Annotated in this window: 106 protein-coding genes, 1 tRNA gene and 1 pseudogene (1 of these 108 only partly in view); 29 read left to right on the top strand and 79 right to left on the bottom strand. The window is 59.5% G+C overall.

The window, feature by feature from the left end; genetic code table 11:
* The 5 genes from AC1D2R_RS07380 to AC1D2R_RS07360 form a co-directional block, all read right to left on the bottom strand.
* Positions 1-828: the start of a 3'-5' exonuclease gene (locus AC1D2R_RS07380; RefSeq protein WP_477966283.1), read on the bottom strand. The gene continues 1,758 nt to the left of window position 1, outside the view; 828 of the gene's 2,586 nt are visible here — the first part of the coding sequence; it begins with the start codon at positions 826-828; the stop codon falls past the left edge of the window.
* A gap of 127 nt (positions 829-955) precedes the next feature.
* Positions 956-1,720: a hypothetical protein gene (locus AC1D2R_RS07375; RefSeq protein WP_477966281.1), complete on the bottom strand. Its 765-nt coding sequence runs from the start codon at positions 1,718-1,720 to the stop codon at positions 956-958.
* A 1-nt stretch (position 1,721) separates the two neighbouring features.
* Positions 1,722-2,492, bottom strand: a complete 771-nt coding sequence (locus AC1D2R_RS07370; RefSeq protein ID WP_477966279.1) for a hypothetical protein — start codon at positions 2,490-2,492, stop codon at positions 1,722-1,724.
* Positions 2,492-4,306: a hypothetical protein gene (locus tag AC1D2R_RS07365; RefSeq protein ID WP_477966277.1), complete on the bottom strand. Its 1,815-nt coding sequence runs from the start codon at positions 4,304-4,306 to the stop codon at positions 2,492-2,494. The genes AC1D2R_RS07370 and AC1D2R_RS07365 overlap by 1 nt, the downstream gene beginning before the upstream one ends.
* A gap of 1 nt (position 4,307) precedes the next feature.
* Positions 4,308-4,538 (bottom strand): hypothetical protein, encoded by a 231-nt coding sequence (locus AC1D2R_RS07360; RefSeq protein ID WP_192372605.1) that lies wholly within the window; start codon positions 4,536-4,538, stop codon positions 4,308-4,310.
* Between the two features lie 738 nt (positions 4,539-5,276).
* Here AC1D2R_RS07360 and AC1D2R_RS07355 point away from each other — a divergent pair.
* The 4 genes from AC1D2R_RS07355 (at position 5,277) to AC1D2R_RS07340 (ending at position 9,364) form a co-directional block, all read left to right on the top strand.
* A complete protein-coding gene (locus tag AC1D2R_RS07355) occupies positions 5,277-6,251 on the top strand; it encodes a plasmid recombination protein (protein ID WP_477966275.1) in 975 nt (324 codons plus the stop codon).
* Complete coding sequence (locus AC1D2R_RS07350; RefSeq protein ID WP_477966273.1) at positions 6,248-6,928, top strand: hypothetical protein; 681 nt, start codon at positions 6,248-6,250, stop codon at positions 6,926-6,928. The genes AC1D2R_RS07355 and AC1D2R_RS07350 overlap by 4 nt, the downstream gene beginning before the upstream one ends.
* Positions 6,925-8,886, top strand: coding sequence for a DotA/TraY family protein (locus tag AC1D2R_RS07345; protein WP_477966271.1), 1,962 nt, complete (start codon positions 6,925-6,927; stop codon positions 8,884-8,886). Before AC1D2R_RS07350 ends, AC1D2R_RS07345 begins: the two co-directional genes overlap by 4 nt.
* Positions 8,887-9,055: 169 nt before the next feature.
* Positions 9,056-9,364 (top strand): hypothetical protein, encoded by a 309-nt coding sequence (locus tag AC1D2R_RS07340; protein WP_477966269.1) that lies wholly within the window; start codon positions 9,056-9,058, stop codon positions 9,362-9,364.
* A gap of 303 nt (positions 9,365-9,667) precedes the next feature.
* On the opposite strand, the gene AC1D2R_RS07335 is transcribed toward AC1D2R_RS07340, so the two are convergent.
* The 14 genes from AC1D2R_RS07335 to AC1D2R_RS07270 form a co-directional block, all read right to left on the bottom strand.
* Entirely contained in the window at positions 9,668-11,002 is a 1,335-nt protein-coding gene (locus tag AC1D2R_RS07335) for a DNA cytosine methyltransferase (RefSeq protein ID WP_477966267.1), read from the bottom strand.
* A 126-nt stretch (positions 11,003-11,128) separates the two neighbouring features.
* Positions 11,129-11,362 (bottom strand): hypothetical protein, encoded by a 234-nt coding sequence (locus AC1D2R_RS07330; protein ID WP_477966265.1) that lies wholly within the window; start codon positions 11,360-11,362, stop codon positions 11,129-11,131.
* Positions 11,359-11,673, bottom strand: a complete 315-nt coding sequence (locus AC1D2R_RS07325) for a hypothetical protein (protein ID WP_477966263.1) — start codon at positions 11,671-11,673, stop codon at positions 11,359-11,361. The genes AC1D2R_RS07330 and AC1D2R_RS07325 overlap by 4 nt, the downstream gene beginning before the upstream one ends.
* Positions 11,670-11,900, bottom strand: a complete 231-nt coding sequence (locus tag AC1D2R_RS07320) for a hypothetical protein (RefSeq protein ID WP_477966261.1) — start codon at positions 11,898-11,900, stop codon at positions 11,670-11,672. Before AC1D2R_RS07320 ends, AC1D2R_RS07325 begins: the two co-directional genes overlap by 4 nt.
* A complete protein-coding gene (locus tag AC1D2R_RS07315) occupies positions 11,897-12,124 on the bottom strand; it encodes a hypothetical protein (RefSeq protein ID WP_477966259.1) in 228 nt (75 codons plus the stop codon). Before AC1D2R_RS07315 ends, AC1D2R_RS07320 begins: the two co-directional genes overlap by 4 nt.
* Entirely contained in the window at positions 12,117-12,311 is a 195-nt protein-coding gene (locus AC1D2R_RS07310; protein WP_477966258.1) for a hypothetical protein, read from the bottom strand. The genes AC1D2R_RS07315 and AC1D2R_RS07310 overlap by 8 nt, the downstream gene beginning before the upstream one ends.
* Positions 12,312-12,419: 108 nt before the next feature.
* Entirely contained in the window at positions 12,420-12,671 is a 252-nt protein-coding gene (locus AC1D2R_RS07305; protein ID WP_477966256.1) for a hypothetical protein, read from the bottom strand.
* A gap of 279 nt (positions 12,672-12,950) precedes the next feature.
* The gene (locus tag AC1D2R_RS07300; RefSeq protein ID WP_477966254.1) at positions 12,951-13,079 is read right to left on the bottom strand and encodes a hypothetical protein; all 129 of its coding nucleotides are present in this window, start codon (positions 13,077-13,079) and stop codon (positions 12,951-12,953) included.
* Between the two features lie 32 nt (positions 13,080-13,111).
* Positions 13,112-13,351, bottom strand: a complete 240-nt coding sequence (locus AC1D2R_RS07295; RefSeq protein WP_477966252.1) for a hypothetical protein — start codon at positions 13,349-13,351, stop codon at positions 13,112-13,114.
* A gap of 433 nt (positions 13,352-13,784) precedes the next feature.
* On the bottom strand, positions 13,785-15,026 hold the full coding sequence (locus AC1D2R_RS07290) for a type II restriction endonuclease (protein ID WP_477966250.1): 1,242 nt from the start codon (positions 15,024-15,026) through the stop codon (positions 13,785-13,787).
* Positions 15,013-15,480, bottom strand: a complete 468-nt coding sequence (locus AC1D2R_RS07285) for a very short patch repair endonuclease (protein WP_477966248.1) — start codon at positions 15,478-15,480, stop codon at positions 15,013-15,015. The genes AC1D2R_RS07290 and AC1D2R_RS07285 overlap by 14 nt, the downstream gene beginning before the upstream one ends.
* On the bottom strand, positions 15,480-16,718 hold the full coding sequence (dcm, locus tag AC1D2R_RS07280) for a DNA (cytosine-5-)-methyltransferase (protein ID WP_477966246.1): 1,239 nt from the start codon (positions 16,716-16,718) through the stop codon (positions 15,480-15,482). The genes AC1D2R_RS07285 and dcm overlap by 1 nt, the downstream gene beginning before the upstream one ends.
* Before the next feature lie 82 nt (positions 16,719-16,800).
* Entirely contained in the window at positions 16,801-17,760 is a 960-nt protein-coding gene (locus tag AC1D2R_RS07275) for a hypothetical protein (RefSeq protein ID WP_477966244.1), read from the bottom strand.
* Between the two features lie 15 nt (positions 17,761-17,775).
* Entirely contained in the window at positions 17,776-19,032 is a 1,257-nt protein-coding gene (locus AC1D2R_RS07270) for a hypothetical protein (protein ID WP_477966242.1), read from the bottom strand.
* 1,263 nt (positions 19,033-20,295) lie between these two features.
* On the opposite strand from AC1D2R_RS07270, the gene kdpF reads away from it, so the two are divergent.
* The 8 genes from kdpF (at position 20,296) to pepT (ending at position 29,833) form a co-directional block, all read left to right on the top strand.
* On the top strand, positions 20,296-20,385 hold the full coding sequence (gene kdpF / locus AC1D2R_RS07265) for a K(+)-transporting ATPase subunit F (protein WP_477966240.1): 90 nt from the start codon (positions 20,296-20,298) through the stop codon (positions 20,383-20,385).
* A gap of 35 nt (positions 20,386-20,420) precedes the next feature.
* Positions 20,421-22,124, top strand: a complete 1,704-nt coding sequence (gene kdpA, locus AC1D2R_RS07260) for a potassium-transporting ATPase subunit KdpA (protein WP_477966238.1) — start codon at positions 20,421-20,423, stop codon at positions 22,122-22,124.
* A gap of 9 nt (positions 22,125-22,133) precedes the next feature.
* The gene (locus AC1D2R_RS07255; protein WP_477966236.1) at positions 22,134-22,289 is read left to right on the top strand and encodes a hypothetical protein; all 156 of its coding nucleotides are present in this window, start codon (positions 22,134-22,136) and stop codon (positions 22,287-22,289) included.
* Positions 22,290-22,337: 48 nt separating this feature from the next.
* Entirely contained in the window at positions 22,338-24,425 is a 2,088-nt protein-coding gene (kdpB, locus tag AC1D2R_RS07250; RefSeq protein WP_477966234.1) for a potassium-transporting ATPase subunit KdpB, read from the top strand.
* A 12-nt stretch (positions 24,426-24,437) separates the two neighbouring features.
* Positions 24,438-25,007 (top strand): potassium-transporting ATPase subunit KdpC, encoded by a 570-nt coding sequence (kdpC, locus tag AC1D2R_RS07245; RefSeq protein ID WP_477966232.1) that lies wholly within the window; start codon positions 24,438-24,440, stop codon positions 25,005-25,007.
* A gap of 107 nt (positions 25,008-25,114) precedes the next feature.
* Positions 25,115-27,826, top strand: a complete 2,712-nt coding sequence (locus AC1D2R_RS07240; protein WP_477966230.1) for a DUF4118 domain-containing protein — start codon at positions 25,115-25,117, stop codon at positions 27,824-27,826.
* On the top strand, positions 27,823-28,524 hold the full coding sequence (locus AC1D2R_RS07235) for a response regulator (RefSeq protein ID WP_477966228.1): 702 nt from the start codon (positions 27,823-27,825) through the stop codon (positions 28,522-28,524). Before AC1D2R_RS07240 ends, AC1D2R_RS07235 begins: the two co-directional genes overlap by 4 nt.
* A gap of 76 nt (positions 28,525-28,600) precedes the next feature.
* On the top strand, positions 28,601-29,833 hold the full coding sequence (gene pepT, locus AC1D2R_RS07230) for a peptidase T (RefSeq protein ID WP_477966221.1): 1,233 nt from the start codon (positions 28,601-28,603) through the stop codon (positions 29,831-29,833).
* Positions 29,834-29,887: 54 nt separating this feature from the next.
* On the opposite strand, the gene abc-f is transcribed toward pepT, so the two are convergent.
* Complete coding sequence (abc-f, locus tag AC1D2R_RS07225) at positions 29,888-31,510, bottom strand: ribosomal protection-like ABC-F family protein (RefSeq protein ID WP_477966219.1); 1,623 nt, start codon at positions 31,508-31,510, stop codon at positions 29,888-29,890.
* Between the two features lie 215 nt (positions 31,511-31,725).
* On the opposite strand from abc-f, the gene AC1D2R_RS07220 reads away from it, so the two are divergent.
* Positions 31,726-33,789 carry an ATP-dependent helicase gene (locus AC1D2R_RS07220; RefSeq protein ID WP_477966217.1) on the top strand — a complete coding sequence of 688 codons (2,064 nt, stop codon included), beginning with the start codon at positions 31,726-31,728 and terminating at the stop codon, positions 33,787-33,789.
* Positions 33,790-33,897: 108 nt separating this feature from the next.
* Here AC1D2R_RS07220 and AC1D2R_RS07215 read toward each other — a convergent pair whose 3' ends face one another.
* Genes AC1D2R_RS07215 through AC1D2R_RS07205 form a run of 3 tightly spaced genes read right to left on the bottom strand, consistent with a single transcriptional unit; the run spans position 33,898 to position 35,890 of the window.
* Positions 33,898-34,695: an anti-sigma factor family protein gene (locus tag AC1D2R_RS07215; protein WP_477966215.1), complete on the bottom strand. Its 798-nt coding sequence runs from the start codon at positions 34,693-34,695 to the stop codon at positions 33,898-33,900.
* Positions 34,692-35,297 carry an RNA polymerase sigma factor gene (locus AC1D2R_RS07210; protein ID WP_477966213.1) on the bottom strand — a complete coding sequence of 202 codons (606 nt, stop codon included), beginning with the start codon at positions 35,295-35,297 and terminating at the stop codon, positions 34,692-34,694. Before AC1D2R_RS07210 ends, AC1D2R_RS07215 begins: the two co-directional genes overlap by 4 nt.
* 47 nt (positions 35,298-35,344) lie before the next feature.
* On the bottom strand, positions 35,345-35,890 hold the full coding sequence (locus AC1D2R_RS07205; RefSeq protein ID WP_477966211.1) for a tetratricopeptide repeat protein: 546 nt from the start codon (positions 35,888-35,890) through the stop codon (positions 35,345-35,347).
* A 166-nt stretch (positions 35,891-36,056) separates the two neighbouring features.
* Between AC1D2R_RS07205 and AC1D2R_RS07200 the strand changes: the two genes are divergently transcribed.
* The 3 genes from AC1D2R_RS07200 to AC1D2R_RS07190 all read left to right on the top strand — a co-directional run bounded on the left by AC1D2R_RS07200 (position 36,057) and on the right by AC1D2R_RS07190 (position 38,936).
* Positions 36,057-37,112, top strand: a complete 1,056-nt coding sequence (locus AC1D2R_RS07200; RefSeq protein WP_477966209.1) for a type III polyketide synthase — start codon at positions 36,057-36,059, stop codon at positions 37,110-37,112.
* Complete coding sequence (locus AC1D2R_RS07195) at positions 37,109-37,612, top strand: isoprenylcysteine carboxyl methyltransferase family protein (RefSeq protein ID WP_477966753.1); 504 nt, start codon at positions 37,109-37,111, stop codon at positions 37,610-37,612. The genes AC1D2R_RS07200 and AC1D2R_RS07195 overlap by 4 nt, the downstream gene beginning before the upstream one ends.
* 76 nt (positions 37,613-37,688) lie before the next feature.
* Positions 37,689-38,936 carry an NAD(P)/FAD-dependent oxidoreductase gene (locus AC1D2R_RS07190; RefSeq protein ID WP_477966207.1) on the top strand — a complete coding sequence of 416 codons (1,248 nt, stop codon included), beginning with the start codon at positions 37,689-37,691 and terminating at the stop codon, positions 38,934-38,936.
* 26 nt (positions 38,937-38,962) lie between these two features.
* Here the strand turns inward: AC1D2R_RS07190 and AC1D2R_RS07185 are convergent, their stop codons facing one another.
* The 8 genes from AC1D2R_RS07185 to AC1D2R_RS07150 all read right to left on the bottom strand — a co-directional run bounded on the left by AC1D2R_RS07185 (position 38,963) and on the right by AC1D2R_RS07150 (position 47,317).
* Positions 38,963-39,496, bottom strand: coding sequence for a gluconokinase (locus tag AC1D2R_RS07185; protein ID WP_477966205.1), 534 nt, complete (start codon positions 39,494-39,496; stop codon positions 38,963-38,965).
* Between the two features lie 58 nt (positions 39,497-39,554).
* Positions 39,555-40,391: a dipeptide ABC transporter ATP-binding protein gene (locus AC1D2R_RS07180; RefSeq protein ID WP_477966203.1), complete on the bottom strand. Its 837-nt coding sequence runs from the start codon at positions 40,389-40,391 to the stop codon at positions 39,555-39,557.
* The gene (locus AC1D2R_RS07175; protein WP_477966201.1) at positions 40,388-41,242 is read right to left on the bottom strand and encodes an ABC transporter ATP-binding protein; all 855 of its coding nucleotides are present in this window, start codon (positions 41,240-41,242) and stop codon (positions 40,388-40,390) included. The genes AC1D2R_RS07180 and AC1D2R_RS07175 overlap by 4 nt, the downstream gene beginning before the upstream one ends.
* A 1-nt stretch (position 41,243) precedes the next feature.
* Entirely contained in the window at positions 41,244-42,131 is an 888-nt protein-coding gene (locus tag AC1D2R_RS07170) for an ABC transporter permease subunit (protein WP_477966199.1), read from the bottom strand.
* A gap of 9 nt (positions 42,132-42,140) precedes the next feature.
* On the bottom strand, positions 42,141-43,145 hold the full coding sequence (locus AC1D2R_RS07165; RefSeq protein ID WP_477966197.1) for an ABC transporter permease subunit: 1,005 nt from the start codon (positions 43,143-43,145) through the stop codon (positions 42,141-42,143).
* 89 nt (positions 43,146-43,234) lie between these two features.
* Positions 43,235-44,830: an ABC transporter substrate-binding protein gene (locus AC1D2R_RS07160; protein WP_477966195.1), complete on the bottom strand. Its 1,596-nt coding sequence runs from the start codon at positions 44,828-44,830 to the stop codon at positions 43,235-43,237.
* Positions 44,831-45,169: 339 nt separating this feature from the next.
* Positions 45,170-45,652: an iron-responsive transcriptional regulator RirA gene (gene rirA / locus AC1D2R_RS07155; protein ID WP_057466515.1), complete on the bottom strand. Its 483-nt coding sequence runs from the start codon at positions 45,650-45,652 to the stop codon at positions 45,170-45,172.
* Positions 45,653-45,820: 168 nt separating this feature from the next.
* Entirely contained in the window at positions 45,821-47,317 is a 1,497-nt protein-coding gene (locus AC1D2R_RS07150) for a CoA-acylating methylmalonate-semialdehyde dehydrogenase (protein WP_477966193.1), read from the bottom strand.
* Between the two features lie 111 nt (positions 47,318-47,428).
* On the opposite strand from AC1D2R_RS07150, the gene AC1D2R_RS07145 reads away from it, so the two are divergent.
* Positions 47,429-48,310, top strand: coding sequence for a LysR family transcriptional regulator (locus AC1D2R_RS07145; protein ID WP_477966191.1), 882 nt, complete (start codon positions 47,429-47,431; stop codon positions 48,308-48,310).
* Here the strand turns inward: AC1D2R_RS07145 and AC1D2R_RS07140 are convergent.
* From AC1D2R_RS07140 to AC1D2R_RS07130, 3 genes are all read right to left on the bottom strand, one after another.
* Positions 48,307-48,468: a hypothetical protein gene (locus tag AC1D2R_RS07140; RefSeq protein ID WP_477966189.1), complete on the bottom strand. Its 162-nt coding sequence runs from the start codon at positions 48,466-48,468 to the stop codon at positions 48,307-48,309. The genes AC1D2R_RS07145 and AC1D2R_RS07140 overlap by 4 nt on opposite strands.
* Positions 48,469-48,521: 53 nt before the next feature.
* Positions 48,522-48,983, bottom strand: a complete 462-nt coding sequence (locus AC1D2R_RS07135; protein WP_477966187.1) for a DUF4174 domain-containing protein — start codon at positions 48,981-48,983, stop codon at positions 48,522-48,524.
* 192 nt (positions 48,984-49,175) lie between these two features.
* Positions 49,176-49,421 (bottom strand): helix-turn-helix domain-containing protein, encoded by a 246-nt coding sequence (locus AC1D2R_RS07130; RefSeq protein WP_477966185.1) that lies wholly within the window; start codon positions 49,419-49,421, stop codon positions 49,176-49,178.
* 384 nt (positions 49,422-49,805) lie between these two features.
* Here AC1D2R_RS07130 and AC1D2R_RS07125 point away from each other — a divergent pair, with 384 nt between their 5' ends.
* Positions 49,806-50,693, top strand: a complete 888-nt coding sequence (locus AC1D2R_RS07125; protein WP_477966183.1) for a universal stress protein — start codon at positions 49,806-49,808, stop codon at positions 50,691-50,693.
* 233 nt (positions 50,694-50,926) lie between these two features.
* On the opposite strand, the gene AC1D2R_RS07120 is transcribed toward AC1D2R_RS07125, so the two are convergent.
* Together AC1D2R_RS07120 and AC1D2R_RS07115 are read right to left on the bottom strand one after the other, a co-directional pair.
* A tRNA-His gene (locus tag AC1D2R_RS07120) sits at positions 50,927-51,003 on the bottom strand.
* Positions 51,004-51,130: 127 nt separating this feature from the next.
* Positions 51,131-51,601, bottom strand: a complete 471-nt coding sequence (locus tag AC1D2R_RS07115) for a phasin (protein ID WP_477966181.1) — start codon at positions 51,599-51,601, stop codon at positions 51,131-51,133.
* Positions 51,602-51,789: 188 nt separating this feature from the next.
* Between AC1D2R_RS07115 and AC1D2R_RS07110 the strand changes: the two genes are divergently transcribed.
* Positions 51,790-55,497: an ATP-binding protein gene (locus tag AC1D2R_RS07110; protein ID WP_477966179.1), complete on the top strand. Its 3,708-nt coding sequence runs from the start codon at positions 51,790-51,792 to the stop codon at positions 55,495-55,497.
* 223 nt (positions 55,498-55,720) lie between these two features.
* Here the strand turns inward: AC1D2R_RS07110 and AC1D2R_RS07105 are convergent, their stop codons facing one another.
* Positions 55,721-57,673 carry an acetoacetate--CoA ligase gene (locus AC1D2R_RS07105; RefSeq protein ID WP_477966177.1) on the bottom strand — a complete coding sequence of 651 codons (1,953 nt, stop codon included), beginning with the start codon at positions 57,671-57,673 and terminating at the stop codon, positions 55,721-55,723.
* A 158-nt stretch (positions 57,674-57,831) separates the two neighbouring features.
* Between AC1D2R_RS07105 and AC1D2R_RS07100 the strand changes: the two genes are divergently transcribed.
* Positions 57,832-59,712 (top strand): AsmA family protein, encoded by a 1,881-nt coding sequence (locus AC1D2R_RS07100; protein WP_477966175.1) that lies wholly within the window; start codon positions 57,832-57,834, stop codon positions 59,710-59,712.
* Here AC1D2R_RS07100 and AC1D2R_RS07095 read toward each other — a convergent pair whose 3' ends face one another.
* From AC1D2R_RS07095 to AC1D2R_RS07075, 5 genes are all read right to left on the bottom strand, one after another.
* A complete protein-coding gene (locus tag AC1D2R_RS07095; RefSeq protein WP_477966173.1) occupies positions 59,713-60,531 on the bottom strand; it encodes an ABC transporter permease in 819 nt (272 codons plus the stop codon). It lies immediately after the preceding gene.
* 3 nt (positions 60,532-60,534) lie between these two features.
* Positions 60,535-61,446 carry an ABC transporter permease subunit gene (locus AC1D2R_RS07090; RefSeq protein WP_477966172.1) on the bottom strand — a complete coding sequence of 304 codons (912 nt, stop codon included), beginning with the start codon at positions 61,444-61,446 and terminating at the stop codon, positions 60,535-60,537.
* A 3-nt stretch (positions 61,447-61,449) separates the two neighbouring features.
* The gene (locus AC1D2R_RS07085; protein ID WP_477966170.1) at positions 61,450-62,592 is read right to left on the bottom strand and encodes an ABC transporter ATP-binding protein; all 1,143 of its coding nucleotides are present in this window, start codon (positions 62,590-62,592) and stop codon (positions 61,450-61,452) included.
* A gap of 86 nt (positions 62,593-62,678) precedes the next feature.
* Positions 62,679-63,776, bottom strand: a complete 1,098-nt coding sequence (locus tag AC1D2R_RS07080; RefSeq protein ID WP_477966168.1) for a polyamine ABC transporter substrate-binding protein — start codon at positions 63,774-63,776, stop codon at positions 62,679-62,681.
* 127 nt (positions 63,777-63,903) lie between these two features.
* Positions 63,904-65,316, bottom strand: coding sequence for a helix-turn-helix domain-containing protein (locus AC1D2R_RS07075; protein WP_477966166.1), 1,413 nt, complete (start codon positions 65,314-65,316; stop codon positions 63,904-63,906).
* A gap of 194 nt (positions 65,317-65,510) precedes the next feature.
* Between AC1D2R_RS07075 and aceA the strand changes: the two genes are divergently transcribed.
* Both aceA and AC1D2R_RS07065 read left to right on the top strand, forming a co-directional pair.
* Positions 65,511-66,800, top strand: coding sequence for an isocitrate lyase (gene aceA, locus AC1D2R_RS07070; RefSeq protein WP_477966164.1), 1,290 nt, complete (start codon positions 65,511-65,513; stop codon positions 66,798-66,800).
* 22 nt (positions 66,801-66,822) lie between these two features.
* On the top strand, positions 66,823-67,059 hold the full coding sequence (locus AC1D2R_RS07065) for an SMc00767 family acetate metabolism repressor (RefSeq protein WP_477966162.1): 237 nt from the start codon (positions 66,823-66,825) through the stop codon (positions 67,057-67,059).
* A 39-nt stretch (positions 67,060-67,098) separates the two neighbouring features.
* On the opposite strand, the gene AC1D2R_RS07060 is transcribed toward AC1D2R_RS07065, so the two are convergent.
* From AC1D2R_RS07060 to AC1D2R_RS07050, 3 genes and pseudogenes are all read right to left on the bottom strand, one after another.
* The gene (locus tag AC1D2R_RS07060) at positions 67,099-67,968 is read right to left on the bottom strand and encodes a LysR family transcriptional regulator (protein WP_477966160.1); all 870 of its coding nucleotides are present in this window, start codon (positions 67,966-67,968) and stop codon (positions 67,099-67,101) included.
* Positions 67,969-68,268: 300 nt separating this feature from the next.
* Positions 68,269-69,357 (bottom strand): annotated as a pseudogene (locus tag AC1D2R_RS07055) (methyl-accepting chemotaxis protein); the annotation flags it as partial.
* A gap of 163 nt (positions 69,358-69,520) precedes the next feature.
* On the bottom strand, positions 69,521-72,049 hold the full coding sequence (locus AC1D2R_RS07050; protein WP_477966158.1) for a methyl-accepting chemotaxis protein: 2,529 nt from the start codon (positions 72,047-72,049) through the stop codon (positions 69,521-69,523).
* A gap of 212 nt (positions 72,050-72,261) precedes the next feature.
* Between AC1D2R_RS07050 and AC1D2R_RS07045 the strand changes: the two genes are divergently transcribed.
* Entirely contained in the window at positions 72,262-72,591 is a 330-nt protein-coding gene (locus tag AC1D2R_RS07045; RefSeq protein ID WP_477966789.1) for a hypothetical protein, read from the top strand.
* A gap of 55 nt (positions 72,592-72,646) precedes the next feature.
* Here AC1D2R_RS07045 and AC1D2R_RS07040 read toward each other — a convergent pair whose 3' ends face one another.
* Positions 72,647-73,867 carry a BaiN/RdsA family NAD(P)/FAD-dependent oxidoreductase gene (locus tag AC1D2R_RS07040; RefSeq protein ID WP_477966156.1) on the bottom strand — a complete coding sequence of 407 codons (1,221 nt, stop codon included), beginning with the start codon at positions 73,865-73,867 and terminating at the stop codon, positions 72,647-72,649.
* Positions 73,868-73,953: 86 nt separating this feature from the next.
* Here AC1D2R_RS07040 and AC1D2R_RS07035 point away from each other — a divergent pair, with 86 nt between their 5' ends.
* The 5 genes from AC1D2R_RS07035 to edd all read left to right on the top strand — a co-directional run bounded on the left by AC1D2R_RS07035 (position 73,954) and on the right by edd (position 80,902).
* The gene (locus AC1D2R_RS07035) at positions 73,954-75,390 is read left to right on the top strand and encodes a glutamine synthetase family protein (protein WP_477966154.1); all 1,437 of its coding nucleotides are present in this window, start codon (positions 73,954-73,956) and stop codon (positions 75,388-75,390) included.
* Between the two features lie 9 nt (positions 75,391-75,399).
* The gene (locus tag AC1D2R_RS07030; RefSeq protein WP_477966152.1) at positions 75,400-76,698 is read left to right on the top strand and encodes an NAD(P)/FAD-dependent oxidoreductase; all 1,299 of its coding nucleotides are present in this window, start codon (positions 75,400-75,402) and stop codon (positions 76,696-76,698) included.
* A 133-nt stretch (positions 76,699-76,831) separates the two neighbouring features.
* Positions 76,832-78,307, top strand: a complete 1,476-nt coding sequence (zwf, locus tag AC1D2R_RS07025) for a glucose-6-phosphate dehydrogenase (RefSeq protein WP_477966150.1) — start codon at positions 76,832-76,834, stop codon at positions 78,305-78,307.
* 14 nt (positions 78,308-78,321) lie between these two features.
* A complete protein-coding gene (gene pgl / locus AC1D2R_RS07020) occupies positions 78,322-79,020 on the top strand; it encodes a 6-phosphogluconolactonase (protein WP_477966148.1) in 699 nt (232 codons plus the stop codon).
* Between the two features lie 61 nt (positions 79,021-79,081).
* Positions 79,082-80,902, top strand: a complete 1,821-nt coding sequence (gene edd, locus AC1D2R_RS07015) for a phosphogluconate dehydratase (protein WP_477966146.1) — start codon at positions 79,082-79,084, stop codon at positions 80,900-80,902.
* Positions 80,903-80,974: 72 nt separating this feature from the next.
* On the opposite strand, the gene AC1D2R_RS07010 is transcribed toward edd, so the two are convergent.
* From AC1D2R_RS07010 to AC1D2R_RS06985, 6 genes are all read right to left on the bottom strand, one after another.
* A complete protein-coding gene (locus AC1D2R_RS07010) occupies positions 80,975-81,328 on the bottom strand; it encodes a hypothetical protein (RefSeq protein ID WP_477966144.1) in 354 nt (117 codons plus the stop codon).
* Positions 81,329-81,500: 172 nt separating this feature from the next.
* Positions 81,501-82,592 carry an ABC transporter ATP-binding protein gene (locus AC1D2R_RS07005; protein WP_477966142.1) on the bottom strand — a complete coding sequence of 364 codons (1,092 nt, stop codon included), beginning with the start codon at positions 82,590-82,592 and terminating at the stop codon, positions 81,501-81,503.
* A gap of 20 nt (positions 82,593-82,612) precedes the next feature.
* Entirely contained in the window at positions 82,613-84,265 is a 1,653-nt protein-coding gene (bglA, locus tag AC1D2R_RS07000; RefSeq protein ID WP_477966140.1) for a beta-galactosidase BglA, read from the bottom strand.
* Between the two features lie 30 nt (positions 84,266-84,295).
* Positions 84,296-85,459 carry a carbohydrate ABC transporter permease gene (locus tag AC1D2R_RS06995; protein ID WP_477966138.1) on the bottom strand — a complete coding sequence of 388 codons (1,164 nt, stop codon included), beginning with the start codon at positions 85,457-85,459 and terminating at the stop codon, positions 84,296-84,298.
* A gap of 1 nt (position 85,460) precedes the next feature.
* Complete coding sequence (locus AC1D2R_RS06990) at positions 85,461-86,474, bottom strand: carbohydrate ABC transporter permease (RefSeq protein ID WP_477966136.1); 1,014 nt, start codon at positions 86,472-86,474, stop codon at positions 85,461-85,463.
* 165 nt (positions 86,475-86,639) lie between these two features.
* Positions 86,640-88,001 carry an ABC transporter substrate-binding protein gene (locus AC1D2R_RS06985; protein WP_477966134.1) on the bottom strand — a complete coding sequence of 454 codons (1,362 nt, stop codon included), beginning with the start codon at positions 87,999-88,001 and terminating at the stop codon, positions 86,640-86,642.
* A 280-nt stretch (positions 88,002-88,281) separates the two neighbouring features.
* Between AC1D2R_RS06985 and AC1D2R_RS06980 the strand changes: the two genes are divergently transcribed.
* Positions 88,282-89,328 (top strand): LacI family DNA-binding transcriptional regulator, encoded by a 1,047-nt coding sequence (locus tag AC1D2R_RS06980; RefSeq protein WP_477966132.1) that lies wholly within the window; start codon positions 88,282-88,284, stop codon positions 89,326-89,328.
* On the opposite strand, the gene folD is transcribed toward AC1D2R_RS06980, so the two are convergent.
* From folD to AC1D2R_RS06845, 27 genes are all read right to left on the bottom strand, one after another.
* A complete protein-coding gene (gene folD, locus AC1D2R_RS06975) occupies positions 89,307-90,206 on the bottom strand; it encodes a bifunctional methylenetetrahydrofolate dehydrogenase/methenyltetrahydrofolate cyclohydrolase FolD (protein WP_477966130.1) in 900 nt (299 codons plus the stop codon). The genes AC1D2R_RS06980 and folD overlap by 22 nt on opposite strands.
* A 122-nt stretch (positions 90,207-90,328) precedes the next feature.
* Complete coding sequence (locus AC1D2R_RS06970) at positions 90,329-92,038, bottom strand: GumC domain-containing protein (RefSeq protein ID WP_477966128.1); 1,710 nt, start codon at positions 92,036-92,038, stop codon at positions 90,329-90,331.
* Positions 92,039-92,140: 102 nt separating this feature from the next.
* Entirely contained in the window at positions 92,141-92,932 is a 792-nt protein-coding gene (locus AC1D2R_RS06965; protein ID WP_477966126.1) for a WecB/TagA/CpsF family glycosyltransferase, read from the bottom strand.
* Between the two features lie 245 nt (positions 92,933-93,177).
* Entirely contained in the window at positions 93,178-93,708 is a 531-nt protein-coding gene (locus AC1D2R_RS06960) for a hypothetical protein (protein WP_477966124.1), read from the bottom strand.
* On the bottom strand, positions 93,708-94,073 hold the full coding sequence (locus AC1D2R_RS06955) for a hypothetical protein (protein ID WP_477966122.1): 366 nt from the start codon (positions 94,071-94,073) through the stop codon (positions 93,708-93,710). The genes AC1D2R_RS06960 and AC1D2R_RS06955 overlap by 1 nt, the downstream gene beginning before the upstream one ends.
* Before the next feature lie 17 nt (positions 94,074-94,090).
* Positions 94,091-94,657 (bottom strand): rod-binding protein, encoded by a 567-nt coding sequence (locus tag AC1D2R_RS06950; RefSeq protein WP_477966120.1) that lies wholly within the window; start codon positions 94,655-94,657, stop codon positions 94,091-94,093.
* A gap of 32 nt (positions 94,658-94,689) precedes the next feature.
* Positions 94,690-95,103 carry a hypothetical protein gene (locus tag AC1D2R_RS06945; RefSeq protein ID WP_477966118.1) on the bottom strand — a complete coding sequence of 138 codons (414 nt, stop codon included), beginning with the start codon at positions 95,101-95,103 and terminating at the stop codon, positions 94,690-94,692.
* A 3-nt stretch (positions 95,104-95,106) separates the two neighbouring features.
* Positions 95,107-95,859: a flagellar biosynthetic protein FliR gene (gene fliR, locus AC1D2R_RS06940; RefSeq protein WP_477966116.1), complete on the bottom strand. Its 753-nt coding sequence runs from the start codon at positions 95,857-95,859 to the stop codon at positions 95,107-95,109.
* Complete coding sequence (gene flhA / locus AC1D2R_RS06935; RefSeq protein ID WP_477966114.1) at positions 95,856-97,943, bottom strand: flagellar biosynthesis protein FlhA; 2,088 nt, start codon at positions 97,941-97,943, stop codon at positions 95,856-95,858. The genes fliR and flhA overlap by 4 nt, the downstream gene beginning before the upstream one ends.
* Positions 97,944-98,031: 88 nt before the next feature.
* Positions 98,032-98,298 (bottom strand): flagellar biosynthesis protein FliQ, encoded by a 267-nt coding sequence (gene fliQ / locus AC1D2R_RS06930; RefSeq protein WP_018898452.1) that lies wholly within the window; start codon positions 98,296-98,298, stop codon positions 98,032-98,034.
* Positions 98,299-98,368: 70 nt separating this feature from the next.
* A complete protein-coding gene (gene flgD / locus AC1D2R_RS06925) occupies positions 98,369-98,794 on the bottom strand; it encodes a flagellar hook assembly protein FlgD (protein WP_477966112.1) in 426 nt (141 codons plus the stop codon).
* Complete coding sequence (flbT, locus tag AC1D2R_RS06920) at positions 98,785-99,234, bottom strand: flagellar biosynthesis repressor FlbT (RefSeq protein ID WP_477966110.1); 450 nt, start codon at positions 99,232-99,234, stop codon at positions 98,785-98,787. The genes flgD and flbT overlap by 10 nt, the downstream gene beginning before the upstream one ends.
* The gene (gene flaF / locus AC1D2R_RS06915; protein WP_037060921.1) at positions 99,231-99,578 is read right to left on the bottom strand and encodes a flagellar biosynthesis regulator FlaF; all 348 of its coding nucleotides are present in this window, start codon (positions 99,576-99,578) and stop codon (positions 99,231-99,233) included. Before flaF ends, flbT begins: the two co-directional genes overlap by 4 nt.
* A 36-nt stretch (positions 99,579-99,614) precedes the next feature.
* The gene (locus AC1D2R_RS06910) at positions 99,615-100,727 is read right to left on the bottom strand and encodes a flagellar hook-associated family protein (RefSeq protein ID WP_477966108.1); all 1,113 of its coding nucleotides are present in this window, start codon (positions 100,725-100,727) and stop codon (positions 99,615-99,617) included.
* A 3-nt stretch (positions 100,728-100,730) separates the two neighbouring features.
* Complete coding sequence (flgK, locus tag AC1D2R_RS06905; protein WP_477966106.1) at positions 100,731-102,197, bottom strand: flagellar hook-associated protein FlgK; 1,467 nt, start codon at positions 102,195-102,197, stop codon at positions 100,731-100,733.
* 19 nt (positions 102,198-102,216) lie between these two features.
* Positions 102,217-103,506: a flagellar hook protein FlgE gene (locus tag AC1D2R_RS06900; protein ID WP_477966104.1), complete on the bottom strand. Its 1,290-nt coding sequence runs from the start codon at positions 103,504-103,506 to the stop codon at positions 102,217-102,219.
* Positions 103,507-103,636: 130 nt separating this feature from the next.
* On the bottom strand, positions 103,637-104,308 hold the full coding sequence (rem, locus tag AC1D2R_RS06895) for a transcriptional activator Rem (protein ID WP_477966102.1): 672 nt from the start codon (positions 104,306-104,308) through the stop codon (positions 103,637-103,639).
* Positions 104,309-104,590: 282 nt separating this feature from the next.
* Positions 104,591-105,175, bottom strand: coding sequence for a lytic transglycosylase domain-containing protein (locus AC1D2R_RS06890; RefSeq protein WP_477966100.1), 585 nt, complete (start codon positions 105,173-105,175; stop codon positions 104,591-104,593).
* Positions 105,096-106,484, bottom strand: coding sequence for a flagellar hook-length control protein FliK (gene fliK, locus AC1D2R_RS06885; RefSeq protein ID WP_477966098.1), 1,389 nt, complete (start codon positions 106,482-106,484; stop codon positions 105,096-105,098). The genes AC1D2R_RS06890 and fliK overlap by 80 nt, the downstream gene beginning before the upstream one ends.
* 1 nt (position 106,485) lies before the next feature.
* Positions 106,486-107,793 (bottom strand): chemotaxis protein MotC, encoded by a 1,308-nt coding sequence (motC, locus tag AC1D2R_RS06880; RefSeq protein WP_477966096.1) that lies wholly within the window; start codon positions 107,791-107,793, stop codon positions 106,486-106,488.
* 2 nt (positions 107,794-107,795) lie between these two features.
* Complete coding sequence (locus AC1D2R_RS06875; protein WP_477966094.1) at positions 107,796-109,034, bottom strand: MotB family protein; 1,239 nt, start codon at positions 109,032-109,034, stop codon at positions 107,796-107,798.
* Positions 109,031-109,654: a hypothetical protein gene (locus AC1D2R_RS06870; RefSeq protein WP_477966092.1), complete on the bottom strand. Its 624-nt coding sequence runs from the start codon at positions 109,652-109,654 to the stop codon at positions 109,031-109,033. Before AC1D2R_RS06870 ends, AC1D2R_RS06875 begins: the two co-directional genes overlap by 4 nt.
* A gap of 161 nt (positions 109,655-109,815) precedes the next feature.
* Complete coding sequence (locus AC1D2R_RS06865) at positions 109,816-110,781, bottom strand: flagellin N-terminal helical domain-containing protein (RefSeq protein ID WP_477966090.1); 966 nt, start codon at positions 110,779-110,781, stop codon at positions 109,816-109,818.
* A gap of 269 nt (positions 110,782-111,050) precedes the next feature.
* A complete protein-coding gene (locus AC1D2R_RS06860) occupies positions 111,051-111,959 on the bottom strand; it encodes a flagellin N-terminal helical domain-containing protein (protein ID WP_477966088.1) in 909 nt (302 codons plus the stop codon).
* Between the two features lie 235 nt (positions 111,960-112,194).
* On the bottom strand, positions 112,195-113,091 hold the full coding sequence (locus tag AC1D2R_RS06855; RefSeq protein WP_477966086.1) for a flagellin N-terminal helical domain-containing protein: 897 nt from the start codon (positions 113,089-113,091) through the stop codon (positions 112,195-112,197).
* Between the two features lie 282 nt (positions 113,092-113,373).
* The gene (locus AC1D2R_RS06850) at positions 113,374-114,270 is read right to left on the bottom strand and encodes a flagellin N-terminal helical domain-containing protein (protein ID WP_477966084.1); all 897 of its coding nucleotides are present in this window, start codon (positions 114,268-114,270) and stop codon (positions 113,374-113,376) included.
* Between the two features lie 279 nt (positions 114,271-114,549).
* A partial coding sequence (locus AC1D2R_RS06845; RefSeq protein WP_477966082.1) for a flagellin occupies positions 114,550-115,083 on the bottom strand: 534 nt, incomplete at its 5' end.

Below are 115,083 nucleotides of genomic sequence, written 5' to 3'. Positions count from 1 at the left end.
GTACAAAAACCATTCCTGCCAGCTGGAACGTTTTTCGAACGCACCAAGCCAACTTTCATATTCAGCAGACCCGAGGCGTAGGCGGCGTATATCTTCACCATCCTCCACTTCAAGCATTTCGACGTCACTGACATCCTCGAGCAGCCCGATACGACCCATACTAAGGTCGACGTGCGCCTGCGCACCGTCGTAGTTTCCTGCTAGAAGCAAGTTGAATACTGAATGTATCAACTCTGTTTTCTCAACTGGTATGTCTGGCAGAAGTGCTTCGAGTTCATAGGTTGTGGAGCGCGCATCCAAAGCTTCCAGCTTTCTGGCAATACTACGGCTGAGCCCGTCCAGAACATGATCCATAGCTTCGGTATCGAGCCGCTCGACAAGCGGCTTGTCGTGGTGTTCAGCGCGAATCTGGTTCGCGTGAATAACGTCTCCACCAAGGCCAGGCACGAGAACAGCTCGAAGGTCCTTGACCGCCGGCTTCATTCCCTTTTGATTATTTAGCCATCTGTCGACATCTTCGTGGTCGCCTACAAAAAGGAACAGGCATGTTTTTTCGGTCTGTTGAGTAACAAGACGCCATCCATCGCCTAGATCATACTTTACAGCGTTTTCAATACGGGTTTCGCCATGATTGGTAACAGGAAGGCCCAAGAAGGGATTTGCCTCGCGCAGACTACCTAGAACAGCTCTGACTTTAAGAGCCTTTTTTTGCGGTTGGCCGCCGCTAAGGAAAGTTCGGCTAAGTGACTCGTCAAATCTCTTCGTCGTGAAATAGGTAATATTTCCAGGAATGCCTATTCCATTGGCAATGTTTGATGCAATATTCACGAGTCCTCCCACCCAAGATGAATGCTTCAATACGGTCTTGAACAAAGTCCACTGGCGACAAGAAATATTCTTTTCAACCTTAGCCAATCCTCTCAGAAAAGGGGATTCGCTTGAAAACTTTGTTGCGTTATTCAGCGGCGGCCGCCAGCGTCGGCGTTGGGGTTGCCGTCAAGGCCTTCTTCCATTTCCCGAACTCTTTGGGAAGAATGGCTATAAACTGATCCGGCGACATAACCTCGGGGTCGAAAGTCAGATCAAGCTGGCGTACAACTTTTCCGAATCGAAGAGCGGCACCTGGTCCAGCTCCGGCTACACCCTTTCTTGGTCTTTGGCTCAAGGGGTCGAGATAGAGCTTGTTTGCAGCACGTATAATCGGCTTGCTGCCCAGAACACGTTGCCGGCCTCCAAATTGTTCAAGGATTTCGCCGTGAACGCTCAAGGGATGAGAGACTTCCCGGGGTCGGATGAGCATGAACTTCGCGTCATCACCGTGATCGCGAACAAGCTGCCACGGTGTCCTGACGAGGTGGCGATAGTAGGTCTGGAAGTTGCCCGTCAGGACATATCGATACTGCTTGTCAAGTTTCCTGACTCCTGCTGTATTTGGTGGGCAAAGGAGATCGAACCACAAAAGTGCCAAGGATGACCAAAGATTTACGTCGCCAGAAATTGTCCGACCATTGAGGCTCTTGAGCAATTCAACGAGATACCATCCAAAATCCAAGCGGTCGCTGAAATTGGTTCGCTTAGGCGGGACCACGATCAGAATTTTGTCAGAAGTCTCTGGGCCGTCTAGCAAAGCCACTGGCGCAGCGCCTGTCGCTCCATCGTCGAGCCACTGCTGAAACGCGGACAAGCCTTGGTCATTGAGCCTCCGAAGTTCCCAACTCATGCTATACCTCCCCTGCTTTCGCCCTTACTTTCTCCAGGAAAGTTGCACGCGATGAAAAAACCTTAACCGCCTCATCAATCCACTCCGCGCGCTCGTCCTTATCGAGTTCGAACGGACTATCCTCGATACCAAGTTCTTCCTCGCAGAACTTCAACCAGTCCCTCTTCCAATCTGTCTCGTCGTCCTCATCTGGCGGAGTTAGCAAAACGAGTTTTTCGAGAACAATGCGAAAGGCCGCCGGCATTAGCAATCCTCGGACGAGCGGATCGTTGATGATTCTGTCCTCTATTCCGGTTGCCCTGTAATTGAGGACCAAGGCGGGCGGCTCGTTTTCGTCTACTGAGACCCGCCATAACTCCGAGCCCAGATCGTGATAACGAATGGTCAGCAAGCTTCGGCGGCCGTCCCCGTCATCCTTGCTCTTTGGTCGGACGTGCGACGCCAAGGCAGCAAGGAGACCAACAACTCCGTGCGTGTCTACGACCTTCACCCGAAACTGAACATTACCGCCTACATCGATATCGTCGATTATCATCAGCGGTGGGACCGAAAGGTTGCCTACGGTCCCGCATCCGAAGCGCATCAGCGACGAACCGCGATAAGCTTCGATCGCAACCTCAGCGGTCTCGGGGAAACCGAGTCCATCAAGCTTCAGTTCTGCCGTCGCACGTGGGGCCGCGCCTGGCGGGGTATCTAGCAGGCGGATATCAATCGCCTCGTGACTTATTCGCTTGCGGTTGGTGAAGTTGATACGTCGTTTTGTTGTGGCCATTACGCAGCCCTCGCATCGACAACAATGTCGCGGTTGGCATCGAAGCCAAGCCCACTTATGACGAAATCAGGCCCAGTAACGGAAGCCACAAGACTACATGGGCCTTGCGCGACCCAGGTCGCACCCTTCGCATTTATTGCAATGTCACTTTTGGTGAGATCGAAATCGTATTTGCTATGCGCAGTAAACGGATTGCCGACCATTGTATCGTAGGCGACCCTGATTTTGATCTTTTTGGGAAAATTCCATTTTGCGGCACCAGGGCCGGCGATGATCTCAAATCCGCCCGAACAGGGTTTAATCGCAATCGCCTTCTCCCGCGGCACCACATTAACGACAGGCTTGTTAGTACGTTTTCTTGGCCCTGTTGAAGCCCTTGATGCATCGACAAGCGAAAACAGATCAATCAGCGCGTTCTGATCCTCGCGCGCGACCTGCTCTGCAATAAGCGCATGCAGCTCCCTAAGAGAGTAGCGTATTTGCTTTACGACCCCGGTCGAATGCCACCTGTCCGCAAGCTTTTCGGCACTCGCAATCCAGTTAGTGTGCGCTGGATTTTCTGCATCCCCGAGGAACTCGGCGACACCTTTATCTGCAGCGACCATTGCGCCATATGCGTGGATGCCACTAAAATAGCGAACTTCTCCTGGCACCGTGATTGAGCCCCGCGCGAACAGGGCGAACGGCTTCTGCCCCTCTGGAACGGCCTGCAGAAAAAGGTCGATGTAGCTCGAAACATCGGCGGCATTCCGGGGCCTCAGACGCACCGGCACCCTAACCTGGACAAGCTTTCCATCACGGTACGCCGCTTTCATCGCTTCCAGCTGGTTTGCCTGAAACATCTTTTCGGAAACGCCCCCTACTTCGAGGGACGTCGAGGCAGTTGTTGCCGGCACCCCCGCCAATTGCTTGCTAACCGCCTCGACGAAGGAAAGGGCGATTGAATGGCCCTGATGACTTTTCTCGTTCTCCGCGGCAACTTTGTGAAAATTCTTCTTATCAATCAGGATCGCGCCAACCTCTATCGTCAGTTTGCCGGCGAGGATCGGAAAGTAGTAGTTTCGGAGCACCGCCTCGATGAGGGTGGCCTCTGTGATGTTGGATTTCACGTACGGGATGACGATCGACAACCCAGGCTCGAGCTGGCGCTTAACACCCGTGAGCTTTCGAAAAGCGTCAATTTCCAATGCATCCGAAACTGGAAGTTGGATACCACCTGCCCCCCGGTGCTCGAACCAAAAGCCATGGGCAGGATGGCGACTTCCTGAACTCTCGTGATTGAGAAGAACCGCTTGCCCCATCAGCAGTGGTGCCGTGTCTCCTGCTCGGGCAGTCATCCCGAAGAAACTTCGCAACTCGGAACATGATGAATACACGAGCTTGCCTAAACCCCAGCGCCCTCCCGAAGCACCGCCCTTTCCAGAGCGGCCGTGCCTGCGCCAGAAGTTCCTGAAGTTGTCGTTGTCGAGCTTGCCAGTCTCTCCGGTTAGCCCTTTCGTACCAAAGTCCTCAATTAGGAGAATTCTCGCAGCGTCGGACGACAACGGCTCCAGCCTGACCCCACATACTTGGAGATGCGGACGGAGGCTATCAAAGCGCCCACGAAGGTCCGCACTTGCGTTCGTATCAAGCCGATGGACCGAAAAGGAAACCTTCACTGGCGCTGATCCAGAGGCTGCATCAGTTGAGTTTTGGATTACTTCTCTAACCAGAGCCTCAGCCAAGCCGACCTCATCGTTATTGAACTGATCGCGTTGCGTTGGGTCCTGCTCGACAAGCGTTGCCGGAACTTCTTCGAACTGCCACTTCCCCATACTAATCCTCCCCTAGCGTAAATTCCGTCTCGCGCCCGCCGGCCTCGTCGCCGAACCGTCCCCGCGCACCTTCGATTTCTTTCTGCAGGGCCCGAAAAATCTTCTTTACGTCCTGCTCGCTGAATACGTAGGCGCTTCTGTTGGAAAGATTTCCTATCAGCCGAATGTCCTTGATTGCTCGGTTAACCCTCGCTTCAGCAAGTTCAATAAATTTTTGGCGTCTGTCGCGCATGCATTCTCACATATTTGATTTCTTGCGCACTAAGTATTCATTTTTTGCATCATTGTCAACATATGCTCGTCAATTCTCGTACATTTCAGAAATGTACGAGAATTATGCTCGCAAGGGCCAGAACCAGGTCGATTTTCACTGTCTGAGTATGGGGCTCAAATTGGGAGATGACCCAATGCAATGCACGACTGGCTGGGGCCAGAGAGCTCTGTGCCGCCACTGAACGACTTCACCTCGGATAATTGGTGTCGGAGACAGACTGTTGAAAGAAGGCCCAGCCTCTAAGAGTGCAAGCCAACAAACGTGCCGTCATGTATTTGTACGTGACGCAACACACTGGCGAATTGTGTCGCTACCTACGCTAAACTTCACAACCCAACGCATTCACCAGCCGCGACCGTGGCCCACGCCTGGAGTGCCAAGGTTGGCACCCCCGTGACTAGCGCAGCTAGTGGTAGTCGGTCACTACAACTTATTGCTTTCTACCACTACTTTCACGTTTTCCCTTCCCCCGGGCCACGCCGGCGCGCATGATGCTGGTATTCGCCAGAGTATCCGCCGATGGGTGGCTTTCAATTTGTTCATCTTGAATCGTGGAGTCGCAAGGCTGACGACAAAGGACGATCCACTTCTTTCATTTTCGATGAAGCCCGTCGCAAACCGATAGCCTCGGTCCATGTTCCCGACCCCAAGCCGCCGACCGTCATATACGGCGTCGGGATCGAGGACGTCCGCCAGATGCACGATGCCGCCGCGGCCGTCGCGATGACGATGATAAAGGGCAGGCCCCGGAAAATCCGGCTCGACCAGAAAACGCTGCATACTGTCGTCGCCTCGCATCCCTACACCGTGGAGGAGGTCCGCTCAAACAAGGCAAAGGCGGCGGAAGTCTGGCACTGGGAACGGCGCACCATCGCGTGGCTGCGCGACCATTATGGCCCAGCGCTCAAATCCGTAATCCGTCATGTCGACGAAAAGCAGTGGCATATCCATGCCTACGTCCTTCCATCTGCCGATCCCGAACTGAGGGCAATGGCCTTCCATCCTGGCACGATGGGCAAGCGCGCCGTGAAGGCAGGCGGGCGTCGTCCCGGAGAAGATGGCAAGGGGCTGAACAAGCGGGCCGACCATGCCTACAAATCCGCCATGCGGGAATGGCAGGACTTGTATCACGAAACGGTCGCCGCGCCCTGCGGTCTGACGCGCCTTGGTCCTGCCCGTCGCCGCCTAACGCGAGAGGAATGGAAAGCCGAACAGGCACAGGCGGCCGCCCTAAAGAACGCCGTCGAGAGGGCGGCGGCCGTGGAGGCCCACGGGCAAGTCTTCATCAATCGCACAAAAGCCGAGGCGGCCGCGATCAAGGCCGACGCCTCGAAAGTCCAGGCAACGGCTGCGCGCCTGCAGGGTGTCGGCGGGGCTATCCGGGCGGTGGTCGATGGCATTCAGGAATCCCATGTCCGCGATCAAATCCGCCGCGAGTTCGCCCGCGACCTCGATGCCGCGACCGCGGCGGCAAAGGCTGCGCGTGCCGATGCCGCCAAAGAACGCGTGGCACGTCATGACAGCGAGCGAACTGCATCGGATGCCCGCCATGCGGTGCGCCAGTCGGCGGCACGGCTGGCCGATGCCAGGCAGGAAATCCGGCGTCTTTCCGACGCATTGGCGGCCGCGCTGGACGAGCCGACACCGAAGCCCGGAGGAATGACGCCATGACGACCACGGGTGAAGAAATCTTCCAGGCGCAGGCCCGTTTGATGTTGAGCGATATCAGCATGCAGCACCTCGATCCCGCGCATGGTGCGGCCGTCGATATTATCCGGTGGTGCCTTGCCGGCCGCAGACGGCCGACACATCACCGTCAGGTTTTCCTAGAACAGGAGAGCCCGGCTCTCCTGGCGTATCTGGAAAAGCTGGCGGTATCGGGAGATGCCGCGGGCTGGCGGACGCTTGAAGAGCGTATCCGTCTGCGGGCGGAAGTTCTCCGGGAGACCGGGCTACAGCCCTGTGCGAGGCCTTGGTACGCCGCGATCTGGCATACCTTGCCGGAACTGGCGACGATCGGTCAGACGATCCTCGATCGGCAGGCGGATAAGGATGCCCTGGCTCTCGAAGTCGCGCCCACTGTTGCCGAGACCAATGGAGGAGCCAGTGGCGGCGACGGGGACAAGGGAAGCTCTGGCAAAGCCGGATCGGCCGGAACGACAGCTAAGCCGCGTCCGATATCTCGTCTCGCCCTGCCTGCCGCTCCCGTCATCCTGACCGATGCCGAGAAAAAGGTGCTCGATCCCGATGACGCCGGGACCGACGAGACTAAAAAGGATGCCACGCCGGAAGGCACGGACGTGACGGATGGCCCTAGCGGGCCGAAAGGTCCAAGAGGCAGGAAATGATCGATCTTCTCGCAGAACCCTTGTTGACAAATCTGGCGTGGCAATGGGTGTCTGCCGTCCTTCCGCCAGACGGCTCGTCGCCGTGGGGACGAACGCTTCAGGTTTTCACCAGCGTCCTGTTCTTTCTGGCCGGTCTCGGCCTCTCGTATGGTGTCGTCTCGGGGATCGTGTCGAGCGCGTACACGGGAAAGGTCCTTGGGGATCGGTGGCATCAAATCTGGACACCGCTTCGGATCGTGCTTGGTCTTGGCCTGCTGTGTCCTATGCCGGCGACCGGGTTTTCGTCGGTGCATTACATCCTTCGTGATGTCGTCGCCCGCGGCGGCATCAACCTGGCCGACTCGGCGTGGAATACTTTTGTCGGCGTCGTCGCGGGCGATGGGGTGCCAATCGTTCCCGTGTCAGAAAACGGATCGACGGTTGCCATGGCGATCCTCCGACATGAAATCTGCGCCGCCGTATACAACAGGGCGGGGTCCATGTGGGGCTGGGAAATCCCGTTGCCTGATGCCTCGGGCAAGGTCGCGGACCTCGGGGTCGCAGGCTATGACAAACAGGTAGTGTGGTCTTATGGATCGACGTGCGGACGGTTTTCGTACACGGTGCCCGACGGTCGCGCAGCTTTCGCGAATGCACGCCGCAAGGCGGTTTCCGCGATGGTGACGGCGTTCCGGGCTGAGGCGATCCGCTACGCGCGGCTCGCGGCGGAGACCTCTGGAATTTCATCGGCAGATGGAATGACGAATGCCGTTTCCGCGAAACTCCTGTCACCGACACTTGTGCAGGACCTCCGAGCGGCTGGGGCGAAATTCGACATCGTAATTGCGGATGCCGCGAAGGCGGAAGCCGCGACAATGGACACGGCCTCGCGGTCAGAGCTTGTTGAAGCCGCGAAAAATCAGGGCTTCCTTGCCGCGGGCATGTACTGGCGCGGACTTGCGCAAATCTCCGAGCTTACGACATCACTCACGAATGAGCGGCTGGACGATACTGCGCCGCGTGTGGACGGCGATTTCGGACAGGCCATTGACCAGGCCTTCTCCGCGCTCGCGCTCCAAGTATTGAGCGAAGCGGAGAGGGTGAACCTAACCGCGAACGACTTTTCCAGCGCGGGCGACGAGTCGGCGGACTTTCTCACGAAACTGCTCGCGCCGGTCGCCCGCTCGATGGCCGAGTGGGCGGCGACGTCTGGCGCGGATGACGAGGCCGATGCGATGTCGGGTCTGATCTCCTCGGGCCATGCAATGATCGCCACAGCGTGGACGGTGATCGGAATCGGTGCGGGTGCCGCCGCGTTTGCTGGTAGCGCGATCACAAAACTATTCGGTGCGGCCGGAGTTGACTGGCTCCTCGACTGGACGAAATGGGTCGTCGGCGCATTGATGATCCTCGGCAGCCTGCGCGCCTATGTCATACCGATGATGCCTTTCGTCTTCATGTTCATGGCAGGGATGGCGACCTTGGCGGCGATCATGGAAGCGATGATTGCCTTACCCCTGTGGTGCATGCGGTGGATGCGCATGGAAAATGGCGGGGATTTTGGGGGCGAGTCCGTCAGGATGGGTCTGCTCCTGACGATAAACATCGCGCTCCGCCCGGTGCTCGCAGTCCTCGCGCTCTGCGCTGCGTATCCTGTCTTCGACGCCACTCTCGGCACCCTCGACAAGCTTTGGCCCACGGCATTTCTCGGCCAGACCGGCGGGCACGTCGTCGGACTGATGGGCTTCATCGTCATGACCGCCATGCACATGTATCTCGTCTGGTTCACCTGCATGAAAGGCTTCGGACAAATCTGGTCGCTTCCGGATCGCGTTCTCGCCTGGACCGGACAACCGGGATCGGGTGGCGAGTCAAGCATGGCGTCGGCTGCCATGGGCGGAATGCTCGCTGTCGCCGGCAGAGGCGGGATGCCAAAGTTGACGAGAGGGATGACCCTGAAGGGAAGGACGCGAAAATGAAGAAACTGATTTTGTGGGTGGCCGGCGGACTGACGCTGGCGACCATATGCGGGCTGGCGGGGCTGGCGCACCTGTCCGCCACGGTCGTCACCCTGACGGTGTTCTGCTCCGTGCCGCCGCTTCTGGTGATAGCCTTGGACAACTGGCCGAAGGCTAGGAGGGGGCGGACATGCAGACGGGCACCACCCTTGTCCTCTCAGCGTCGCTGTGGGCTGGATCGGCTGCGGCAGAAAGCGTGATGCTGCCCGTCACCGATGTCTCGGCGAATGCCGGACAAGACCAGCGGCTGTGGTCCTATTACACGGCAGCCGGCTGGTCGCAGTCGGTGGAAGTTATGCAGTCTTGGATGCGGGTGCGTCGCGACAGCCGCCGGGGATATGACCCGCTCGACCTGTGGGGCGTGCCGAGATCGGGCACCTACACCGTGAGCATCCGGTACACGCGCGCCGATGTGCCGTCGTCTGCAGCGACGGCCTGAGGTTCCGATGACGCCAGACGATTTTGACACCGATTTCCCGATAGGGCGTCGGCAGCCGTCACGTACGTTACCAGACGCGAAGCCTCGTCCTCTGACGGACCCTGCCGACCATGCCCCGGCGCAACCGATGCCATAACTGACAGGAATCTGGATTTTCTTCCCCGTTGTATCGATACCAGCGATCCCGATCCGGCAGGTGTCAGACATCCGTCAACGTCCACAAACGCATTGTACGGGCTTCCCTGCGCCTCGATTCCTGCCGTTGCGGGTCGAAATGGATGGATATGCCTGGTTATCCTCGTTTCATGCGGCCTCTGCCAGTTCGGCGGCATCCGCGACGACGGCCACCGACGCTGCTGCTGTCCGCCTCTTCGCTCGTGATGACTTCGATTCCAGGAATTCGACATGAAGACGAAGCGCTTGGCGGAGATCGGATCGGGTCCCTTTCGGCAGCGTGTCGAAACCGGCTGCGGTTTCAAGGGCAACGATCTCCATGGCGATGTCGGCGAATGTCCGCCCTCCGAGTAGACGCCGCGCTCGGCCGACACAGGCCTTGACGTTGCGGGCCGATGCCCGCCTACGTCCACCACGGGAGAGCCAGTCAAGGAAACGGCCTTCGATAGCGGGGAAGGAACGTCCATGGTGTCGGGCCAGAATGACTTCGCCGATCGCCTTGGCAACGGGCGCTGGAACCGCGTTGGCAATCATCTGGAGTACGTCGCGCTGCGTGCTCGCAATCCACCGCCAGTCTGCTGAAAAGCCTTGTATCCGCGATGCCTGTTCTCTCGTGAGGGCGGCTGTTGAGGCGGCAGGTGTCGGGTCATCGGGATGTGGAGCGCTCAGGTACTTGGGACCAGGCCGCTCCCACGACGTTCTTGTCACGGTCGGAAACGGCTCGTCGATCGAACGGACGCCACGACCACCCCGCACCGGGCGTGAGTACACGAAGCCGTTTTCGATAAGAGCTGCATCGGCGACATGTGGTCTGAAGGTTTCGGGGATCGGGTTTATAGATCGCTCCCGGATCGTCGGCGCTGGTTCATTTGTGGACCAGACAGAGCGGCGTGCTTCCGACGTCGCGGGGAAATACATAGCGCTCGGCACGGTAGCACCGAACAAATCCCTCAGTGTCATCGGCTGCGGAGATGCCGCACCTGCGATTGCTGATTGGAGGAATCCGTCTCGCTCGCCTAAGCGTCCGATGCAGAAAAATCGCCGCCTGGACTGCGGAACGCGATAAAAACTGGCCGTGACCTTGGACTCTGACAGTCCGTAGCCGGCCCGCTTCAGCATCGCGCGGGCTTCCGCCCAAGCTTCCGATTTTTCTGCTTGGAGGACGTTTTCCATCAGGAACCATTCGGGGCGTGCAGTCGTCACGGTGATGGCAAAGGCAATCGTCATGCTGGCATTCTCGCCCTCTTCGCGGCGGCCGGCCAGACTGTAATCCTGACACGGGGGACCGCCACAGATCAGGTCCGGTGCAAGTCGGGAAATTTCTGGAACAATGGAAAGAAGATTCTTGAGGTCCGCGACTTCGGCATGTGGGCCGATGTTATGGCGGTAGTTTTCCACCGCCACTGGCCAGGCATCATATGCCTTGACGATCGTGAATCCTGCATCGATCAGACCGCGGGACATGCCGCCCGCACCGCAAAACAACTCAACTGCCCGCACTGAAACACCAGCCTCAAAATGTCACGTACTTGTACGTGACGGAAATGGCATGCCAGGGGTTACAAAAGTGCGAATAGACGACCTGCCATTTCAGCGCGCGCTTTTACGGTGCTCTATCGAGCGGATCAATTCCCAAGCGCGGCCAAGGTGAATTTGGACTTGGATGAGTTCTCTGGAAACTGCGTACCCGTCGGCGGTCCCGAGATCATCGAAACCGTCCGCAGCAGCATAGATATCGTCCCGAAGCTGACGGTATTTGTCGAAATTTAGTGGAAACTTTTCCGTGGGGATGTCTGAAAATCGCGTCATGGGTTCCTCGATCATGACGTCACAGCTTCCATGCTTTCATGCCACAGTCGGTGGATATGCGATGCCCAGGAATAGACCATCTTTTCCGTGCTGGTGGAGGCAGCGCCTTTCGAGGCCTCAACAATTGCCGCGACCGCCAATGCGACCGTGAAATCTGTCAGGCCGCTTTCTTTGATTGCAGCCGCAGCCTTATCGCAGTCTTTCTGAGCGGCGATCGCATATCCTTGGGGCTGATACCAAGGTTCGCCCGTCTCGATTTCGTCGCGGGCCATTGACAGATGGACGATGACCATCATGTCCGAGAGCTGCAGGAAGCTTACTTTCATGCGTTTGTCCTCCCAAGTATCACCGTGCCCTGCGATGCGATCTCCCCATTGAGAGAATGCCAGGCCTCAAGGAATTCGATGAAATCATCGCCATTCCCGGACACCACCTCGACAGTTTCGCCATCGTTCATCTGGACGAGAGTTGGCCCTTGGTCCGAAATCTTTATTCCGAAGCTTGTCCCGGCCAGAAGTGTTTCAAGCTTCTGGAGCTTTTCCTGCCTGCTCATGCGCGCGTTCCTTCACTTTTCGTATTCTCGCCTTCATGCGCGTCTGTGGTCAGGATCGTCAGGATGTCGCCCATGACCCCATCAATCCGGGTCTTCGGCATGCCGATCCGCGACAACTCGCCCCGAAGGGAGTTCATTCCGAGGATGACATCGACGACGCCCATCAAGCCGGCAATGTGTGTTGCTTGGTCGTCATCGAGTTGTGGTGTCAAATCTTTAGTCATGCCTGTTTTCCTTCAGGTTTGATGGTGTTCTGGACGAGGCGGTGATCACGTCACGGATCGTCGTTTCACGCAGGGCAACGTGGATTTTCAGTGCCGCAAGAGTTCCGGCAGGTAGGTCCACCGTCAGCCGTTCGGTACGGCTTCGCCGCTCCCGCGGAAGCGAGTTATTCATTGTTTCCATTGTCATTTCAGGGTTCCTGTGAGAACGTGTCTTTGTGCGCCCTCACATCCAAAGTGTTGGAGCGATTGAACGGCAGCACAAGCGAAAAATTATCGGCTGATGACGATTTTCTGGTCAGCCGTAAACTCGCCACTCCCGCCGCGCCCAGTTCCTTGCGAAGTGTTCGCATTTTGCCATGCCTTCAAAGACATCATCGCAAATGCCGTTTGCGATCACGCGTCCGTTGAGCCGGACGAACCAGCACACGGTTTCTGCAAGTTTGGGAAGTTCTCCAGTATACAGCTTATATCGGCCGCCCAGGATCGACATTGTGCACGCTGCCCAATCCTCACTTTCTGAAATCTTCCAGCGCTTTGGTATGGTCATATCTGTATGCTCCTCACTCTATACAAAGTTGTATTAATTTCCTCGTCGGGCGGTCGGCGCTCGTCTGCCTCACACCGTTGAACCTCATATAGGAAGATGACGGATCGAAATCAACATATTGATTTTGTTATATAAATTTCAAGAACTCGATCTTTCGATTTTACCTGGCGAGTTCTTGAATTTATCACCTGACGAGGTCTTGAATTTCGACATCGAGTTCTTGAATTTAATCTTTGGTTGTAGTGCGCAGAGCGCGCCATATCTGTAGGACGGCTACGGTCAACGGAAAGACGACCAGAGAAGAAGGCTTCTCGTCTCGACAAGCTGAGGCGCTTTGATGCTGGCGCTGTAGAGGGCCGAAAACGTCAGAAGGGCGATGGGGAGGGTGAGAATTCGCAGGAGAACCATGTCAGTTCCTTTCGGTGTGGGGATGTGGGTTTTCAGATATGCGCAAGGCGTCGGAATGCGCGGATACCGTCACGCTGGATTTCCCGCGTCATTTCGGCTGCGGCACCGGGCAGACGTGACCGACGGACCAGACGTCGAGCGGAGGTGCCCTTGTCCTGCTTGTAAATCGAGGCGAGGTAGCAGACGAGGCGACCGCTGGGATCACGATCGTTAACTTCTTCAATGAGGAGATTGAACGACAGCCCGTGAATGACTGTGATGGTGATCGCCATTGCGAGCCCTCAATTTAATTGTTTTCATTGAGGTATTTATACCATTTTCCGGAACCAGAGCCCAGGACCCTACGCGGAAAGGTTGAGTTGTGCCGGAGACGTTGTTAACGGGATTGTCTGGATTTTAATGATCTTCCTGACCTTCGGTTGTTCCCTGTTCGATGCGCCGCAGGCCGCTTTGAACCCGCGCGTAGCGCGGCCTAGATGACGTTCCCCGTCCCGATACCTCAATCACGCCAGCGCTCGCGACGGCGATCACCCGCAGGGCCGAAACGAAGAGGAGGACGGTACCGCCGTTGACAGAGTGAGAACGGCGGTAGGCTTGCCGCTGAGGGTGGGGAAACGGTTTCGGAAGACCTTGTGGGTCATCCGAAGGCAAAACGATGCTGTACGTGCTTCCCTGCCAGTGCGCCTGCGTATTTGCGCTTCTTGCCTACCTGTTGGTGTCACAGTGCAGTCGGACGTCGCTGATGAACGCCTCGAAAGTGATGAGGTGCGGACGGACGGTTTCCGGATATGAATCATGTAGGCCGGCAGGGACAACCAATCTTACCCCTGCCTCGGTCATTTCGTGAAACTGGCTCTGGGACACACCTTCCTGAAGCGTCAGCAAATGCTTTGTCTGGATGCGGTCGGCTTCGTTGATGATCTGACGCCACCGATCCTTACACGTCGTTTTCGCGGCAAGCATCCGCAGCCTACTCGCGGGAAAAGCACGGTCTTCATATGCCTCGACGTTCGGAAAAAGGAAATCAGGCCGCTTGTTACCTTCAATAATTGGGTTGTGGGCGAAGTTCGAACCGGGCAATAGCCCGTCTTCCTCGAAGATCGCCCCGACATGATACTCAAGCGACTTGCCAGCCCTCGATTTTCGGCTTTGCAGAATGGTGTTGGCAAGGCCAAGAAATCCGTCGATCGTATGGAAGCCCTCGCTGATCTTGGGCATCCATGTCGCCTGTTCGACACTTTTGAAAATCTCGAATTCGCATCCGCGGCGTCGCAGAAGGCGGACATCGGCATTCGTCCCCGTCGCCGGCCTGAGCGATATCGTCTTCCGGATTATCTCGCGGCCTGTCGGAAACGTCACCAGCCATTCCGGAGGCATTTCGGCCGGGCCCAACCAGCAGGATGTCCGCGCTGCAGGCGAGAATGTGAACAGGTCCGCCTGCGGCTCCGATATTCCTGGACGCCATATGACAGGAATCTTGGGCTCGACGGGGCCGAGACGTTCCTCGATCAGGTCGGCCTGGGTGCCGTCATCACACAGCCAGACATGGCACGATGCCTCGGCAGCCTCTGTCTCGGGCGCGAAAGCGAAAACAGCCAGCGCGCCGGTACTGTCTGCATCAAGAAGTGCGGAGTGACCACCGCCGAAGTTCGTTAGTCTGGTCTCGTTCCGCGTCTTTCCATGAAGCTTGTTATTGTACCAGACCGCCCTGATAGTCCGCAGATCGGGATGAGAGTCGACATAGAGCTCGAAGCGGGCATCCGGGTTCAACTCGTCAGGGCGATTGAGGCTGGGGATGATTTCGAAGAGGAAATCCTTCGGGATGTAGGGGCCGGCCTGATGCGAACCGTTCGCCAGCGTGTCGTTGCCCGACAGGCGCTTGGCGTACCAGATGAAACCCGGTCGACCGAACTCGTCCATCCAGTCTGTCAGGTCACCGACTGCCATCCGTCACTCCCTCTATTGTCGCGGAATCCTTGCCTGATTCGAGCCAGTCCGCCACCCCGTCGATAACTTCGACGATCGGCAACCTCGCCCTACCCTTCAGGGCGCATTCCCATACCGTCAGGTGACGCCATCCCAAGTCGTGAAGTTTTCGCCTCACCTCGATATCCCGTTCGCGGTTGCGCCCGATCTTCTCCGTCCAGAAATCCACCCGTGTGGACGGCAACCTGAACAGGTGGCAGGCGTGTCCATGCCAGAAGCAGCCGTCCACGAACACGACGGCTCGTAGCCGCGGGAATACCAAATCGGGCTTGCCCGGCAGCCGCTTGTCGTGGAGACGATAGCGCCATCCCCTCGCGAACAACGCCTTGCGGATCAGGATTTCCGGTTTCGTATCCTTTCCCCGGATGCCCGACATCATCAGGCTGCGCTTGTCAGGAGTGACGATATCAGCCATCAGGCCCGCTTTCTGACGACCTCTTCGCGGGCATCGAGAATGTAGGGTTTCATGAGCTGCGCAACGGCCTCCACGGCGGGAACAGCGACGGAGTTACCGAACTGGCGGTATGCCTGCGTGTCCGACACGGGGATTATGAAGTCGCTTTGTCCCGGAAGATCAAAGCCCATGAGCCGCGCGCACTCCCGTGGCGTTAGCCGGCGCGGGTTCCGCCCGTCGCCACGGGAAATCAGGATTTCCGATCCGTCCTTGTGGTAGCGGGCCGACAGGGTACGGGCGACGCCTTCCGGGCCGAACAGACCGAAACCAAAGCCGTTGCCCTTAGCCTTGTGCTTTTCGGCGTAGGCCTGGAGGTAGGCCCACAGCTTGTCGCTCAATGTGTACTTGTCTGACACCCGGCCGATATTGCCATCCGTGAACGGCTTCTCCGGGGCTTCCTCTCCGTTCTCCGGATGCAGGATGGTCTTGAGGGTCGGCCCCTTCATAACGTCGGGTACAACAAGGTCCTCGAAATCGAAACCGCATTCGTCCCTAAAGCCGACAATGAAAATACGTTCGCGGTGTTGCGGCAAAAAGGACTTGGCATCCAGTATCCTGCACTGGATCGTATAGCCAAGTTCGTTTTCCAGCACGTTCCGGATAACCTTGAAGGTCTGCCCCTTGTCGTGGTTGACCAGGTTCTTCACGTTTTCGAGCAGGAACGCCTTGGGACGATGGTACGCGAGGATGCGTTGGATGTCGAAGAACAGCGTTCCCTGCGTCTCGCAGGCGAAGCCGTGGGGCCGGTTCAAGGCGTTCTTCTTGGAGACGCCTGCGATCGAGAACGGCTGACAGGGGAAACCAGCCAAAAGAACATCGTGAGGCGGGATGTCTTCCTCGCGCAGCTTCGTGATGTCCGGAAAGATGTTGTGGTCATCCTCCGGGTAATTTGCCCGATACGTTTCCTGCGAATGTTTGTCGCGCTCGCAGGTAAAAATGCACTTTCCCCCTATGGCATCGAAACCACGACGAAGCCCGCCGATCCCCGCGAACAGATCAATGAAAGTAAAGGAATGTTCGGAGGCAGGCTCGGCGCACCGCTCGTTTCGAACGGTTTCCAGGGAGTCCATGACTATCTTGCGGGGAATGTTCTTCCCCGATTCCCAGCGGTAGACCTGACGTTCGGTATAGCCCAGTCGTTCGGCCGTTTCGGGGATACCCAGCCCGGTTTTCTGACGAAGGGCGGAAAAATCACTCATGAATCACCTCGGCATTCTCTGGGAATCTTTCTGACATTACGGCAGGAAGCTATCCATAGAACATAACAAGAACAAAAAGATGTCAACTTGATTTTTTACGGGAGTGCTTCTGGGGGCTCCTAACCAGTTTCGGCGGCGGGTCGAGCTGCAAGCTGGAACGACCGACTACCCGTCGCATATCGTCGCCAAATTGCGTCAGGGGTCGGTACAGTGCACTTCCATTGACGTTCACCGCGTGACTTTCAGTACCCTCGGCAAGGAGGCGGCCCATGATGGATCGGTGAGTTTCGTCAGGCATGTAGATGGCGGAAAATCCCATACGTTTGTACAAAGACATTCTACTGATCGTCCAGAATTCCTTAGCCTGATTAAAGAATCCAAACCCAATGCCTTCGATTGAATTTGCCGAATAAAGGAGTCTTTCGCGGGCAGCTTCGCTTTTGACCGATATCACTAGATTTGTAGGTGCACAGGGAATGAGGATGTCTCCGAACGCCTTCAATGCGGACATCTTTCCTTCGTTCATGATTATGTGGCCTGGCATCTTCCATAGCGGCCATCTCGCCTTGTCCAGTGACATCATGGGTATCCCTGCAGCTGTCAGAACCTCGCTACACAGAAATTCCATGATCGAACCGCCAATGCCTTTAGGCGACCTACGAGGCGAATATTTCCAGGGCGGTGTGCCGGCGCGAGGATGTTGAATCAGAAACGCCTCATGGACGTTGGCGGAAGTTATTTTCTCCCCAAGGGTAAGCTCGCATAAATGGACAACCGCACGTGCAGTCGGTGCGATTTCAATCTGCGTGAAAAGGCAAGGGCAGCTATCAAGCAGCCGCTTGAGCAGGGCTTTGGTGACTGGCGGACTTAACGGTTCCGCGGAAGTCCATGTCCCTGGTGCGCGAAAGTTTGCATTCAGAAAGGCCGCTACAGTGGCTTGGTCGGACAATTTGATATTGAGGTCGTGATGACCAACGACCGATGCCCAGTCAGGCGAAATGCTACTGACTGACATCGGACAAAAAGGATGAAGGCAATTCATGGTTCACTCCAGCAATCACCGATCCCTAAGGGCCAGAGCTTGCACGAGCCAGACGTGTGGTAGTGAACCAGGAGAAATGTCGGGGGCGGAGCATTCGAAGGTGTGGACCTCAGGCGTGTAAGTCTCTGATTTTACACGATCCATTCTTGGAGGATTCTTGATCGAGCAGACCGGCGCAGAGGCCTTCCCGACGAACTTCTCGTAAGCCGTTTTCATCGTCTTGATGAGCGTCCTGGCCTGTCCTTTAGGAACAATGAACGAGTCGTGGATCGGCAGGCACGGGACTCCCTTCTGAACCGTCATGGTACGTAGGACGTACTCGGCCATCTGACTGTCCAGGTTCTGGAGTTTCAAGCCGATACCCGAATGGAAATACTCTGCGACCTGGGGGTGGCGGTTCTTCATCGCGCCGATCAATTTACCCGCTAGTTTCGGGTCCAGTCCTTTTTCCGTCAGATACTCTGCAACCGCACCTTTGGCCGCGAGGTAGGTCTTCGCGTTGACGATGATGAAGAACGCCCTCTTCGCGACCTTGCGCTCGAAGCCGTCGATGACGTACGCGTCACCGACGAGTTTTTTCTTCGCCCAGACATAGATGATCCGGGCGTGCAACTGGTCGTAGTCGACCTCAAGCGTCTCGCTTCTGTCGATAAGGATATGGCGGCGATCGTCTCCCGGCATGTTCTGCCAGAACCCCCCATAATACCTCCCTCCGAGCGTCCAGCCGCCGTTCCAGACGCGGTGCATTGCCGTGGAGGCAGGAGATACGATGTAGTCGTCGATGCGCAGCCACTGGCCCTCGTTCACGATGCCTTCGCGGTCGATCGTGAACTCCGTTCTCGACAGGACGCCATTGACCTTATCGAGCATGTACCGCCTGTCACGAGTTTCGACCGTATCCTTGTAGGCGATCAGGTCACCGTCCTTGTTCTTTAGGATCAGACACTCGCCCCGCCGCTTGTGAAGCTTCGGTATTTCGAAGGCGGCAAGCATCGGGTTGGGAAAATACGAGGACTGGACACCGCGCTTTCCGGGTGGGCGTCTGTCGTGTTCGATGAGAATTCCCTTCTCGACGAGTTTGTCGATAGCTTTCGTGACCGTATCACAACGAAAACCTGGTCCGGAGTAACGGACACGCTGCGCCCAGTATCCGGCACGTCGGGAATAGGAGATACGGCGGCCGGGATAGAGGTGAGCCGAGACGATGGCATCCGCCGTGATCGCCTCAAGGACTTCCTGACCGGCGGGCGTGTCCATTTGCGGAAGGTCCATGACCGCAGTCAGTTCCTCCGAAGGCATACGCCACGAAAGACCGAGAGGACGATGCCTTGCGGGGTCCTTGCGCCACTCTCCGTCGTTGGAGAATTCGGGTACGACGAAAGGCTGGCAATCGAAATGTGTGCCGATGGTGGTTTTAGGGCGACTGGTTTTGCCAGCCGTTTTGTGGGTTGTGGTATCGTCGGAGGTGCTGACGCTCTTGTCGGTGAAGAGCTTGTCAACAATTTTGAACCTGGTGGTTGGGGGTGACGTCGACTTGGCTGGGGTATGTCCCAGCCCCGCGCTCAACGTTCACAAATGGGGGTCTTTACAACAATCGCGCCGTTGGCAATCATGAACCTGTCCTTGAAAAAACACCACTGAGGGTTCCCGCCCTGTGACGTGGTGTTTTTTTATGCTCATGCGCTGCGATGCACAGGTCAAGCGCCGAAAATACGTTCCGCATACGAAACGATTTGCACGTATCGTACTTGATGCCTTCCCCCCACCCCGCCGCGGGCGGTGCCGCGGCCCTCTCCCGGGGAAGGGCCTCACGCCCCTCGCGGGGCGACTTGGGTTCATCCCCGTCGCGCAAGGCAATGATGCCTACTCTCGACGATGAAGTGTTGACAACCCCACAAGCCACCCCCACATTGACGGCCGCAAGATGTCGTAACTCATTGTATGTCATTATTTTTTTGAAGCGGCTGTCGAAATCCAGGTTCCCCAGCCAATTCTGTTTTTCTCAACCAATTCATTTGCGTAGTCATCAACGACGGCATGTTTTCCGGCCGTTTCCGCTCCTGCACCCCGATGTCGGCACGCGGTCGTTCGTTGATGCCTGCTCAGACCGAAGATGCGACGCTCACCCGGACTGTTCGCCACAACGTCCGAACACGGCCATTGCAATCCTCCCTGACCCTGCGCTCGTACCTTGCGGTGTCTCAACGTCATTTTCCACCGACCTCTGCAATGTAAGACGATAGGGCTGCTCCCTCCCCTCCCCGTTTATAAGATTTTTATATTCGCGGCCGCGGCCTCGTCTCGATCGTTTATGCGCTCCGAGCGCATATTGAGGCTCGGAAGATCGCAAGATCGTTTCCAACGTCACGAAGAACGCGGATCAGTCTCATCTGCCGCGCCGCCTTCAAATCCGAAACAAAACAGGAGTGATGATCGATGATCGACGTCGTTCTGCTCGGCATCACGATCTTATTCTTCGTGCTCTGCGTCGCCTACACCAAAGCCTGCGACGGGCTCTAGCCGGAGAAACAAGCGATGACTCTCGACTACATTATCAGCGGTGGAGTGACCGTGTTCCTTACCTTCTACCTCACCTATGCCCTCATCCGCCCCGAGCGATTCTGATCCCTCCAAGCGCCGGGTATTGAAAGTTAATCACGATGACCCTCAACGGATGGCTTCAGATCCTGCTTTACTGCGGGATCGTTCTTGCGCTCGTCAAACCGCTCGGCGGCTACATGACGCGTGTCTTCAACGGCGAGCGCACAGTTTTGTCACCGGTCCTCGTTCCGATCGAACGAGGACTTTATGCGATTTCAGGCACCAGCGAGCGGGAGGAACAGCATTGGACGGCCTATGCCATCGCCATGCTGCTTTTCAACCTTCTCGGCGTACTGGTGCTCTATGGACTGATGCGACTGCAGGCCGGGCTTCCCTATAATCCGGCCGGCATGGCTGCAGTCGGCCCCGAGCTTTCCTTCAACACGGCCGTCAGCTTCGTGACCAACACCAACTGGCAGAACTACGGCGGCGAAAGTACCATGTCGTACCTGACCCAGATGGCGGGTCTGACCGTACAGAACTTCGTTTCGGCGGCAACCGGCATCGCCATCGCGATGGCGTTCATCCGTGCCTTCGCACGCGCCTCCGGCAAGGCGGTCGGCAATTTCTGGGTCGACATGACCCGTGCCACCTTCTACGTGCTGCTGCCGCTCTGCATCATCCTCACGCTCGCCTACGTCTATCTCGGCGTTCCACAGACGCTCGGCCCCTATATCGACGCGACGACGCTCGAGGGCGCCAAGCAGACGATTGCGGTCGGTCCCGTCGCCTCGCAGCTTGCTATCAAGATGCTCGGCACCAACGGCGGCGGCTTCTTCAACGCCAACTCCACCCATCCCTTCGAAAATCCCGATGCGATTTCCAACCTTATCCAGATGGTGACGATCTTTGCGATAGGCGGGGCACTCACCAACGTCTTCGGCCGCATGGTCGGCAACCAGCGTCAGGGCTGGGCGATCCTCGCCAGCATGTTCGTGCTGTTCCTGGCGGGTGTTGCTGTCACCTATTGGGCTGAAGCCGCCGGCAATCCGCTGATGCATGCCTTCGGCCTGCAGGGCGGCAACATGGAAGGCAAAGAGGTCCGCTTCGGTATGACGCTGTCTTCCCTCTTCGCGGTCATCACGACGGCTGCCTCCTGCGGCGCGGTCAATGCCATGCATGGCAGCTTCACGGCGCTTGGCGGCCTCGTTCCGCTGATCAACATGCAGCTCGGCGAGGTAATCGTTGGCGGCGTCGGCGCTGGCTTCTACGGCATCCTGCTGTTCGTCATCATCGCCATCTTCGTGGCCGGTCTCATGGTCGGCCGCACGCCGGAATATCTCGGCAAGAAGATCGAGGCAAAGGAAATGAAGATGGCCGTGCTCGCCATTCTCTGCCTGCCGCTCGCAATGCTGGTCTTTACGGCCATCGCCAGCGTGCTGCCATCGGCGGTCGCTTCGGTCGGAACGACGGGGCCGCACGGCTTCTCGGAGATCCTCTACGCCTACTCGTCTGCCGCGGCAAATAACGGCTCGGCTTTCGGCGGACTGACCGGCAACACGCGCTGGTTCAACGTCACGCTCGGCATCGCCATGCTTGCCGGACGCTTCCTGGTGATCATTCCTGCCCTTGCGATTGCAGGCTCGCTTGTCGCCAAGAAGACGGTTCCGGCTTCGACCGGTACCTTCCCGACGGATGGGCCGCTGTTCGTCGGCCTGCTCACGGGCACGATCGTCATCGTCGGCGGATTGACTTTCTTCCCGGCGCTGGCCCTCGGTCCCGTCATCGAGCACCTCGTCATGATCTCGGGCCAGACCTTCTGAGGAATGATGATGATGATCAGGCATTTCAAGCGCCACAAGCTCCCTGCCCGCTCCTGTTTTCCGGGGCGGGCAGCGGCCAGGTCAATGCGCGCCTCCGACGTCATCCTCGTGATGCTGGCCGCCCTGCTGGTGGCCATCGCCGCCTGCAAACTGATTTCGGGCTGACCGGTCTTCCGGTCGCCAAATCCTCGTCTCAAACGCTGGAGTTCTCTTATGAGCCAGGCAAAATCCGTGAGCATCCTAGATGCCCGCATCCTCATTCCGGCCGTCGGCGACGCTTTCAAGAAGCTGAACCCGCGGGCGCTTGCCAAGAACCCCGTGATGTTCGTCGTCGCCACTGTTTCTGCGCTGACGACAGTCCTCTTCATCCGAGACGTCATCACCGGCGGCGGCGATCTCGCCTTCTCTTTCCAAATCAACCTCTGGCTCTGGTTCACCGTGCTGTTTGCCAATTTTGCCGAAGCGGTGGCCGAGGGCCGCGGCAAGGCGCAGGCCGACTCGCTGCGTAAGGCGCGCACCGAGACGCAGGCAAAGTTACTCACCGCCAACAACGGCAGCGGCTATCGTATGGTGCCCGGCACCAGCCTGAAGGTAGGCGATCTTGTGCTCGTCGAAGCCGGCGACATCATCCCGTCGGACGGCGAAGTGATCGAAGGCGTCGCCTCCGTCAACGAGGCCGCCATAACAGGCGAGTCCGCTCCGGTCATTCGCGAATCCGGCGGCGACCGCTCGGCAGTCACGGGCGGCACGCAGGTGCTCTCCGACTGGATCCGCGTTCGCATCACGGCCGCCGCCGGTTCGACCTTCATCGACCGGATGATCGCGCTTGTCGAAGGGGCAGAACGGCAGAAAACGCCCAACGAGATCGCGCTCAACATTCTGCTGGCCGGGATGACGCTAATCTTCGTGCTGGCGACAGCGACGATCCCGAGCTTTGCCGCCTATGCCGGCGGCTCGATCCCGATCATCGTGCTCGTGGCTCTGTTCGTGACGCTGATCCCCACGACGATCGGCGCCCTTCTGTCGGCGATCGGCATCGCCGGCATGGACCGTCTCGTGCGCTTCAACGTGCTCGCCATGTCCGGCCGTGCCGTCGAGGCTGCAGGCGACGTCGATACGCTGCTTCTCGACAAGACGGGTACGATCACGCTCGGCAACCGCCAGGCGACCGCCTTCCACCCTGTGCGCGGCGTCGCGGAACGGGAACTCGCCGATGCCGCCCAGCTTGCGTCGCTTGCCGACGAAACGCCTGAAGGCCGCTCCATCGTCGTGCTCGCCAAGGAAAGGTATGCGCTGCGCGGCCGCGACATGAGCGGCCTGAAGGCAACGTTCGTCCCGTTCACCGCGCAGACCCGAATGAGCGGCGTCGACGTGGAGGGTTCGTCGATCCGCAAGGGTGCGGTCGATGCCGTGCTTGCCTACGTCGACGGCGGTCCAATGCTGTCTGCCGGAAACGCCAACGTGGCCTTGCGCTCAAACACCGAAACCGTGCGTGAGCTTCAGGCCAGCGCCGACGAAATCGCCAAGGGTGGCGGCACACCGCTCGCCGTCGCCCGCGACGGCCGCCTGCTCGGCGTCATCCAGCTCAAGGATATCGTCAAGGGCGGCATCCGCGAACGCTTCGCCGAATTGCGGCGCATGGGCATCCGCACCGTAATGATCACAGGCGACAACCCGATGACGGCAGCTGCCATCGCCGCCGAAGCAGGCGTCGACGATTTCCTGGCGCAGGCAACGCCGGAGAACAAGCTGTCGCTGATCCGCGAGGAGCAGGCCAAGGGCAAGCTCGTCGCCATGTGCGGCGACGGCACCAACGATGCACCGGCGCTTGCGCAGGCCGATGTCGGCGTCGCCATGAACACCGGAACGGTCGCTGCCCGCGAAGCGGGCAACATGGTCGACCTCGACAGCGACCCGACGAAGCTCATAGAGATCGTCGAGATCGGCAAGCAGCTGCTGATGACCCGCGGCGCGCTGACGACGTTTTCGATCGCCAACGACGTCGCCAAGTACTTCGCCATCATCCCGGCGATGTTCCTGACCTTCTATCCGCAGCTCAAGGCGCTCAACGTCATGGGTCTCTCGACGCCGCAAAGCGCGATCCTGTCGGCGATCATCTTCAACGCGCTGATCATCATCGCCCTCATTCCGCTGTCGCTGAAGGGCGTTCGCTACCGCCCGATCGGCGCCGGCGCGCTGCTCTCCCGCAACCTGCTGATTTACGGCGTCGGCGGGATCGTCGTTCCGTTCATCGCCATCAAGGCGATCGACATGCTGATCACCACGATCGGCCTCGCCTAAGGAGTAATGTTCATGTTGAAGCAACTACGCCCCGCGATCGTCATGATCGTCGCAACCACGGCCATCACCGGCCTTCTCTATCCGCTCGGCATGACGGGGGTGGCGCAGGCCATCTTCCCCGCCAAGGCCAACGGCAGCCTGATCGAAAAGGACGGCAAGGTCATCGGTTCGACGCTGATCGGACAGGCTTTCACCAGCGACGTCTACTTCCATGGCCGCCCTTCAGCTGCCGGAGACGGCTACAATGCCGCAAGCTCGAGCGGCTCCAACCTCGGGCCGACCAGCCAGAAGCTGATCGACCGGGTGAAGGCCGACTACGAGGCAGCAACGGCAACCAACCCTGGCGCCGATGTGCCCGCAGATCTCGTGACCGCCTCCGGCAGCGGGCTCGATCCACACATCTCGCCCGCAGCCGCCTACTTCCAGGTACCGCGCGTCGCCAGGGCGCGCGGCGTGGACGAGACCAAGGTGAAGGAGCTTGTCGATGGTGCGGTGGTGGGGCGCGAACTCGGCTTCCTTGGCGAACCCGTCGTCAATGTTCTGGCGTTGAACCAAAGCCTCGATGCTTCTATGACACAATGACTTGGCGATTGGATATCCTTTACACTCTCCCTCATCCCTGTGCTTGTCACAGGGATGAGGGAGGTGGGAGAGACGTCATGAATGCATCCTAGGAAAGACCGCACCGCATGCCCGACGACAACCGCGACCAGGCCGGCAGGCCCTCGCCCGATGCGCTTCTCGAGAAGGCCCGGGCCGAGACGCGCGGGCGTCTGAAAATATTCCTGGGCGCAGCCCCTGGCGTCGGCAAGACTTACGAAATGCTGGGGTCCGGCCATGCGAAGATCGTCGATGGCGTCGATGTCGTGGTCGGGGTCGTCGAAACCCACGGACGCAAGGAAACGCAGGCGCTGCTTGACGGCTTCGAGATTATCCCGCGGGTCCGGGTGGACTACAAGGGCCGACTGCTGGAGGAAATGGACCTCGACGCCATCCTTGCCCGCAAGCCGGGACTGGTTCTCGTCGACGAGCTTGCCCACACCAATGCCGAGGGCAGCCGTCACCCGAAACGCTATCTCGACGTCAAGGAGCTGCTGGATCGCGGCATCGACGTCTATTCGACGTTGAACATCCAGCATGTCGAAAGCCTGAACGACGTCGTGTCGCAGATCACCCGGATCCGCGTGCGAGAGACGGTACCGGATTCGGTCATCGACATGGCCGACGACGTCGAGATCATCGATCTCACGCCCGACGACCTCATCAAGCGGCTGCATGACGGCAAGGTCTATGTTTCGAAAACGGCCGAAAAAGCACTGACCAACTACTTCACCCCCGGCAACCTGACGGCGCTGCGCGAACTGGCACTCCGCAGGACAGCCCAGCGCGTCGACGACCAGCTGCTCACCCATATGCAGGCTCACGCGATCTCTGGGCCATGGGCGGCGGGAGAGCGTGTCCTGGTGTCGGTCGACCACCATCCGAGCTCCGCTTCGCTGGTACGCTACGCCGCGCGCATGGCCTCCCGGTTGCGGGCGCCGTGGGTCGCGGTCAACGTCGAAACCAACCGCTCGATCAATCTGACGGAGGCGCAACGCGACACGATCGCGGCAACGCTGCGTCTTGCCGAGCAACTGGGCGGCGAAGCGATCACGGTTCCGGGACGCGAGACTTCCGAAGAACTCATGCGCTATGCGGCGGCGAACAACGTCACCCACATCGTAATCGGCGCACCGAGGCAGCCCGCGTGGCGCGAATGGTTCCAGCCCTCGACCGCCAACCTGTTGATCCGCAAGGCGGGCGATATCAGCGTCCACGTCATATCGGGCCACGACCAGCGGGAGACCTCCCGGCGCGGCGTGAAAGCGGCGGTACCGGCCACACCGGCGCTCGATGTCCGGGCCTATCTGCTCGCAACCGCCTATGTGGCCATTGCGCTTCCCGTGGGAATCGTGCTCGATCAGGTGCTTGACGTGCGCAACCTCGCCCTCGTTTTCCTTATGGCGGTTCTCACCTCCGCCGTTCTGCACGGACTGCGCCCGGCGCTCTATTCCTGTATCCTCGGCGCGTTCTCGTTCAACTTTTTCTTCCTGCCGCCGCGCTACACGCTGACCATCAGCGATCCGGAAAGCGTTCTCGCGCTGTTTTTCTTTCTTGGCGTCGCGATCATCGCCAGCAATCTGACGGCAACAGTCCAGCGGCAGGCAGCCGCTGCCCGGCAACGGGCACGCACGACGGAAGACCTCTACCTCTTTTCGAAGAAGCTTGCCGGCACCGGCACGCTCGACGACGTCCTCTGGGCAACGGCATTTCAGCTTGCCTCGATGCTAAAGGTTCGTGTCGTGCTGCTGCTGCCCGAGGATGGAACAATTGCTGTCAAGGCCGGCTATCCGCCGGACGATACGCTCGACGATGCCGATATCGCCGCTGCCCGCTGGGCGTGGGAGCACAATCATGCGGCAGGTCGCGGCGCCGACACCCTGCCCGGCGCCAAGCGCCTCTATGTGCCGCTGCGCACCGGCCGAACGGCGGTCGGCGTCATCGGCCTCGACAACGACCGCCGCGACGGCCCGCTGCTGACGCCCGAGCAGCAGCGCCTGCTCGACGCGCTGGCCGATCAGGCTGCGCTCGCCATCGAACGCATCCAGCTCGTTGCAGCCATGGACCATGCAAAGCTTGCCGCAGAGGCCGACCGGTTGCGCTCCGCCCTGCTGACCTCGATCTCGCACGACTTGAAGACGCCTCTTGCCGCCGTCCTCGGGGCATCCACGACATTGCGCGATTACTTCGCCCCGATGTCGGAAGAGGACCGCACGGACCTGCTCTCTACCATCGTGGACGAATCCGAGCGCCTCAATCGCTTCATCGCCAACCTTCTCGATATGACGAGGATCGAATCCGGTGCGATGGTGCCGAATTACGCGCTGCACGACATCGGCGACGTCGTCGGCACCGCGCTGCGACGCGGCGCGAAGATCCTCGGAGGGCATCGGATCAATGTGCGGATCCCCGAAAATTTGCCCGCTGTCCGCGTCGATCCTGTCCTCTTCGAGCAGGTACTCTTCAACTTGCTCGACAATGCGGCGAAATATGCTCCAGAGGGCTCCGCCATCGACATCACGGGCTGGACCGGGACCGACACCATTGTCGTGCAGGTTGCCGACACTGGCCCGGGCATTCCGCCTGGCGATCTCGATCGCGTGTTCGACACATTTTATCGGGTGCGCAAAGGCGATCAGGTGCGGGCAGGCACCGGCCTCGGCCTGTCCATCTGCCGCGGGTTCATCGAGGCCATGGGCGGGTCGATCACGGCCGACAACCGGGCGGACGGCACTGGAGCCGTCTTCACCATACGCCTGCCCAAATCCAATGACATTCTCAAGCTGGATGAGCTCAAATGACCGGTTCGCCCGTAAAGATTCTCGTCGTCGACGACGAGCCGCCTATCCGCAAACTGCTTCGCGTCGGCCTGACGGCGCAGGGATATGAAGTGCATGAGGCGGCCGACGCCGCAGCCGCCCGCCATGCCGCGCAGGACGTGCCGCCCGACCTCATCGTCCTCGATCTCGGCCTGCCGGACCAGCCCGGCCATGACCTCCTGCGGGAATGGCGCGAGCAGGGGCTTGCGACTCCCGTCGTCATTCTGTCGAGTCGCACCGACGAGGCCGGTATCGTCAAGGCGCTCGAAACGGGCGCCGACGACTACGTGACCAAGCCGTTCGGCATCAACGAACTCGGCGCCCGTATTCGGGTGGCGCTGCGCCATCGGCTGCAGCAGCAGGGAGAAAGGGCGGTCTTCCGCACGGGCGGCCTGTCGATCGACCTCGTCAAGCGCATCGTCAAGGTCGACGATCACGAGATCAAGCTGTCGCCGAAGGAGTACGACATCCTCAGGGTACTTGCACAGCACTCTGGCAAGGTGTTGACGCACCAGTTCATGCTCAAGCAGATCTGGGGACCGGCGGCCGACGTGCAGTATCTGCGCGTCTACGTGCGCCAGCTCCGCCAGAAAATCGAAGCGAGCCCAGATCAACCCCAGTACATCACCACCGAGACCGGCGTCGGCTATCGGCTGAGGGAGGCCGATCCGAGTATGTAGGCAACGAAAATGCTTCACGCAGAGGCTGAGGAAGGGTACAGCGGTTCTCGGTTGACGCACATGAACTGGACGCCCCATGACCGATACTGTTACCGATCGTTTCCTTCGCTATGTCGTTATCGACACACAATCGGATGCACAGTCACCGACGCAGCCTTCGACCGAAAAGCAGAAGAACCTTGGTCGCCTTCTGGTCGATGAACTGCTGGCGATCGGCCTTTCGGATGCGCATCTTAACGAGCATGGCTACATCTATGCGACGATTCCATCGAACACCGACAAGCCGGTGCCGGTCATCTGCTTCTGCTCGCACATGGATACGGCGCCTGACTTCAGCGGGACGAACGTCAAGCCACAGATCGTGCGGAACTACGGCGGCGGCGATATCCAGCTTGTCGGCGATCCGCAGCAAATCATCCGGGTCGGCGATCATCCCGCGCTCAGGGATCAGATCGGCAACGACCTCATCACCACGGATGGCACGACACTGCTCGGCGCCGACGACAAGGCCGGTATTGCCGAGATCATGACGGCGGCGCAATTCCTTGTCGCCAATCCCGAGATCAAGCACGGGACGATCAAGATCCTGTTCACACCGGACGAGGAAATCGGCCGCGGTGTCGATAAGGTCGATCTGGCCAGGCTGGGAGCGCAGTTCGCCTACACCATGGACGGCTCGACTGCCGGTCACATAGAGGACGAGACGTTCTCGGCCGATGGCGTGGAGATCAGCATCCAGGGCGTCGCCATCCATCCGGGCTTTGCCATCGGCAAGATGGAAAACGCCGTCAAGATCGCCGGCGCGATCATCGACCGGCTGCCCAGGGATGTCGCTCCCGAGACCACATCAGGCAAGGAAGGTTTCGTGCATCCCACCGGCGTGACCGGGTCGATGGAAAAGGCAGCGATCAGCCTGATCGTCCGCGACTTCAGCGATGAGGGCCTCGCTGCCAAGGAAGCAATGCTCGAGGCGATCGTCGAAGAGGTCATGGCCGGCTATCCCGGCTCGTTCTACACGTTCGAGGTCACGCAGCAGTATCGAAACATGAAGGTCGTGCTCGACCGACATCCCGAGATTGTCGATCATGCCGTCGAGGCTATACGGCGCGCCGGCATGGAGCCGGTGCGCGGCAGCATTCGCGGCGGCACCGACGGATCGCGACTGTCGTTCATGGGCCTGCCCTGCCCCAACATCTTCGCAGGCGGCCACGCCTTCCACTCGCCGCTCGAATGGGTCAGCCGGCAGGACATGGAAAGGGCGGTCAAGACGGTCGTCGAACTGGCAAGGGTCTGGGAAGAGCGCGCCTGAGTGAGCGATATCCGCCGGAACCTTCGGCCCGGCAGACTTCGACAAGGTTGAACATCAGCTACGCAGGCCGGGAGCTTCCTGGCCGGTGCGTTCCACGTATTCGGTATAGCCGCCGCCGTACTGCTGAATGCCATCGGGCGTCAGTTCCAGGACGCGATTGGACAGTGCCGCCAGGAAGTGGCGATCGTGGGAGACGAAGAGCATGGTGCCTTCGTACTGCGACAGCGCCTTGATCAACATTTCCTTGGTGTCGAGGTCCAGGTGGTTGGTCGGCTCGTCGAGCACCAGCAGGTTGGGCGGGTCGAAGAGCATCTTGGCCATGACCAGCCGTGCCTTCTCGCCGCCCGAGAGCACGCGGCACTTCTTTTCCACGTCGTCGCCGGAAAAGCCGAAGCAGCCAGCGAGCGCCCGCAACGGCGCCTGACCGGCCTGCGGGAAGGAATCCTCCAACCACTCCAGCACCGTGCGTTCGCCGTCGAGAAGATCCATCGCGTGCTGCGCGAAGTAGCCCATCTTGACGCTGGCGCCCAGCGCGACGCTGCCCTGATCCGGTTCGGCGGAACCTGCCACCAGTTTCAGGAGGGTCGACTTGCCGGCGCCGTTGATGCCCATGATGCACCAGCGTTCCTTGCGGCGAACCATAAAGTCCAGGCCTTCATAAATGGTGCGGCTGCCGTATTTCTTGTGCACGTTCTTCAGGTTGATCACATCCTCGCCGGAGCGCGGCGCCGGCAGGAAGTCGAACGCGACGGTCTGGCGGCGCTTGGGCGGCTCGACGCGGTCGATCTTCTCCAGCTTCTTCACCCGGCTCTGCACCTGTGACGCGTGCGAGGCGCGCGCCTTGAAGCGCTCGATGAACTTGATTTCCTTGGCGAGCATCGCCTGCTGGCGCTCGAACTGCGCCTGCTGCTGCTTCTCGTTCTGAGCCCGCTGCTGCTCGTAGAACCCGTAGTCGCCGGAATAGCTGTTCAGCGAACCACCGTCGATCTCAATGATCTTGCCAACGATGCGGTTCATGAACTCGCGGTCGTGCGAGGTCATCAGCAGCGCGCCGTCGTAGGTCTTCAGGAACTCCTCCAGCCAGATGAGGCTTTCGAGGTCCAGGTGGTTGCTCGGTTCGTCGAGCAGCATGACGTCTGGGCGCATCAGGAGAATGCGGGCAAGCGCAACGCGCATCTTCCAGCCGCCCGAAAGCGCGCCGACGTCGCCGTCCATCATCTCCTGGGTGAAACTGAGACCTGCCAGCACTTCGCGCGCGCGGCCTTCCAGCGCGTAGCCATCCAGTTCTTCGTAGCGGGCCTGGACTTCGCCATAGCGCTCGATGATCCTGTCCATTTCGTCGAGCTTGTCGGGATCGACCATCTCCGTCTCGAGCTCGCGCAACTCGGCGGCAACGACGCTGACAGGGCCGGCGCCTTCCATGACTTCGGCCACGGCGCTGCGGCCTTCCATTTCGCCGACGTCCTGGTTGAAGTAGCCGATCGTGACGCCCTTTTCGCCGGAGACCTGGCCTTCGTCGGGCTGCTCCTGACCGGTGATCATGCGGAAGAGTGTCGTCTTGCCGGCGCCGTTCGGGCCGACGAGGCCGATCTTCTCGCCCTTGTTGAGCGCCGCCGATGCCTCGATAAAGAGGATGCGGTGGCTGTTCTGCTTGCTGATATTTTCGATACGGATCATATGCGGGTGAGGTCCAAAACACGTTTTCGGCGCCCTTATGCCATGCAACGCAGGGCCTGTCGCCGGTTTTTCGCACTGCACCAAACGAATGCCACCCCGAGTTCCAGGTCGCTACGGTCCCGCGGGCCTTCCCAAGAACCGACTGCACTGGTACGTTCCACCTTTGTTCCGAGTCGCTGTTCAGCGCGACCTCGATACGAGAGGCTGAAGAACCGATGCAGGCCGCGGCCTATCTTGAAAAACTGAACGAGCAGCAACGTCTGGCCGTCGAACACGGTGTGGGCAAAGAAGAAGCTGGCGGACCGCTGCTGATCATTGCGGGCGCCGGCTCGGGCAAGACTAATACGCTGGCGCATCGGGTCGCCCATCTGATCGTCAATGGCGCCGATCCGCGCCGCATGCTGCTCATGACGTTTTCGCGCCGTGCGGCCTCGGAAATGTCGCGCCGCGTCGAGCGCATCTGCAAGCAGGTTCTCGGCGCCCATTCGGCTGTGATGACCGATGCCCTGAGCTGGGCCGGCACGTTCCATGGCATTGGCGCTCGGCTTCTCAGGATCTATGCCGAGCAGATCGGGTTGAACGTGGATTTCACCATCCACGATCGAGAGGACAGCGCCGACCTGATGAACATCGTCCGGCACGAGCTCGGCTTCTCCAAGACCGAGAGCCGGTTTCCGACCAAGGGCACGTGCCTGGCGATCTATTCGCGCACGGTGAATTCGGAAACGCCGCTGAACGAGGTCTTGAAAGCCTGGTATCCCTGGGTTTCCAGCTGGGAACAGCAGTTGAGGGTGCTGTTTGCAGCCTATGTCGAGGCCAAGCAGGCGCAGAACGTTCTCGATTACGATGACCTGCTGTTGTACTGGGCGCAGATGGTCAGCGATCCGGAGCTCGCCGACGACATCGGCAAGCGCTTCGACCACGTGATGGTGGACGAGTATCAGGATACCAACAGGCTTCAATCGTCGGTCCTGATGGCGCTGAAGCCCGGCGGACGCGGGCTGACTGTGGTTGGTGACGACGCGCAGTCGATCTATTCGTTCCGTGCCGCGACGATCCGCAACATCCTCGACTTTCCGAAGACCTTCTCGCCGCCCGCCGACATCATCACGCTCGACCGGAACTACCGCTCGACCACGACGATTCTTGCGGCTGCCAACGGGGTCATCGACCTGGCGCGCGAGCGCTTTACCAAGAACCTATGGACGGACAGGCAATCGGCCGAGCGGCCGAAGCTTCTGGCCGTGAAGGACGAGAACGACCAGGCAGGCTACATCGTCGAGCAGGTTCTCGCCAATCGCGAGGTCGGCATGACGCTGAAGCAGCAGGCAGTGCTCTTCCGCACGTCGAGCCACAGCGGCCCGCTTGAGGTGGAGCTGACACGGCGAAATATTCCGTTCGTCAAATTCGGCGGCCTGAAATTCCTGGACTCGGCTCATGTGAAGGACATGCTGGCCGTCCTTCGCTTTGCACAGAACCCGCGCGATCGGGTATCGGGTTTCAGGCTGCTGCAGATGCTGCCGGGGATCGGACCGCAAACCGCAGGCAGAATCCTCGACACGATCGGTGGCGATCCCGAGCCGCTGATGGCGCTCGCGGAGGTTCCGCCGCCGGCGAAGACAGGCGAGAGCTGGCCGGCCCTGATCCAGCTTCTGGAAGGCTTGCGCAGATCCGGCGGTCAGTGGCCGGCGGAGATCGCGCTGGCGCGCGAATGGTACGAGCCGCACCTCGACCGCATCCACGAGGATGCAGACACCCGCAAGGCCGACCTGCTGCAACTCGAGCAGATCGCATCGGGCTATGCCAACCGCGAACGCTTCCTCACGGAACTGACGCTGGATCCGCCGGATGCGACGAGCGATCAGGCCGGCGTGCCGCTTCTCGATGAAGATTATCTCATCTTGTCGACCATCCATTCTGCCAAAGGCCAGGAATGGCGAGCCGTCTTCATGCTCAACGTCGTGGACGGATGCATTCCCTCCGACCTCGCGGTCGGAACCACCCACGAGATCGAGGAGGAGCGCCGCCTTCTCTATGTCGGCATGACGAGGGCAAAAGACAGCCTGACGCTGATCACGCCGCAGCGCTTCTTCACCAGCGGCCAGCATGGTCAGGGTGACCGGCACGTCTATGCCTCGCGCACCCGGTTCATCCCCGTGACGTTGCTGCAATATTTCGAGACGGCCGCCTGGCCGATCGTCAGCGCCTCGGCGTCGGAGCGAAGCACCAAGCAGATCCGTGTCGACGTCGGGGCGCGCATGCGCACCATGTGGCGATGATAGTTTCTGGGCGGCACCGCGGCTGAGTTTGCCGCGGCATTGGCTGATGGCCAATGTGGTGCTGAGTGGCCGGCGGGCGGATGAGGGGGGCTCATCGCGCCCCGCCAATCAAACCACTAAACGCGTCCTGACATCCTCGGCAATCGCCTGCATCCGGTCGAGCGGCGCGTGGCCGATCAGCATGAAGGCGTGCGACAGGTTCGACCAGTAGATCACGTTCATGCCCTTGCGACCTTCGACCTGAGGCGGTTTTGCGCCGTTTTCAGACCGAACGATGCAAAGCGCCATCGGTCCGGTTTCAGGATCGAGATAGGCGATCTGGGCAAGCGGCTTGTCGTCGTATTGCAGCAACAGAGCCCGCTTGAAATCGACACCCGGCAGCGCGATCGTTTCGGGCGAGAGCGCCAGGCCAAGCTTCCCCTCGGGAATGGCCAGTTGCGCAGCCTGCGCCTCGCGCGAGGGAACAGCGCCGGCCAACGTATCGGGCGTGTAGAGCGCGATGTACTCGGCAACCGCAGCGCGCCACTCGCTGCTCTCGTCCTTGGCAGGGAGGTGTCGTTGGAGACCGATGAAGGTGCGGTCCGCGACCGCGCCGGCAACAAGGCAGGCAGCAAGCGCGCCGAGAAAGCCTCGACGGCTGGCGGGAACCGGTTTCGATATCGACGTTGCTTCGGCGGACAGGGTCTCAAGCATCGCTTCCAACTCTGCCTTCGGCGCAGCAGCCAGCAGCGGCTCGAAGGCTTGACCGAAGCGAAGGCTACCACGCGACAGGAATGCCAACCTTGCCGCCCCCCGCTCGTCGGCATCAAGGATCGCCTCAACACGCGCGGCTTCGTCCGGCGGCAACTCGCCATCGATATAGGCCGTCAGCTGTTCGTCGGTGAGGAATACATTTTCACTACTCATCGTGTCCCCTCCCACGAAACACTCCCGGCGAGCTTTGCGCGCGCGGCGGCAAGACGGCTCATCACTGTTCCGATCGGGACCTCCAATACGCTTGCCACCTCCCGGTAGGACAAGCCCTCGACATAGGCGAGAAACACTGCTGCGCGTTGCGCGTCGGGGAGCGCGTTGACGAGTCTCAAAACCTGATTTGCCATCACGTGGGTTTCCGTCTCATGGGCGCCGTCGAACACGAGCACCTCGTCGGCGTCGACGAAGCCCTGCCCCAGGCGCACGCGGCGGGAGCGGATTTCGTTGAGCCAGATCGAATGCAGGATTGAAAGCAACCAGCGATCGAGGCGGCTGCCAGCTTCGAATTGCGCCGAACGTTCGAGCGCGCGCACGCATGTCTGCTGCACCAGATCATCTGCTACGTCGCGACGACGCGACAGGACAAGACCGTAACGCCAGAGCCGCGACAAGTTTTCGGTCAGGCCGCGCTTAATGTCTGCTTCGCTTGCGATGGACGCCTCCGGCACGGGTTTCGCCTCGGAACCCGCCGGAACAGCCGGCGGATTTCGTACTGCGCGACTATAGGAGGGAAATGTGGTGTAGGCGACCGGCATTGGAATATCCCTGTTCAAGTGCGCCTCGATCTCCCGCATACGGGTCGTCAGATCTTCGACGGATCGGCGATCGCCTCGTTGAGGTCCCGGTATTCTTCGCATCCGGTGCCGCAGATCGTCTTGATCGTGTTCAACTGATCCTTGGCGAGATCGATGCGGCCTTTGACGACGTAGGCCTCGCCGAGATATTCGCGGACCTTGGCGTATTGGGGATCGAGCTCGACGGACTTGAGATAGTAGGAAATGCCCTCATCTGTGCGCCCGAGCTTACGGGTAGCATAGCCGCGGTAGTTCAGGGCCTCCGCGGTATTCGGGTTCTTCAACGTGTCGAGCATCGCAAGCGCTTCGTCGTAGCGGCCGGCCTTAGCAAGGGAGTAGGCGTATTCGGTGCGGTTTTCGTCCGTTACGTTGGCGCTTGCCTGCTTGACGCATTTCTGGGACTTCTTGTCATACATCTGCCCCTTCTTGCAGACCGGCGTCGTGGCGCCGCCACCGTCCCCGCCGCCCACGGCGAAAGCCGGCGCGGACAGAGTCGCGGCAGCAATGGCGCCACCGAATAGAATGGATAGAATCCGAACAGTTGCGGTCGTCATGGAATATCTCCTTCGAAGACGAGGTTGCGCAGGATGAACACCGCGACGGCATCCTTTATTCGGTGGACTTCTGCATTTTTCCGATCACTGTCTTGTGACAGCCGGTTAGTGAATAAACGGGCGCTTTGGGTGTTTGCCCTCTACGTCGGGCAAGAAGGAGCATTCCGTGAACGACACCGTAAAACTACTCAGTCTCGCCGTAGCGGCGCCTGAGCACGTCATAACGCAGGAGGAGGCTGCGGAGACGTCCGCACGGCTGTTCTCCAGCCGGTTGCGCGATTTCCAGCATCTCGCCAGCGTCTTCGGCAATGCCGGCATCCGGACACGACATGCCGCTCGACCGCTCAAATGGTTCATTGAGCCACACGGATGGGAAGACCGAATGGGAGCGTATGGCGAGGTCGCGCGCAGCCTGTTTCTCGAAACGGCAACGAAAGCACTCGACCGGGCCGGCCTGAAGGGATCGGACGTCGATTGCATCGTTACGATCTCCTCGACCGGGATCGCAACCCCGAGCCTCGATGCCCAGGTTGCCGCGACAATGGGGTTCCGTTCCGACGTGGAGCGCGTTCCCGTCTTCGGCCTAGGCTGTGCGGCCGGCGTGTCGGGCCTTGCCATCGCTACACGGCTTGCAAGGAGCCGGCCCGGCGCCACAGTGCTGTTTGTCGCGATCGAACTCTGTACGCTCGCCTTCCGGCTGGATGAGCTTACGCGGGCAAATATCATCGCGACGGCGCTCTTCGGCGACGGCGCTGCTGCCTGCGTGCTGCGGACAGGTGCGACAGGCGGCCAGGCCGAGGTGGAGACCACCGGGGAGCACCTTTTTCCCGATACGCTCGGCATCATGGGTTGGAAGATCGACGACACAGGCTTCGGCGTCGTTCTCGCACAATCATTGCCGCCGTTTGCCGAGGCTGAACTCGGCCCGGCCGTGGATGGAATTCTGGCGCGCCACGGCCTTACCCGGAAGGATATCGACCGCTTCATCTGCCATCCCGGCGGAACGAGAGTGCTCACCGCACTCGAAAGCACATTGTCGCTTCCTCCCGGATCGCTCGACCACGAGCGCGACGTGCTCGCCGAGTATGGCAACATGTCCTCGCCGACGGTGCTCTTCGTGTTGGAGCGGGTGCTGCAAGCGGGCCTGCCGGGACGCGCCGCGATGGTCGCCATGGGACCGGGCTTCGCCGCAAGCTGCGTTACCCTCAGGAGGGTTGCCTGATGTGGATCTCGATAGGCGTGCTGGCCTTCGTCACCGCGCAGCGCCTCGCCGAGCTCTTGATTGCCCAGCGCAATACGCGCGCGCTGCTGGCGCAGGGCGGACGCGAAGTCGGCGCGCAGCATTATCCCTATATGGTTGCGCTGCATGGCTGCTGGATCGCCGGTCTCTGGCTCATGGCACCCGGTCGGCCCGTGGAGTTGGCCTGGCTTTGCGTCTTTGCTCTGCTGCAGATTGGTCGCTTGTGGGTGATCGGCACCCTAAAGAGCCGGTGGACCACGCGGATCATCGCTTTGCCGGCCGCGCCTCTCGTAAGCAAAGGTCCCTATCGGTTCTTCACGCATCCGAACTATGCGGTCGTCGTGGGCGAGATCGCGGTACTTCCCCTGGCCTTTGGCATGTCGATCTACGCGGCCATCTTCTCCGTGCTGAATGCGCTGATGCTGGGGGTTCGCATCACGACCGAGGAGAGGGCGCTGAAGGCGGCAAGGTTTTTGAAATAGAAAGCAATTTTTCGTTTGCGCGGCGCCTGCCGGAGAGGCATTTTCATTCCCGTAAACAAGCTTGGACCGCGCGAAAATGACGAAGAACGTAATTGTGCTCGGCGCAGGCATCGTCGGCGTATCGACGGCCATTCACCTGCAAAGGCGCGGGCGGCAGGTGACGCTGATCGACCGGAAAGCACCCGGCAAGGAGACGTCCTTCGGCAATGCCGGGCTGATCCAGCGCGAGGGCGTCGTCCCCTACGGCTTCCCGCAGCAGCTCGGACTTCTGATCCGCTACGCCTTCAACAACAGGATCGACGCGCACTATCATCTCAAGGCCCTGCCGGCGCAGCTTGCATTCCTCGCGCGATATTGGTGGAACTCCAATACCAAGCGCCATGAGATGATTTCGAAGGCCTACGCGCCGCTGATCGAACATTCGATCTCTGAGCACAACGATCTGATCGAGGCTTCGCACGCGGAGCATCTGATCCGCAAGAACGGATGGATGGAGATCTTCCGGACATCGGCCCGGCGGGATGCGGAATTTGTCGAAGCCGAGCGGCTTCAGAAGGAATTCGGCGTCGGCTACGAGCCGCTCAGCGCCATCGACATCGCCCGGCTGGAGCCGGATATCAAGGGCGATTTCGTCGGCGGCCTGCGATGGCGCGACCCCTGGTCTGTTCTCGACCCGCATGGGCTGACCGCAGCCTATCGCAATTATTTTGAAAGCCTGGGCGGCACGTTCGCCAGCGGCGACGCGAACTCGCTGGGCCGGTTCGGTTCCGGCTGGAAGGTGGTCACGAGCGAAGGTTCGCTGGAGGCGGACGACGCTGTGCTGACGCTCGGCCCGTGGGCTGCGGTGGCGACACGGCGGCTCGGCTATTCGTTCCCGCTCGGCGTCAAACGCGGCTATCACATGCACTACGCGGCGCAAGGCAACGCGGTCCTCAACAACTGGACGATGGACTCAGAAAAAGGGTATTTCCTGGCGCCGATGAGCCGTGGCATCCGCCTGACGACCGGTGCCGAGTTCGCGGCCATGGACGCGCCAAAGACGCCGGTGCAGCTGGACCGCGCCGAGAGGGTGGCACGCACAGTGTTTCCGCTCGGTGACCGGCTCGATCCCGAACCGTGGATGGGAGCCCGCCCCTGCACCCCCGATATGATGCCTGTTATCGGCAAGGCATCGCGCCATGAGGGGCTCTGGTTCGCCTTTGGCCACGCGCATCATGGGCTGACGCTCGGTCCGGTGACCGGCCGGGTGCTTGCCGAACTGATCACCGACGAGGTACCGTTCATCGACATTTCGGCCTATTCGCCGCAGCGCTTCAATCCGTAAGGTCGACGATCTTCTTCAGCTTGACATCAGGCAACGCCCAGCGAAGACATGTCGCGGAGTGCCGCCTTCGCGATCCCATCGATCGTATCGTCGATGTCGACGGTCGCGACACCCGGTTCGCCGGTCGGCGTCTCCAACGCCGCAAGCTGGCTTTCCAGCAGCGAAGGGGGCATGAAGTGCCCCTTGCGTTCGCCCATGCGCCTGGTGAGCAGTTCCTTCGAACCATGCAGGTAAACGAAGACGAGATTGCCGTCGACGGCAGCGCGCAGGCGGTCGCGATAGCTTCGTTTCAGCGCCGAGCAGGAAACTACGAGGCCTTCGCTGCGGGCAAGCGTGGCTTTCATCGTCGCGCCGATGACATCCAGCCAGGGTATCCGGTCTTCATCCGTGAGCGGAATGCCCTTCGACATCTTTTCGACGTTGGCCGCGGGATGGAGCTGATCGCCCTCGACGAATTCGAGGCCGAGTGCTTCCGATACTGCCGCGCCGACTGAAGATTTGCCGCAACCGCTGACGCCCATGATGATGATGGCATGGGGCTGCGCACTACTCTCTGGCATTGCTCATCTCGCTCATAACTTCGGTCCACAAGTGCCGTCAACGCAGGGGAACCGGACCCTAGGATGCCAGGGCCGCATTCTTTCGTGCAAGACGCGCCCTTATGGTTTCGACGTCGGCGCGCGGCGTGGCGGCAAACAATGTCTTGGTATAGTTGTGCTGCGGATCGTTGAAAACCTGATCTCGCGTGCCGTATTCGACAGCCTCGCCGAAATACATCACCATGACGTCGTCGGCCATATAACGGACGACCGACAGATCGTGGCTGATGAAGACATAGGTCAGGTTCAGTTCGTCTTGCAGGTCAGCGAGCAGATTGAGCACCTGCGCCTGGACCGAAAGATCCAGCGCCGAAACGGGCTCGTCGAGAACGAGAAGCCGCGGGTTCAGCATCAACGCGCGAGCAATCGCGATACGTTGACGCTGGCCGCCCGAGAACATATGCGGGTAACGGTTAAAATGGATCTCCTGAAGGCCGACCTTCTTCAGCATCGCCATCGCCAAGGCACGGCGCTCGGCGGCGGGCGTATTGGTATTGATGATCAAAGGCTCCATCAGGATGTCGCCGATCTTCTTGCGCGGATTGAGCGACCCGTAAGGGTTCTGGAAGACGATCTGCACCTTGCGGCGCACTTCCGGCGTCAGGTCGCCTGCAGCGATATCAACCTTTTTGCCATCGATGAACAGTTCGCCGTCGCTCGCCGGATCGATCATCGTGACGATTCGGGCAAGGGTAGACTTGCCGCAGCCGCTTTCGCCAACGATCGCAAGCGTTTTTCCCTGTTCAACCTTGAAGCTCACGCCTTTCACGGCGTTCACGGTTCTCTCCTTCTTGAAGAGGCCGCCCGGGAGATAATAATTGCGAACGATGTCTTTTGCTTCGAGGACTGGCGTCATTGGGCCGCTCCCTCCACAGTCTTATCTTGGTTGAAAATTTCGCCGATGGTCGGCAGGCGGTCGCCGGTTGCATTGTCCGGCAAGGCGGCAAGCAGCGCCCTTGTGTAATCGCTCTTCGGCGATTCGAAGAGCGACAGCACGTCGGCCTCCTCCATCTTGCGACCCTTGTATTGAACGATCACCCGATCGGCCGTTTCGGCGACCACGCCCATATTGTGCGTGATCATGATGAGACCCATGCGATGCTCCGTCTGCAGGCGCATCAAGAGGTCAAGGATCTGCTTCTGAATGGTCACGTCGAGCGCGGTCGTCGGCTCGTCGGCGATCAAAAGCTTCGGATTGCAGGCGATTGCAATGGCGATCATCACGCGCTGGCACTGGCCACCCGACATCTGATGCGGGAAATGGCCGAGCCGCTCTGAAGGGTTGGGAATGCCAACGGCCTCGAACAGCTCGACGGCCCGCTTGCGCCTCGCAGCCTTGTCCATCCCAAGGTGAATTCTCAGTACCTCTTCGATCTGGAAGCCGACCGTGAAGCAGGGATTGAGGCTGGCGATGGGCTCCTGGAAGATCATCGACATATCCTTGCCGATGATGTTGCGTCGCTCGCCCGCCGACATGCCAAGCAGATTGCGGCCATCAAAGACCATCTTGTCGGCGGTCACCTTTGCCGTCCACGGCAGAAGGCCCATCGCCGCGAGCATGGAGACCGACTTTCCCGACCCCGACTCGCCGACGATCGCAAGGACTTCACCGGCATCAACCTTGAGCGACACACCATCGACGGCGCGAAACGGACCGGTCGAGGTCTGGAATTCGACGACGAGATTTTCGATTTCAAGAAGTGCCATTTCAGGACCTCTTCAATTTGGGGTCGAGTGCATCGCGCAAGCCGTCGCCCATCAGGTTGATGGCCAGAACGGTGATGAGGATGCAGAGACCTGGGAAAGTGACGAGCCAAGGGTTGCTTTGTAGGAATTCTCGCGAATCCGCGAGCATCGTCCCCCACTCCGGCGTTGGCGGCTGGGCGCCTTGGCCGAGGAACCCGAGAGCTGCTGCATCAAGGATTGCGGCGGAGAATGCAAGTGTCGCCTGGACGATCAGCGGTGCCAGGCAATTCGGTAGAATCGTCTTGAACATGAGACGCGAAGTGCCGGCACCGGCCACGCGGGACGCGACAACATATTCCTTCTCGCGCTCACTCATCACCGCTGCACGCGTCAGGCGGACGAAGTGCGGTTGGTTGACGATCGAAATCGCGATCATGGCGTTCAGCAGGCCGGGGCCCAGCACGGCAACGAGCACCAGGGCCAGGAGCAATGACGGAAAAGCCAGAATGATGTCCATGACGCGCATGATGATCGTATCGGTGCGGCCACGGAAATAGCCGGCGACAAGACCAAACAGCACCCCTGCCACAGCCGACAGCGAAGCGACTACAAGGCCGATGAACAGTGAAAAACGGGTGCCGTAGATCAAGCGCGAAAGCATGTCGCGACCGACGGCATCGGTACCCAACAGGTAGGAACTGTTGCCGTTTTCCGACCATGCCGGCGGAAGACGCTGCATGCCGGACGGAACGATCGGATCGTGTGGTGAGATCAACGGCGCAAAGATCGCCATGAACAGTACGATGAGAAAGACGCCGAGGCCGATGACCGCGCCCTTGTTGCGGGAGAAATAGTACCAGAACTCCGACAGAGCGGAGGGCTGGGCAGACTTGGTGGTTGCCGTGCTCATGAGCCGCTCCTAGTGCCTGATGCGTGGGTTGATGAGACCGTACATGAGGTCGACGATCAGATTGACGAACATGATGATGGCGGCGATCAACAGCAAACCGCCCTGGACGACGGTATAGTCACGCTTGAAGACCGCATCGACCATCCACTTGCCGATACCCGGCCAGGAGAAGATCGTTTCCGTCAGGATCGCGCCGCCGAGCAGAACGCCGACCTGCAGGCCGATCGAGGTGACGACGGGGATCATGGCGTTGCGCAGCGCATGGACGCCGACAACGCGAAGCGGCGCGAGACCCTTTGAGCGGGCCGTGCGAACATAATCTTCTCCGAGAACTTCCAGCATGGCAGAGCGCGTCTGGCGCGCTATAACGGCGAGCGGGATGGTCCCCAGAACAATCGTCGGCAGGATCAGCGACAGGAGGGCCGACTTGAAAGCTCCGGCCTGACCGGACAGGAGGCTGTCGATGAGCATGAACCCGGTGACCGGTTTGAAGAAATACATCAGGCCGATGCGGCCGGAGACCGGCGTCCAGTGCAGCGTATTGGAAAACAGAACGATGAGCAGGAGGCCCCACCAGAAGATCGGCATCGAATAACCGACAAGCGCCACGCCCATAGCGCCCTGGTCGAACCAGGTTCCCCGCTTGACGGCTGCGAATATGCCGGCGGGGACGCCAAGCAGGATGGCAAACAGCATTGCGCAGAGCGACAGCTCCAGCGTTGCCGGGAACAGAGTGCCGAACTCCTGCAGGACCGGGCGCTTGGTCACGATCGACGACCCGAGATCGCCGTGCAACACATTGCCTAGGTAATCGAAGTATTGAACGTAGACCGGCCGATCGAGGCCGAGGTCATGCATGATCTCAGCATGACGTTCCGGCGCCATCACGCGTTCTCCCGACATCAGCATGACCGGATCACCGGGCAGCAGTCGGATGAACGAGAAGGCGATGAGAGAAACACCGAGGAAGGTGGGGATCAGGACCGCTAGGCGCCCGAGAAAAAATCGCAACATGGCATATGTCCATATTAGTCCGGCGGTCAGGTATTAAACCTGACCGCCGGTCGGGCCCGGTCTTGCCGGGCATCTTTGCATAGTTTTGGTTATTCGGCGATATCAACGCCATCGAAGCGGTGAACGCCGACCGGATCCTGGACGTAGCCGGAAACCTTGGCGCTCATCGGAACGAATTCGGTCGAGTGATCGATCGTCGCCCAGGGTGCTTCCTTCTTGAAGACGACCTGCGCTTCTTCGTAGAGCTTGGTGCGCTCGCTAACGTCGGCGGTCTTCTTGGCCTTCTTCACGAGCGCGTCGAATTCCTTGTTGCACCACTGCGCGCGGTTGTTGCCGCCGACAGCTTCGCAGCCGAGGAGCGTATCGAGGAAGTTGTCCGGATCGCCGTTGTCACCCGTCCAGCCGAGGATCGCGGCGCCGTCGCGGGCCTTGTCCTTGGAGAGCTTCAGGTATTCTGCCCATTCGTGCGTGACGATCTCGACCTTGACGCCGATCTTGGCGAGGTCGGCCTGCATCAGTTCGGCAGCGCGACGCGCGTTGAGCATGTACGGACGCGAAACCGGCATCGCCCAGATCTTCATGCTGAGATCCTTGACGCCAGCGGCCTCAAGCATCTTCTTGGCCTCGTCAGGGTTGTAGGCGTCGTCCTTGACGGCGTCGTTGTACGACCACATCGTCGGCGGGATCGGATTCTTGGCAACCTGGCCGGCACCCTGGAAGACGGCGTCGACGATCGCCTGCTTGTTGATCGCCATGTTCAGCGCCCGGCGCACTTCAGGCTTGTCGAACGGCGCCTGCAGCGTGTTGTAGGCGAGGTAGGAAACGTTCAGGCCCGGCTGTTCGAGAACCTTGAGGCTCGAGTCGGCCTTTAGGTCCTTGACGTCTGCTGCGTTCGGGTAAGGCATGATATGGCATTCGCCGGCCTTGAGCTTCTGGGCGCGAACGGATGCATCAGGCGTGATCGCGAAGACGAGATCGTCGATCTTTTCCTTGCCCTTGAAGTAGGTTTCGTTGGCCTTGTAGCGGATGACAGCATCCGGCTGGTAGGCAACGAAGGTGAACGGACCGGTGCCGAGCGGCATCTGGTTCATCTGCTCCATCTTGCCGTCGGCCTGGAGCTTGTCGGCATATTCCTTGGACACGACCGATGCGAAATCCATCGCGAGGTCGGCGAGGAACGGTGCTTCCGGATGGTTGAGCGTGAACTTGACGGTCAGATCATCGACCTTCTCGACCGACTTGATGAGTTCCGGGAAGCCCATGCCGGCAGCGTATTCGTAGGAAACGCCTGCAACGTACTTGGCCCATGGGCTGTCGGCCTTGAGCTGACGCTCGAACGAGAAGACGACGTCGTCGGCCGTCAGATCGCGGCTCGGGGTGAAGAAATCGGTCGTCTGAAACTTGACGCCCGGGCGCAACTTGAAGGTGTACTGCGTGCCGTCATCGGAAACCGTCCAGCTTTCGGCGAGGCCTGGCTCGACTTCGGTCTTGCCGTGCGTGAACTCGACGAGGCGGCTGTAGACCGTGCGCGACGACGCGTCGAAGGTGGTGCCCGCCGTATAGATGCCGGGATCGAAGCCTTCCGGCGATCCTTCAGAGCAATAAACAAGCGTTTTCGACCAAGCCGCCGACGCCATGGCAGAAGCCAAGACGGTCGCTGCCAAGAGGACAGAGATCTTTTTCATGATTTCGTTTCCCAGGTTTGTTCTTTTATAAGTTTTGGGATCCCGGATAGGCACCCCGGATCGACGGCAGATGGAACGATATTTATTTGCTGAAATCAACGACCGCGGTGGAAAATTTTTCCAGATGTGCAACTTTAGTAATTTTCCGCCGAAAATAGGCCGCATTTGGAAAGATTCTCACTGAATAAACCTGGATTTTGTCACATTTGGTATAATTTCGCGCCAACGGTGCCAAACCGACACTCGTTTTCCGCGTGTTTTCGGTCGACAACCACAAAAACAAACAACCGCAGACACCAGGGTGCTGCGGTTGCGTCAAATCTATTAGCTGTTAGCGCGTCAAGCAGCCGGAGCGGCCACTGGCGGCTTGCGGTACGCTTGCTCGCCGGTGATACCCAGCAGAAAGTTGATCTGCGGACGCGCCTTCACGAGGTCGTCGATCGAATACTGCGCAAGTACGTCGAAGAAGGCGTTCAATGCCTTACGCAAAGCCGAGTTCAGGCCGCAGCTGTCAACCAGCGGGCATTCGACCATGCCGTCGTCCTCGAAGCACTCCGCCATCGCGAAACTGTCTTCAGTCACGCGGACCACGTCGAAAAGGCTGATATCCTTGGCAGGCTTGCCGAGCCTAACGCCGCCGTTTCGGCCCCGTACGGTTTCGACCAGACCGGCCTTGTTCAGCGGCTGGAGGATCTTGAACAGAAAGAGCTCAGAGACGCCGTAGGCCTTGGCAATCTCCGGGATGCGGCTGAGGTATCCATCGTTGGCAGCGCAGTACATCAACATGCGAACCGCATAGTTGGTCTGTTTCGTCAAACGCATGCCGATCTCCAGAATCGTTCTCGTTGAGAAGAGTATATAGTGGCTTTGGTAGTTTTGAACAATTCCAAAATATGAAATTTATAATCACGTTTATGGCGGTCGGCGCAAGCCCAAACGAGACCAGGCCCTCGCGAGGGGCCCGGTTCCAAAGCAAGCTGGTTTCAAACCTCACTTCATCGTCGGCATAACGAATTCGGCGCCGTCCTTGATGCCCGAGGGCCAGCGGCTTGTGACCGTCTTGGTGCGGGTCCAGAACTTGATCGAGTCCGTGCCGTGCTGGTTCAAATCGCCAAACGAGGAGGACTTCCAGCCGCCGAAGGAGTGATAGGCCAGCGGAACCGGGATCGGCACGTTGACGCCGACCATGCCGATGTTGATGCGCGAGGCGAAATCGCGGGCGGCATCGCCGTCGCGGGTGTAGATCGCAACGCCGTTGCCGTATTCATGCTTCATCGGCAGTTCCAGGGCTTCTTCGTAGTTCTTGGCACGAACGACGGAAAGAACCGGTCCGAAGATTTCGTTCTTGTAGATATCCATATCCGGCGTGACATTGTCGAACAGGCAGCCGCCGACGAAATGGCCATTCTCGTAGCCCTGCAGCTTGAAATCGCGGCCATCGACGACAAGATCGGCGCCTTGCTCGACACCCTTGTTGATCAGCCCAAGAATGCGCTCCTTGGCTTCCTTGGTGACGACCGGGCCCATGTCGGCCTTTTCGTCAGTGTAGGGGCCGATACGCAGGCTTTCTACCATCGGGGTGAGCTTTGCGACCAGGCGGTCGGCGGTTTCCTTGCCGACAGGAACGGCAACCGAGATTGCCATGCAGCGTTCCCCGGCCGAGCCATAGCCCGCGCCCATCAGCGCGTTTGCCGCCTGGTCGAGATCGGCATCCGGCATGATGATCATGTGGTTCTTGGCGCCGCCGAAGCACTGCGCGCGCTTGCCGTTCATCGCAGCCGTGCCATAGACATAGCGGGCGATCGGAGTCGAGCCGACGAAGGAGACGGCGGAGATTTCCGGATGCGTCAGGATCGCATCGACGGCGCCCTTGTCGCCGTTGACAACATTGAGGATGCCAGCCGGCAGGCCGGCCTCGATCATCAGCTCGGCAAGACGGAGCGGCACGGACGGATCGCGCTCCGAGGGCTTCAGGATGAAGGCGTTGCCGCAGGCGATCGCCGGCGCGAACATCCACATCGGGATCATGGCCGGGAAGTTGAACGGCGTGATGCCGGCGCCGATACCGACGGCTTGGCGAATCGAATACATGTCGATGTTCGGCCCGGCGCCTTCGGTGAACTCGCTCTTGGCGAGATGCGGAATGCCGATCACGAATTCGCAAACTTCGAGGCCGCGGATGACATCACCCTTGGCGTCGTCGATCGTCTTGCCATGCTCCCTGGAGAGCAGTTCAGCCAGTTCGTCCATGTTGTCGTTCAGGAGCTGGACAAACTTCATGAAAACGCGGGCGCGGCGCTGCGGGTTGGTGGCTGCCCACTTCGGCTGTGCGGCCTTGGCATTCTGAACGGCAGCATCCAATTCCACGTCGCTTGCCAGTGAAACGGTTGCCTGCACTTCGCCGGTTGCCGGATTGAAGACGTTGCTCGAGCGTCCGCTGGTGCCCGCGACATGCTTGCCGCCAATGAAATGACCGATCTCACGCATGGGTATTCCTCCTCTTGATTTATTGGATGGCAAACAATTGCACTTCAATTTGCACAAATCAATCAGCTGATATAAGCAACCGTTGTGCAAAAATTAAAGCCGGAGGCCACCTTGAACTGGGATGATGTTCGTATGTTCCTGGCCGTGGCCAGGACAGGGCAGATACTCGCCGCTTCAAAACGGCTCGGCGTCAATCATGCAACGCTCAGCCGCCGGGTCACGACCCTGGAAGAGCGGCTGAAGACAAGGCTGCTCGTGCGCCGCACCAACGGCTGCGACCTGACGGCCGAGGGCGAGATCTTCCTGCACGCCGCCGAACGGATGGAGACCGAGATGCTGCGTGCGCAGGCGAGCCTCGGCCATCTCGACAGCACGATCGCCGGCACTGTGCGAATCGGCGCCCCCGACGGTTTCGGCGTCTCGTTTCTCGCGCCGCGCCTCGGACAACTGATCCAGCGCCATCCGGAGCTTCGCATACAACTCGTGCCTGTTCCGCGCTCCTTTTCGCTCTCGCAGCGCGAAGCAGACATTGCCATCACGCTGGAGCGGCCGGACCAGGGCCGCCTCGTATCGTCCAAGCTGACGGACTATACTCTCGGACTTTATGCGTCGCAAAACTATCTGCACACCCACGACGAGCCCGCCCACATCGACGCGCTGAAGACACATCCGCGAATTGGCTATGTCGAGGACCTGATCTTTACGGCGTCGCTCAATTTCTCCGCCGCCGTCATCCGCAGCTGGGATGCGTCGTTTGAAATTTCCACGGCCATCGGACAGACCGAGGCCGTCCGGTCAGGTGCCGGCGTCGGCATTCTGCACGACTATATTGCCCGTCAATATACTGAACTCATCCGCATTCTGCCGGAGGTTTCGATCCAGCGCGCCTACTGGACGACCTATCATGAAAGCGCTCGCGATCTCGTTCGCGTCCGCACCGTGGTCGACTTCCTGCAGGAGCTTGTCGGCGCGGAGCGGCACATCTTCCTCTAGCACCTGAGGGCATGCTTTGCCGGGGCGTCGTTTTCATCCGGATTGGGATTCGGCAGCTCGTCCGGCAAAACATCGGGCTCCGGTTCCTTGATGGGCGGCTCCGGGACCCGGCCGGGTGGCACCGGAATAGCGGGAATGTGTTCGTTGGGCGCGGACATGGTCTGTTCCTTGCCGATCTCTGTTTCAGAACGAGCCTGATCGGTAGGCCGCTTCAATCGGGCAATGACTTGCCGGATGCCCCGCCTTCCGCTGCACGCATCGGCATGGCGTCGATGATCGCAAAGAGCTCTCCGTTGCTGACCGGCTCGTGCACATTGAGCTTGACGGTACCGTCCTTTCCAACGAGCACGGCAGCAAACTCCCCGGCTTGCACGCCATCACGGTCGGGCGCAAGGTCCCGGGCGATTGCTTCGGCGTCCAGCGTCTCGCCGGCGCCAAACAGCAGTCGGACACTGCCTCCCACGACCTTCATCAGCACGATATCCCGCTCCTCCAATGCCGATCGATCGGCGAGCAGCAGGTTCTCCTGGCGTGCGGACCGCGCGTTGTCGGTATCGGCAAATATGACGATGACGCGGCTCTTCCACTGGAATTGCTCGAGACTTGGTACAGGGGCATATGCGACGTTCGTCTCGTCTACCTTGGTCGCGCCGTATAGAAGCGTTTTCGACATTTCATTCTCCCGTCCAATGGCAAACGCCCAACGGGCAGGACCGGTTCCATTTGGAGACCGGAGAAGGCGAAAACCAGGCCGAGCGCACCGCGCTTCAGGCGATCGTCAATATATCCTAACGGGAATTCGGCATCTGCACTGCGATAGGCGGGGCCAGCCGAGAAGTACCCCAGCCGGTCCCGAAGCCTACGATCACTCTGGAATGAACGCCGTCAACGGCATCTGCAACGCGGCAGCAATCCGCTTCAGCTTAGCGGGATCCGTATCCTCGCCGTTCTCGACCTCCTGGATCTCGCTGACGAGGAGGCCGCAGGTAACTGCTAGATCGTCAATGCTGTAGCCAATGGCTTCTCGCGCGGCTCTTATTGCAGCCGAGACATTGATTGCTGAAACTGCCTCTGCGTTGGATTGATCCAGATTGTTGAGCGAAATGGACATTAAAGTCTCCTTCTAAAATCACTCTGAATTCACCCCCGCGCGGAAAATGGCACTCTCGATCACATTTTGCAACGAAATATAACCAAATCGGGGTGTATCAGGGCGTGCAACTCCACAAGTCACAGATTTTGCAATGGCAAGGTTCGCCTGGGGATAATAACGCACAATCTGACCTCGCGAAGCGTTCGAGAGCAAGTTCATTGCACCAGAGCGGCCAGTCTGTGTGCGCCGCTTCAAGCGATTTCATGGCCTTAGCGGCACATGGATGGCGTTGCGACTTGCACGATGCAGGAGTAGAATCACTCACGTCGCGGCCTGTCGTGGACGATAGAGCAAAACCGGTCATTGACCAACACGGGCGACGCGGCATCGAGCAGGTTCGCCATGTTCAGCAGCGAAATCAGACCGCCTACGATCGGGACTGCCAGCGGAACCGGTGGCCATCCCTATCCGTCGATCTGCCATGCCGACGTCCTGGCACTGCTGCCGGATCCGGAAACTGCGAAAATCTGCCTGGACATCGCCGAGGACGCGGCGCAGGCCGTGCACGGCAGCATGGCCGCCGCTCATGTCGGGGCGAGGCCACTGGGCATGATCGTCGCTCCGGAGGAAATCGACCTGCAGATGCTGAGGGATCTTGCCGAAGGCACGTCCCTGCAGCGTTTCGAACTGGTCAACCAGATCTTCCAAAGCTGGAGACGGGGCGGTCCCGACCGCAGAGATCTGCTCATGGATGATTGCCGCGGCGATCTCGACCGCTGCGTGGCGGTCCAATGTCATGAGAGCGCGCTCGTGGTTTCTCCGTGCCATGGCAATCTGGACGCGCGCGACGCTTTCCACGCCATTATCTTCAACGAGCGCAAGCTGGTGCTTGTGCCGCCGCCGGGCAGATATGCCGGACACCTGCTGGGCCATGTCGTGATCGGCTGGAAGCCGCACCACCATGCAAGAGGTGCCGTGATCGCAGCGAAACGCTGGCTGGCCGCAGCCGACCGCGTCACCGTTCTCTGCGTCAACGACACTGCCGACCACACCTACCAGGCTACGGCGAGAGAACTGCTGGCGGAACTCGGGCTTCAGGCCGATATCGTTGCGATGAGGTCCGAAAACCGGTCGGTTGGCGAAACCATCCTGGATTTCGCGCGGTCGGAGCGCGCGACCTGCCTGCTGATCGGCGCCTTCAAGCATAGCTATTTTCTGGAGCTTCTCCTCGGCCGCGTCACCCGCTACTTGCTGTCGCGCGCAACGATGCCGCTGCTGATGAAGCATTGACGGCTGGCAGGACATTGCCGCGTAGCGCGGGGACCAGAGGGGTGATCTTGTTCGCGCCTATCCCGATGAATGGCCGGGCGACCGCCTCGACGCCAACACCAAAACCCTCGCGAATTGCCTTCCAGGAACACGCCGAATGTCTCAGACGCGTTTTCCAGCGGCGTTCTCGAAACACCCAGCCACCCGGGGTGAGCGAGTTATCCAAACAAGTTTATGATTTCATTGTGGAAAAATGGTACGGTTGGGGGGTCTCGAACCTCCGACCTCAGGTGCCACAAACCTGCGCTCTAACCAACTGAGCTACAACCGCACAAATCGCGCTTGGCGCGACGGGGCTCACATACGAGGACTTGAAAATTAATTCAAGCCCTATCTCCCCTCAATATACAAAAAGGCCGGACAAACGGTCCAGCCTTTTCTCGTCTCGGTGGATAGGATCAGGCAGCCTTGAAAGACGCCATGACCTTTTCAGCAGCCTCCTTGGAAGGCTGGGCAAGCTTCTCGGCAACCTGTTTGGAGGTTTCCTGCATCGCCTTTGCCTGCTCGATCGTCAGCTCCGCCTGCTTGCGCAGGAACGCTGTCTGAAGCTCGAAGAATTCGGCAACGGACTTGACCGAAAGCAGTGCGTCGAGGTGCGTCAGAGAGTTCTCCGCGTTGGTACGCAGGGCGTCGATCGCCTTGTGGCCGATTTCTGCAGCGCCAGCCTGCGCGGTCTGTACGGTGGTTTCAAGCGTCTTGCTGGCTTCTTCGCCGGCAACCTTCATCTTTGCGAAGGCCTCGCGGGACTGCTGTGCGCCCTTTTCAGCGAAATCGCGGAACGAGTCAGCGAATTTCGAAGGGTCCAAAGAAGAGATAGAAAAAACGTCGTCGATCTTTGCCACGGGTTTGCGCTCCTTGTGTCTCGGCATAGGTGGTTGCCTCGTTCGTTCGATAGCTAATATATAGACGAGATTATTGTGCATTGCAACATAATTGTGCGACGCACAAGGCGTTAACCTTTCCAGCCGAAACCCGGCCTGTCTGCTGGACCCTTTTCCGGCCTGTCGTTATTAATAGACCGTTAATTCGCCAATGTCCGCAGACTAAAGGTTCAATCATGCCCGCAGTCCAGTATCCGTTCATCGATATCGCCGTGCATCCGCGTGTGCGCGAGCGTTTTTCGCGTGGCGACGCGCTGGTGCTGTTGTCGGCAGACCTCTCCCGTGCGCTGTGGGCGAACGGTGCAGGGGCGGAGCTGTTCGGGCAATCGGCTGTCTATGACCTGCTGGAACAGGGCATCCACCGCACCGACATTACCTTTCGGCAGCTGGAAGCAGCGGCCCGGCAGCTCGCCGGCGTCAGCGACAGCCGCAACTTCATGATCCGCATCGCACAGGGCTTTCAGCGCATTCCGGCTCAGGCGACGGTTGAATTGATTAGCCTTTCATCCGGCGAACGGGCAATCTTGGTGTCCTTGCCCCCCTCGTCCAGCCCTTCCTCGACCGAAAAATCGGCCGCTCAGATGCTGAAGGGGCTCGACGATCCGGACACTCACATGGCCGTGATCGGCGGCGACGGCGAGATTGTCGCGGCATCGCCGGGCTTCGCTTCGCTCGGCGTTACCCGGCAGACGGCGAAGGCGTTAACGACGCTCGCGGCCGAGCATCCGCATGGATTGGTGAAACGCCCGGTCGCGACAGGCAAGGGATACCTTCCGGCCGCGATCGGGCGAATCAGCAGCAACCCTGCCCTCAACCTTCTGTTCGCCGTCGAGACCGTTCTCGGCCGGCTCGACCCGCTCGACGAGCCGGACTTATCCACAACCGCCGTTAACCATATTACCGCGCAAACAGCTCCGGCGTTCGCCGACGCGATCGATGCCATAGCGGGAATCGAGGATCTCGAGGACGCGCCCGAGGATAGCAGCAGCTCAGCCGATACGGATGCCGCGGAAGTATCAGCCATTGCCGAAGAGGCGTTGGAAGCCGAACCGATTCCGGAAGACACCGAGGCTGCGACCAACGAAGCCTCTGACGCCGACCCTCAGTCTTCAGCTCAGACGGACATGCTCGATGAGCCTCAGTCGGCGCCGGAGGAACAAACCGTCCCCAAGCCCGAGATGGAAAGCTCTGCGGTCGATGCAGCCGACCCACGGGCTCTGGACGGACCCGACGACGCCCCTGAGATAGAAGAAGCGACCCAAGCGCCCCTTCACCAAAGCCCATCCGCAACCGACGAGCCGGTGCTGGCAGCCGCCGCGAACCCGAGCGAATTTGTCTTCAACCCGAACAGCCGGGCGACGCGCTTCGTCTGGAAAATCGACGCCGAAGGACGCTTCAGCGAAGTTTCCGGCGAATTTGCGGAGGCTGTCGGCCCGCATTCGGCTGATATCATCGGCGTCGCTTTCAGCGACATCGCTGCGCTGTTCAACCTCGATCAGGAGGGCAAGATCGCAGAAGCGCTGGCGCGCCGCGATACGTGGTCAGGCAAGACGATAAACTGGCCGATCGAAGGAACGAGCCTCGCCGTACCGGTCGATCTGGCAGCTCTGCCGACCTACACGAGAAGCCGGGAATTCGACGGTTTCCGTGGCTTCGGCGTCGTGCGCCTGTCCGATGCGGCAGAAGATCCGCTGGCGCTTGGCCTGACATTCGGCCCGCGTGCCATCACGCCTGACGCGGTCGCTATCGATGAACCGGCCGATTTGCCTGACGAGGAAACGATCACGCCCGCGGAAGAGGCAGTGACCACCACTGCCGCATCTGGGAGTGCCGAATCCGAGACCGAAGGGTTTTGGGCCGACGAGGATAAAATCGCGCCGAACGAACCCGCGGAAAGCTCGGCGGCAGACAAGCCCGAGCCAGCTTTGCCGCTACCCGAGGCAGCGATACCTCGCGCCGAGCCTCCTTCATTGCGGCTTGTCGAAAGCCCGAGCCGCCGTTTGACCGACAAGATCGTTCAGCTTCACGGAGCCGGACCGGGCCTGACATCAGCCGAACAGGCGAACTTCCACGAGATCGCCAAGCGCCTTGAAGCCTTCGGCGTGCGTGCCAATAAAGAAACGACGCCCGACAGCGCCGTGACAGAGGGGGTGCAAGCGGCAACGGCTGAACCCGATGTGTCCACGGATGTGGTCATGGAGCCGACTGCGGAGGAGGATGAGGCAGACGAGGCACAGGCGGCACCGGAAACAGAGGCAGCCGCGGAGCCCTCTCCGCCGGAAGAATCCGCCGACGAAGACGTCACCGAAGGTCTTGAAGAAACCGTCAGCCAGATGGACATACTGGCGAGTTTCATCCCCCCCCGGGTGAAGATGACCGACGGCTTTTCCGCGGGGATGATCGATCAGCTTCCAGTCGCCGTTCTCATCCATGCCGGCGACCAGCTGATCCATGCCAATCCTGAATTCATGCGACTGACGGGTTATTCGTCGCTGGAGGACCTTTCCGACGTTGGCGGCATCGACGCGCTGCTGCAACGGCATGACCTTGAGGAGAAATCCGGACGTCCAGGCGCCATGATGCTCGTAACCGTCGAGGACGAGCTCGTTCCGGTCTCTGCGCGGCTGCAGTCCATTCGCTGGGAAGAGTCGAGTGCGCTCATGCTTGCGCTGATGCCCGTCGAAAACGACGCCTCGGTTCCCGCCCGCGACATTGCTCCCGCGGAGTCGCGCACAGCCGACAGGATGATCGAGAAGGTTGCCAAGCTGCAGGTCGAGGTCGAGGAATTGCGGTCTATCCTGGAAACCGCAACCGACGGCGTCGTCGTGATCGGTGCCGACGGCGACATCCGCTCGATGAACCGCTCGGCAAGCGCGCTCTTCAACTACGACGACGAGGAGACCCGCGGCAAACCCTTCGTCATGCTGTTCGCCCACGAGAGCCAGAAGGCCGTGCTCGACTACCTGAACGGACTGTCCGGCCATGGCGTCGCCAGCGTGCTGAACGATGGCCGCGAGGTGATCGGCCGCGAGGCGGCGGGCGGTTTCGTGCCGCTGTTCATGACGATGGGCAGCCTGACTTCCTCCAGCGGCTACTGCGCCGTGATCCGCGACATTACCCAGTGGAAGCGCACCGAGGACGAACTGCGCGGCGCCAAGAGTGCTGCAGAGACCGCCAATGCGCACAAGACCGATTTCCTCGCCCGCGTCAGCCACGAGATTCGCACGCCGCTCAACGCCATCATCGGCTTCTCCGACATGATGGCTGGCGAGCGCTTCGGGCCGATAGGGCATCCGCGCTACGTCGAGTACGCAAACGACATCGGGCGGTCCGGACGGCACGTTCTCGACATCGTCAACGATCTGCTCGACATCTCGAAGATCGAAGCCGGCGAGATGGATCTGGATTTCGGAGCCATCAGCCTCAACGAGGCGATTTCGGAGGCCGTGGCCCTGCTGCAGCCGCAGGCAAACAGCCAGCGTGTGATCATCCGCACGGCTCTGTCGCACGCCGTCCCCGACGTTGTCGCAGACTTGCGCTCCATCAAGCAGATCGCGTTGAACATCCTCTCGAATTCGATCCGTTTCACCCCCTCAGGCGGCCAGATCGTCGTGTCGACGTCTTACGAGACGAACGGCAGCGTCGTCCTTCGCATCCGCGACACCGGTGTGGGCATGACACGCAGCGAGCTCGACCAGGCGATGAAGCCCTTCCGCCAGGTCTCGACGCAATCGCGCCACCGGGGCGAAGGCACCGGCCTCGGCCTGCCTCTGACCAAGGCTATGGTCGATGCCAACCGGGCGATCTTCGCGATCAGCTCGACGCCGAACGAAGGCACGCTTGTGGAAATTGCATTTCCATCCCAGCGGGTGCTGGCAGGCTGAACGAAAAAAGGCAGCCCCCGGGGCTGCCTAAAAGTTGGGTGCTGTTCAACAAGGGCTTAGTCGATCTAACATCATGTTTCGGGAGCCAGAGCTCCAAGCTGCCTCGTTCATATGCAGCCCCAAGGTATGTTCACCTTTGACAAACCTTTCTTAACGAAAGGTTGCCGGACACGGGAATCTCTCGAAGGTAAAAGATTGTAGTTTCGCTAAGACTTCAGCAATTTCAAACGCGCAATTCCTCGATCCCGGCAAACAGTTCGAGCGCCTCGGGATTTGCAAGCGCCTCTCTGTTCTTCACCGGCCGTCCATGCACGATTTCGCGAACCGCGAGTTCGACGATCTTGCCCGACTTGGTACGCGGAATGTCGCCGACGGCGATGATCTTGGCCGGCACATGGCGCGGCGAGGCACCGGTGCGGATGCGTGCCTTGATGGCTTTCGCAAGATCGTCTGTCAACCTGATGCCCGGTGCAAGTCGGACGAAGAGGATGACGCGCACATCATCCTCCCAATCCTGGCCGATGCAAAGCGCCTCGGTGACCTCGTCCATCTGTTCGACCTGATTGTAGATCTCCGCCGTCCCGATCCGCACGCCGCCCGGATTGAGCGTTGCATCAGAGCGACCATGGATGACGATGCCGTCATGTTCGGTCCACTGGGCGAAATCACCGTGGCACCAGACATTTTCGAACCGCTCGAAATAAGCCGCCCGGTATTTTGCGCCGCCGGGGTCATTCCAGAACATGATAGGCATTGCGGGGAAGGCCTTTGTGCAAACCAGCTCACCCTTTTCATCGCGTACGGACCTGCCTTCGTCGTCCCACACGTCGACAGCAAGGCCGAGGCCCGGTCCCTGTATCTCACCGCGCCAGACCGGCTGCAGCGGATTGCCGAGAACGAAGCAGGAGACGATGTCGGTGCCGCCTGAAATCGAGGCTAGCTGCACATCCTCCTTGATACTCTCGTAGACGAAAGTGAAACCCTCCGGCGACAGGGGCGAACCGGTGGAGGTCATCAGCCGCAGACTGGAGAGATCGTGCGTGGTGCGCGGTGTCAGCCCGCCTTTGCGCACTGCATCGATATACTTCGCCGAGGTGCCGAACACGGCAAATTTTTCTGCTTCCGCATAGTCGAAAAGCACGTTGCCGTCCGGTGCGAAGGGCGAGCCGTCGAACAGGCAAAGCGTCGCGCCGACTGCCAGGCCGCTGACCAGCCAATTCCACATCATCCAGCCGCACGTGGTGAAGTAGAAGAGCTTTTCGCCAGGCTGCAGGCCGCAATGCAGACGATGCTCCTTCAGGTGTTGCAACAGGGTCCCACCTGCAGAGTGCACGATGCACTTCGGCACGCCGGTCGTTCCAGAGGAAAACACGATATAGAGCGGATGCGAAAACGGCAGGCGTACAAACTCTACAGGTCCAGCCGTGAAGGGTGCGATGAAGTCCTCAAGCGTCGCTGCGCCAGGTGTATCGCGCGCAACGGCCGCCGCATCGCCGGCATAGTGGACGACGACGCAAGGGCAGCCGAGGCTCCTAGCCACCTCCCTCACCTTCGTCTTCACATCCTGCATCTTGCCGCCGTACCAGTAGGCATCGCAAACGACAAAGAGCCTGGGCTCGATCTGGCCGAAACGATCGAGGACACCCTTCTCGCCGAAATCGGGGGAGCAGGAGGACCAGATCGCGCCGATCGAGGCGGCTGCCAGCATGAAAGCCACTGTCTCCGGCATGTTCGGCATCATGGCGGCCACACGATCACCCGGGCCGATGCCTTGCGCGCGTAAAGCCTGCTGGAGTGCGGACACGAGATCGCGCAACCGCTCCCAACTCCAGCGGTCGGTGACCTTGTCCTCACCACGGAAAATGATCGCTTCACCCGCTCCCTCGCCAGACAGCAGGTTTTCGGCGAAGTTCAAACTCGCGTCAGGGAAAAAGCGTGCATCGAGCATTGCCTCGCCATCGACAAGCGCGCGGGTGCCGCGGTCACCCCTGACGTCGCAGAAATCCCAAATTGCCGTCCAGAAGCTCTCGCGCTCGGCGACCGACCATGCGTGGAGATCGGCATAGCTTGCCAGCGAAAGCCCGAAATTGAGATTGCATTCCTGCATGAAGTGATAGATGGGGCTTGCCTCAATCGAGGCTCGCGAAGGCGTCCAGAGTGGCTTATCGTCACGCATGCAAAGCATCTCCCATTCCATGCTTATATATTATGCCACAGCACGTCGTAAGGTAGTAACCAGAGCATGGCCGGCGACCGATTTGCAAGTACCCCACATTTGATATATCCGGCATTTCAGTACATTAACGGGCGAGCGCCGAAAGACGGACGAAACTCATGGGCACGTCTCGACAACCGCAGTGGCGGAGAAAAATCAGGCCCGTTTCCCGCTGGCTGCCGGGCCTTGCGAGACTTGCAACAATCTCATTGATCGTCGTGCTTACGATCTTTGTCGCCCTTCGCGTCGCGGGGCCTTATCTCATTTCGACAGGCCTTGTTCGTTCGGGCATCGAGGACGCTCTGTCCAAATGGATCGGCTACGACGCCGAGATCTCGGGCAAACCGGTCGTCGAATTCTGGCCGACCCCGCGCATTATGCTCAGCGAGATTTCGGTTCGCCAGAAGAGCGGCGACCAGAGGCGGCTTGGAACGATCGAGAGCCTTTCCGCCGAATTCAACCTGATCGATGCAATCAGGGGAAAGGCGAGTTTCCATGAATTCCATCTGCTGCGTCCCCACCTCCTCCTGACCCGCGAAAGCAGCGGCATGATCGACTGGACCAACGAAGGGCTGTTGGCCAAGGCTATCGCAGGAGCAGAGGAGAAAAGCGGTGAAGAGGTGCTCCTCAAGGAGCTAGACGCCGAGATCGGCACCATCACAGTCGAAGACGGCACGCTTGACGTTGCCGACGTTGCCAGCGGTAGGACCTTTCGGTTCGATGGCGTCACCGCCGACATCAGCTGGCCAAGCCTGTCAAACCCGATCAGCGCCGTCTTGATCGCCCGGACAAACCGCCTGGACCTGAAACTCGACTTTGCCTCCCGCAGCCCTCTGTTGATCTTTGGCGGCAGAAGCGCGCCGCTCAAGGCCTCGCTGACGTCCAACCTGCTGACGGCGCGTTTCGACGGGGTTGCAAACATCGCCCATCTCTTCGACCTCCAGGGCTCGATGGCACTCGGCATTCCGGATCTGCCGGCGTTGCTGACCTGGTCGGGCAGATCGCTGCCGGGCATACCCACTTTGAAAGCATTTTCTCTCGAGAGCGACATCACGTCGGCGGCAAACGGATTTCGCTTCGACAATGTCAACCTCGGCATGAACGGGGCGAGCGCGCGGGGCGCTATGGATGTGACGTTCACACCCGGCAAACGGCCGAAACTCGGCGGTACCCTTGCGTTCGACCAGATGAACTTCAAGTCGCTTTTCGACGCTTTCGCACTTCGTCTTGCAGCCGGCGAGGACAACGGGCCGCCCGACGGCGGTGCGCTGCAGAAGCTCGATCTAGACGTCCGGCTATCCGCCAGAAAGGGTGAGATTGATCCCTTCGCGCTATCGGATGTCGGCGCAAGCATTATCGTCTCAAGCAACGAGGCGAAATTCGATATCGGCGACAGTCAGTTCGAGGGAGGCGCGCTCACCGCGCACCTGGAGGCGACGCGCGGCGATTTCGACGGCGGCGGCAAGCTTCAGGTTTCGATCCGGGGTGCCAATTTTGCCAACCTGATCGAACGTCTGCAGCTCAAGGGACCGCTACCCCTTGCCACCGGCTCGCTCGATCTATCGGTACGAACCGTGCTGCCGCTATGGAAAGTCGGCCCCGCCGATGTGGCAGGTACCATCGGCTTCCACGCGCTTTCAGGGTCGCTTCCGGGCTTCGACGCGGAAGCCGTGCGCACCGAGGCCGCTAAGGGCGCGTTCTTCGCACTGAATGCCGTCTCCCATCGCGCGTTTGCATTCGACAAGTTCGACATCAATGCCGATCTTGACGACGGCACAGCGGAGATACGCAGCGGCCGCATCGAAGGCCCCGCAGAGACGATCACTCTGTCTGGCGTCATTCCTTACAAATCCAGCGGACTGGCCCTATCGGGCAAGATCGAGGCTACCGACCCCGCAAAGACGGCAGACTTTCCGCCATTGCCATTCTTCGTCGGAGGTTCCTGGCCGGATCCCGTCCTCTCAACCATGCCCGTCGATCATCAGCATGTTCCGCGATAATCAGGGGGCATTGGCTGCGGCCCGTTCGTCGCGCTCCCGCTGCAGCTCGCGCCGCTTGGTCACCGTAGAGGTGCAAATGACCCCGATCGTGACAACCCCGATCAAAAGCGTGCAGACGGCATTGATCTCGGGCGTCACGCCGAGGCGCACTTGACTGTAGATTTTCATCGGCAGCGTCGTGGCACCTGGACCCGAGGTGAAGCTCGCGATTACGAGATCATCCAGTGACAGCGTGAAGGCCAGGATCCAGCCGGACAGTACCGCGGGCGCGATGATCGGCAACGTCACCTCGAAAAAGGTACGGACAGGCGGCGCGCCAAGATCCATCGCGGCCTCCTCGATCGACCGATCGAAACTCATTAGGCGCGACTGCACGACGACAGCGACGAAACACATGGTGAGCGTCGTGTGCGCCAGCGTAATAGTCCAGAAGCCCCGGTCGAGGCCGATTGCGACAAAGAGCAACAGCAGCGACAGGCCGGTAATCACCTCGGGCATGACCAGCGGGGCATAGACCATGCCCGAAAAGAGCATGCGGCCACGGAAGCGGGTGTAACGCACTAGGGTCAAAGCCGCCAGGGTGCCGAGGATCGTCGCGGCGGTGGCTGAGAGGACACCCACACGAACCGTCACCCAGGCAGCATCGAGTAGGGCCTGATTGTGAAAAAGCGACGCGTACCATTTGGTCGAAAAGCCACCCCAGACAGTGACCAGCTTCGACTCGTTGAAGGAAAACACGACGAGCAGCACGATCGGCAGATACAGGAAGGCAAAGCCGAGCGCGACAGAGGCAATGTTGAAACGGGTCCATTTCAGCATGGTCTACTTCCCCTGCTCATCGGCTTTGGCTTGGACATTCTGGAAGAAGACGATCGGGATCACCAGGATCACGAGCAGGATCGTCGCCACCGCCGAGGAGACGGGCCAGTCACGGTTGGAATTGAATTCGTTCCACAGCGTCTTGCCAATCATCAGCGTTTGAGACCCGCCGAGCAGATCGGGAATGACGAATTCGCCAACGGCCGGAATGAACACCAGCATGCAGCCGGCAATGACACCCGGAAGCGAGAGCGGGAAGGTCACCCGCCAGAAGGCGGTGATCGGCGGGCAGCCGAGATCCTGCGCAGCTTCAATCAGCGTGCCGTCCATCTTTTCCAGTGATGAATAGAGCGGCAGCACCATGAACGGCAGGTAGGAATAGACGATGCCGATATAGACCGCGACATTGGTATTCAGGATGATCAGCGGGCTGTCGATGACATGCAGGGACAGCAACAGCTGGTTCAGCAGGCCTTCCGGCTTGAGGATCGCGATCCAGGCGTAGACGCGGATCAGAAAGCTTGTCCAGAAGGGCAGGATAACGAGCATCAGCAACGTCGGGCGGATGCTGCGCGGCGCCTGCGCCATGCCGTAGGCGATCGGATAGGCGATGAGCAGCGTCAGGAACGTCGATACCCCGGCAATCACCACGCTCGAAATATAGGCATTGAGGTAGAGCGGATCGTCGATGAGGTAGCTGTAGTTATCGAATGAGAAGGTCGCCATCTTCTGCCAGATGCCCGCCCAGCCGTCGGCAAACGAGAAGGCCGGTTCGTATGGCGGCATCGAGATCGCCGTCGTCGACAGCGAAATACGGAAAACGATGAAGAACGGCGCCAGGAAAAAAAGCAGCAGCCAGACGTAGGGGACGATGATGACGAGGCGATTGTARATGGCTGAACCGAGCTTGCCCATGTTTCAATCCTTGAGCAGGACGCCGGCATCCTCGGCGAAGGTGATCCAGACTTCCTGATCATAGGTGAACGGATCGTCGACCGTACGCTGGGCATTCAGCTGCGATGCCTTGACGACCTTGCCGCTCTTCAGCTTCACATGGAAAACCGTCATGTCACCGAGATAGCCGATATCCCAAAGCTCGCCTGACGAGGCGTTGACGGTTGGATTTGCCGGCGGCGTGCGGGTTACCCTCATTTTTTCCGGGCGGATGGCGAAGCCCGCCGCGCTGCCCACCGGCGGCGCATCGCCGGCCGCAACCTTGATCGAAAAGCCGCTGTCCACCGCGATCTCGATCGTACCGCTGCCGGCGGAGGTCACCTTGCCGTCGAAGATATTCACATCGCCGATAAAGTCGGCAACGAAGCGCGAGTTTGGCTCCTCGTAGATTTCAGCCGGTGTTGCGACCTGGATCACCTTGCCGTGACTCATCACCGCGATGCGGTCGGCCATGGTCATGGCCTCTTCCTGGTCGTGGGTGACGACGACGAAGGTGAGACCAAGATTTTGCTGCAGATCCATCAGTTCGAACTGGGTTTCCTCGCGCAGCTTCTTGTCCAATGCGCCGAGCGGCTCGTCCAGCAGCAGCACCTTCGGCTGCTTGGCAAGCGACCGGGCAAGCGCCACGCGCTGGCGCTGGCCACCGGAAAGCTGGTTCGGCTTACGAGACGCGAACTTCTCCAGCTTGACCATCTTCAACATCTGCAGCACGCGCTCGGCGATCTCGTCCTTCTGCATGCCGTCCTGGCGCAGGCCGAAGGCGATGTTCTTCTCGACCGTCATGTGCGGGAAGAGCGCATAGGACTGGAACATCATGTTGACCGGCCGTTTATAGGGCGGGGTGCCTGCCAGATCGGTTCCGTCAAGAATGATCTCGCCCGATGTCGGCTGCTCGAAACCCGCAAGCATGCGCAGCAGTGTGGACTTGCCGCAGCCGGACGCGCCCAGCAGTGCGAAGAACTCACGGTGATAGATATCCAGGGACAGATCATCGACGGCAGTGAAATCGCCGAAGCGCTTGGTGACCTTTTTGACGGAAATAAATGGTTTGGCGGCCGGATCGGCCCAAGGCGCAAACGAACGGCGAATATTGCCGAGTGACTTCATGATTGTTCCCCGAATGACTTAACTAACCCGGTACGACCGCCCTAAAAAAAAGCCCGAACCGGGTGGTTCGGGCAGATCCAGCGGCCTTATTGACCGGTAACGACCGTGGTCCACAGTCGCGTCACCACTCTTTGCGCTTTTGCATCGAGTGGCGGAACGGTAAAGAGTTTCGCCATGACCTCAGGTGTCGGATAGATCGCCGTGTCGTCGATCACTTCCTTGTCCAGAAGCGGCTGAGAGGCCTTGTTGCCGTTAGCGTAGAACACGTAGTTCGATGCCTTGGCGGCGACTTCCGGCTTCATCATGTAGTTGATGAACTCGTGCGCTTCCGCCACATGCGGCGCGTCGGCGGGAATGCCGAACACGTCGAAGAATATCTGCGCGCCCTGGGAAGGAACGGAGTAACCGATCTTCACCCCGGCATTTGCCTCCGACGCCCGGTCGCGAGCCTGGAATACGTCCCCGGAGAAACCGAGAGCGATGCAAATGTCGCCGTTTGCGAGCGCGCTGATATATTCGGACGAATGGAATTTGCGGACGAAGGGACGGACAGCCATCAAGACGTCCTGTGCCTTCTTCAGATCGGCAGCGTCGGTGCTGTTCGGATTGAGACCGAGATAGGCCAGTACCGACGGGATGACGTCGGTCGGCGAATCCAGCATGTAGATGCCGCAATCCTTGAGCTTGGCCGCCTTGGCAGGATCGAACAACGCGTCCCAGTTCGGCTTCTCGTCCGTGCCGAGCGCCGCCTTGACCTTGTCGACATTGTAGCCGATGCCTGTCGTGCCCCACATGTAGTCGACGCTGTACTCATTGCCCGGGTCGAAGGACGCGACGCCCTTGGTGACGACGTCCCACATGTTCACCAGGTTCGGCAGCTTGGACTTGTCGAGCTTCTGGTAGACGCCGGCTGCGATCTGGCGCTGCATGAAGGATACGGTCGGAACGACCACGTCGTAACCCGTGCCGCCGGCCAGCAATTTGGCTTCCAGCGTCTCGTTGGAATCGAATGTATCGTAGACGACCTTTATGCCGGTTTCCTTGGTGAAGTCCTCAAGGATCGAGCTGTCAATATAATCGGACCAGTTGTAGACGTTGACGACACGCTCCTGCGCAATGGACGGCGTGGCCGAAACCCCAGCCACGATGGCCGCGGCCGCAAGCCTTGCGATTGTTGACCTCATGCTATCTCCTGCTTTTTGTTCGGACATCAGCTTGTTGCGGACGTCATCCCTCTTGTTTTGCGAGCAGACTAGAAAGGATTCCCAGAGCCGACAAGCGTAAAATCCTGCACTCTCAATGAATTCATAATCACTGAAAATCAAAGCTACTCAGACCGGCAACCATCTCGTCCAGCCCGAGCGGCCGGGTCACCGGCGGCTCGGCGCGCGACAGGCAGCCGCGGCGCTCGCACAGGCGGCATGCCGGTCCGACCGGAACGATCGGTTGGGACGACACCGCCTGGCCAAAAACGGCGCCCTCGCCCAGCGACGCATCACAACCCACCAGCAGGGCTGTGCGTCGAACGCGTTCGCCGAACGGAGCGCTTGGCCCTTCGAGGGTCCGGGAGATCGTGAGGTAGCGTGTGTCGTCAGGCATCTCGACCACCTCGGCCAGAATCTGGCCCGGCTGTAGAAAGGCCGTATGCACGTTCAGCTTCGGACAGTTGCCGCCGAAGCGCACATGCGGGAAACCCTGCCCGCCTTCCCGCCGCAGCCTGTTGCCCGCGGCATCGATCTCCATCAAAAAGAACGGAATCGCGGATGCTCCGGGTCGCTGCAGCGTCGTCAGTCGGGCCGCGGCCTGGGCGAAGGAAACCCCGAAGCGGGCGCGAAGGATGTCGATATCGTAACGCGTGCCCTGAGCAGCAGAGAGAAAGGCAGCGTAGGGCATCGAAAGCGCAAGCGCGCCATATCGGCAAAGCTCGAAACGAGCGATCCTCCTTGCCTCCGGCGTGGAGAGCGACAATCCCTCAAGTTCGGCCAGGATCGCCTCCCGCAAGGCCAATGTCGCAACCTCGATGGCGATCTCATGCGCCTGGTCGGCAACCGAGAGGCGCTCGGAAATGAAGAGCCGCATCGAGTGACGATCGAAGCGGCGTCGCAGATCCGGCATGACGTGTACGGGAAGAACGCGAACTCCAATCCCCCGCTCTGCCCGCAGCCACTCCTTCAACGCGAAGGCGAGATCTCGCACGCCCGCAACACGTGACAGGAAAGCTTCGGCTGCGGCTTCCAGGTGCGGGAAGTAGCTCGAGCGCCGCTCGAGCACATCGCGGACTTCATCGGCAGGCAGACGCGCACCCGACAGAGGCAACTGTCCCTCGGCGCCGGTCAGCGAGGTCAGATCGGAAAGACGCGCCGCTTGCTCCCGATATGCGCGGTACAGCTTGACCATGCCGCTCGCTGCGTTGGGCGCGGCTTCCGCGACTTCGACCAATTCCTGATCTCCGGGCAACTCGCCGACCAGCAGCGGATCGGCAAAAATCTCCTTCAACTGGCCGAGACTGCCGACGCTCTCATTGCGCAACTCTTCGAGATCGACCTTATAGACCGCCGACAGCTTGAGAAGCAGCTGTACCGTCAATGGACGCTGGTTGCGCTCGATCAGGTTCAGGTAGGAGGGAGAGATCTCCAGCGCCTCCGCCATCGCCGTCTGAGTGACGCCGAGGCCGTTTCGAATTCGTCGAACCTTCGGGCCCGCAAAGATCTTGCGGTCAGCCATGTGACAATCCTTTACAGTTTCGCCCACGCGGAATCTTTACAATAATTGACAACTTTACAGCGGCCATCTGTCAAAGTCTTTGCATCTCCACCCGTTTCCAAGTGCCATTTCATATATATCTGTGGCCTTCTCCTGTCATTTTGTAAATCATGTCAACCAGTCGATCGGCAATCAGTTTCTGAACGGAGGAAAAAATGACAGATTTTGACAATCTTCACCACAATGTTCCCGCAGGTCGTTTCGACGGCATCGAGCGCCCCTATTCGGCGGAGGACGTCAAACGGCTCCGCGGCTCCGTGGAGCTTCGCCATTCGCTCGCCGAGATGGGTGCCAATCGCCTCTGGAAGCTGCTGCACCAGGACGACTTCGTCAATGCACTCGGCGCGCTCTCGGGCAACCAGGCCATGCAGATGGTCCGCGCAGGGTTGAAGACGATTTACCTCTCCGGCTGGCAGGTTGCTGCGGATTCCAACACGGCGTCGGCCATGTATCCGGACCAGTCGCTTTATCCGGCCAATGCCGGCCCCGAGCTTGCCAAGCGCATCAACCGGACACTTCAGCGCGCCGATCAGATCGAGACATCGGAGGAGAACGGGCTTTCGGTCGAGACGTGGTTCGCGCCGATCGTAGCCGACGCCGAGGCCGGTTTCGGCGGGCCGCTGAACGCGTTCGAGATCATGAAGGCCTATATCGAGGCAGGTGTTGCCGGCGTCCACTTCGAGGACCAGCTGGCATCGGAGAAAAAATGCGGACACCTCGGCGGCAAGGTGCTGATCCCGACCTCAGCTCATATCCGCAATCTCGATGCGGCTCGTCTTGCAGCCGACGTCATGGGCGTCCCGACGCTCATTATCGCCAGGACCGATGCGGAAGCGGCAAAGCTGCTCACCTCTGATATCGACGACCGCGACCAGCCTTTCGTCGACTACGACGCCGGGCGTACCGTCGAGGGCTTCTACCAGGTGCGCAACGGACTCGAAGCTTGCATCGCACGTGCGGTTGCCTATGCGCCGCATTGCGATCTGATCTGGTGCGAGACTTCGAAGCCCGATCTGGAGCAGGCGCGCCGGTTTGCCGACGGCGTGCACAAGGTCCACCCCGGCAAGCTGCTCGCCTACAACTGCTCGCCATCGTTCAACTGGAAGAAAAACCTCGACGAGGCGACGATCGCGAGGTTCCAACGGGAACTCGGCGCGATGGGCTTCAAGTTCCAGTTCATCACGCTGGCCGGTTTCCACCAGCTGAACTTCGGCATGTACGAGCTCGCCCGCGGCTACAAGGACCGTCAGATGGCCGCCTATTCCGAGCTGCAGCAAGCCGAGTTCGCCGCCGAGATCAACGGCTATACGGCGACCAAGCACCAACGCGAGGTCGGCACCGGCTATTTCGATGCCGTATCGATGGCAATCACCGGCGGCCGTTCATCGACCACGGCGATGCACGGATCGACCGAGCACGCACAGTTCAAGCCAGCAGCAGAATGATCGAACCAAGGAGGACAATGCCATGCCCACACTAGCACGCGTCAAGGAACGCGCTGAGGAGCAGTCGACCTGCATGACCCCGGATCAGCAGAGCACGATCCGCACGCTCGCCAACGATCTGCATCGCCTGAACCAGTCCGTCATGAAGGCCGTCGATGCAGGCGTTTCGGTCGAGATCGTGCGGTCGGCCCGCCACCATGGCGGCGACGGCAACTGGGGCGACCTTCTGGTCCCGGTCATCGTTGCAGGCAAAAGCTGATCCGGCGGAGCGCAGCGTCTCGTCCGGCGGCGCCCTCCTTCACTTTCTGGTGGAGCGTTTGCCTGCAATCAGGTCGCCGTAGCTCTTTAAAAGCTTCGTCATTCGATCGGCGACGGCGCGGATTTCCGGCCGGTGCCGATCTTCGTTGTTCATGACGATCCATTGCTGGTGACGGAGTTCCGGCAACTCGTCGCCAAGCCGCTGCAGCTCCGGATCGAGATCACCGACGAAACAGGGCAACACGGCCTTGCCTGCGCCGGCGCGTACCAGTTCCGGCAATGAGCGCGGCCGGTTGACCGTCGCAACGATCGATCCCGATGCATGGCGGTGAGGCCAGCGCAGATAGTTCGAGATCGCATCGTCCTCGCTGACGGCGATCCATCGCTTTTCCATCTCGTCGCCATTGCGCCTGACATAGACCGCGTAGGCAACTTCCCCCAGCAGCCGCGCGGCGAGATTGCTCTCGTCGGGTTCAAAAGCGCGGATACCGATATCGCTTTCACGATAATTCAGATTGGCGCGCGCCTCGCCGATCGCGAGGGAAACGGCGAAACCATCGCCCGGCTTGCGAATTGCCGCGAAATTCTCGGTCAGCAGCCAGGCAACCCAGGTGCCGGCAGCAATCCTCACGGTCGCCCCAACCGTGCCTGCCTGACGCCACGCATCCACTTTGCGCGCGGCGGCTTCCATGTCCTGCAGGTGATCCAGCAGCGTCTGTCCGTCTGGCGTCAGGCGGTAACCCGTCTGGCTACGCGAAAACAGCGAGCGACCGATCTCGTGCTCCAGGTCGAGCATGCGACGCCCGATCGTCGCGGGGCTCAGGCCGCTGGATGCACTCGCCCCTGTCAGCCCGCCCAGACGGGAGACCTGCAGGAAAAGTTGGAAGGAGTCCCATTGCGTGCTTTTCATGGGTGAAAAACATAGCCGCATTTCGCTTGTTTATAAAGCATATTTTGATGGTTATCTAAAGCGATGTCTTGGGCACACATGAAAGGACATCACATGATGGATCATCTTGCCATCGCGCACCTGTTGGAGCAAATCCGGAGCACCAAGGATCAACGGACCGCTGCGGCGGAAGACGCATTCTATCGACGCGTCGGGCACTCACGCCTCGAGCGTCTGGCCACGCGTCTTCTGTCGATGCGGGCAACAAAAAGGGGCCGCAGTTCGTGCGACCCCTCCACATTCTCCGGAGCCGGGTGCCGCTCAGGCAGCGCTCCGGACGCGAGCGTGCGCCGTGACCGGAGCAGCGTGGATCCGGAATTGCTCAATTAGAGCCATGAGCGCATCGGCTTCGTTCGCAAGTTGGCGGCTTGCCTCAGTGGTCTCTTCGACCATCGCGGCATTCTTCTGCGTCATCTGGTCCATCGCATTGACGGAGCCATTAACCTCCTGAAGGGCTGCCGACTGATCCTGGCTGGCTGTGGCGATCGTCTCGACATGCTTGCTGATCGAAATGATCTCCTCACTGATCGAGGCGAGTACCGACCCCGTCTTCTGGACGAGGCCGGAGCCAGCCGAAACCTCGCGGGTCGACTTTTCGATGAGACCCGTGATCTCCCTTGCTGCGTCGGCCGAACGCTGGGCGAGTTCCCGAACCTCCTGGGCGACGACAGCAAAGCCCTTGCCGGCCTCGCCGGCCCGCGCCGCTTCAATGCCGGCGCTCAGCGCAAGAAGGTTGGTCTGGAAGGCGATATCATCAATTACCTCGATGATTTGCTCGATCTGCTTCGACGCCTGCTCGATCCGGTCCATGGCAGCGACCGTTTCCCTAACGACGACGCCAGAGCCGTCCGCCGTCTTCTTTGTCGCGGCAACCGCATTGTTAGCCTCCCGCGCACGCTCCGCGGATGAGCGAACCGTGACGGTAATCTCCTCGACGGCGGCCGCGGCCTCCTCCAGACTGGCTGCCTGCCCTTCGGTGCGTTTGGAGAGCTCGTCGGCTGACGCAAGCATGGCGCCGGAATTGTGGTGGATGGCCGCAGCGTTGTCGCGAATATGGGACAGCGTATCCTGCAGGCGAACAAGCGAAGCGTTGAAATCGACACGAAGCTGCTCAAGACGACCAACGAACGGCGTCTGGATGGTCTGCGAGACATCGCCCTGGGATAGACGACCCAGACCGGCGGCAAGCTGGTTGACCGCAAAATCGATGTGGCCGTCCAGAGCGCGTTTTTTAGAGTCATTGCGCTCGCGCTCGGCATCCGTGACCTCACGCTGCTCTGCCGCTTCAGTCTCAAGGGCCACTCGCGCACGTGCATTGTCGCGGAAGAGCTCCAGAGCCCGACCGTGGCGCATAAATGCACCCGTTGCGCTTCTGCAGCCCAACAATTCAGCAGTCCACATAAGAGCGATGCGTACAGTGCAATGCGCTTGCAACCAACAGACCAAACCGTTTTCCGAAAATGAAAACGGCTCCGCAATGCGGAGCCGTCATATATCTCGATTGCGGATCGCGTCAGGCGGCGCGATACAGCGTGCCCTGAACCTCGCCGTCGATCTTGAACTGGCGGATCAGCGTCAACAACGTGTCTGCTTCGTTTGCAAGCTCGCGGCTGGCCGCCGTCGTCTCTTCGACCATTGCCGCGTTCTGCTGCGTCATCTGGTCCATCTGGTTGACAGTCGCATTGACCTCCTGCAAAGCGCCAGATTGATCCTGGCTTGCGCGGGCGATCATCTCGACATGCTGGCTGATGGTGACGATCTGGGCGCTAATCTTCGCCAGAACCGTCCCCGTCTCCTGCACGAACTGCGAACCGGAACTGACTTCCGTCGTCGACTTGTTGATAAGCCCCTTGATTTCCTGTGCGGCAGCGGCGGACCGCTGCGCCAGTTCGCGGACTTCCATGGCGACGACGGCGAAGCCCTTGCCTGCATCTCCTGCGCGTGCTGCCTCGATACCGGCGTTGAGCGCCAAGAGATTGGTCTGGAAGGCGATTTCGTCGATCACGCCGATGATCTGCTCGATCTTGCGCGATGCATCCTCAATGCGGCCCATGGCGTCGATCGCATTCTTGACGACAGTCCCGGAGTCATCTGCGCTGCGCTTTGCCTGGCGAACGATCTGGTCAGCATCCTTGGCGCGCTCTGCGGACGAGCGGACCGTGACAGTGATCTGCTCGACAGCAGCAGCGGTTTCCTCCAGCGAGGCCGCCTGCTGCTCGGTCCGCTTGGACAAGTCCTCGGCAGAGTGAGCCATCTGGTTGCCATTGCCCTGGATCATCTCCACGTTGTCGCGGATCTGGCTCATGGTCGCCTGCAGACGCATCATCGAGCCATTGAAATCCTGACGAAGTTGTTCGAGGCGGCCAATGAAAGGCGTGTCGATCGTCGTCGAGATATCGCCCTGCGACATGCGCTCGAGGCCGGAGGCAAGGGCATTGACGGCGAACTCGATCTGGCGGTCCATCTCGTGCTTTTCGGCATCGTTGCGCTGGCGCTCATGCTCGGCCGCGACGCGCTCTTCCTCGCTCTGTTCTTCGATGCGGATCTTTGAAATCGCGTTCTCCTTGAAGATGCCAAGCGCACGCGCCATGTCGCCGATTTCGTCATGGCGCTGCTCGCCGGTGATGCTGGTGTCCAGCGCTCCATCGGCGATGCGCCGCATGGCGGCCGTAATCTGGCCGATCGGACGCTGGAGCGTCAGTACAAGCGCGATGCCGCCAATGATCGACAGCAGGATGCCGAGGCCGGTGGTGAATACCGAAATTCCGTTCGCCTGGGTGCGTTCGGCGCCTGCGGTCTGCTTCTGCAACTCTGCAAACGAGGTCAGCTGGCCCCAGACGGCATCGAGCTGCTCCCGGGCAGATGCATAGTTGGCAACACGCTCGTCGATTGTCTGAACGAGACTCAGCGCATCCCTATCCATGGAGGAAAGAGCAGGCGACATCGACGCAACGATATCCTCGGCAAAATTCATGCCCTTGGCGCTGGCAAGCAACGTGGTCATGCTACTCCCGAGCGTGGCAATTGTCTGATGCAGGCGACCGCGGTTTTCCTTGCTCGGCTTGGCGACGAATTCTCCAAGGACGAGCTGCACGGAGTAGATCGCGCTTTCGAGCCGGCGTGTGTCTTCCAGCACCGAATTCGTCTGAGCGATGCGACTATCCAGCGCAACGAAATTTGTCGTCGCTTCGCGCATCATCTGCGTTGCCGTGAGCTGAGTGTAGGTCGACATCTGGCGGAAGCGGGAGACGAGACGACCGAGATTGGCGATTGCTTCGTCGGTGCTGGCATCGGCAGCCGTTGCCTGCGCCTTCACGTCGCTGATCGTCTGCGACAGCGACTGGGTCATGCTCTTCTGGTTCTGCGGAACAGAGATCTCGATCAGACGCTGCGCCTTGGTAATCGCCGGAATGGCATCTGTGACGACCTTCAGCTTGTCGGCAGGTGCCGGCGCCTTGGCGAAGTCGCCCATGATGGCAGCAAGCGTGTCCCCGCCCTTCAGCAGCCGGTCGGCTGCACGCAGCGTCGCCGTCGCATTTCTCTCGTCGTTGCGGATGTTCTCCTCAAGCGTCTGCGCATCGCGATTGACGTCGAAGCGGCCGCTGATCATCATCCTCTGGGCATCGTCGATCGACTTTTGCAGAGCGAGTTCCTTCTCATGCAAGGTCCAGAGCTTGCCCACCATATCGGAAATGCCCGTGGTGCCATCGGCTGCTGCCTGGAGATGGTCGCGGCCGGCATTGTCGCCAATCTGCTTCAGCGTTGCGTTCAGCGTACTCTGCTGAGTTGCGATGTCGCTGTAGAGCTTGTCGCGTGCTTCCTGGTTGGTGATCCGCAGGAAGTCGTCCATGGAGCCGTAAAGATCCTTGAAACCGCTCAGCGATTGAAGGACGCTGTTGGAGATCTCCATTCGCCCCTGCAGCAGGCCCGAGGCATAGAGGCCCGTCAGGCCAACCGCGGAAATACTCACAACGAAGGGCAGCACAAAGATCAGGACCTTGGTCTTGATTTTAAAGCGGGAAAGAATCTTATCAATCAACATGGCGGTTCCGGCCTTCCATACACCACTCCTCCCACCGGCTACGCAAAGGGGCCGGCTGAGTGCATCGAGCTGTTTTTTTGGATCAATGGGAATCTCGAGCGTGCGCGCCCGGACGGCAATCATTGCCACGTCGCTCCACGCGCAAGACGGAAGCGCCCATAAATCATCTACCAACTGTTGCAGAGGAGGTGTTAATTTTCGGATAAGCCTGCATGACCGAAACCGACATTCAAATCGATTTATGCGACAGGTTGGGGCAGCCGTCGACCTCTAGCAGCCGAGTCTCTCCGATTTTGGAAAAGCTGTCAGAACACTCGCGCTATGAGGAGCGCAATCATTGCAGCCGCAGCGCTGGCGGCAAGGACGAGATAACGGATTGCGACAAGTTTGCTGTCAGGCTTGGCCTGAGCAATTGCGATGGCGCGGGCGCGTCGTGTGTTCCTGTTCATCTGCAGAACCTCACTTCTCTCTGGCATAACAATCCAACAAAATGCCGTGCTGGTAAAGCTTTATTTAGGAAGCCCTTTTCAGCTTGTCATTGAGACAGGATGGCGCACCCTAATTAAGAACTATTGAATCTTCTTGCTCGTTTCGCGCCTACAAAGATTCACCCGCCGCAAACCCCGAAGCCCAGGCCCATTGGAAGTTATAGCCGCCGAGCCAGCCGGTCACGTCCACGCACTCGCCGATGAAATAGAGGCCGGCGACCTCCTTGGCTTGCATGGTACGTGAATCGAGGGCCGTCGTGTCGATGCCGCCAAGCGTAACTTCGGCGGTGCGGTAACCTTCCGAACCGGACGGCTTGATCTTCCAGTTCTGTGCCGCATCTGCCAGACGCGTCAGCACCTTGTCCGAAAGGTCGGCCATATTGCCGGCAACGGCCGTGCGTTCGGTCAGATATTGCGCCAGCCGCTTCGGAACAATCTCGCTCAGTGCGGTTTGAGCCAACTGCCTGCCGTTTGTCTGCTTTGCCGCCTTCAGGTGAGCGAGAAGATCGATGTCCGGCTCGATGTCGACCGTAATCTCCTCGCCTTCCCGCCAATAGGAAGAGATCTGGAGAATCGCCGGTCCGCTGAGCCCGCGATGGGTCACAAGCAATGCCTCGCGAAAAGCGGTCTTGCCATAGCGGATCTCGGCGGGGGCAGAAATGCCGGAAAGCGTCGCCAGACTTTCGAGCATGGCATGGTCGAGCGTGAGCGGCACGAGACCGGGACGGGTCTCGACCAGGGGTAGGCCGAACTGTTCGGCAACTCGATAGGCAAAGCCCGTGGCACCCATCTTCGGTATCGATTTGCCGCCCGTTGCGATCACAAGCGATCCGCATTCGTAGGGGCCCTCCGACGTCGATACACGGAACCCCGCGGTGCTCCTTTCAATCTCGCCAATGTCAGTATGCAGATGCAGCGCCGCGCCCGCGCCCTTCATTTCATCGAGGAGCATCCCGATTACGTCCTTGGCGCTGTCATCGCAAAACAGCTGCCCAAGCGTCTTTTCGTGCCATGCGATCTTGTGTTGGTCGACCATGGCGATGAAATCGGACGGGGTGAATCGCGCCAGCGCCGATTTGCAGAAATGTGGATTGGCCGAGAGAAAACTCTTCGGCCCAGTGTGAATGTTGGTGAAGTTGCATCTGCCACCGCCGGAGATGCGGATCTTCTCGCCGGGCGATCTCGCATGGTCGAGAACGACGACCGAGCGACCGCGCTTGGCAGCGCGAATCGCGCACATCATGCCGGCGGCGCCCGCGCCGATGACAACTACATCGCTTTTCCGCTGCAAAATCGTTTCCCTTGCCGAAAGGCGTCTTCTTTTTTCCATCGGTGGGCGAAAGTCAACGTGCCTTCCCCTCGCCAATTGCCAAACTCCGGTTATTATGCCTCAAGATCAACGCAAACCGGTGTGTCATGTCCCCAAAAAAGACGACGCTGAAGCCTGCCAAAAACGTGCCTGCCTCGAAGAAGACCCCTCCGGATCCCGGATCCCTGCGCGGCGTGGCAAACTGGAAGGAAGCAGCACAGTTCTTGAGGGCGCGCGGTATCGAAGATATCGAATGCATCACGCCTGATCTTGCCGGCGTGCCGCGCGGCAAGATGATGCCGAGCTCCAAGTTCACGTCCAACACGTCGCTCGCCCTGCCGTCGGCCATCTACCGGCATACGATCTCAGGCGAGTACCCTGAAGAAACAGAGAGTTTCCGCTACGAGCCGCGCGACAGCGATCTCAAGCTCGTGCCCGATCTTTCGACGCTCTCCGTAGTTCCCTGGGAAACAGATCCGACGGCGCAGGTGATCTGCGACATCGTCAGCGCAGATGGTGAGGAGGTGCCTTACACGCCCCGCAACGTCCTGAAGCGGATCATGAAGCTCTACGACGATCGCGGCTGGAGGCCGATCGTGGCGCCCGAGATCGAGTTCTACCTCGTGGCCAAGAACGATGACCCCGACTATCCCCTTCACCCGCCGAAGGGACGCTCGGGCCGATCGATCCTCGGAGGCCAGGGCTATTCGATCGCCGGCATCAACGAGTTCGACGAGTTGATCGACGACATCTACCACTTCTCGGAAAAGCAGGGCCTCGAGATCGACACCCTGATCCACGAGGAAGGCCCGGCACAGCTCGAAATCAACCTGCGCCACGGCAACCCGATCGAGCTTGCCGACCAGGTGTTCCTGTTCAAGAGAACCATTCGCGAAGCGGCGATGAAGCACGGCATCTATGCGACCTTCATGGCAAAGCCGATGCAGGGCCAGCCCGGATCGGCCATGCATATCCACCAGTCGATCGTCAATGTGGAGACGGGGAAGAACATCTTCTCCAATCCGGACGGATCGCCGTCGCGCGAGTTCTTCCACTTCATCGGCGGCATGCAGAAATACGTGCCGAGTGCATTGTCGATGCTGGCGCCCTACGTGAACTCCTATCGCCGACTCACGCCCGACATGTCGTGCCCTGTCAACAATGCCTGGGGTTACGACAATCGCACGACGGCATTCCGCGTACCGGTCTCGGATCCGCAGGCGCGGCGTGTCGAAAACCGGCTGCCGAGTTCCGATGCCAATCCTTACCTGGCGCTTGCGGCATCGCTTGCCTCCGGACTGCTTGGCATCATGAAGGAGATCGAGCCGACGGCACCAACCGAGGATGCCGCCAACGAGGGGTCGATCGAGTTGCCCCGCGGCCTGCTCGAAGCCGTTGCTCTCATGGAAGGCGAACCTGCCTTCGAGGAGATGTTCGGCAGGGAGTTCATCGGCCTTTATGCCGGCGTCAAGCGTGGAGAATTCGAGACCTTCATGCAGGTGATCAGCCCATGGGAGCGCGAGTTCCTGCTGTTGAACGTGTAAGAGGGCGCCATGATATTGCAGGAGACTTGGCAAAGCCCTATCGCGCCCGGCATTTCCCTGTATCAGGCAACGGTCGGCGAGCGCCCGACCTACCCGGCGCTCGACGGATCGAAGACATGCGACGTCGCCGTCGTCGGCGGCGGCTATACCGGGCTGCAGGCGGCCTACAATCTCGCCAAATCGGGTGTTTCGGTCGTGCTCATCGAAGGGTGCCGCTTCGGTGACGGGGCTTCCGGACGCAATGGCGGCCAGCTCGGCACCGGCCAGCGCTGGTGGCCGGAAGAGATGGAGGAGAAGATCGGCTACACCAGGTCGAAGGCACTGTTCGATCTGGCGGAGTCCGCCAAGCGGCATCTGCTCGACTTCGCCAACGACCACCAGATCGACATCGACTTCATGCCGGGGCAGATGAATGTCGCCCACAAGGAGAGTTACAAGCGCGCCTATGCCGAGAACGCCGAGATTGCGGCGCTCCGCTACGACTATCCGCATCTGCAGTTCATGGACAGGCTAGAAACGCAGGAGCGTCTCGGGTCGAAGCGCTATTTCTGCGGCGTTCGCGACACGGGCACGGGTCATATCAATCCACTGAAACTGCTCATCGGTTTGGCGCGTGTCGCGGCCAATGCCGGTGCCGAGATCTTCGAGATGACAAAGGCGACGGCGATCCGTCAGGATGGCGGCAAAGTGACGATCGAAACGCCGCGGGGCCGGATCGTCGCGAGCAAAGCGCTGATCGCCTGCAACGCCTATATCGAAAACCTTGAGCCGGTGACGGCACGCCACGTCATGGCGATCCGGTCGTTCATCGGCGCCACCGCGCCCCTCGCCGACCATCCGGACGTCCTCCCGTGCGGGGAAGCCGTTGCCGATTCGCGATTCGTGGTGCGTTATTTTCGCAAATCCAAGGACGGGCGGCTGCTGTTCGGCGGCCGCGAGGCCTATACGGCAGACAACCCGCGCGACATAACGCAACACATCCGCAGACAGATTGCCGAGATCTATCCGGCACTTGGGAATGTCGAGATCACCCACGCCTGGGGTGGCTCCGTCGGTATTACCATGCCGCGTCAACCGTTCGTGCGCGAGGTGATGAAGGGAGTGACCTCCATCGGCGGTTATTCCGGGCATGGCGTGATGCTGGCGAACTACTGCGGCAAGCTTTACGCCGACACCGTGCTCGGAAAATCGGCGGATCTGGACCTCTTCAAATCGCTCGACGTGCCAGCGTTTCCCGGCGGCGCGGCGATGCGTGCACCGCTGCTTTTCCTGGCGCTTTCGTGGTTTGCGCTGCGCGACAAGTTTTAGTCAGATTGCGGATTTCCTCGGGCGGCAATTCGATCTAAAACCAGTTCCCGACAGATTCATTGCAGCGCACACTGGCTTTTTTAAATCGATTAGATTAAACAGCCAATATCCAGTCTGATTGAGAGACATCCTCATGAGCAGCCAAATCATCCCTGTTGAACCCTTTGATTATGTCGTCTTCGGCGGCAGCGGCGACCTTGCCGAGCGCAAGTTGCTGCCGGCGCTGTATCACCGTCAAATCGAGGGCCAGTTCACCGAGCTGACCCGCGTCATCGGCGCCTCCAGAAGCCCGCTAACCCATGACGAGTATCGCAAGTTCGCACAGGATGCCCTGAAAGAGCATCTTAAGCCCGGCGAGTTCGACGAAAAGGAAGTGGCGAAGTTCCTCGAGCGACTGTTCTATGTTCCCGTCGACGCTCGCTCCGACGCTGGCTGGGACCAATTGAAGAAGCTTCTCGATGAGGGCAAGGATCGCGTTCGCGCATTCTACCTTGCCGTCGCTCCCGGCATCTTCGGCGATATCTCGCAGAAGATCCACGACCACAAGCTGATCACAAAGACGACGCGCATCGTTGTCGAAAAGCCGATCGGCCGCGATCTTGCCTCCGCGCTGCAGCTCAACGACACGATCGGCAGGGTCTTCAAGGAAGAGCAGATCTTCCGCATCGACCACTATCTCGGCAAGGAGACGGTGCAGAACCTGATGGCGCTGCGCTTTGCCAACGCGCTCTACGAGCCGCTTTGGAACGCCAACCACATCGACCACGTGCAGATTACGGTTGCCGAGTCCGTGGGCCTTGAAGGCCGAGCGGGCTACTATGACACCGCCGGCGCGCTGCGCGACATGGTACAGAACCACATCCTGCAGCTCCTTTGCCTGGTGGCGATGGAAGTGCCGTCGTCGATGGATTCCGAGGCTGTTCGCGACGAGAAGCTGAAGGTGCTGCGCGCCCTGAAGCCGATCGATGCGTCGAACGTCGAACAGAACACCGTGCGCGGTCAGTATCGCGCCGGCGCCTCCAGCAATGGTCCGGTCAAGGGCTATCTCGAAGAGCTCGAAGGCGGCGTGTCCAACACCGAGACCTTCGTCGCCATCAAGGCCGAGATCGGCAACTGGCGCTGGGCAGGCGTTCCCTTCTACATCCGCACCGGCAAGCGTCTTGCTGGCCGCATGTCTGAAATCGTCATCACCTTCAAACCGATCCCGCACTCGGTCTTCGACCAGTCGGCCGGCCGCATCAACCAGAACCAGCTGATCATCCGCCTGCAGCCCGATGAAGGTGTCAAGCAGTCGCTGATGATCAAGGACCCGGGTCCGGGCGGCATGCGCCTGCGCAACGTTTCCCTCGACATGAGCTTTGCCGAGGCCTTCTCGGTTCGCAATCCGGACGCCTATGAGCGCCTGCTGATGGACGTCATCCGCTCGAACCAGACGCTGTTCATGCGTCGCGACGAAGTGGAAGCGGCGTGGCAGTGGGTAGATCCGATCCTCAAAGGCTGGGAGTCGACCGGCCAGAAGGTTCAGGGTTATACCGCAGGCACCTGGGGTCCCAGCCAGTCGATCGCACTCATCGAGCGTGACGGTCGTACCTGGCACGACGACATCTGAGAGGGTTGAGAGCGATGGCAGCGACCATGCATGCTTTTGCCGACGCCGCGGAACTGGCGCGCAACCTTGCAGACAAGGTCGCCGCATCACTTTCGACGGCCATCACGACACGCGGGACGGCAGCAATCGCCGTTTCCGGCGGCTCGACGCCGAAAGCCTTCTTTCAGGAGCTCTCGACGCGAGACATCGACTGGCGCAAGGTGACGATTACGCTCGTTGACGAACGTTTCGTACCGGCAGACAATGAACGCTCCAACCACTTGCTGGTGGCAAGCAACCTGTTGCAGAACAGGGCGAAGGCAGCGACCTTCCAGCCGCTTTATCAGCCAGCCGGTTCGGTAGAGGAGGCTGCCGCGCTTGCAACGCGCGCGACAAAGGCGATCGGCAATCCGTTCGACGCCGTTATTCTGGGTATGGGCGGCGATGGCCATACGGCATCGTTCTTCCCAGGCGGCAACAACCTCGATGTCGCTCTGGATCCGACGACGCCTCGTGGCATCATCATGATGGATGCCGAAGGTGCCGGCGAGCCACGCCTGACCTTCACCTTTTCCAGCCTCCAGGACGCCAGACTTCTGGTGCTGCACATTGAGGGCGAGGGAAAGAAAGACGTGCTGACGACGGCGGAAAGTGCCGGCGATGAGGCAGAAATGCCGATCCGCGCCATTCTGCGCCGGGCCGCCTCGCCGGTGGACATCTACTGGGCTCCGTAAGCAGCCAGGCACGGAGCCGGCGAACAGACAATTGAAAGACCAGACAAAGGCAGGATCTCCCATGTCCGCTCACTCACGCATTGCTGCGATTACCTCTCGCATTGTCGAACGTTCGAAGCCGACCCGCGGCCTCTATCTGGAGCGACTGCGCAACGCGGCTTCCAAGGGCGTTAGCCGCTCGACACTGGGCTGCGCGAACCTCGCCCACGGCTTCGCGGTCTGTTCACCCGCCGAGAAGGATGCACTTGCGGGCGACCGCGTGACCAACCTCGGCATCATCACCTCCTACAACGATATGCTCTCGGCACACCAGCCGTTCGAGACCTATCCAGCGATCATCCGAAAAGCAGCGGCTGAAGCCGGTGGCATCGCGCAGGTGGCAGGCGCGGTCCCGGCGATGTGCGACGGCGTTACTCAGGGCCAGCCTGGCATGGAGCTTTCGCTCTTTTCCCGCGACCTGATTGCCATGGCTGCCGGCGTCGGCCTGTCCCACAACATGTTCGATGCGGCGCTCTTCCTGGGCGTCTGCGACAAGATCGTCCCCGGCCTTTTCATTGCAGCCCTGTCTTTCGGGCACCTTCCCGCGATCTTCGTTCCCGCCGGGCCGATGACGACGGGACTGCCGAACGACGAGAAATCCCGTGTCCGCCAGCTCTACGCAGAAGGCAAGGTCGGGCGCGCCGAACTGCTGGAAGCAGAATCCAAATCCTACCACGGTCCCGGCACCTGCACCTTCTACGGCACGGCCAATTCGAACCAGATGCTGATGGAAATCATGGGTTTCCATATGCCCGGCTCTTCCTTCATCAATCCGGGCACGCCGCTGCGCGAAGCCTTCACCCGTGAAGCCGCAAAACGTGCGCTTGCCATCACCGCGCAAGGCAATGAATTCACGCCGGCTGGCGAAATGATCGACGAACGCTCGATCGTCAACGGCGTCGTCGGCCTGCATGCGACCGGGGGCTCGACGAACCACACGCTTCATCTCGTCGCCATGGCACGCGCGGGCGGCATCCAGCTGACCTGGCAGGACATTGCCGAGCTCTCGGAAATCGTGCCGCTCCTGGCTCGCGTCTATCCGAACGGCCTTGCCGACGTGAACCACTTTCATGCAGCCGGCGGCATGGGTTTCCTGATTAAGGAGCTTTTGAAGCACGGCCTGCTGCATGACGACGTTCGCACCGTCTTCGGCCAGGGGCTGCAGGCCTACACGATCGACCCGCGCCTCGGCGAAGATGGGAATATCGTGCGCGAGCCCTCCCCCCAAAAGAGCGCCGATCCTAAGGTTCTCGCCAGCATCGAAACGCCTTTCCAGGCCAATGGCGGGCTGAAGATGCTGCGCGGCAATCTTGGCAAGGCAGTCATCAAGATCTCTGCAGTCAAGCCGGACCGCCACGTCATCGAGGCCCCGGCCGTCGTCTTCCACAGCCAGCAGGAGCTGCAGGACGCTTTCAAGGAAGGCAAGCTGAACAAGGATTTCATTGCCGTTGTTCGGTTCCAGGGCCCGAAGGCCAACGGCATGCCCGAGCTGCACAAGCTGACGCCGCCGCTCGGCGTGCTGCAGGACCGCGGCTTCCGCGTTGCGCTCCTGACCGATGGCCGCATGTCCGGAGCTTCGGGCAAGGTTCCCGCCGCGATCCACGTGACGCCGGAGGCCGTCGACGGCGGGCCGATCGCGCGAATCAAGGACGGAGACATCATCCGTCTCGATGCGATCGCCGGCACGCTGGAGGTTCTTGTTGATGCCGCGGATCTTGCGGAACGCGAGGCCGTCGTGGCCGACCTGTCGGACAACGAGTTCGGCATGGGCCGGGAGCTTTTTGCGCCGTTCCGTCGTGCGGTGGGTGCGTCCGACCGCGGCGCAAGCGTCCTCTTCCATTAAGAGTTTCGAGCGGCGGCATGCCGTCCCTTGACAGTCTAAAGAACAAAGCCCGCGGGTTTTGTGTCGGTGAAATCAGCCGCGGATGTCCAGCACGCGGTCGCGGTGCGCCGGATGAGTGCTGTAGACGAAGATCTTGTTGAGTTCCTTGTCCGTGAGGAGGCGAAGGAAGCGGACTTCGATGGTGTTATTCGCGTTCACGCGCATCAGCACGCAGCCGACCTTTGTGATACGAGCGTCGGGAATATCCAGGTAGGATTGCTTGGGCAGGCTGAATTGCGTCAGGATCGCGAGAACCGCGCTGCTCTTCGAAATGCGGATGATGTCGCAACGGCGGGATGCCATGTTCAGCACGCCGTTTTCGGTATACTCCAAGCGCGCCGCGTTCATGGTGTCCTCCATCTTGAACCGCGCCTCGCGGTCGTACATGAAGGATTCCTCTTTGTTCAGAAAGTGTCCCGAAGGCATCGGATTGAATGCAGCCACCGCCGTAGTCCCCTAAATAAGCGCTGGGGAATCTTACCAATCGAACCTTTAACAGAAGGTGAGAGATGTTGCGATTCGGGCCGCTTTTGCAAACGACCCGAAAACAGCTCGCAGCTTATTTGCGGTAGGTGCGACCATCGGCATCGAACAGATGCAGTTTCGAACGGTCGGCCGAGAAATGCATCTTCTGACCCTTCCTGACATCGGTGATGCCGGGCAGCTTGACGATGATCGGTTCGCCCTGAACGAGACCCTCGATGTAGAGCAATGTTACCTCGCCGAGCGCTTCCACGATCGACACCTCACCTTCGAAAAGATAGTCGTCGGCGGCACCAGCGATGCGTAGATCCTCCGGGCGAACGCCGAAGCTCGCCGTCTTGCCTTTTTCCGAGGCAGCGGTCGGGATATCCAGCGTCACCGACTTCCCGCCCGTCAGTGTGACCGTCGTGGTGCTGCCGGCGTCGGTGATCGTCGCCGGGATGACATTCATGGCCGGCGAGCCGATGAATTTTGCGACGAAGAGATTGGCTGGACGTTCGTAGAGTTCGAGCGGCGCGCCGACTTGCTCGATATTGCCGGCCGACAACACGACGATACGGTCGGCAAGCGTCATTGCCTCGACCTGATCGTGGGTGACATAGATCATCGTCGTATCGGCCATCTGCTCATTGAGGCGAGCGATCTCGATGCGGGTCGCGACGCGAAGCGCTGCATCAAGGTTCGATAGCGGCTCGTCGAAAAGGAAGACTTTCGGATTGCGGCAGATGGCGCGGCCGATGGCAACACGCTGGCGCTGACCGCCCGAGAGCGCCTTCGGCAGACGGTCGAGATACTTGCCAAGCTGAAGGCTGTCGGCCGCGGCGCGAACCCGGCGATCGATTTCCTGCTTGTTCTCACCGGCAATCTTCATGCCGAAGGCCATGTTGTCGTATACTGTCATATGCGGATAGAGCGCATAGGACTGGAACACCATGGCAATGCCACGCTTGGAGGGCGGGACGTCGTTGACAAGCTGGCCGTCGATATACATATCGCCGCCCGTAATGTTCTCGAGGCCGGCGATCATGCGCAGCAGCGTGGACTTGCCGCAGCCCGACGGACCGACGAAAACAACGAATTCGCCCTCCTTGATCTCCAGATCGATACCGTGGAGCACGTCCACGGAACCGTAGGATTTGCGAATATCCTTGAGCGTCAGTCCAGTCATTGGTTCCTCCTCCAGAAGTTCTATGCGAGACGAGCGAAATACGCTCCCCACGCCGGAATATCGATCTTCTCACCATAGTTATTGCTGACGAAGCCATGGCCCGTCAACGCTTGCCAATCTCCCGCCGGCAAAACCACGTTGCCCTCGACGGCGCCCATGTTGAACACGCAAAGCAGTTTCTCATTGCCATACTCACGCGCGAAAACGAGCATGTCGCCCTGCGGCTCCATGAATTCGATTTCGCCCTTGGCGAAGGCCGGATGCTGCTTGCGGAAAGCGAGGAAGCGACGGTAGTGCTCAAGCACCGAGTTCTCGTCGCCCTGCTGGACACTGACGGCTCGCAGGATGTGCTCGACGGGGACAGGCAGCCACGGTTTCACAGTCGAAAAGCCGCCTTGGGTGACCTGAGAGTCCCAGACCATCGGCGTGCGGCAGCCGTCGCGCCCCTTGAATTCCGGCCAGAACTGAATGCCGTAGGGATCCTGCAGATCCTCATAGGCGAGGTCCGCTTCGGTCAGGCCGAGCTCTTCGCCCTGATAGAGGCAAACCGAGCCACGGAGCGTCATCAGCAGCGATGCATATTGCTTGGTGAAGGCGTCGCGATGGGCAACCAGCGAACCCCAACGGCTGACGTGGCGCATGACGTCATGGTTCGAGAATGCCCAGCAGGCCCAGCCGTCGGGCGCGGCGGCCGCGAAGTCCTCCATGACCTCTTCGACGCGCTCCGGCGATAGCGGATCGGGCGCCAGGAACTCGAAGGCATAGCACATATGCATCTTGTCGTTGCCCGAGGTGTATTCACCGACGATCTCAAGACCGCGCTGGCTGTCACCGACTTCGCCGACGGCGGCGATCGCCGGAAACTCCTCGAGAACGGCGCGGAAGCGCTTCAGGAAGGCGATGTTCTCCGGGCGGTTCTTGTCATAGACGTGTTCCTGGAAATTATAGGGGTTCACGGCCGGTGCCGTCGATGCGTTGCGGCGCTCAGGTGCCAGCGCCGGGTTGTCGCGCAGTTGCAGGTCGTGGAAATAAAAGTTGATTGTATCGAGGCGGAAGCCATCGACACCGCGCTTCAGCCAGAACCGCACCACGTCGAGCAGCCGATCCTGCACTTCCGGATTGTGCATGTTCATATCCGGCTGCGAGGTCAGGAAGTTGTGCATGTAGTACTGCATGCGCGTCGGATCCCACGCCCATGCGGAACCACCGAAGATCGACAGCCAGTTGTTTGGCGGCGTGCCATCAGGCTTGGAATCGGCCCAGACGTACCAGTCCGCTTTCGCATTCGTCTTGCTGGAGCGGCTTTCGACAAACCAGGGATGCTGGTCGGAGCTGTGCGAGATGACAAGATCGATCATCACGCGAATGCCGAGGCGATGTGCCTCGGCAATCAACGAGTCAAAATCCACCAGCGTGCCGAAGATCGAATCGACATTCTCGTAGTCGGAGACGTCGTAACCGAAATCGCGCATCGGCGAAGTGAAGAAGGGCGAAATCCAGATCGCGTCCGCGCCAAGGGCTGCGACATGCGGCAAACGGGCCGTGATGCCCTTTAGGTCGCCGATGCCGTCACCGTTGGAATCCTGGTAGGAACGCGGATAGATCTGATAGATCACCGCGCCGCGCCACCAGTCCTTGTCAGCCGTCAAAATGGATTGCGATGCCATGCTCATGTCTGGTCCTGTTGAATTTAGTCTTGGGGTTCAGCCGCCCTTAACCGAGCCCGAAAGCAGACCACGCACCAGATAACGCTGCAAGGCGAAGAACACGAGCAACGGTACGATGATGGTGATGAATGCCGAGGCCGTCAGGATTTCCCAGTTGCCACCACGTGAGCCCAGCAGCGCATTCAAGGCGCCCGTGAGCACGAGATGATCCCTGTCGGTGCCTAGGAAGACCATGGCGACAAGCAGGTCGTTCCACACCCACAGGAACTGGAAGATCGCGAACGACGCGAGTGCGGGGAAAGATAAGGGCAAAACGATGCGGGTAAAGATTTCGAACTCGCTGGCGCCGTCGACTCGAGCAGATTCGATAATCTCCCTCGGCAGCCCCGCAATGTATGAGCGGAGCAGGTAGATGGCGAGCGGCATGCCAAAGGCGGTGTGCGCGAGCCAGATGCCGGGATAAGTCTTCGACGGCGCGTCGAGCAGCGAGCCGACTTGATTGTAGAGGCGCAGCAGCGGGATCAGCGACATCTGCAACGGTACGACGATGAGGCCGACGACGAGTGCGATCAACAGCGCGCGGCCCGGAAATTCCATCCAACTCAACGCATAGGCTGCAAAGGCCGCAATGAGGATCGGGATGATCGTCGCCGGGATGGTGACCGTCAACGAGTTGATGAAGGATTGCCCGATGCCCTCGCCGGTCAGAACCGTCTTGTAGTTCTGCAGCGTGAATTCCGGCGGGGTCGCCACGGACACGTAGACGCGCCGGCCGCCGTCATCGGGCCCGAAAGCGGCATTCTTCATATAGCGATAGCTGCCGTCTTCGTTGACGAGCAACGAGACACCGTCGCCGAGATCGGCGGTGTCGCCGGCCTTGTAGGCGGCCGGTTGCGCCACGCGCGTACCGAAGGCCCTGATGGAGCGGCCTTCCTGGCCTTGCAGGACGTTTCCGGCGATGACATAGACAGCGCCGTCCAGCGTTTGCTGATCGGGCTGGCCGAGCCGGGAGGCCACGGTTCGCGACGAACCGGCAAAGGCGGTCCACCAGCCGGAGACGACGATCTGGTCCTTGTCGCGCAACGCACTGACGAAGATCCCGAGCGTCGGAATGAGCCAGATGACGACGATGACGAGAACTGTGAAGTGAACGAGCAGACGGGCCGGGCCGATCTTGAAGACGTTTCCTGACAAGGTCATCTCAATGTGCTCCCAGCTCGCGATTGGCGCGACGAACGTTCCAGACCATGATCGGCGTCACGGCCAGCATGATGATGAGCGCGATGACCGCACTTCGCCCGGAATCACCGCCCCCGCGGAACATCCAGTTGAACATCAGGTTAGCGAGAACCATCGTATCCCACTGACCATTGGTCATCGTCAGCACGATATCGAACACCTTGAGCACCAGAATGGTGATAGTCGTCCAGACGACGGCGATGGTCCCCCAGACCTGCGGCACCATGATGCGCCAGAAAATCTGCCAGCCGTTTGCTCCGTCGATCACCGCTGCCTCTATCGTCTCTTCGGGAATACCGCGAAGCGCGGCTGAGAGGATGACCATGGCAAAACCCGTCTGGATCCAGATGAGGATGATCATCAGGAAGAAATTGTTCCAGAAGGGCACCGAGATCCACACCTGCGGCGAACCGCCGAACAGCTGGACGATCGCATTCAGCAGACCGATCTGCGTGTCATTGCCGCCTCGATACTCGTAGATGAACTTCCAGATGACGGAGGCGCCGACGAAGGAGATCGCCATCGGCATGAAGACGATGCTCTTGGCGATGTTGCCCCACCAGATGCGGTCGGTCATGACGGCGATGACGAGACCGAAGAAGGTGCATGCCGCCGGGACGACGGCGAGCCACAATATATTGTTGAAAATCGACTGACGGAATTCGCGATCGGTCAAGGCCCACTTGTAGTTTGAGAGACCGACGAAATCGACACCGGAGCGGTCATAGAAGGACAGGATCAGTGTCGCGATCACGGGATAGACGAGATAGACGACGAGAAGAAACAGCGCGGGAAAGAGAAACAGCCACGGCCGGATGACCGAGCGGCGGTTCAGGTTCTGCGACGCGGTGCGGATGTCGCCATCCCTCACCGGCAGCGCCAGATCCAGGAGCTTGTTCGAGAAATAAAAATAGGCCGAGCATGCGAACACCGCTACGACCACAACCCCCAAAGCGGAAACTATCTGTGATAGCATTCATCCCTCCCCTGCTACCCTTTGTCTATTCAGGGCTAAACGCCGCCCCACGCCAACTGTCGTGTCAGCATGGCGCATAAGGCGGCGATGGCCGGACGTCCCGAGGAGCATCCGGCCAGCATTGCGACCATGCCGCCGAGACCGGCGGCATGGATTCAGGCGATGTTACTTGATGCCGTCCCAGGCGCTCTGGATTTCCTTGGCGGTATCTTGCGCAGACTTGCCACCGACGAAATCGACCATGCCCGTCCAGAACGCGCCCGCGCCGATCTTGCCCGGCATCAGATCGGAACCGTCGAAACGGAAGGTCGTTGCGGTCGTTAGGATCTCGCCTTCACGCTTCATCTGATCGTTGGCGTATGCAGCGGTGTTGACGCCCTTGTAGGGGGTCAGGAAGCTCGACTGAGCCATCCAGACTTCATGCGCGATCGGCGTCTTCAGGAAATCGACGAAAGCGCGAGCCGTCTTCGAGTCCTTTGCGATGGTGACCAGCGTGCCGGCGCCGAGAACCGGCTTGCCGAGTTCAGGATGCGAGGCGAAGGTCGGCATGTAGAAGAAGTCGGCGTCCTGGCCGAGCTTCGTGCCTTCCGGGAAAAAGGACGGGATGAACGACGCCTGATGATGCATATAGCACTTCGGCGGAACGGCGAAGAGGCCCTTCGGGCTATCGCGGAAGTCGGTCGAAGCAACAGCCTTCACGCCGCCGTCGACATACTTCTCGTTCTTTGCGATCTTGCCGAACTCGTCGATGACGGCAACGACGGCCGGATCATCGAACTTCAATTCGTTGGTCGTCCACTTGTCGTAGGCTTCCGGCGGCTGCATGCGCAGCATGAGATCTTCGATCCAGTCGGTTGCCGGCCAGCCGGTTGCGCCACCCGAACCCAGCCCGATGCACCACGGAACGCCACCATCCTTGACGATCTGATCCGTCAGGGCCTGCAGCTCTTCCATCGTGGTCGGAACGTTGTAGCCCGCTTCCTTGAAGTTTTCGGGCACAAACCAGACCAGCGACTTCACGTCGGCCTTGTATGGGAAGGCGTAGAACGCTTCCTTGCCGTCCTTGCCCTTGTACGTGCCGTAGCCTACCCAGCTGTCGCCCGCGCCGTAATTGTCCTTGACCCACTTGGAGTTGTCGTCGCCCAACGGCGCAAGGAAGCCCTTGCTGGCGAGGTCGGCCAAGAGGCCCGGCTGCGGAAGGATCGCGATGTTCGGCGGTGAGCCGGCCTGCGTGTCGATGACGATCTGCTGCTCGTAGTTCTCCGACGACGAATACTTGGCATCAATGCCCGTCGCTTCGGTGAAGTAGGCGAGAATGCTGCGGAAGAATGCTTCGTCTTCGCCGCGCCACGGTCCGAAGATTGTCAGCTCCTGCCCTTTCAGATCGGCGTGAGCAGCCTTGAACTCATCGTAGCTCTTCCAGTTGAACTTGGAATCTTCGCCCGGGGCAAACTTAAGATCGGCCGCGGATGCAGCACCGCCCAAAAGCGCCGCCAAGGCAACGCCCATCAAAAATGTCTTTCTCATGTGATCAACCTCCCATCACAATCCCAACCACGCTTTGCAATCGTTCAAATGCAAATTCCAAAGCGCTTTGACAACCCACTCATTTCACTCTCGGTAGAAAAGAGTCAAGCCATTTCGCAGAAACGGCTACATCACGACCAGATATCGCATTGCAGCAGCGCCTGGACCCGAATATGGAGCGATTTTTCTTGAGTCAAGCGGCGTAGCTGCTACATAATTAAAAGCGCTTTGGATACCAATGGGAGATTGGCCTCCAAGGCTGGTGGAGGAAGCATAGCACGTGAATCTCAAACAGCTATCGGAATTGCTGGGCCTGTCGCAGACCACGGTGAGCCGCGCGTTGAACGGTTATCCCGAGGTCAATGAGGCAACGCGCGAGCGTGTTCTGCAGGCCGTCAAGGAAACCGGCTATCGGCCGAACAAGGCGGCGCAACGGCTTGCGACCGGCAAGGCGGGGTCGATCGGGCTCGTCATGCCGACAGCACCCGGCCATTATTCCGACGTCCATTTCGGTGAATTCCTGACCGGGCTCGGCGAGGAAGCCGTGCGCCACGATTTCCATTTCGTGATCATGCCCGCCGATCCCAACGATGAGATCGGGGCATTGCGGCGACTGGCGATCAGCGGCAATGTCGACGCGTTGTTCGTTGCCTATATGCGAGGACACGACCCGCGGCTGCCGCTTCTGCAATCACTCTCCATGCCCTACCTGGTTCACGGACGGTCGTTCGGATCGGAGCCCGACTACCCGTATCTCGACATCGACAATGAGGGCGCATTCTACGATGCGTCTAAGCTGCTGCTGCAGCTCGGGCACACTAGGTTTGCGCTGATGAATGGGCCGGAGCACCTCGATTTCGCGATTCGACGCAAGAGAGGCGTGATCGCAGCCTTGGCGGAGCGCGGGCTGAACCTTCCCGACATCTGCGTCAGTCACTCTTCGATGACGGACGAACAGGGCCAGTTTGCCATGGAGCACTTCCTGAAGCTGCCGGAGCCCCCAACGGCAATTCTCTGTTCGAGCACGGTGCTGGCGCTTGGCGCCATCCGCGCTGTCAATCAGGTCGGCCTGAAGCTCGGCGAAGACATTTCGCTGATCGCGCATGACGACGTGTTGCCGCACCTGAAGCCTGAAAACTTCTCGGTGCCGTTGACGACCACGCGTTCTTCGTTGCGCGCCGCCGGTGTGCGGATCGCGCAACGGCTGATAGGGACGGTCAAGCAGGATGGCCCCTATCCGGAGCAGGAACTGTGGAAGACGGAACTGATCGTCAGGGCTTCGACGGGGGCAGCTCCACGCATCGATCAGAATTGCGGCGGCGTCTGACCGGCGGAGCGGTGCGCAGCAATTACGGTGTTGGCCATGAGCATGGCGATGGTCATCGGCCCGACACCACCGGGGACGGGCGTGATCACCTCGGCGACCTCAGCCGCTTCCGCGAAGGCGACATCGCCGACCAGACGTGTCTTTCCTTCACCCTTTTCCGGTGCCGGAATGCGATTTATCCCGACATCGATGACGGTCGCACCGGGCTTCACCCAGCCTGCCCTCACCATCTCGGGACGACCGACGGCAGCAATCAGAATATCCGCGTTGCGGCAGACCTCCGGCAAATCCTTGGTACGGGAATGCGCGATGGTGACCGTTGCGTTGGCATGCAGCAGAAGCTGCGCCATCGGCTTTCCAAAGAGATTGGAGCGACCGATGACGACGGCATTCAGCCCGGACAGATCCTCGCCATGCGTGCGSCGCACGAAAACCATTGCGCCCGCYGGCGTRCAGGAGACCAGCCCGGTCTCCAGATCGCCCGTCGCCAGYTTGCCGGCGTTGACCACATGAAGGCCGTCCACATCCTTCTCGGGCAGGATCGATTGGATGATCGGCTCGGGGTTCAAGTGCTTCGGCAGTGGCAGCTGAACGAGAATACCGTGGATCGACGGGTCGGCGTTGAAGGACGCGACCAGTGCCGCCAACTCTTCCTGCTTCGTTTCCACCGACAACGTCCGCTGAACCGACTTGAAGCCGCATTCCTTCGCCATCCTGCTCTTGGAATTCACATAGGCATGGCTCGCAGGATCGTCGCCAACGATGATGACGGCAAGTCCGGTCTTGACGCCGCTTTGTTTATCCAGTGCGGATGCTGCGGCCTTGACCGTTTCGATTACGGAAGCCGCCACCTGTTTGCCGTCGATTACTGTCGTCAAGACTGTCTCCTGCCCTTGCCTCGCCATTCTAGCCAGTGGCGTTCAGCACGATTTGCCTGCCAACGCCCTATCCTGCCTGAAACGAGAAATGCAAGTACAATCGTGTCGCAACCGAACGGCCGTCAGGATGCCGCGGCATTCAACCGTAGCCGGTCGCGCATCGCTGCTATCTCGGACCGGATGAGGTCGACCTCCTCCGGTTCCGCCGGGTCCGGCATCGGCGCGGGGATATCGACCCGAGGTTCGGCAGGCGGCGTTGCGAGCGACGGTACGGCCGCCTCGGGCTCGTCCCTGCCTCGCCCCAATACCGCAGCCAGGCCGAAAACGAGACCGGCAAGCGCTCCCACCAACGGCGCGAACCACAAGCCGCGTCCCGAGGAAATAGCTGAGACCTGCGGCGCGCCGAGGAGCGCGACGTGGACTCCGCTGGACGGCACTCCCGCTGTGCTCATCGCGTCTTCCAAACGTGCGCGAGCGGCAGCGGCCTTGTCGCGCAATTCCGTCAGCTTCGCGAGATCAACGCCCGTATCCCTGCTCTGAGCGATCAAGGCATTACGATAGTCGCTGAGGTGCCGTCTCGCAGCGACCGCCGACTTCGCCTCATCGTTGGTATCACGTGACAGCCGGGCGAGCTCTTCACTGATGCTACCGCTCAGCCCGTCGAGCTCCGCCTGCCCGGCGATCAGCCTCGGATGCCGCGGCCCGAGACTGGCGGCAAGCTGGGCGAGAGAGGATTTCGCGGCCAAATATCTGTTTCTCCGATCCCCCAGCGCCGGCGACACGACGTCCGCAGGCAGTGCGCCGCTCACGACATCGGCGACCCTTGCGGTCGTCAAGCGATCGGCCCGTTCCTTGGCTGCGACCAGCTTCTGATCGGCGGCCTTGAGCGCATCATCCACATCCGCGATCTGCCGCTGCAGACCCATGGCGACCTTGACGTTGCCCTCGCCGGCCTGCTGGGTAAACGCGGAAAGCTCGGCTGCAGCGGCCTCGTTGGCTTTCTTCAGCGCTGAGTCCTCTCCGGCGCCACCAGGCGCGGGGTGACCAACCGCCGAAGCAAGATAGGCGGCAATGCGCGCAGAATTGTCGGCGCTGCCTGTCGTGACTGAGAAATCGATCGTTCCGGCGGCAATATCGGAGGATGTCTGGATGGCAGCGGCAAGCGACGCCTCTGCCCGCGAGACGGGATCGATCGACGCTCCGCTGGCCGACAGCAGATCAACCGCGATATTGAATGCACCGGCGCCGGCACCCGCAAATGCCGGATCGCGATCCAGCTTCAGCGCCGAGACTGCTCCGGCAATCGTGCGCGGCGAGTGCAGCGCACTCTTCGCGGCGTTGACGAGCGCCGGTCGAGCATCGAGAGCGCCTTCAACAGCCAGGACGCCTTGTGCGCGGTAGCCGGATGGCTCCATTGGAATGAGCATGCCGCCGACAGCACCCGACAAGCACAGGGCAGCAATCAAAACGCCGGGCAACAGCCTGCGCGTGCCCGGATCGCTCGCATTTGCAGGCGAAAGATCCGGCACCGGTCGGACAGGCCGGACGTCGGCGACCTCAATCTCGCACCCAAGCGCCTCAGCCGCCGGCGGGCGGTCGTTTGCCGCCTTAAGTTTCTTCCCGAGAATGGTCTCGATGCGGTTTACCAGCGGCGGGCGAGCGTCTGCCTGCTGCTGCGTCTGCAGGGCGCGTTCGATAACGCGCAGTAGTTCGGCCTCGGGCGACGGGATTTCTGCGGGAGACCCGACGCGGGCAAACGCATCCGATCTGTCGCCCCCCCTGGCGGGCAAGGGCAATGAACGGGGCAGACGTCTCGAATAAGTGTCGCGCATCGCCAAATCTCGTGCATGGAACGATCGATCCCCATCGCAGTCGCGGATGGTTAATCAAGGCTAAACATCTCTGGCAAAGAAATCGTTAATATGCGGGCACGTCTAGGCGGATCGCTTCAGTATGCGCGCGCGACGGCTGAAGCGATATTGCAGGACGAAGTAGAGAAACAACGGAATGCCGATGACGTAGCGCCGCCACAGGCGGGTGGGTTCCTGCACCAGCCGATAGGCCCATTCCAACCGCATCGCGCGCACCATCGTCGGTGCACGAGGGACCGTTCCGGAGACGAAATCGAAGAGGGCGCCGACGGTCAGCACAAGGCGCGCGTGATCACTGCGTATGGTGTTGTAGGCCCATTTCTCCTGAAGCGGCGTACCCATTCCGACGATGAGAATGTCGGGTTTCCGCCGCTCGATTTCCGCGACAACCTCCGAGACATCCTCCCTGTCGAAGTACCCGTCAGAGATGACAAGGAACTCGTGCCAAGGCGCGTGCCGGCGAAAGCTCGCGGCTGCACGCTCGACGACATCTCGCTTGCCGCCGATCAACCCGATGCGTCGCGGCTGCTCCATGAATGTCAGCAGGGCCGGCACGAAATCGGTGCCGTTCAGATTGGCCGGGAAAGGCGAGCCATGGGCAATCTGCGAGGCGATGTTCAGGCCGATGCCATCAGGCAACACCAGGTTCTGGGAGAGAATCGCGCGATACTCGCTGTCGCGCAGCGTCATCAGCATGTTGTGCGCGTTGACGAAGGAAATCGACGTCTGCCCCATGGGTACCGACAGCAGTTCGTTGATGAACACGAGCGCGTCGTCCCATCCCAGATCACAAACCGGCAGATCGAAAATGGTTCGACGCGACGCCAGCACCGCGAAGTTCGCGATCAGATTCATGCCTGATTCCTGGCGATAGTGCTTCATTCGTCGAGCATCCCGGGGACAAAGGAGATCTGCCTGGGATCGCGTGGTGAATTCCACACATAGAAAACAGTGCGCACGTCAGCCCATCACGGAGGCTTATAACAGGCTGACTTCAAGCAACCTTTAGGAAAACCCTTTGGATTTGTCCGCAGGCGTCAGGAGCTCATTAACCACATGGGCGGGTCGTGAAACGCAAAGCGGCGCCCTATCGGAAACGCCTATTCGGTGGTCTCGGCATTCGCAGTAGCCGGTGGAATGACACTTACGGGCTTTCCCGTCCTTGTCTTATGCCCGGAAGATGTGGCACCGACCTCGTCCTTGGAGATGTAATCCAGCTGCTCCAACATGACCTGGTCAATATACTCGCCGCCCAGATGACCGTTGATGTTCTTCTTGATCAGGTCGCGAAAGGCCTGCGGATCGAACGTCTTCATACTGGTGACGTCGATCATCTTGTTTCCCACAAGCAGCGTGAATAGCTCGTCCGTCGTCATTTCTGTCAACGGCAGAGAGACGTCCTTGATCATATCCTTGTTCATCATGAAGGACATTTTTCCGAGGAAATATCCGGCGACGGCACCGTCTTTCACGACTGGCACTGTGATCGTCTCACCCTTCACCAGGTCGACCTGACTTTGCTTGAAATCATCAGGAGCGGTCGCGGGCGCCATCGCCGTATGCACCGTGAAATAGACCGATGCCAGCGTGATCGCGCAGACCCAACCGCCAGTGAGAACGAGCTTGATCATCAGGCATCACGCGCTACGAATTGCTCTTGCGAATACGTGCCGTCAGCGTCGGCATCCTGAACGGCGTTCTTCAGGAGATCGGCGACCGTGCGCACGGCTTCCAGATGCGCCTCAACCCGGCGGGCGTTAAGGACGAGCTTCTGCTTCAGTCCATGCAACTGGTCCAGATGCGAGGCAGCGAGCTCCTTGGGATCCGTGTCACGGAAAAGCGTCGAGAGCTCATAAAGGCAACGGCTCTTGTGGGCATTCGATACCTTGAGATCGAACTGCGGATCGCTGCCGATGCGCGTGTTCTCGTTGTCGATGATCATTTCAAGGCGACCAAGAACGGATTTGATCCGGTAATCGTTCGAGATTATTTCCATTTTTTTCCTCGATTCTCTTAGGCGTCGCTGGCGGACTTTGTGTCCGCGGTGGGGGTACCAAATGTCTTGCGCTGGAATTCGTCGATCATGCTCATCGCTACCTTGCGATCATCCTGGTCAGCGGAGGCGTTGACGACCTTGCCTTCCTGCTTCTTGAGCGCATCGTGATAGAGTTCCTTGGCAACGCCGATGCCTTCGCCCTTGGCAATCTCGTTGCCCAGCTGCTCGGCCATCATGCCCTTCCAGATATCCCCGGTGGCACCTTTGCCGTAGACTTCCTCGCTGTCGCTCGGGAGCATGTTCTTGATGAAATTCTGCAGGACCATCGCTTCGAACTTGCGGTAGGTCTCCGGAATCTCTTCGGTTTTGGTGCTGCGATTCGTGGTGTCACCGAGGCCGGTCTTACCTGTGGCCCGATCGAGCACATCGACAGCCGATGAGAAGCCGTTGCCCRCTTCGGCAAGGCTGTTTGCCGCGAAAGCTGCCTGGTTTGCCTTCAGTTTCTCCTGGGCTGCCTGGACCTCAACCGGGTCGGCAGCTCTGACAACATCCAGCACCAGATCACTCGGAGGTGAAATAGCCAAGTCACAATCCTCTTGATTTAAGATTGCGACGATTATGGTTTTTGAAGCTTGCTGGAGGCTGGCGTACCGAATTTTTGATCGATGATATCATAGATTGCGTTGTCGTCGGCTTCGCGGCGTTCGGCATCAAGTGCTTCCTGCATGCCGTCTTCCAGGCGGTCGCCCTTGGCGCGCTCTTGCTGCACGCGCATCTGGTGGACTTCCTGCATGCCGGTGAGCTGTTTGTCCTTGATGCCCAGTCTGTTGAAACGGTCCGCATAGCCCTGAGAGAAAGCGTGGTGCACCGGATCCATCGAGCCCAGTGCCTGGATGACGCTATCCATCTGCTCGCTCACTTCGACGCGCTGGCGGCTCGTTTCGGCAAGATCGTACTCCGCCATCTGCTCGAGATGCCGCTGGACGGCGACGAGACGCTTCAGTTTCTGCGAGCGTGTCTTGTCCGCCATACGCTATCTGCCGATAAAGACGCTGGCGAAGGATTGACCGAACTGGCTGATCATTGCAGCGACGGAGAAGTAGAAGAGGAACAACCCACCGAACAGCAGATAGGGTGTCGATATGAAATAGACCGGTATCTGCGGCGCAAGTTTGTTGATGAAGCCAATGGCGATGTTGAATAACAGGCCGAATATCAGAAACGGGCTGCTGAGGCGCAGCATGATGAACGTCGTGGACGACAGCGTGTCCGTGAACGAGATGAGCGTACTGCGCATGTCCATAATGCCGCCAAAGGGCATCGACGTGTAGGAATCGATCAGCGCACGGAAGACGATGTGATGGAAATCCATTATGAAGAGAATCATCATGCCGGCAAAGGTGACGAAGCCCGAAAGGGCGCTTTCGGCCGTATCTTCAAAGATGTCGCTTGCGCTCGGCTGCGAATAGCCGACCATCATGGCAAGAACGCTCGCCGCAAACTGAAGGCCGAGCGTATAGAGACGCGCCAGCATGCCGTACATTACGCCGATCAGCGATTCGCTGAAAATAAAGCCGATATAGGTGGCGCTTGATGTGTGAATGGCCGGATAGACCGTGTCCCACAGCACCGGAATGACCGCAAGGGAAAGAGCTCCGGCCATGAAGACCCGAATCACCATAGGCATGCGCGCTGATGAAAAGCCTGGCATGACAAGAACGCAGCCGCCGATCCTGCAGAAAACCAGAAACAGCGCCAGTACGGTCCCTTGCGGGTCAGCTATCATGAAATGGAGCCCAGAATCTTTATCTCGATGCCCTTGGCGAGCTCCACATGCGATAGAACCGGGAGCGTTGCGAACAGCCGTTCGATGATCATGCGAACATAGGATCGTGTTTCCGGCGAGGTGACAAGGGCGAAAGGCAAACCGCGATCCATGAATTCACGGATAACTTTCGTCGCCTGCTCGCTGAACTCCTCCAGCATACGCGGATCGATGTCGAATTCGACCACCTCGCCCTTGTTGTCGCGCTTCAGGGCCTGATGGAAGGCGAGATCCCACTTGCTACCGAGTCGCAGCACACGCAGCACGCCGTTGTCCGCCAGGTCGCCGCAAAGCTGCTGGGCCATACGCACGCGAACGTGCTCGACGATCTGTTCGGTCTTGCGCACATGGGGGGCCAGTTCGGCAACGGCTTCCAGAATGAGATGCAGATTGCGGATCGAAACGCGCTCTGCGAGCAGCAGCTTCAGAACCGCCTGGAGGCCTGAATACGACATGTGCGACGAGCAGATTTCGTCAGCAAGCTTCTTGTATTCCGGGTCAAGCCGGTCGATTAGGACCTTCACGTCCTTGTACGACAGAAGCGCCGGCAGGTTGTTGCGGATGACTTCGCTCATATGCGTCAGCACCACGGAGACGTTGTCGATCGGCTGGAAGCCTTCGCGCTTCAGATCCTCCGTGAACGCCTCGAGAATGGAGACGGCGGGCATGCCGAATGCGGGTTCGCGGATCTCGTCGCCGGGAATTCTCGGCTTGCGGCCGGAACCGGTGACCACCAGTACTTCGCCCACACGCAGCAGGTTCGACGCGACCGTCGTACCGTGGATACGGATCTGGTAGGATTTCTCGGCAATGGCGATATCGTCGGTGACCTTGATTTCGGGAACGACGAAGCCGTACTGGGTGGCGAACTTCTTGCGCATTTTTCCGACGCGGAAGGCAAGTTCCTGGTGCGCGCCGAGCAGGCGCGTGGACACCATCTTGCCGAGCGCAAGCTCGATTTCCGACGTGCGCAGCACTGACTTGACGGAGTCTTTTTCCAGCTCCTTGTTCTGGACAACCTTCTTTTCTTCCTGTTCGCGGCGCGCCCTGTTCTCTGCTTCCACCTGGCGCGGAATGAACCAGCTGCCGAAGGCAAGCAAACCACCGAGCGAGATGAAAGGAATGAACGGCAGACCGGGCATCAGGCCGAGGATCACCATCAGCACAGCAGAGACCGAAAGCGCGCGCGGATAGCCGCTCAGCTGATCGACGACAGCCTTGTCGGTCGAACCGACGGTGCCGCCGCGAGAGACGAGGAGGCCGGCCGCCAGCGAGACGATGAGCGCCGGCATCTGCGATACGAGACCGTCGCCTACGGACAGCTTGACGAAGACGTCGGCCGCTTCGCCGATCGGCATGCCATGACGGAAATAGCCGATGATGATGCCGCCGAAGATGTTGATGCAGGTGATCAGCAGGCCGGCGATGGCATCACCGCGAACGAACTTGGACGCACCGTCCATCGCGCCGAAGAAGGAGCTCTCCTCCTCCAGCTCCTTGCGGCGGCGTTGCGCTTCCTTCTCGTCGATGATGCCAGCCGAAAGATCGGCGTCGATCGACATCTGCTTGCCGGGGATGGCGTCAAGGGTAAAGCGCGCGCCGACTTCCGCAATACGCGTCGCACCCTTGGTGATGACGATGAAGTTGATAGTGATCAGGATCAGGAAGACGATCAGACCGATCACGAAGTCGCCCGACATCACGAGGCTTGCAAAGCCTGCAATCACGCCGCCAGCAGCGTCGTGGCCCTCGTTGCCGTGCGAAAGGATGACACGCGTCGTCGCGATGTTGAGCGACAGACGTGTCATCGTCGCAATCAGCAGAATGGTCGGGAAGGACGAGAACTCGAGCGGCTTCTGAATCCAGAGCGCAACCATCAGGATCAGAACCGAGAAGGCGATAGAGAAAGCCAGACCCATATCGATCAGGAATGGCGGGATCGGCAGGAACAACACGCAGATGATAACGATGATGCCCATGGCAAAACCGATATCGCGCAGGTTCAGGCTGGCTTTCGGAAGGGGGAGTGCAGGAGGTTGCGCCATATCGATTCCGTCTCTTCATGAGAGGTGCGGGCATGATGCCCACCAATTCGGATCGACAGTTAAATGGCGAAGCTTGCGCGAAGGTGGTTCAGAAGCCGGACTGGATGCGTGAGAAGACCAGATTGGTAAAGATCGAGATCTGCGACCCGACAAACGGGGCCGAAATACCAATGGTGACGAGGACCGCCACGATCTTCGGCACGAAGGTGAGTGTTGCTTCCTGTACCTGCGTCAGCGCCTGGAACAGTGCGATTACAAGGCCGACGATCATTGCTGCCGCGACAGCAGGCCCGGCAGAAACGAGAACGGTCCAGATGGCCGCCTGGAACAAATCGAGTGCATCAGCTTCATTCATCGTCAGGCAACCTCATATCGCCTTTCGGTCCGTCCCATCCGGGCCGGACCGTCGTTCAAATCTTGTCGGCTCAGGTCGACGCGGGTGTCGTTGCCGGCTCTTTATCAGCGAGAGTGATTCCCTGCTGGACGAGGATACCCTTCCCGTCGGTCGTCGTCGCGATAATTCCGTCCGAATAAACCTTGACCGAAGCGACCGTGCCCTTAACTGAACCGTCAGCGCTGGTCATGTACTTGCCGATGTAGCTGCCGGCCTGGGTGAGACTCGAGCTCGTAAGCAGCGTGTCCAGCTTGGTGTTCGTCTGGATCGTCTGCTCGACCTGCGAGAAGCTCGCGAGCTGCGACATCTGCTCGCTGGCGTCGACCGGATCCGTCGGATCCTGGTTTTTCATCTGAGCGATGAGCAACTGTAGGAAATTGTCGTAGTTGAGCGTCGCCTTCTGTTGCGCCGTCTTCGGAGTCGCATTCGCTACGCTCGAAACACCATCTACCGCCATGGTGCGATCTCCTTGCGAATCTGTTCGACCATCGCAGGGTGCATCTCGTGATTGTTGAGAATGCTGTCTTCGATGGCGTAGAGGCCACGGATAGCCTTGAGTGCGTCGAACGCGCGGCCGGTGGACACCAGACCGTCGATGCGCTTCAGCTCCGCAAGAACCTCGTCGTTCTTGAAGCATGTCAGAAGCATGGTCACCGACTTGCGGAACATCGTCGTCGACTGGTCTTTGCCCTCAGGGTTGATGAGGATCATCTGCGCGATGAAATAGAGCTGGCGCAGTGGGGTCGTCGCATCTTCCGGCTGCAGAACGTGGTTTTCGAGAAGGAACGTTACATCATTCAGGAATTCCAACGCCACCTTGCGGTCGACGCGCAAAACCGCACCGTTGATGAAGATTTTTTCCCCGGCTTTTAGCGAAATACGAAGCGTGCTTTTCATTTAAGTCCATCCCTGATGATGGTGGTAACGTCAATAATGCCCTGGTAGTTCGTCGACAGGCGCCGCCTTATCCGATCACATTCTTTCAGTATCCAGATTGCGATCGAGATGAGATTGGCACGCAGTTGGATCTCAAGCTGGTTGTCCGGATGCTTGAGGTCTTCGATAAAGCTCACCCAAACGCGACGGGTGTAGAACAATGCATCGATGGCCTCCCGGCTATACTTCTCTTTGTCCCGTGCAACCGAAAGCAGCTCGATGGATCGGTCAAGAACCTGGCGCTCCCGCTCCTTCGCATCGGCCACCGAGTCCTGCATGACCTCGGCATAAGAGAACTGATACATTCATGCATCCTTCTTTGTACTTGGCACCTTTGATCATCAAAGGTAATTCACGAGGCTGAGCTGCTGGATTTTCGATACGATCGTATAAGCGGTCTCCAACTGCGTCTGGAGCGTGTTGACCAATGTCGATGCTTCCGCTCGATCGACACCCTGGAGATCGACGAGCTTGTTCTGAATAATGCTTGTCTGTGCATCGAGGGCGTCGTTTGCCTTCGTTACACGCTCCTGGGAGAGACCGAGCTGACTTGCCTGGGTGACGATGCCAGTTGTGCCCTGGGCCGCGTAACCGATTGCCCGCGAAGTAACCGTCCCCAGCGCATCGGCACCCAGGCTCTGGCCGACGAGCGCCGATGCCGTGATTGAAGCGAGCGCGAAATAACGCATCCCTTCCGAATTGGCATTGGTCGAGGAGGTAACGACTTCGGAGCTGCTGATGCGGCTCGTCATATTCTGGTTGGAGGCGCTAGACCAAGCGCTCCATGCTGGCGGCGCCACATAGCCCGCGGATGCTGGTACTCCCGGCGGAGGAAAGGCGACCGGCGTTGACGTGGCGTTGAAGGTGTCTTGGGAGAACATGGGCTCTACAAACTTCGTAATGAAGGTGCCCATTTCGGCGCCGGTGAGGCTATTGACCGGCTTGCCCAGAGCAGTCGCATAGGCCTGAAGATTGGTCTGAATGGCGGTGGAGGCAGCACTCGCCTGATTGGTCAGGGGCTGAACATCCGTATTGATGCCCGAATACAGATATTCGCCGTTGAACATCGAGTTGCCCGTATCCATCAACTGCGAAAGCGCGTTGTCGGCTGATTGCATGGCAACCGTGATGCTGGTCTTGTCCTGACTCCCCTGAAGCGCCGTGAGCTTCGACACGAGGGCGTCACCGGCCGTCTTCATGTTGGTCAGACCGAGCTGGGAGGCCGACAGTCTTCCTGAGACGACGGAATTGCTGCCTTTCAGAGCCTTGATACGGCTGACTTCGGCCGTGAAATTCACGCTCTTTGCCGCACCGGAACCAATCGATGCGCCGATGTCCGCATAAACGCCAGTCGTCGCTTCGAGTGAGGATGAGACCAGCTGCTTCTGCGATTGGCGGATCGTCAACCGCATCGCATTTTGAATTGCCGAACTAGAAATAAATGAACTTTTCATGGCTTAACTCGCTATGTCCAGCAATGATTTCAACATCTCGTCGACAGCATTGAGGATCTTCGTGGCTGCCTTGTAGGACTGTTCGATGTCGAGCAGCAGCGTCAGCTCTTCGTCCAGATTGACGCCGGTCTCGTTGGAATATGCTTCCGTTGAGCGGGACAGCGCCGCGGACGTATTTTCCGATGCCGTTGTTGCATCGCTCCGATACTGTTCGAGCCAGCCGACCGAATTCGAGGCGTATGTCAGAATATTGACATTCGACGAAATTCCCGCAGTCGACGAGAAAGTCTGAGCCGCGCCCATTGTGGTGTAGAGAGCGTCGAGGTGGTCCGAATAGCCGCTGCTGTTCGTCGGGTTGAGGTTGGTCAGGCCGTTGATCGACCCGTCGCGCAGCTTCATCGGGTCGCCGCCCTGATTGGTGATGACGGCTGTATTCACAGAAATGGTCGCTGCGATCCCATCAATGACACCTGTCGTCGCCGGCGTTCCACCGACCGCACCGACAGCGGTCTTCCAGACGAACAGCCCGGGCTCAGTCGTGGCCGGCGCTCCGCCGGTCTCCGAAAACATGGTGACGAGCGACTTGGCGATTTCGTCGAGTTGCGACTGCAGGGTCGGCGCAATTTCGTCGCGCACCTGCAGCAGCGCCTGCAGACTCCCCTGAGATGTCGTCGTCGAACCTTTGCCGCTCGCAACCGAAACGCCGTCGATGTAGACGCCATTGCCTTTGATCTGAGCGGTATAAGTGTCCTGCGACGCGAAGGTTACCTTGCGCGGGATCGTATCAAAAACAATGGTGCCATCGGTCGTATAGAGCGCCATGTCGCCGTTGTCTCGTTCGACGGTGTTGACACCGACGATCGAAGAGATCTGCTTCAGGATCTTATCGCGTTCATCGAGCGCATCGGCGGGAACGCCGCCACTCGCAGTCCCGCTTTTGACAGCGTCGTTTGCCGTCTTGAATTGCCCCAACAATGTGTTGAGCGTAGCGACCTGCGTCGCGATTTCCTTGTCTGCGCCCTGGCGAACAACCTGGACCGCCTTGGACGCATTGTTCAGCGAATTGGCAACGTCCTGGGCTGCCGTGATCGCGCCTTGTGCAGCAATCGTGCTGCTCGGCGAGGTACGGAAAGCCTGCAGCTTTTGCTGAAAGACCGAAAGATAGGTAGCCGGCGCGGTTTCGTAGTCGTTGCCACCAAGAATCGATTTTAGGTCGGTGAGGCCACTCAACAGGGTTTGCTGACCGCTGTCTTGCGTGCTCGCCTTCAGCCATTGCCGCATCAGGGCATCTTCTTGTGCCCTGCTGATCTTCACAACCTGCGCGCCATTCAGCGACGTGCTGATCATCGCCTGACGGCGGACATAGTCGCTGTTGCTGGAGTTCGAGATATTGTTCGATACGACGCTGCTTTGAGTGCCGGTATTGTTGAATATACTCTGCGCGGTATTCAGTGCGGACGTGAGCGACATGGCTGACCCGTTACCCTACTTATCTCTTGAGGTTGACGAGGACGTCCATGATGTCGGACCCCGTCTGGAACACCTTGGAATTGGCGGTGTAGCTGCGCTGCGATTCGATCATCTCGGTCAGCTCGCCAGCGAGGTCGACGTTCGCGCTTTCGAGAGCGCCCGCCTGGATCGAGCCGAAGCCGTTTGTCTGCGGGAAGCCGGTGACAGTGACGCCAGACGTGCCGTTGGCGCTATAAACGTTGCCGCTCATGAGAGTCATGTTGTCCGGGCTGGCAACCGTTGCAAGCGGGACGCGGTAGAGCGGCTTCGAGGTGCCGTCCGCATACTTGGCGTACACGGTGCCGTCCTTGTCGATCGTGACCTCCTTGACCGGGCTGGCTGCCTGGCCGTTCGGCGTACCGGTTCCGGCAAATTCGGACGCAAGCTGCGTGAAACCGCTGATGTCCATCGCAATCGAACCCGTCGTCTTGGGATCGGTTATCGCCAGCGAACCACCACCGACCAGTTTGCCGTTGGCGTCGAATGTCATGGTGCTGGTGCCGACTGCAGCTGAGGTGTACGGGAACGATGAGGTGCCGCCGGTGGCAGCATCGTCGTGACGGTAAACCGCAACCTGCCAGGAGCTCGCAACACCCGGAGCCGCTGGCGGAGGCGTCGTCACAGCGGTCTTGGTGAAGTAGAAATCGTACTGCACGGTATTGCCGAGCTTGTCGTAACCGACCATCGACATCTGCTTGGTGTCAGTAGTCATCGGGGCCGTATTGGAAAGCGGCAGGTTGCCGGTTGCTACCGCCGCGTTGGAGTTCAAGTTGCCCGCGAAGCTACCGGTTGTCGATGCGATCGCGGTCAGGCCAGACTGGTTGACGTTGATCGGAACCAGACCGGAGAAGCCATTGACAACGACTGCCGGAGCGCCCGCATCGTAGGAATAGCCCATCAGCTTGAAACCGGCGGAATTGACCAGGTTGCCCGAGGGGTCCTTTGTGAAATCGCCTGCACGGGTCAGAACCGGTACGCCGTCCGGGCTCTGGACGATGAAAAATCCGTCGCCGGAGATCGCGAGGTCGTAACCCGATGTGGTGTAGGAGATATCGCCCTGCTCCGACACGGACTGGCGGACTGTGGTCTGGACGCCGCCCGAGTTGTAATTGCCGGAGGTCGATGGCAGCACCAGTGACGAGAAGGCAGTCGAGACGGCCTTGTAGCCCGTCGTGTTTGCGTTCGCGATGTTGTCGGCGACCGTGCTCAAGCGGTTAGCCTGTGCGTTCATGCCGGATACTGCCGTCTTCATGCTGCCAAAAATGCTCATCTGAAAACCTCGATTCCCTTATTAGACTTGAGAGTATCTGGTGGGCCTTGCGTGAAGCTGTCTGGAGCTGGGGAGCCTACCGAAAGTATCTGAGGCTAGGCTTCACCCACGCGGCACACTTTGAAAAAAATTAATTCCAATCAATGCAATAACCAAGAAAACGCTTCGAATCGACTGGGTCAACACCGAGCTTCTTGCGCAGCTTCTTGCGGAGTTTGGAAATATGGCTTTCGACGACGTTTTCCTCGACTTCTTCGTCGAAGATGCCGTAGATGGCGTTGAAGATCTGGGTCTTCGTGACGCGACGACCGCGGTTGGCGATCAAGTACTCAAGGATGCGGCGCTCGCGACGCGGAAGCACAAAAACCTCGCCATGGATTTCGGGATCGCGACCGTCGGAGAAAACGCGGATCGCACCGATGTCCGTATGACTGGAAATCGCCTTGAGGCGCCGCCGGATCGCGGCTGCACGTGCCAGAATCTCGCGGGGATGCACCGGCTTGCGCACGACATCGTCGACGCCGGAGTCGAACAGCGCCAGCGTATTCTCAAGAGACGGCTGATCACTGACTGCAATCACCGGCGCCTGCGTCCGGTCCCGGATCGCACGCGGCAGCTCGGAGGTCTTCTGTCCCTGCCCAATCAGGAATGCCTCGACGGCGGCGATATCAGAATCCGCTGCCGATTGAACCCATTCACCGAATTCACTTGGATCAAACCCAGTTGAGGGAATGCCCTCACGCCCAAAAAGGGACGTGTATCCGTCTTTCACGAGCTCACGCTCATCAACCACTACGATCATTCGTCCGCCTCCGAATCACTTGTGGTACCTCGATGCTCTATGGGTACGAATCGCGCGATTCTGGGACAAGCTGTAGGAACTCACTGGCAGAAATTAATAGTTGATTAAGATTTGAGTCCCGATTTGACCTAGATGTAGTGGGTAATCGAATTTGTGAACACAAATATTTCGTGGAAAAGTTAACGAAGCCTTAAATGTGACTTGCATGACCATATTGAGCCAGATTCTTGCCACATTGTGACACATTTCCGGTTTGTTCTGTTTCTGCTATCTTTGATTGCATCAGTTGCGGCAGAAATTGCTCGCATTGGGAGTCCACTTTCCGTAGCCAGTAGCGACCAGATTGGCAATGACCCGGCATACGTACTGCTTCTGCGCAGGGTCATTATTGGGGCCGGCATGATATCGCGCGACCGCCATCGTCCAGGTTTCGTGCCGATCATGCAGGTTGCGCAGAAATCTCGCGGCGTATTCCACGTTCCGACGGGGGTCGAACATCTCTTCCGTGGATCGGAAATTCTCACCATGGTAGAACTGATTGATCTGCATACAGCCGATGTCTATCAGCTTGGCTCCCGATCTACGTGCCACGTCAAACTGCCTCAGGGCATCCTGTTCGGTGGGCGGGAAGAAGGGCTTCCCCTCGATATTGAGTGCGTAGGGATAGAGCGATCCTCTCCGTCCCGTCTCGGTCAGGCCGACAGAATAGAGAATGCCCTCGGGAATCCCGTACTTCAGCGCTGCAGACTGGATCTCCTGCTCGCATGCGCTATTCGACGCCCTGGCCTCAGAGGTAGACGTCGCTACCGCGCCCACGACCACCAGAGCTCGAAGCAGCGCCGTCAACAGCTGTTTCGCCTGCGTCATTGAAGCCTCCAGCACTGCGCTGTCCCGATTGATTTTGACGCTCACGCGCCTCGCCGCCCTGCCGCTGTTGGGCGAACGCCTGCTGGCCCTGTGCGCCCGACTGCGCGCCCGCTTCGGAACGCTCGACGGGCGCCATGCTGATCGTCACGTTATCTATGGTATAACCTTGGCTGCGCAGCGCCTCAAGGATCTTGCTGTGATCTTCCTTGAGCTGCCGGTAGGCAGCACCTGTCTCTACCTTCAGATCGACGTTCAGTGCCTCGCCTTGCAATCGCATTGTCGCAGTGACGAGGCCGAGATCGATCGGGTTCATCTGAATCTTCAGCGTGTTTACGACCTTGCCAGTGCTGGTCCATTCTGCGGCATTCGAGAGCGCCGAACTTGCCTGCATTGCATGGGCCCATTCGGCATCGCCCGAAATGGCCGCTGTCACCGCGGCGGAATTGGTATTCTGCGCCAGGCCGATGTAGCGACGAGAATCGAGCACCGCGATGCTCTCGACGTTCGCCTTGCCGGCAGGCTCGGCGGCCGCATCCTTGTCGATGCCCAGATGCATATCCATCGATTGCGCTTTTCCGTCGGCACGGCTCAATCGAAACGTCCTCGCATCGGCGCCGTCCGCTGTATCCGCTCCCGGTATTTCAACGCCGGCAGCAGGTGCGTCCTCGACCGACAGCGACTTGGAAACGCCGGCGACGGTGGCGTCCTTGGACTTTGCAGCCATCGCGGACTTGTCCTTGGGATCTACCGGTGCCTTCGGATCAGGTTTCTGTCCCAACAGAGCGATTACGGCTGCGGCGCTGGCGCCGTCAGCCGGTAGTTGCTTGAGCAAGCTGAGCACGTCCGATGCGGCGCTTTCGTCGACCACCTCATCCTTGGTGTCGGTTTTTTGAGTTTTCGAAAGCTTTGCGCTCTTGGAAGCATCCGCTGCCAGCTCGTCCTCAAGCTTGTCGGAAACATCCTGCCCGTCCTCGGCCTGGTGCTTGCCGCCGGACTTGATCTCGTCGCGACCGATATTCAGCGCGTCTTTTTGCATGAGACCGGCTTTAGAGCCAGCCTCGGCCTGCGTTGCCAGGGAGGCGTCACTGAGATCGATCAGCGGCGTTGCCGTCGGCCAACGATGCACACTGCCAATCTCTGAAGCTGCTGCACCCGTGCTCCGGGGATGTCCGTCCGGATCCGTTCCCGATCCGCCGCTCGCTTTGTTCAAAACATCAGAGAATCCGCCGCCATCGGCCTCGCCACCCTTTGCCGTCTGCCGACCGGGCCATGCCACCGAAGCTGCTTCCGAAACGCTGATGTCCACCATGTCAGTTGCTTTCTTTGTTCAAGAGGCCGTCGATCTCATCCAATTGTGATCGACTTGACGTCACAAATGAGCTGAACGAAGGATCCGCATCCTTCTGCCCACTCCCGCCGGATACCGGCAGGGAAGCCGCATCGCCGGTAACAGGGTTGGGGGCTGCATCGTGTTCGCCCTCCTGCTCCGCCGCTTGCGAAATGTCTGCCTGCTCAGAAGTAATTTCTTGATCATGAGATTTAGGGGTTGAGCCTTGCGTCAAGCTTGCCGGATCTGGCGCACGAAGTACCTGTTCTGCAACGCTTTTTGCTGCTGCGCGCAGTGCCTTGTCACGAGGCGACAGGTCGCTGTCGGAAATCGTGTCGATGTTCTTTGTGGCGGCATTGATCTTGTCTGTCGGAATTGCAGCCATGCCGCCATAGAAATCCGCGAGGGCGCCAAAGGCGTTGTCGGTGTTGCCCGCAAGCGCTTGGGCTCGCGCTGCCGACATGCTGGCCAGCTCGCTCTTGCCCGCAATCGCAGCGGCACGGGCAATGCGCAGATAGACTTCACGCTGCCGCGCGTCATCCATAAACGAGAGGATGCTTATGACATCCTCCGTTTTGACCTGATGGTCATGATTGACGAGCAATTTGACGAACAGATCCGCGAACTGGCTCGCGTAGGGAGAATGCAGGAAGCGACGGATGTAGCGCCGCGAGTATTCAATCCCCTTATCCACCATCCCCGCATCGACGCATATCGCGACCGAACGACGAAGAGCCGCCTCTTCCACGATCGTGCCCGGCGCATTGAGGCGCGCGCGATCGTAAAGCTTCAGAGCGTCCACCGGACCGTTAGCGAGGGTGACGTTCGCACTGACCAGTGCGAGGTAAGGACCAATTCTCTTGTCCTTGTATTCGTCGGCGGCATCGATCAGGCTCTTTGCGACGAGCAATCCCTTACCGCTCAGATATTTCCTGAGGATGTCCGTCACGCGATTGTCGAAATAGCCATTCACATCGCGTGACACGAGATATTCGAGCGTCTGCGGATTGCCGCCGCTCATGGCGTAGATCAGTGCCGCATCGACGTTGCGATCGTCATCGAAGACGGAAGGGTCAAGCGAACGCAGGCGCTTGTCGATGGTGCCAAGCATGAACCGTTGCATCTCGGCTGCGGAATGATCCCCAAGCACGACCGAATCCTGCACGAACTGCAGGGATCGCAGCATCTTGTAGGGTGCGATGTTTTCCTCGTCTTCCGCACGCGCCGCGCCGGACAATATGGCCGCAAGACCAAGAAGGAGAGGCAGGAGATGGCGATGCAGACGGGCCATGGTTATCCCTGATCCGCCTGCAAGAGGATCTCGATGCGCCGGTTCGCCGCATTGAACGGATCAGCCGGTTCCTTGAGTTTGCGGTCGGCAAAACCCGATACCTGCGAGATGCGCTTCTCATCGAGGCCGCCGCGGACGATCATGTAGTAGGCCGCCTGAGCGCGATCCATGGACAAGCGCCAGTTCGCGTTCTCGCCCTTGTATTGGCGGCCGTCGGTATGACCTCTAATGACAACCGCGCCCGGCTTGTCCTTAAGCACTTCACCAATCTTCTCCATCGCGAGGATCATCTCCTTGCGGGGAACGGCGGAGCCAACATTGAACATCGAGTCGTCGCTCTGATCGGAAATGCTGACAAGCAGTCCGCCCTCCGAGGGTGTCACGGTAAGCCCCGCTGCCAGCTTGCCGGCGACGCCTCCAATCTGCTGGGTGATTTCCTTCTGCAATTCCTGCGCCTGCTTCAGTTCGATCGCCTTTTGCGCGTCGGTTACCTCTGCTTCGCCTGCCTTGCCTTGCTCACTCTGTGTCTCTTTGTTCTCGGCGTCCGCGGCTTTTGTCATATCCTCGGACTGTTCCATCTCGGCCTTCGCGACCGCCAGGGGATAGTGCGAAGGGTCTACCGGCGTTTCGTCAGATGACTGCTGTTTTTTGTCGGCATGCGTCACTTCAATCTGCTTGGTCCAAAAATCCGGATCGAACGGGTCGCGATAGGCCTCGCCACCGTCTGCGCCGGTTGCGGGGCCGGAATCGCTGGCTCCGCCCTCGCCCTTGGCGCTGACGTTTGCTTGCTGGCCAACTTCCTGCGCGATTTCCGCTAGAACGGAATAAGGATTCTCAAAGAAGTCGGCTTCCGAATAGTTCGCCTGGTCGCCGGAGGTGGACGTCTGATCCTCACCGGTCGAGGCTGCAGCCCCCCTGCTGGGCTTGTCTTCCTTCTCTTTCGACTTGTCCTGCTTCTCTTCGCCATCTGCCTGATCGACGGGCTTCTTCAGGCCTCTTTCCGTCGGCTTCTCATCGGCAAGCTTGATCGGATTGAAGTAAGTCGCCACCGAGGCCTTTGTTTCCTCGTTGGCGGCGTTGACCAGCCACATGACGAGAAAGAACGCCATCATCGCGGTCATGAAATCGGCATAGGCGATCTTCCAGGCGCCGCCGTGGGACCCATCGTGATCGCCACCACCGTGCCGCTTTACGATGATGATCTCGTTCTTGCCGTGGTGGTGGTTTTCGCTCTCGCTCATTCCAGAACTTTCTTCAAGCTCGTCGCCCAGGCTGACATGCGGGTCACGAGCATCGCATCACCGAATTCAACTGTCAGATCGACATCGGGCGTTTCATGGTGGCGCAGAAGGCCTGCCTTCTCGCCAAGTGCATTCTTCAACACGTCGAAGAGCCGAGTGGGGCCCTTCACGGTAACGGTGCCCGCGTCGCCTTCCAGTATCGCGGACCGAAGGCTGGTGGCGAGGCTGACAGCCGCCTTGTGCGAAAGTACGTCCGTCATCACCGGCGCGAGGACCTTTGCGGTGGCTGCGCTGACGATCTCTGCGACCTCGGCAGCGATAAAGTCCAGCCGGGACGCTATCAGCTCGGCGACCTCGACCTCGTACCGATCCTTGAGCTCTTCGATCTCACGCTCGTGCACCAAGGCGACGGTCTGCGCTTCGAGTTCGAATTTCTCTGTCAGCGTCGCAGTCGCCTCGGCATAGCCTGAGGCATGAGCACTTTGTCGTTCGGCTTCGACATCCAAATCGGGTTCAGCCGGGATTTCCGAGTAGATGCCAAAGTCATCCGCCTCGACGGCAGGGATGACCACGGCAAGCTCGCCAAAATCCTTCAGGTAACGAGAAAGGAGTGCGCTCACTGAACCAACCCCATACCTGCAAAAAACTGCAACATGCCGCGCCCCATTCGACCAGCCAACTCTTCAGGCGCAGCTTCAAGAAAGCGCCCATGCATCGAAACTAGGGCGTCAAACTTGTGCGAAGATGAAGGGCAGCACCGTCGCCGCCGCCAATGTCTGGCTCACTGCAACAGGATCAGCACCTTGCTTGCCGCCGTGTTCAAGATCGAGACTGCCTGTACCCCCATCTGCTGCTGTGTCAGCAGTGCCTTCTGCAGCGTCGATGCCTCGTCCATGTCGGTGTCGATCAGCGCGCCCACGCTCTTGTCGATCAGGTCGGACATATCCGCGGTGTATTCGACGCGATCGCTGATGCGCGCGCTCATGGTGCCGAGGCCCGCTGCCGCCGCAGTCACGCTCGAGAGCATCGCGTCCACAACTGAGAGCATGTCTTTCAGCTGCTGTGGGGTCGTGTTCACGTCGAGTTTGATCTCGGTTCCGCCTGCGGGCGTGGTGGACCCGGCGTTGACCAGATAGTAGTTTCGCGGCATGGCGCTGCCGTCGGGGTTCAATGTGTTCGCGTCGATCGCCTTTGTCAGCACGCCGCGGTTGGCATCCGTCATGTCGATCATCACGGTTTGATCGCTAGGAAAGCTGATGGTCTGCGCCTGGTAATCCCCATTTGTGCCGCGAACAAAACCGCCGATCACGGATCGCGACGTGGGCAGCGTTGCATCGCGATTGAGCAACCAGTTCTCACCGGCAAAGTTGGTCGTCAGGACGGTCGTCTGCAACTGGCTTTTCATCTCGCTTAGAGAAGCATTGAGTTTCGCCTTGTCCACGCCCGCCTCCTGTGCCGTCACGAGGGTCGCTCGGATCTGGCCCAGCTGGTCGATCAAGCTATCCATCGCTGTGTAGGCGGTATCGACCTTGGATGCACCGACGCCCAGCGCATCGTGGATGTTCTGCAGCGAGCTGCTGTCCGACCTCATGACGCTGGCAAAAGACCAGTATGTCGCGTCGTCCGCGGCCGTCTCGACGCTCTTGCCCGAGGAAACCTGCTGCTGAACCGTAGCCACATCCTTGTTGATGATGCGCAGCGCAGCAAGAGCATTTACCTGTCCGGCGCTCGTAATTTTATAGGTCATCTTGGGCTCTGAGGTAGGGGGACGGGAAAGGCCGGGCTACCGGCAGCGACCGACTTGGCGTCATGCCACCGACTGGTCTCCCAGGTCGGCTTGTCGCTGAAACAAATCAACTGTTAAGGAAATTTAGCCAAGCGCATCGGCGCGCGCAAGGTGCGGAAATTGGGAGCGCAAGCTTCGCGCAACCTTTGATAATGCTTCGAAAACAAAGAGAAAGCCGCATCGGATGACGCGGCTTTCGATCAATCGAGCGACGCCTGAAGGCCGTCGATTTAGTTCTTGAACAGCGTCAGGACATTCTGCGCACTGGAGTTTGCGATCGAGAGGGACTGGATCGCCAGCTGTTGCTGCGTCTGAAGCGCCGTCAGCTTACTCGACTCCTCTTCCATGTCCGCATCGACCAGGCGCCCGACACCGGAGTCTATCGAGTCGCTGAGAGTGGACACGAAACTGTCCTGAAGGTCGATGCGCGTCGAGATCGAGCCGAGCTGCGACGCCGCCTTCGTCAGAGCGCTGAGGCCTGCTTCAACGGCAGTCAGTGCCAAGTTGATGTCTGACGGGGTGAAGCTGGCGATATTCATGCTGTAGATCGAACCGATCGTGCCGGTTGAACTGCCGATGATGCCGGATGTGGTGTTGATGGCGCCCGTGGTGTCCATGCCGAACAGCACGTTGCCGTTGGTGCTGTCATCGAGGACGTATTGCGTAGTCTGGACCGCGACCTGGCCGTTTGCACTGCGGACGAACGAGGACACGACGCTCTTGGTCGTGTTGCCGGCAACCCAGTTCTCGCCGGAGAAGGACGCGGAGCCTGCAACGCTCAAAAGCTGCTGCTGGAGCTGCCCGATTTCGTCCTGGATCTTCGTCTTGTCGACGCCCTTTTCCGTCGCGGCAACGATCTTCGCCTTGATTTCGCTGACGATGTCGATGGCGTTGTCCATTGCCGAATAGGCCGTGTCAACCTTGGCGGCACCTAGACCGAGAGCGTCCGAAACGGCCGAGAGCGCCTTGTTGTCGGAGCGCATGGTCGTTGCAATCGACCAATATGCAGCGTTGTCCTTGGCTTCAGCGACGCGATAGCCGGACGAGACGTGATTTTGTGTGTCTTCGAGGCTGCCGTTGATGCTGCGCAGGGTCTGAAGAGCGGACATTGCCGCAACGTTGGTCAAAATGCTTGTCATAAAAAATCGCCCCTTACGGCAAAATAGATCAAGGGACACTCCGGAAGATACCGGGAACGGCAATCAGCGTCATGCCTGCTAACCGCCTGTTAGGTTTGGTTAACATACCGTTTCGTTGACGCCAGAAAACATCAGTTTGGTTAACAAATACTTAACGAACAGAAAAAAGCCGCACTCCTGCGAGTGCGGCCTTTGATATGAGGTGCCGGAAGCCGGCGCCTTGTCTTTGCAACTATTAGCTGCGGAACAGCGAGAGGATGTTCTGCGAAGCGGAGTTGGCAATCGACAAGGACTGAACAGCGAGCTGCTGCTGCGTCTGGAGAGCCGTCAGCCTGCTCGATTCCGCTTCCATGTCGGCGTCGACGAGACGGCCAACACCCGACTTGATCGAGTCGGTGAGCTTGGAGACGAATTCGCTCTGCAGATCGATACGCGTGGACATCGAGCCGAGCTTCGAGCCGAGGGCGGTCATCTTGACCAGTGCCGTTTCGGTGTCGGAGATAAGCTTGTCGATGTCACCCTTGGTCGACGTGGTGCCGATCGAGAAGCTCGAGATCGAGGCAGTCGTGAACTTCGCGCCGTTGGTGCCGAGAATGCCGTTGGTGCCGGCCGTGTCGAACAGCAGATCGGTCGCCGTTGTGATGTAGCTCGTGGTGGTGACGGAGACACCGCCGGAGGAGTCGCGGACGAACGAGGAGACGACGCTCATCGTTGCGCCGATGCTGTTCTGTACCCAGTTCTGACCGTTGAACGAAGCAGAGGCAGCGACGCTCTTCAGCTGAGCCTGGAGCTGCGTGATTTCGTCCTGGATCTTCGTCTTGTCGACGCCCTCTTCGGTGGCGGCAACGAGCTTGGCCTTGATCTCGGTGACAACGTCGATCGAGCTCTGAACGGCAGTGTAAGCGGTATCGACCTTGGCAGCACCCATGCCAAGAGCGTCGGAAACAGCCGAGAGGGCTGCGTTGTCAGAACGCATGGTCGTTGCGATCGACCAGTAGGCAGCGTTGTCGGCAGCCTTGCCGACGCGCTCGCCGGACGAAACGGCGTTTTGCGTCTTCGCCAAGTTGCTGTTGACGTTGCGCAGCGTCTGCAGAGCGGCCATTGCGGAGTTGTTGGTCAGAATGCTCGTCATCTAATTTGCCCCTTTGGCAGATTGAAAAAAGAAGGGACATTCCGGATCTCTTGCCGGGAACGGCGGCCAGCTTCATGCCTGTTGAACGCTTCTTGTTTGCTGGTTCAACTCGCCGTTTCGATGGGCATATCTAACCGCATGTTGGTTAACAAAGGCTGAAGTGGCAGGCGAATATTCTTAAAATTATCAGTTGGTTAGCTATATTTTCGTTAACCGTGCGTTAAACTATCAGCGGCCGGGTTTCCTCCGGCCGCTAACGTCTTTCGCTTTTGCTTGGACTTATCAGCCGCGGAACAGCGAGAGGATGTTCTGCGAAGCGGAGTTGGCAATCGACAAAGACTGAACAGCCAGCTGCTGCTGCGTCTGGAGAGCCGTCAGCCTGCTCGATTCCGCTTCCATGTCGGCGTCGACGAGACGGCCAACACCCGACTTGATCGAGTCGGTGAGCTTGGAAACGAACTCGCTCTGCAGATCGATACGGGTCGCCATCGAACCGAGCTTCGAGCCGAGGGCGGTCATCTTGACCAGTGCCGTTTCGGTGTCGGAGATAAGCTTGTCGATGTCACCCTTGGTCGACGTGGTGCCGATCGAGAAGCTCGAGATCGAGGCAGTCGTGAACTTCGCGCCGTTGGTGCCGAGAATGCCGTTGGTGCCGGCCGTGTCGAACAGCAGGTCCGTAGCTGCAGCAGTGTAGCTCGACGTGGTGACGGAAACACCGCCGGAGGAGTCGCGGACGAACGAGGAGACAACGCTCATCGTTGCGCCGACGCTGTTCTGTACCCAGTTCTGACCGTTGAACGAAGCAGAGGCAGCGACGCTCTTCAGCTGAGCCTGGAGCTGCGTGATTTCGTCCTGGATCTTCGTCTTGTCGACGCCCTCTTCGGTGGCGGCAACGAGCTTGGCCTTGATCTCGGTGACCACGTCGATCGAGCTCTGAACGGCAGTGTAAGCGGTGTCGACCTTGGCAACACCCATGCCGAGAGCGTCGGAAACAGCCGAGAGGGCTGCGTTGTCAGAACGCATGGTCGTTGCGATCGACCAGTAGGCAGCGTTGTCGGCAGCCTTGCCGACGCGCTCGCCGGACGAAACGGCGTTTTGCGTCTTCGCCAAGTTGCTGTTGACGTTGCGCAGCGTCTGCAGAGCGGCCATTGCGGAGTTATTGGTCAGAATGCTCGTCATCTAATTTGCCCCTTTGGCAGATTGAAAAAAGAAGGGACATTCACTTGCCGGGAACGGCGGCCAGCTTCATGCCTGTTGAACGCTTCTTGTTTGCTGGTTCAACTCGCCGTTTCGATGGGCATATCTAACCGCACGTTGGTCAAGGAGGACTGAAGCATCTGGCGAATATTCTCAACATTATCAATTTGTTAGCTATGTATTCTATTAACTGTACGTTAAAATAATAGCGGCAGGGGTCTCCCCCGGCCGCTCACGTGCTCTTAGGCGATTTTCCTGGACTTAGCGGAACAGCGAGAGGATGTTCTGCGAAGAGGAGTTTGCAATCGACAGCGACTGGATTGCCAGCTGCTGCTGGGTCTGGAGAGCCGTCAGCTTGCTCGATTCCTCTTCCATGTTGGCGTCGACGAGACGGCCAACACCCGACTTGATGGAGTCGCTGAGCTTGGAAACGAAATCGCTCTGCAGATCGATACGGGTCGCCATCGAACCGAGCTTCGAGCCGAGGGCGGTCATCTTCTTCAGTGCCGTTTCGGTGTCGGAGATAAGGTTGTCGATGTCACCCTTGGTCGACGTGGAGCTGATCGAGAAGCTCGAGATCGAGGCAGTCGTGAACTTCGCGCCGTTGGTGCCGAGAATGCCGTTGGTGCCGGCCGTGTCGAACAGCAGGTCCGTAGCTGCAGCAGTGTAGCTCGACGTGGTGACGGAAACACCGCCGGAGGAGTCGCGGACGAACGAGGAGACAACGCTCATCGTTGCGCCGACGCTGTTCTGTACCCAGTTCTGACCGTTGAACGAAGCAGAGGCAGCGACGCT

This window comes from Rhizobium sp. P1_C7, from assembly GCF_056406295.1.
Note: the sequence above shows the minus strand (reverse complement) of the source record. Positions and strands in the feature narration are given on the sequence as shown.

Bases quoted from the DNA above. Each gene is read 5' to 3' on its own strand.
- AC1D2R_RS07375 (WP_477966281.1), bottom strand. From the start codon at position 1,720: ATGAGTTGGGAACTTCGGAGGCTCAATGACCAAGGCTTGTCCGCGTTT.
- AC1D2R_RS07370 (WP_477966279.1), bottom strand. From the start codon at position 2,492: ATGGCCACAACAAAACGACGTATCAACTTCACCAACCGCAAGCGAATA.
- AC1D2R_RS07365 (WP_477966277.1), bottom strand. From the start codon at position 4,306: ATGGGGAAGTGGCAGTTCGAAGAAGTTCCGGCAACGCTTGTCGAGCAG.
- AC1D2R_RS07360 (WP_192372605.1), bottom strand. From the start codon at position 4,538: ATGCGCGACAGACGCCAAAAATTTATTGAACTTGCTGAAGCGAGGGTT.
- AC1D2R_RS07355 (WP_477966275.1), top strand. From the start codon at position 5,277: ATGCACGATGCCGCCGCGGCCGTCGCGATGACGATGATAAAGGGCAGG.
- AC1D2R_RS07350 (WP_477966273.1), top strand. From the start codon at position 6,248: ATGACGACCACGGGTGAAGAAATCTTCCAGGCGCAGGCCCGTTTGATG.
- AC1D2R_RS07345 (WP_477966271.1), top strand. From the start codon at position 6,925: ATGATCGATCTTCTCGCAGAACCCTTGTTGACAAATCTGGCGTGGCAA.
- AC1D2R_RS07340 (WP_477966269.1), top strand. From the start codon at position 9,056: ATGCAGACGGGCACCACCCTTGTCCTCTCAGCGTCGCTGTGGGCTGGA.
- AC1D2R_RS07335 (WP_477966267.1), bottom strand. From the start codon at position 11,002: ATGTCCCGCGGTCTGATCGATGCAGGATTCACGATCGTCAAGGCATAT.
- AC1D2R_RS07330 (WP_477966265.1), bottom strand. From the start codon at position 11,362: ATGATCGAGGAACCCATGACGCGATTTTCAGACATCCCCACGGAAAAG.
- AC1D2R_RS07325 (WP_477966263.1), bottom strand. From the start codon at position 11,673: ATGAAAGTAAGCTTCCTGCAGCTCTCGGACATGATGGTCATCGTCCAT.
- AC1D2R_RS07320 (WP_477966261.1), bottom strand. From the start codon at position 11,900: ATGAGCAGGCAGGAAAAGCTCCAGAAGCTTGAAACACTTCTGGCCGGG.
- AC1D2R_RS07315 (WP_477966259.1), bottom strand. From the start codon at position 12,124: ATGACTAAAGATTTGACACCACAACTCGATGACGACCAAGCAACACAC.
- AC1D2R_RS07310 (WP_477966258.1), bottom strand. From the start codon at position 12,311: ATGACAATGGAAACAATGAATAACTCGCTTCCGCGGGAGCGGCGAAGC.
- AC1D2R_RS07305 (WP_477966256.1), bottom strand. From the start codon at position 12,671: ATGACCATACCAAAGCGCTGGAAGATTTCAGAAAGTGAGGATTGGGCA.
- AC1D2R_RS07300 (WP_477966254.1), bottom strand. From the start codon at position 13,079: ATGGTTCTCCTGCGAATTCTCACCCTCCCCATCGCCCTTCTGACGTTT.
- AC1D2R_RS07295 (WP_477966252.1), bottom strand. From the start codon at position 13,351: ATGGCGATCACCATCACAGTCATTCACGGGCTGTCGTTCAATCTCCTC.
- AC1D2R_RS07290 (WP_477966250.1), bottom strand. From the start codon at position 15,026: ATGGCAGTCGGTGACCTGACAGACTGGATGGACGAGTTCGGTCGACCG.
- AC1D2R_RS07285 (WP_477966248.1), bottom strand. From the start codon at position 15,480: ATGGCTGATATCGTCACTCCTGACAAGCGCAGCCTGATGATGTCGGGC.
- dcm (WP_477966246.1), bottom strand. From the start codon at position 16,718: ATGAGTGATTTTTCCGCCCTTCGTCAGAAAACCGGGCTGGGTATCCCC.
- AC1D2R_RS07275 (WP_477966244.1), bottom strand. From the start codon at position 17,760: ATGAATTGCCTTCATCCTTTTTGTCCGATGTCAGTCAGTAGCATTTCG.
- AC1D2R_RS07270 (WP_477966242.1), bottom strand. From the start codon at position 19,032: ATGGACCTTCCGCAAATGGACACGCCCGCCGGTCAGGAAGTCCTTGAG.
- kdpF (WP_477966240.1), top strand. From the start codon at position 20,296: ATGACTCTCGACTACATTATCAGCGGTGGAGTGACCGTGTTCCTTACC.
- kdpA (WP_477966238.1), top strand. From the start codon at position 20,421: ATGACCCTCAACGGATGGCTTCAGATCCTGCTTTACTGCGGGATCGTT.
- AC1D2R_RS07255 (WP_477966236.1), top strand. From the start codon at position 22,134: ATGATGATCAGGCATTTCAAGCGCCACAAGCTCCCTGCCCGCTCCTGT.
- kdpB (WP_477966234.1), top strand. From the start codon at position 22,338: ATGAGCCAGGCAAAATCCGTGAGCATCCTAGATGCCCGCATCCTCATT.
- kdpC (WP_477966232.1), top strand. From the start codon at position 24,438: ATGTTGAAGCAACTACGCCCCGCGATCGTCATGATCGTCGCAACCACG.
- AC1D2R_RS07240 (WP_477966230.1), top strand. From the start codon at position 25,115: ATGCCCGACGACAACCGCGACCAGGCCGGCAGGCCCTCGCCCGATGCG.
- AC1D2R_RS07235 (WP_477966228.1), top strand. From the start codon at position 27,823: ATGACCGGTTCGCCCGTAAAGATTCTCGTCGTCGACGACGAGCCGCCT.
- pepT (WP_477966221.1), top strand. From the start codon at position 28,601: ATGACCGATACTGTTACCGATCGTTTCCTTCGCTATGTCGTTATCGAC.
- abc-f (WP_477966219.1), bottom strand. From the start codon at position 31,510: ATGATCCGTATCGAAAATATCAGCAAGCAGAACAGCCACCGCATCCTC.
- AC1D2R_RS07220 (WP_477966217.1), top strand. From the start codon at position 31,726: ATGCAGGCCGCGGCCTATCTTGAAAAACTGAACGAGCAGCAACGTCTG.
- AC1D2R_RS07215 (WP_477966215.1), bottom strand. From the start codon at position 34,695: ATGAGTAGTGAAAATGTATTCCTCACCGACGAACAGCTGACGGCCTAT.
- AC1D2R_RS07210 (WP_477966213.1), bottom strand. From the start codon at position 35,297: ATGCCGGTCGCCTACACCACATTTCCCTCCTATAGTCGCGCAGTACGA.
- AC1D2R_RS07205 (WP_477966211.1), bottom strand. From the start codon at position 35,890: ATGACGACCGCAACTGTTCGGATTCTATCCATTCTATTCGGTGGCGCC.
- AC1D2R_RS07190 (WP_477966207.1), top strand. From the start codon at position 37,689: ATGACGAAGAACGTAATTGTGCTCGGCGCAGGCATCGTCGGCGTATCG.
- AC1D2R_RS07185 (WP_477966205.1), bottom strand. From the start codon at position 39,496: ATGCCAGAGAGTAGTGCGCAGCCCCATGCCATCATCATCATGGGCGTC.
- AC1D2R_RS07180 (WP_477966203.1), bottom strand. From the start codon at position 40,391: ATGACGCCAGTCCTCGAAGCAAAAGACATCGTTCGCAATTATTATCTC.
- AC1D2R_RS07175 (WP_477966201.1), bottom strand. From the start codon at position 41,242: ATGGCACTTCTTGAAATCGAAAATCTCGTCGTCGAATTCCAGACCTCG.
- AC1D2R_RS07170 (WP_477966199.1), bottom strand. From the start codon at position 42,131: ATGAGCACGGCAACCACCAAGTCTGCCCAGCCCTCCGCTCTGTCGGAG.
- AC1D2R_RS07165 (WP_477966197.1), bottom strand. From the start codon at position 43,145: ATGTTGCGATTTTTTCTCGGGCGCCTAGCGGTCCTGATCCCCACCTTC.
- AC1D2R_RS07160 (WP_477966195.1), bottom strand. From the start codon at position 44,830: ATGAAAAAGATCTCTGTCCTCTTGGCAGCGACCGTCTTGGCTTCTGCC.
- rirA (WP_057466515.1), bottom strand. From the start codon at position 45,652: ATGCGTTTGACGAAACAGACCAACTATGCGGTTCGCATGTTGATGTAC.
- AC1D2R_RS07150 (WP_477966193.1), bottom strand. From the start codon at position 47,317: ATGCGTGAGATCGGTCATTTCATTGGCGGCAAGCATGTCGCGGGCACC.
- AC1D2R_RS07140 (WP_477966189.1), bottom strand. From the start codon at position 48,468: ATGTCCGCGCCCAACGAACACATTCCCGCTATTCCGGTGCCACCCGGC.
- AC1D2R_RS07135 (WP_477966187.1), bottom strand. From the start codon at position 48,983: ATGTCGAAAACGCTTCTATACGGCGCGACCAAGGTAGACGAGACGAAC.
- AC1D2R_RS07130 (WP_477966185.1), bottom strand. From the start codon at position 49,421: ATGTCCATTTCGCTCAACAATCTGGATCAATCCAACGCAGAGGCAGTT.
- AC1D2R_RS07125 (WP_477966183.1), top strand. From the start codon at position 49,806: ATGTTCAGCAGCGAAATCAGACCGCCTACGATCGGGACTGCCAGCGGA.
- AC1D2R_RS07115 (WP_477966181.1), bottom strand. From the start codon at position 51,601: ATGCCGAGACACAAGGAGCGCAAACCCGTGGCAAAGATCGACGACGTT.
- AC1D2R_RS07110 (WP_477966179.1), top strand. From the start codon at position 51,790: ATGCCCGCAGTCCAGTATCCGTTCATCGATATCGCCGTGCATCCGCGT.
- AC1D2R_RS07105 (WP_477966177.1), bottom strand. From the start codon at position 57,673: ATGCGTGACGATAAGCCACTCTGGACGCCTTCGCGAGCCTCGATTGAG.
- AC1D2R_RS07100 (WP_477966175.1), top strand. From the start codon at position 57,832: ATGGGCACGTCTCGACAACCGCAGTGGCGGAGAAAAATCAGGCCCGTT.
- AC1D2R_RS07095 (WP_477966173.1), bottom strand. From the start codon at position 60,531: ATGCTGAAATGGACCCGTTTCAACATTGCCTCTGTCGCGCTCGGCTTT.
- AC1D2R_RS07085 (WP_477966170.1), bottom strand. From the start codon at position 62,592: ATGAAGTCACTCGGCAATATTCGCCGTTCGTTTGCGCCTTGGGCCGAT.
- AC1D2R_RS07080 (WP_477966168.1), bottom strand. From the start codon at position 63,776: ATGAGGTCAACAATCGCAAGGCTTGCGGCCGCGGCCATCGTGGCTGGG.
- AC1D2R_RS07075 (WP_477966166.1), bottom strand. From the start codon at position 65,316: ATGGCTGACCGCAAGATCTTTGCGGGCCCGAAGGTTCGACGAATTCGA.
- aceA (WP_477966164.1), top strand. From the start codon at position 65,511: ATGACAGATTTTGACAATCTTCACCACAATGTTCCCGCAGGTCGTTTC.
- AC1D2R_RS07065 (WP_477966162.1), top strand. From the start codon at position 66,823: ATGCCCACACTAGCACGCGTCAAGGAACGCGCTGAGGAGCAGTCGACC.
- AC1D2R_RS07060 (WP_477966160.1), bottom strand. From the start codon at position 67,968: ATGAAAAGCACGCAATGGGACTCCTTCCAACTTTTCCTGCAGGTCTCC.
- AC1D2R_RS07050 (WP_477966158.1), bottom strand. From the start codon at position 72,049: ATGTTGATTGATAAGATTCTTTCCCGCTTTAAAATCAAGACCAAGGTC.
- AC1D2R_RS07045 (WP_477966789.1), top strand. From the start codon at position 72,262: ATGACCGAAACCGACATTCAAATCGATTTATGCGACAGGTTGGGGCAG.
- AC1D2R_RS07040 (WP_477966156.1), bottom strand. From the start codon at position 73,867: ATGGAAAAAAGAAGACGCCTTTCGGCAAGGGAAACGATTTTGCAGCGG.
- AC1D2R_RS07035 (WP_477966154.1), top strand. From the start codon at position 73,954: ATGTCCCCAAAAAAGACGACGCTGAAGCCTGCCAAAAACGTGCCTGCC.
- AC1D2R_RS07030 (WP_477966152.1), top strand. From the start codon at position 75,400: ATGATATTGCAGGAGACTTGGCAAAGCCCTATCGCGCCCGGCATTTCC.
- zwf (WP_477966150.1), top strand. From the start codon at position 76,832: ATGAGCAGCCAAATCATCCCTGTTGAACCCTTTGATTATGTCGTCTTC.
- pgl (WP_477966148.1), top strand. From the start codon at position 78,322: ATGGCAGCGACCATGCATGCTTTTGCCGACGCCGCGGAACTGGCGCGC.
- edd (WP_477966146.1), top strand. From the start codon at position 79,082: ATGTCCGCTCACTCACGCATTGCTGCGATTACCTCTCGCATTGTCGAA.
- AC1D2R_RS07010 (WP_477966144.1), bottom strand. From the start codon at position 81,328: ATGTACGACCGCGAGGCGCGGTTCAAGATGGAGGACACCATGAACGCG.
- AC1D2R_RS07005 (WP_477966142.1), bottom strand. From the start codon at position 82,592: ATGACTGGACTGACGCTCAAGGATATTCGCAAATCCTACGGTTCCGTG.
- bglA (WP_477966140.1), bottom strand. From the start codon at position 84,265: ATGAGCATGGCATCGCAATCCATTTTGACGGCTGACAAGGACTGGTGG.
- AC1D2R_RS06995 (WP_477966138.1), bottom strand. From the start codon at position 85,459: ATGACCTTGTCAGGAAACGTCTTCAAGATCGGCCCGGCCCGTCTGCTC.
- AC1D2R_RS06990 (WP_477966136.1), bottom strand. From the start codon at position 86,474: ATGCTATCACAGATAGTTTCCGCTTTGGGGGTTGTGGTCGTAGCGGTG.
- AC1D2R_RS06985 (WP_477966134.1), bottom strand. From the start codon at position 88,001: ATGAGAAAGACATTTTTGATGGGCGTTGCCTTGGCGGCGCTTTTGGGC.
- AC1D2R_RS06970 (WP_477966128.1), bottom strand. From the start codon at position 92,038: ATGCGCGACACTTATTCGAGACGTCTGCCCCGTTCATTGCCCTTGCCC.
- AC1D2R_RS06965 (WP_477966126.1), bottom strand. From the start codon at position 92,932: ATGAATCTGATCGCGAACTTCGCGGTGCTGGCGTCGCGTCGAACCATT.
- AC1D2R_RS06960 (WP_477966124.1), bottom strand. From the start codon at position 93,708: ATGATCAAGCTCGTTCTCACTGGCGGTTGGGTCTGCGCGATCACGCTG.
- AC1D2R_RS06955 (WP_477966122.1), bottom strand. From the start codon at position 94,073: ATGGAAATAATCTCGAACGATTACCGGATCAAATCCGTTCTTGGTCGC.
- AC1D2R_RS06945 (WP_477966118.1), bottom strand. From the start codon at position 95,103: ATGGCGGACAAGACACGCTCGCAGAAACTGAAGCGTCTCGTCGCCGTC.
- fliR (WP_477966116.1), bottom strand. From the start codon at position 95,859: ATGATAGCTGACCCGCAAGGGACCGTACTGGCGCTGTTTCTGGTTTTC.
- flhA (WP_477966114.1), bottom strand. From the start codon at position 97,943: ATGGCGCAACCTCCTGCACTCCCCCTTCCGAAAGCCAGCCTGAACCTG.
- fliQ (WP_018898452.1), bottom strand. From the start codon at position 98,298: ATGAATGAAGCTGATGCACTCGATTTGTTCCAGGCGGCCATCTGGACC.
- flgD (WP_477966112.1), bottom strand. From the start codon at position 98,794: ATGGCGGTAGATGGTGTTTCGAGCGTAGCGAATGCGACTCCGAAGACG.
- flbT (WP_477966110.1), bottom strand. From the start codon at position 99,234: ATGAAAAGCACGCTTCGTATTTCGCTAAAAGCCGGGGAAAAAATCTTC.
- flaF (WP_037060921.1), bottom strand. From the start codon at position 99,578: ATGTATCAGTTCTCTTATGCCGAGGTCATGCAGGACTCGGTGGCCGAT.
- AC1D2R_RS06910 (WP_477966108.1), bottom strand. From the start codon at position 100,727: ATGAAAAGTTCATTTATTTCTAGTTCGGCAATTCAAAATGCGATGCGG.
- flgK (WP_477966106.1), bottom strand. From the start codon at position 102,197: ATGTCGCTCACGTCCGCACTGAATACCGCGCAGAGTATATTCAACAAT.
- AC1D2R_RS06900 (WP_477966104.1), bottom strand. From the start codon at position 103,506: ATGAGCATTTTTGGCAGCATGAAGACGGCAGTATCCGGCATGAACGCA.
- rem (WP_477966102.1), bottom strand. From the start codon at position 104,308: ATGATCGTAGTGGTTGATGAGCGTGAGCTCGTGAAAGACGGATACACG.
- AC1D2R_RS06890 (WP_477966100.1), bottom strand. From the start codon at position 105,175: ATGACGCAGGCGAAACAGCTGTTGACGGCGCTGCTTCGAGCTCTGGTG.
- fliK (WP_477966098.1), bottom strand. From the start codon at position 106,484: ATGGTGGACATCAGCGTTTCGGAAGCAGCTTCGGTGGCATGGCCCGGT.
- motC (WP_477966096.1), bottom strand. From the start codon at position 107,793: ATGGCCCGTCTGCATCGCCATCTCCTGCCTCTCCTTCTTGGTCTTGCG.
- AC1D2R_RS06875 (WP_477966094.1), bottom strand. From the start codon at position 109,034: ATGAGCGAGAGCGAAAACCACCACCACGGCAAGAACGAGATCATCATC.
- AC1D2R_RS06865 (WP_477966090.1), bottom strand. From the start codon at position 110,781: ATGACCTATAAAATTACGAGCGCCGGACAGGTAAATGCTCTTGCTGCG.
- AC1D2R_RS06860 (WP_477966088.1), bottom strand. From the start codon at position 111,959: ATGACAAGCATTTTGACCAACGTTGCGGCAATGTCCGCTCTTCAGACC.
- AC1D2R_RS06855 (WP_477966086.1), bottom strand. From the start codon at position 113,091: ATGACGAGCATTCTGACCAACAACTCCGCAATGGCCGCTCTGCAGACG.
- AC1D2R_RS06850 (WP_477966084.1), bottom strand. From the start codon at position 114,270: ATGACGAGCATTCTGACCAATAACTCCGCAATGGCCGCTCTGCAGACG.